The sequence below is a fragment of the Kitasatospora sp. NBC_01246 genome (assembly GCF_036226505.1).
Classification (GTDB): Bacteria; Actinomycetota; Actinomycetes; order Streptomycetales; family Streptomycetaceae; genus Kitasatospora.
Genome location: NZ_CP108484.1, coordinates 4961623 through 5076965 on the forward strand (window position 1 = coordinate 4961623; position 115343 = coordinate 5076965).

Genomic DNA, 115343 nt, shown 5'->3' on the forward strand with positions numbered 1-115343 from the left:
GCGGTCGGCCACCACAACGTCGACCTCGCCGCCTGCGCCGAGCGGGGCGTCGCGGTCAGCAACACCCCCGGGGTGCTCACCGCCGCCACCGCCGACATGGCCTGGGCGCTGCTGCTGGCCGCCACCCGCCGGCTCGGCGAGGGCGAGCGGCTGCTGCGGTCCGGCCGGCCGTGGGCCTGGGCGCCGAACTTCCTGCTCGGCCTGGAGCTGGCCGGTACCCCGCTGGGTGTCCTCGGCATGGGCCGGATCGGGCAGGCGGTGGCCCGCCGGGCCCGCGCGTTCGACATGCCGGTCGGCTACCACAACCGCCGCGAACTGCCCCCGGAGCAGGCCGAGGGCGCCGAGTGGCTGCCGCTGGAGGAGCTGCTGGCGCGGTCCACCGTGCTGGTGGTCACCTGCCCGCTCGGCCCCGCCACCCGGCACCTGCTGGACGCCCGGCGGCTGGCGCTGCTGCCGCCCGGCGCGGTGGTGGTCTCGATGACCGCCGGGGTGGTGGACGAGGAGGCGCTGGCCGCCGCGCTGGAGTCGGGCGCGCTGTTCGCCGCGGCGGTGGACAACTTCGAGCGCGAGCCGGCGGTGCCCGCCGCGCTGCTCGCCCAGGAGCGGGCGGTGCTGGCCCCGCACCTGGGCAGCGCGACCGTGCGGACCAGGCAGGCGATGGGCGGCCTGGCGGTGGACAACGTGCTGGCGGTGCTGGCGGGCGGCGAACCGGTCACCCCGGTCGGGGTCTGAACGGCTCCGGTCTCCCGCAGGCTCCCGGGGTGCCGGGAGGCCGCGTCAGGGCCTGAGCGGGCCGCCCGGCGGCAGGCCGGCCGAGGGCAGCCCGGTGGAGGTCTGGCCGGTGGAGGTCTGGCCCGCCGCCCAGGCCAGGGCGGCGGTCATCACCCGGAAGGCGCCGAAGTGCGCGGCGCCGGGCTCCAGGAAGAGCGAGGCGCCGGGGATGTGGTCGCCCAGCCAGCGCGAGTGGTCGACCGGGGAGAACTGGTCGTCGGCGCCGTGCCAGAGCCAGGTGGGCACGGTGATGTCCTCCACCCTGAAGCCCCAGTCGGCGGTGAACGCCAGCACGTCGTCGATCCAGCCGTCCGCGCCGTGCCGGAAGGCCTCGCGGTAGTTGCTCTGCAGCATCCGGCGCAGCCCGGTGTCGGCGACCACCTCGCGGTCGGTGGGCGGCAGTTCCGGCCGCAGACCCCGCAGCAGCCGACCCGGGTCGGCCCGGATCTGCTCGGAGCGGAACCGCATGGTGTCGGCCATCCGGTTGTGCCCGCGCTCGGCCTCCCGGTACGCCCGCACGTTGGAGGGGGTCATCCCGCCGTACCAGTCCAGGCCGGTCGCGTTCCTGGGGGCGAGGCCGACCAGGACGGCCACCCGGCTGACCCGCTCGGCCAGCAGCGCCGCGCAGGCCAGCGCGTGCGGTCCGCCGCCGGAGCGGCCGAGCACCGCGAACCGGCTGAGCCCGAGGGAGTCCGCGATGGTCCGCACGTCGGCGGCGGCCGCGCTCACCCGGCGGCCGCGCAGCCGGGTGGAGTCCCCGTACCCGGGCCGGTCGTAGGAGATCAGCCGGACCCCCAGCCGGTAGAGCACGGTGCTGCGGGGGTGCGGGCCGACCCGGCTGCCGGGCATGCCGTGCATCAGGAACACCGGCCGGCCGCGCGGGTCGCCCACGGTCTCGACGGCGAGGGCACGGCCGTCGGCCGCCTTGACCATCCGTAATGACACGCGCGGCCTCCTCAGGCTCCGGTCCGGGCTCCGCTCGGGGCCCCTGTCAGTGGTCCCGGTCGGTCGTCCCGCGCACCTCGCGGCGGGCCTGCCAGGTGGTGTGCTCCCGGGACACCGCGTCCTCGGCGTCGCGGGCCAGCCGGGCCCAGATCTCCTCCGCGTCGGCCGAGGCGACGTCCAGCCCGGCCAGCTGGCGGCGGATCAGCTCCAGTTCGTCGGCGGCCAGGCGGTAGGCGGCGGCCAGCGGCCGGTACTGGCGCAGCTGGGCCCAGGCGGTGACCGAGGCGGCCACCGCGGAGACCGTGCCGAGCGCGTCGTAGCGGAACCAGCCCATCGCCCGCAGGACGGCCAGCACCAGGCCGAGCAGCGGCAGCACCACGCCCAGCACGCCGGTCCAGAAGCCGGCCCGGGCGCAGTAGCGGGCCTTGGCGCGGTACCAGCCGTGCTGCACCTGGATCCGCTGCCGCAGGTACACCTCGCGGCGCACCGCCAGCGGCTGGCCGCGCAGGCCGCGCATCGCCTCGGTGACCCCGGTGCCGTCGCCGCCGTCCGGGCCGGCGCCCCCGGCGGCCGGGCCGAGAGCGCCGCTGCCCCGGAAGGCGTTCAGCACCCGGCCGAGCTGGAACCGGTACAGGCCCTCGGCGTCCGGCAGGCTGCGCGGCGGCGGCTGGTACGCGTCGGCCCGGACGGCGAACTTCCAGGCGAGCGTCTTCACCGACTCGGCGGCGGCCCGGCCCTCGTACCAGAGGCCCTGCGGGTTCTGCCGGCTGATCACCAGGGCGAGGACGATCGCGCCGAGGTAGGCGACGGCGGCCGGCCAGGCCCAGGGCTCGCCGTCGGCCGAGCCCGCCGCGGCGGCGGCCACCAGCAGCGCCAGCTCCCAGGCGGAGAGCAGGACCGACCGCCGCTGGCCCCGCAGCGAGGCGGTGTCGGCGACCCGGAACAGCTCGGGCAGCAGGTCCTCCTCGCGCGCCCACCCCATCGGATCCGCACCCGACGCCATCCTCGGCCCCCACCCGTCGCTCCGGTCGCACCGTCCTCCTGCCCAGCCCGCCCGCCCGGCACGCCCGGCCGGGGCCGGGCCCGGCCGCATTGGCCGGGATGCCGCCGGAGGTTGTCCCATATCGTGAGGGTCCGGGGCGGCCGGGCCGGGCGGCTCAGTAGGTGTAGAAGATCCGCTCCGCGTTGTCGGCCATCTGCTTGGCGTTCCACTCGGTGCCGCCGGGCACGTTGCCGGAGCGGAACAGCGGCGGGGCGGCGCCGTCGCCGGCGGCCGCCGCGTCGGCCAGCCGGCCGACCGCCGAGGCGACCACGGCCTGCATCAGCGCGCTGGTGACGATGGTGGAGACCGGGCCGAAGGTGGTCTCGGCCGCCGGGTGGGTCAGCTCGCCGTCCCCGACCGCGATCTTGTTGTCCAGCACGACGTCGCAGTGGTCCTTCAGATAGGTGCCCGACGGGTGCGCCGACGGGACCTCCGCCGGGTACGCCAGCGAGGTCACCCCCACCACCTTCAGGCCGCGGGACCGGGCGTACTGGGCCAGCTCGACCGGCATCACCTGGCGGCCGGAGAGCGAGATGACGAACAGCAGGTCCCCGGCGGTGGCGGGGGTGAGGTCCAGGGTGGTGGTGGCCAGCCCGGAGACCCGCTCCAGCGCGCTGGCCAGCGGGGCCGGCATCACCGTCACCCCGGCCATCCCGGGGACGTCCAGCAGGTTGACCGGGACGAGTCCGCCGGCCCGGTAGACCACGTCCTGGGCGGCCAGCGAGGAGTGGCCGGAGCCGAAGGTGAAGATCCGGCGCCCCTCGCGGACCGCCCCGGCGAGCAGCGCGGCGGCCGCCTCGATGGTCCCGGCCTCCTCGGCGCGGACCCGCCGCAGGTGCTCGATCGCGGCGTCGAAGTACCGGCCGACCAGGTCGCTCATCTGTTGCCTTCGCTCTCTGCCGGTGGGGGCCGCCGGCCGGGTGGGACGGCCCGCCGACCGGGCCGCCGATGGAGAAAGCTACGGCGAGCACGCTGCTGCCTCACCGGTGCCGCTGTCAACAGGAACGAAAACCCGCCCCCGGAGCCCCTGCGCGGGCCCGGTTGCCTGCCCGGTACGTCAGAATTGGCGATGAGGACACCGAGGAACGGAGCCAGCGGCGATGTCTGGGCTGATCGACACCACTGAGATGTACCTTCGCACCATCCTGGAACTGGAGGAGGAGGGCATCACCCCGATGCGCGCCCGGATCGCCGAGCGCCTGGAGCAGAGCGGCCCCACGGTCAGCCAGACGGTCGGGCGAATGGAGCGGGACGGGCTGCTGCAGGTCGCGGGCGACCGCCACCTCGAACTCACCGAGGAGGGGCGCAGGCTCGCGGTGCGGGTGATGCGCAAGCACCGCATCGCCGAGTGCCTGCTGGTCGACGTGATCGGGCTGGAGTGGGAACAGGTGCACGAGGAGGCCTGTCGCTGGGAGCACGTGATGAGCGAGACGGTCGAGCGCAAGGTGCTCGCCATGCTCGGCCACCCCACCCAGTCCCCGTACGGGAACCCGATCCCCGGGCTGGACGAGCTGGGGGACGCCAAGGCCGAGGGCGAGGGCTTCGACGCCGCGCTCGTGCCGCTGGACTCGGTGCGGCCGGGTGACGGCGGCGCCGACGTGGTGGTCCGCCGGATCGGCGAACCGATCCAGACCGACGGCGAGCTGATGCGCACGCTGCGCCGGGCCGGGATCCGGCCGGGCTCCACGGTGCGGGTCTCCGCCGGGGTCGGCGGGGTGCTGGTGGGCACCGGCGACAACGCGGCCGAGCTGGGCAAGGAGATCGCGGCGCACGTCTTCGTCGCGCAGCCCTGACCACGGCGCGGTGCGCGGCCGTGACGGCCTCGCCGGCCGTGCGACGCGAAGCGATGAGCAGGGCCCGGTGCTCCCGAAGCACCGGGCCCTGCTCGCCCTCCCCGTCCCTCCCGCTCCCGCGGCACCGGCCTCCCCGAACCCGGCCGGTGCCACGGCCCCTCCCGCTCCCCTCCCGGTTCCCCTCCGCTCCCTCCCGACCGCCTCACCCGGCTTCCCCGTCCGAGCGACCCTTCCGGCGTCCCCTCACGGTGGAATTCCTCCCCTCGGCAGATCATGGCAATCCTTGAGCGTTGTCACTCGTACGAGGGGCTTTCGCCGTTGACCAGCGGGTACATCGAAGCCTTATCCGCACATGCGTCTGACGGGCCCCGCCTCCGGTGGGGGGCAAGGCCCGTCAGTCGCGCGCGGGGTGTCGCGCATCGCACGCCCTCACCCGATAGGCGTAGGGCGGCTGTCCACGGGGTGGTGAATCATTCGGCCGATCACCGGCCCGATCACCCGCCCGGGCGCGGGTCCGGGCGGCCGGACGGTCGGCCGGGCCTCAGCGCACCGCCGCCGGCTGGGCCGGCCGGGGGCGGACCGAGGGCGCCTCGCGGCCGCACGCGTACGCCAGCGGGCTGATCAGCTCCGCGGCGTCGGGCAGCCAGCGGTTCAGCGCGGACGGCGAGCGGGCCCACTGCGCGAAGCCGCTCGGACCGACCCGGGACGGCGGGGCCACCGTCCAGTCGCCCTCGCCGCGGGCCACCAGGTCCAGCCGGCCCGGCGGCCAGCCGAGCCGGCGCAGCATCTCCGGCAGCTTGGCCGCCACCCCGGGCAGTACCAGGAAGTGCAGCCGCCGCCCGTCCCGGCCGGGCGCGGCCGGGACGGCCACCACCGGGCCGAGCTGGAGGTCCATCCGCTCCATCCGGGCCAGCGCGAGACAGCCGGCCACCTCCGGCACGTCCAGGACGTCGAAGGACCGGCCGGTGGGCAGCAGGATCGAGGCGTCGGGGCGCTCGGTCCACCAGCGCCGCACCGCACCCGGACCGGCGCTCGCCTTGCGGGCCCAGTCCGCGTCGATCGGGTGCGCACCGGGCAGCGGGCAGCGGTCGTCGCCGCAGGAGCAGCGGGCCGGCCCGTCGCCGTCGATCAGCCAGGCGCCCGGGGCGACCTCCCAGTGGCGGTTCTCGGCATAGCTGACGGCTTCGATGAGCAGCGGAGGGAGGCCGGCGTTGCCGCCCTGGTCGGGGGAGTCTGGGATGTCTTCCACGCGCTGCTCAACTACCGTGCGTGAGGCTGGTTACGGCCCGGCGCGAGCGGGTCTGCCCGGCGGCACCGATTGTCACCCGAACCGGTGAGGCAACCGAGTTGGGGCGGGCGACGGTGGGCGCAGTGGGGGCGCACGGGAGCATTTACCAGGGCGCGTGGGGGGTGGGGATCGTCACCGTGGGTATCCCGGTGGCGTTGCTGATCGCTAACCTGGTGTCAGATTCCTTGGACGGTCGGACAGTCGGCAACAGATCAGCAGAATCGTCGCCCGCCGGCCGGGACCGGAGGGTGTGGGGAGGCGAAGCCAATGGCCGCGAGACCACTTGTCGCACGACAGCCCAACGAGCGTCTGCAGCAGCTGATCCAGGAGGCCAGCTGCTCGAACGCCGGCCTGGCGCGGAGGGTCAACCTCTGCGGGGCCGAACACGGCCTGGACCTGCGGTACGACAAGACCTCCGTCGCGCGCTGGCTCCGTGGCCAGCAGCCGCGCGGGCAGGCGCCGGCGGTGATCGCCGAAGCGCTCGGGCGCAAGCTCGGCCGGGGCGTGTCGGTCGAGGAGATCGGCATGGCCGACGGCAAGAACCTCAGCTCCGGGATCGGGCTGCAGTTCGCGCCGACGCTCAACGCCGCGCTGGAGCAGGTCTGCGAGCTCTGGCGCAGCGACGTCGGCCGGCGGGACTTCCTGACCGGGGCGACGGTGGCGGCCTCCGCCCTGGTCGAACCCAGCCGGGACTGGCTGATCACCCCGCCCGACCCGGTGGTGGCGCGTACCGGCGGCCCGCGGGTCGGTCCGACAGACGTCGCCGCCATCAAGGCGACCACGGCGATGCTGGTCGACCTGGACCACCGGTTCGGCAGCGGGCACGTCCGCCCGGTGGTCGTCCACTACCTCAACAGCGTGGTCTCCGGCCTGCTCGGCGGCGCCTACCGGGAGGAGACCGGGCGGCAACTCTTCGCGGCGGTCGCCCGGTTGACGGAGCTGGCCGGCTACATGGCGGTGGACACCGGGCAGCCGGGGCTGGCCCAGCGCTACTACATCCAGGCGCTGCGCCTCGCCCAGGCGGCCGACGACCGCGGCTACGGCGGGTACGTGCTGGCTGCCTCGATGAGCCACCTGGCGGCGACGCTCGGCAACCCGCGGGAGATCGCCCAACTCGCCCGCGCCGCGCAGGAGGGCGCCCGTTCGGTGGCCACTCCGACGGCGATGGCGATGTTCTACGCGGCCGAGGCCCGCGGCCACGCCCTGCTCGGCGACGCCCGCTCCTGCGAGGCGGTGGCCGCCAAGGCGCTGGAGGCGATGGAGCGGCGCCGTCCGGAGGACGACCCGGACTGGATCGTCCACTTCGACGACGCCTACCTGGCGGACGAGCTGGCCCACTGCCACCGGGACTTGGAGCAGGCCGGCCAGGCCGAGCACTACGCCCGCCGGGCGCTCGACCTGCACCCGCCGACCAGGGTGCGGCGCCGCGCGGTGGACCTGGTGCTGCTGGCCACGGCCCAGTTGCAGCAGCGGGACCTGGAGCGCGCCTGCGAGACGGGCGCGCAGGCGGTCCGGCTGCTGAGCGGGCTGCGGTCCAACCGGGGCGTCGAGTACCTGGACGAGTTCCGGCGGCGGCTGGAGCCGTACCGGGAGCAGCGGGTGGTCCGCGAGTTCCAGGCCCGGGCCGAGGCGGAGGCCGCCTGACCGGGGCGAGGAGCGGCGCGTGAGGGGCCGGTGAGGGATGGACCGCCCACGTGGTCACCCGGTTCGGTGAACCGGTAGCGTGGGCGCGACGTCCAAGGAACTGTGATGCCCCCAAGAACCGACGAGATGTGGTCCGCCGTCAGCGCGCGGTCGTGCACAGGTGAGGAATCGCGTTGAGCCAGCGCCGCTCGTACCCCAACTCGGGTGACTTCAACCTGGACGATCTCTTCCGTCCCGAGCCGAGTCAGCCCCCGGGGCCGGACGCCCAGGGCCAGCTGCCGCCCCCGATGCCCGGCCAGCAGCCGCCGGCCGGGCTCCAGGGGCAGCAGCAGCCGCCCGGACAGCCCTCCGGGCAGCCGGAGTACCTCGGCGGCGGTGGGCACGGGCTGCCGGCCCAGGGCGCCTCGTGGGGCGGCCAGCCGCTGCCCGCCCAGGGCGCCCCGTGGAACGGCGCCCCGCAGGCCGCCCAGGCGCCGGAGACGCAGTACCTGCCGCCCTACCCCTCGGGGGACCCGCAGGCGGCCGGCTACCCGGCGCGGCCCGGGCACCAGCAGCCCGCTCCGGGCTATCCGCAGCAGCCTGACCACGGCTACCAGACCTACCAGCAGGCCCCGCCGGAGTACCCGGCCCCGCAGCAGGGGTACCCCGGGCAGGACTTCCCGACCCAGGCCGGCAACCGCGGTGGCGGGCGGTCGTCCGGCAAGCTGATCATCGGCGGGGTGGTGGCCGGCTGCGTGGCCGCCGGCCTCCTGGTCGTCGTGCTGATGAACGGGGACGACGACACGGCGGACCCGGGGAAGAAGGCCGCCCCGGCGGCCACCGGCAGCAGCACGGCCGGCAGCCCGCCGCCCGCGAGCGGTTCGGCGGCTGCCGTCAGCCCCGAGGTCAAGGCCCAGGCCCAGCCCCTCTCCGACCTGCTGGGCACCGCCAACGACAGCCGCCAGGCGGTGATCGGCGCGGTCGCCGCGGTGCAGAAGTGCGACAAGCTCCCCGAGTCCCAGCAGGCCCTGACCGAGGCCGCGGGGAAGCGCCGGGAGCTGCAGACCAAGCTCGCCGCGCTCAAGACGGACAAGCTGCCCGGCGGCCCGCAGCTGGTCGAGCAGCTCAACGCGGCCTGGCAGGCCTCGGCGACCGCGGACGACGAGTACGCGGCCTGGGCCGCCGACGCGCAGAGCGCCTGCGACCCCAAGAAGATCGACAACCAGCACTACAAGAACGCGGTCCAGGCCAGCGGGACCGCCACCCTCGCGAAGAAGCAGGCCTCCGGCCTGTGGAACACCATCGCCGGCCAGACCGGCCTGCCGACCCGCGGCGACGGCGACCTCTGACGGCGACGGGGCCCGCCCCGGCGGGGCCGGACCGGACATGCGGCGGGGCCGGCCCGGGTGACCGGTCCGGCCCCGCGGCGGGCCCCGTCGAGGCCGGTCAGGCCGGCGGCCGGCTCCCGGTGAGCACCCAGCGGACGTCCACGAAACCCGGCTGCTGCAGGGCCAGCCGGCCGCCCTTGACCACCTGGTAGGTCACCCAGGTGTTGACCAGCCGGGGCGACTCGGTGCTGGCCAGCATGTTGGTGGTGCCCCAGTTCAGCGGCGGGGTGAGCCCGACGTCGATCTGCTCGCCGCCGTCCAGCAGGGCGGTCACGGTCTTGGCGGTGAGCGGGCGGCCGGCGGCGGAGAGCCGGTCGGCGACCTGCCGGAAGACCTCGTAGGCGACCCAGGTGGTCTGCACCCCGGGGTCGGAGACGTCCACGCTGCGGCCGCCGGCGGAGTCGCCGGACACCACCGAGCGCAGCGCGTCCCAGACCTTGGCCGACTCCGGCGGGTACCAGCTGGTGACGAACGCGCCGGCCAGCGGGCCGCTGTCGCCGCCGGTGGAGTCGACCACCGACTGCTGGACGCTGCCGATCACCGAGGCGACCCGGGTGTTCTTGGGGCCCAGCCGGCGGTAGGAGTCCAGCAGGTTGCCGGTCGGCTCGGCGGCCAGCGCGGAGGTGATGCAGTTCCCCGGTTCGTCCTTGCCGATCGCCTTGCGGACGACCGGCGCGTAGTCGCTGGACTGCTCGGGCGCCTTGACGTCCAGCAGCTTGATCCCGGCCGGCTTCAGCGCGTTGGCCAGGTAGCCGAGCAGGTTGTCGCCGGCCGGGGTGTCCGGCCGGACCAGCGCGACGGCCTTGCAGCCGGCCTCCACCAGCTGCCGGCCGCTGCCGCCGATCAGCGCCGGCAGACCGCCGCCCACCGGGTAGGACAGCGGGCTGCTGAACTCGGGCTGGGAGAGCCCGTATCCGCCGATCAGCGGGATGCCGGCGCGCTCCAGGACGGGCATGAAGCTGTCCCCGTACTGGCTGTAGGAGCCGAGTACGGCGACCGCCTTGGCGTCCACGGCCTGCTGCGCGCAGGCCGCGGCCCCGTCGGCGGTGTTGTGCTCGTTGCAGGTCAGGACCCGCAGCGGGCGGCCGTTCAGACCGCCCTTGGCGTTGAGGTCGCGGCCGATGGCCTCGGCGAGGGCCGTCATGCCGGGCCGGTCCGCGGTGCCGGTGCCGGACGGGGCCCAGGTCATCACGGTCAGTTCGCCCTTGCCGGTGGCGGCGTCGGCCGGTCCGCCGCACGCGGAGGCCGAGAAGAGGGTGGGGAGCAGTGCCACGGTGATGGCGGCTGCGGCGATCGGGCGGCGGTTGCGCCGTGCCACGATCGGGTTCTGAGCCTGGGACGAGCCCTTGAGGCCGGTCATCGGTCTTCCCTCCCGGGGCGCTTCTGCTGCGTACCGGCCCAGCCAAGCCCGGGCGTCGCAAGCAGAGAGGGCCGAAAAGCGAACGAACGGCAAACGCCGACGGAACTCCGGATGGGGACGCGTGTAGATGGGGAGTGGAGCACGAACCGTCGGGGAACGTACGATCGCTGTCCATGTCCGCCAGCTCAGATTCTTCGTATCGGTCTTCCCGAAACCCTTCTCGTACGGGCCACCGCTCCAGCACGATGGGCGGCATGCCGCTCAACGACCTGCCCTGGTGGCGCTGGCGAGCCCGACTGCGCTCGGCGCTGCACATGCTGTCCGACCCCGGGTTCCAGCAGGAGACCTGGCTCTCCGGCCGGGAGGGCTTCGGGGACGTGACCGACGCCGTCTACCGGCTGGTCGAGGACACCTGGCTGGACCGCTGGTCCGCCGAGAAGTACGTCGGCACGATCTTCCGGGACTCGGCCGAGGCGGCGGTGGTGGACGTCGCGGTGCTGCGGGTGGTCCGGATCCTGCACCAGGTCGGCGCGGACGCCCCGGCCTCCGCCTACCTGGGGCACCACGGCTGGCCGGAGGCGGTCCGGGCGGCCCGGGAGGCCCACGTCAAGCTGGCGGTCAACGACGGCGAGGACCCGGACGCCCCGCCGCGCTCGCTGGACGTGCTGCGCATCCTGACCTCGTCCTGAGCCCTTCCTGAGCCCGTTCCGGGCGCTTCGGCGCGGACCCGCGCCGGCGGCCCGGGTCCCGGCCTGCCCGCCGGTGGGCCGGAGCGTCCCGCAGTGCGGGCAGCGGAACGGTCGCTGTCCAGGATGTGACACGCTGGACCATTCACCACCGGCACGACCTCAGGACGGGATATCCCCACCGTGGAACAGCAGACGGCCAGCGCCCAGTACGTCCTCACGCTGTCCTGCCCCGACAAGCAGGGCATCGTTCACGCGGTCTCCAGCTACCTCTTCATGACCGGCTGCAACATCATCGACAGCCAGCAGTTCGGGGACGGGGACAGCGGACTGTTCTTCATGCGGGTGCACTTCACCGCGGCCGAGCCGGTGAGCGTGGACAAGCTGCGGGCCAGCTTCGCCGCGATCGGCGCGTCGTTCGGGATGGAGTGGCAGATCCACCCGACCGAGGAGCGGATGCGGATCGTCCTGATGGTCAGCAAGTTCGGGCACTGCCTGAACGACCTGCTGTTCCGCACCCGGATCGGCGCGCTGCCGGTGGAGATCGCCGCGGTGGTCTCCAACCACACCGACTTCCGCGACCTCACCGAGGGCTACGGGATCCCCTTCCACCACATCCCGGTCACCCGGGACAACAAGGCCGCGGCCGAGCAGGAACTGCTGGACCTGGTGGCCGAGGAGAACGTCGAGCTGGTCGTGCTGGCCCGCTACATGCAGGTGCTCTCGGACGAGCTCTGCACCGCGCTGTCCGGCAAGGTGATCAACATCCACCACTCCTTCCTGCCGAGCTTCAAGGGCGCCAAGCCCTACCACCAGGCCCACACCCGGGGTGTGAAGCTGATCGGCGCCACTGCGCACTACGTCACCGCCGACCTCGACGAGGGCCCGATCATCGAGCAGGAGGTGGCCCGGGTGACCCACGACATCACCCCGGACCAGCTGGTCGCGCTCGGCCGGGACGTCGAGTGCCAGGCGCTGGCGCGCGCGGTGAAGTGGCACAGCGAGCACCGGGTGCTGCTCAACGGCACCCGCACGGTGGTCTTCACCTAGAGTCCGCCCGGGGTCTGCCCGCGCTGCCCGCCCGCGTCCCGTCCGTCCGCGTCCCGTCCGTCCGCGTCCCGTCCGCCCGCGTCCCGCCCGGCTAAGGGCGGGACAGCAGCGGCGCCGCCCGGAGCACCTCGCGGATCGCCGCCCGGTCGCCGTGCTCGCCGACCGGCACCCGGTCCGGGTCGCGGTGCGCGGCGGCCAGCTGGCAGAACTCCAGCCCGTCCAGGACCATCGCGGCCACCGGCTCACCGCCGGGCGGTCCGCACTCCGGGCCGTCCAGCGGTATCAGCCACTCGCCGGCGGCCGGTCCGTCGATGACCAGCCGGATCTGCCGGCCGGTCCGGGCGGTGCCGTCGGGCGGTCCGCCCGCGGGGGTCCCGGCGTGCTCGGGCCGGGAGGCCCGCAGGCCCGCCAGCGCGGCCGGGAGCATCCGTACGGCCAGGTCGACCATCTGCCGCAGGTGCTGCGGCGCCGGCGGGGCGTACGGGTAGGCGACCGCGCGGGCCACGTCCTCGCCGTGCACGTAGCACTCGAAGGCCCGGTCGACGAAGGCGTCGCGCAGCGGGACGGTCACGAAGCCGAAGTCCACCGGGGTGTTGCCCTGCGGGGCCAGGGCCGCGGTGCGGACCAGCTCGTGGCAGTGCCGGCGCCACCGGGCCCGGACCCGCTGCGGGGGCTGCCCGGCCTGCTCGGCGGTCAGCCGGGCGGTGCGCTCGGTGATCCCGGCCCACGGCGGGCCGCTCTGCCGGGGTACCCGGGGGAGCGGGGGAGCCGCGTCCTGCGGCGGCACCCGGCGGTCGGCCGTCGCCCCGCCGCCCGGGACGGGGTCGGGCAGCCCGAGGGCGAGCGCCACGTAGCCGTCCACCGCGGCGAGATGGCAGAGCACCTCGGCCGGGCGCAGGTACTCGGTACCGCCGTGCCAGGGGAGTTCGGCGACCTCCTGCCACTCCTCCGGGCCGAGGTCGCGCAGCAGTGCGTCGAGCTTGGCGGTCTCCGCGGTGTAGGGAACGCCCCAGGCGGGGACGGGCAGTTCGGCCGGCCGCCGGGTCAGGCACCAGTCGAGGACCTGCTGGCGCAGCGAGGCGGGCTGGTCGAGCGGCTCGTCGGCGGAGAGCCAGCCGGCCGCGTCCCGGAGCCGGGCGGCCTCCTCGGCGCAGCCCGGGCAGCCGCGCAGGTGCTGCTCCAACTCGGCGGCCTCGCGCCGCGGGCAGGCACCCAGGGCCCAGGCGCCGAGCAGCGAGCGCAGGGCCTCGTGCTGCTCCTCGGTGATGGTCACGTGCCCCCGCCCTCGTTCCCGTGGCGCGGTCCGTCGTGCCGGCGCCCGTCGTGCCGCTGTCCGTCGTCGTGCCGGCCTTCGTGGGGCTGTCCTTCGTGGTGCCGATCGTCGTGCCGCTGCCCCGGGTGACCCGGTCCCCCGTGCGGCGCGGTGCCCTGCCGCGGCCCGCCGTCGCACCCGTCGTGCCGCCGGCAGTCGGGCGGGCCCGGCTGCCGCTGATGGGCGCGCTCCTCGGCGAGTTCGGTGGCCAGCAGCTCCAGGCCGAGCCGCATCCGCTGCTTGGCGGTCTGCTCGGTGATGCCGAGCCGGCGGGCCGTCTCCTGGTAGGTGCGGCCGTCGTAGTACGACACCTCGATGGTCTCACGCAGGCTCTGCGGGAGGGAGTCGACCACGTACTGGACGCGGGCGGCGGTGGCCACGGCCCGGATCTCCTCCTCGACGGGCCCGCCCGGCGTGCCGGTGCCGTCCGCGCCCTCGACGCCCAGCGGGGCCTCGGCGGCCCGCCGGACCCGCAGGCGGTCGACGGCGCGGCTGTGCGTCAGGGCGCCGAGCCAGGAGCGGAGCGAGCCCCGGGTGGGGTCGAAGGCCTCGGGGTGCTCCCAGACGTGGGCGAATATCTCGCGGGTCAGCTGGGTGGCGGCGGCCTGGTCGGCCAGTATCCGCCCGGCCAGTCCGTGCACCATCGGCGCGAGCTGGTCGTACAGTTCGCCCAGCGCCGTCTCCTCGCCGCGGGCGAGGCGCCGTTGGAGCTGTTCGTCCCAGCGCGGGGCGCTGCCGGGGGTGGCCATCGGTAACCACCCTCCTACCGTGGGGTTCGCTGCCGTGCCCAACGGTATCCTGCGGCCTTCCGGGAGCGGGCGGATTCGGTACCGGAGGGGCCACCCGGTTTCGGATCGTCACATCGTGGGATCTGCCGCGGGTCCCGCTGTTCGAAGGCCGTTGGACATATGTCGCACGGGTGGTTCGCGAGTGGCGGGCGGCGCGCCCGGGGTGTCCGGCGGTAGGTTCGCCACTGCGTGTCCGGCCGGTCGGCCCGGGCCGGACGATCGCCGGTACGAGGCTCGCCAGAGTGAACGGGACAGTATGCACTGCCCTGTCCCCCGATCGTTGGAATATGCCCGAAGCGCTTGCTGCGGTCCGCCCGTCGAACCATCCTGAGGCGTATTCGTGTCGCAGCCGGAGCGCGACGGACGAGATGGCGCGGGCGCGACGTACCGGATGTGAACGTACGGCGGCCCGGCCTGCGGCGGCCCGGCGGGAGCCGGGACCAGCCGGCTGGACGATCCGGCCCGATCGAGACGATGGCCGAACTGCGAGTGCGGGTGGTGGAGCGGTGCAGGTTCTTCAGGTACAGCTTGCGGTGCGGGCGGACCCCGCGGAGGTCGGCCGGGCCCGCCGCTGGGTGCGCTCGCGGCTGCTCAACCACGGGGTGGACCCGGACGCTCCGATCGCCGAGACGGTCGTCCTGGTGGTCTCCGAACTGGTGACCAACGCCGTGGTGCACACCGGCTGTCCGGCCGTCCTGCGGCTCTGCTTCCCCGTCGACGACTCCCCGGCCGGGAGCGGTACTTCGGCGGCCGGCGGCTGCCCGCCGGCCGGCGGGCCGGTGGACGGGACGGGCTGCGGCGGCGCGCCGCGCGAGACGGCCGCGATCGGCCCGCTCCGGGTCGAGGTCGCCGACGCCAGCCAGGCCGCGCCGGCTCCCCGGCACGCGGGGCCGGACGCCGACGCCACCAACGGGCGGGGCCTGGAGCTGGTCGAACTGCTCTGCGACCGCTGGGGCTGGTATCCGGACGGTTCGGGCAAGCGCGTCTGGTGCGAGATCGGCGCCGGCGCGCCGCCGGTGGACCCGCTGACCGCCGTGGACTGGGCCGCACTGGCCCAGTGAGGCCCGACGATCAACGGGCCGAAACCTGACGCAACCATTCCGAATTTCGGACAACCCATTGACGTGACGTATCCGACTGATCACTCTGGGAGCAGCTCTCCGTTGCGAGGGGACGCCGAGGGAACACCCGAACGCCGCTGCGGTGCTGCTGTCCAGGGGGATCATGTCAGCAGGGGGGCCGTGGTACGCCGATCGCGCGGTGGCTCCTTGGCGAGTGCGGTGGGCTTTGCGCGGGTTCAGGGCCCGTGCTTCACGATCGGATGGCGGCGGGCCGTGCCGTGCTCGGGGTGCGTGCGGCCCGCCGCCGTCCGATCCGTGCGTTCCTCAGGGCCGGTTCCGGTCATTCGCCGCCCACTTGTCCGCCGCTGAGCGGCCCGCGGGGGTGGCGCCCCGTCAGTGCGACCGCTCCACCGACCGGAAGGTGCGCCGGTACGCGCTCGGCGCGACGTCCAGCCGCCCGCGCAGCCGCAGCCGCAGCGAGGCCGCCGTCCCGAAGCCGGACTCCCGGGCCACCTGGTCGATCGTCATGTCGGTGCTCTCCAGCAACTGGCGGGCGCGCTCGGCGCGCTGGACCGTCAGCCACTGGCCCGGGCTGCTGCCCGTCTCCTCGCGGAACCGCCGCGTGAAGCTCCGCACGCTCATGCCCGCCCGGTCGGCGAGCAGGCGCAGCGGGAGCGGCTGGTCCAGGTGCTCCAGCGCCCAGGCGCGGACCGCCGCGGCGCCGGGGCCGGCGTCGACGGCCGGGCGCGGGAGTTCGACGTACTGCTTCTGGCCGCCCTCGCGCCAGGGCGGCACCAGGCAGGTGCGGGCCACCGCGTTGGCCACCGCGCTGCCGTGGTCGCGGCGCACGATGTGCAGGCAGAGGTCGATGCCGGCCGCCACCCCGCCCGAGGTGAGGACGTCCCCGTCGTCGGTGAACAGGACGTCCGGATCGAGCCGGACCTTCGGGTACAGGGCGGCGAAGAGCTCGGTGTAGCGCCAGTGGGTGGTGGCCGGGCGGCCGTCCAGCAGTCCGGCGGCCGCCAGGACGAAGGAGCCGGTGCAGATCGACACCAGCCGGGTGCCGGGCCGGATCCTGGCCAGCGCGGCGACCAGGGCGGGATCGAGCCGGGCGTCGACCTCCCGGGGCCCCTGGTCCGCAGAGGCCGGGATCACCACGGTGTCCGCCCACTCCAGGAGTTCGGGCCCGTGGTCGACGGCGATCCGGAAGTCGGTACTGGTGGGGACCGGCCGGCCGTCCACGGTGCAGGTGGCCACCTGGTAGTGCGGCACGCCGTCGGCGTCCTTGGCCGACTCGAAGATCCTTGCGGGGATGCCCAGTTCGAAGGCGATCACCCTGTCGAGTGCCAGTACCGCGATCCTGTGCGCCATCGCGCCCGCCCTTCCGTTCCCCGCCGGCGCCCGCCGCCTGCCGCCGGGCACCCCGACGCCCGTCGCCCGGGCCGGCGACCAGCGTACGCCGAACCGCTGGCCCGATCTTTGCGAAAGCTGGCAGCCAGGCCACTCGTGGTCGTTCGGGCCGTTCGGGAGACTCGGCCGGGTGAACGAACGCCACACCCCCACCCCGGGCCCGACCGCCGCGCCGGCCCGCCCCGAGGCACCGGCCCCCGCACCGGACCTCGCCCCCTCCGGGCTCCCGCGGCCGGGCCGCACCGGCCGCCCCCGGCCGCACTACGCCTGGGTGGTCGCCGCGGTCTCGCTGCTGGTGCTGCTCGGATCGGCCGGCTTCCGCTCCACGCCCAGCCTGATGATGGACGCGCTGCACAACGAGTTCGGCTGGTCGATGGGGACGATATCCAGCGCCACCTCGGTCAACCTCGCGCTCTACGGCCTCACCGCTCCCTTCGCCGCCGCGCTGATGGACCGCTTCGGCGTCCGGCTGGTGGTGGTCTGCGCGCTGCTGACCATCTCGGTCGGCGCCGGGCTCACCATGCTGATGCGCGAGCCCTGGCAACTGGTCCTCTGCTGGGGCGTGCTGGTGGGCCTCGGCAGCGGCTCGATGGCCGGCGCGTTCGCCACCACCGTCACCGGCCGCTGGTTCCGGGCCCGCCAGGGCCTGGTCACCGGTGTGCTCACGGCCGCCGGCGCGGCCGGCAACCTGGTCTTCCTGCCGGTCGGCGCCTGGCTGGTGGAAGAGCACGGCTGGCGTTCGGCGGTCGTCGTCGTCTCGCTGGCGGCCAGCGCGGTCGCCGTCCCGGTGCTGCTGCTGATGCGCGAGCGCCCCGCCGACCTCGGCCTGCTCCCGTACGGCGCGACCGAGGAGCCGCCCCCGCCGGTGGCGGACAACCGGGCGCTGGCCCGCTCGCTGCGGGTGCTCCGGGACGCCTCCCGCAGCCGGGCGTTCTGGCTGCTGGCCGGCTCCTTCGCGATCTGCGGCGCGACGACGGCGGGGCTGGTCGGCACCCACTTCATCCCCGCCGCGCACGACCACGGCCTGCCGGTCACCACGGCGGCGAGCCTGCTGGCCCTGATCGGGATCTTCGACGTGATCGGCACCATCGCCAGCGGCTGGTTCACCGACCGCTTCGACTCCCGGCTGCTGCTGGTCGTCTACTACGCGCTGCGCGGGTTCTCGCTGTTCCTGCTGCCGCAGCTGTTCGCGGGTTCGCTGGAGCCGCCGATCCTGGCCTTCGTGATCTTCTACGGCCTGGACTGGGTGGCCACCGTCCCGCCGACCGTCGCGCTCTGCCGACGGCACTTCGGCGACGACGCGCCGATCGTCTTCGGCTGGGTGCTGGCCTGCCACCAGCTCGGCGCGGCCGCGGTGGCCGGGCTGGCCGGCCTCGCCCGGGACGCGCTCGGCACCTACGACCTCGCCTGGTACGCGGCCGGCGGGCTCTGCGCGGTCGCCGTGCTGCTCTGCCTGGCCCTGCGGGCGGACCGGCCGGGGGCGGGGGCGCCCGCGCCGAGCCTGTCGTGAGCGGACACTAGGCTCACCGTCATGACGCTCGCCTTCACCCTCGACCCCGAGCCCGGTCCGGACCTGCGCGCCGACATCGTCCGGCTCTGGACCGACGTCACCAACGCCGGCGGCGCGGTCGGCTTCGTGGCGCCGGTGACGGAGGACGAGGTCTGGAAGACCGCCGACCCGCACTTCGCCGGCCTCGCGCCCGCCGGGCCGGACCGGCTGCTGATCGCCCACGAGCGGGAGAGCGGCCGGCTGGCCGCCCTGCTCTTCCTCGACTCCATGCGGTTCGGCCTGATGGACCACTGGCGGCTGCTCAAGCGCGTCATGGTGCACCCCGACTTCCAGGGCCGCGGCTACGGCGCCGAGCTGATGGCCGAGGCCGAGCGGGTGGCCCGGGCCTGGGGGCTGGAGGGACTGCGGCTGACCCTGCGCGGCGGTCTCGGGCTGGAGGCCTTCTACGCCCGCTGCGGCTACACCGAGGTCGGCCGGGTCCCCGCCGCGATCCGGGTGGCCCCCGGGGACGACCGCGACGACGTCACGATGTGGTTGGACCTGCGTTGACGGACGGCCGCGCGGGGGCCGGGTGACCCGTGCCCCGCGCGGCGCGTCCGGCATGCTTCACTGGGATACCGGTCCGGTCCCCGCGCAGAGAAGGATGTGTCCCCCGTGAGCAGCAAGGTGAGCGACAAGTCCCACGCCACGCTCCGTTACACCTCCATGCGGGTCAGCATCTTCCTCGGCTGCCTGCTGGTCGCCCTGCTGCTGGGCCACTTCCAGGTCATCCCGGTCAAGGGGCAGACCGGCGCGATCTTCCTGTTCCTGGTGGCCGCCGTGGTCTCGGCGCCGCTCAGCTACGTGCTGCTGAGCCGGCAGCGCGACGCGATGTCGGCCCAGATCTCCGGCAGGGTCGACGGCCTCCGCAGCCGGACGGCCGCGCGGATCGCCGACCAGAACGCCGAGGAGGACGCGGCCGACGACGCCGCGCGCGCGACCGCCCTGCAGGGCTGATCCGCGTCACCGCCGTGCCCGCCCCCGACCCCGAGCCGCCGGCTGACCGCGAGCCGCCGGCCGGGCCGCTCTCCGAGCCGCTGCGCGAGCCGCTGCCCGGGCCCGCCGCGCCGCAGGGCGGGAGCGTCAGCGGCACCTGGCCGGCTCCGGTCCGCAAGCCCACCGGGCGGGACGTGGCACGGCTCGCCGGGGTCTCGCAGGCCACCGTCTCGCTGGTGTTCTCCGGCCCCGAGGCGGGCCGCCGGGTCTCCGACGCCACCCGGGAGCGCGTCCGGGAGGCGGCCCGCAGCCTCGGCTACCGCCCGCAGGCGGCCGGCCGGCAACTGCGGCTCGGCCGCAGCGGCATGATCCTGCTGGCCGTGCCGAACATCCTCGGCCCGTTCTTCGGCCGGGTGCTGGAGGGCGTCCACGAGGAGGCCGGCCGGCACGGCCTGGCCGTCGTGGTCAGCTCCGGCTGGGGGAGCGCCACCCTCGCCGACGCGGCCACCACCAGCCGGTTCGACGGCCTGCTGATCTGCTCCCCGGACGACAGCCAGCTCGGTGCGCTGCCCGCCGACACCCCCGCGGTCTTCCTGGACGCCGACCCCGGCACCGACCGGGCCCGGCCGACCGTCGAGCTGGACGTGGCCGGCGGCATGCGCGCCGCCGTCGAACACCTGGCCGGGCTGGGCCACCGGCGGATCGGCCGGCTGCGCTCCACCCACGCCGCGTACACCTTCCGGGTCCGCCAGGCCGCCTTCGAGCAGGCCGCCGCGGAACTCGGCCTGGACGTGGTCGAGCTGGGCGTCAGCCTCAACGAGGGCCAGCCCGCCGCCCGCGGCGCCGCCCGCCGGATGCTGGCGGGCCCCGACCGCCCGCACGCGGTGATCTGCGACGACGACGTGGTGGCCTCCGGGGTCTACCAGGCGGCCGCCGAACTCGGTCTGCGGGTGCCCGCGGACCTCTCGGTGGTCGGCATCGACAACATCCCGGTGGCCGAGCTGCTCACCCCGCCGCTCACCACAGTCGACCTGCCCGGCGAGGAGCTGGGCCGGGCCGGGGTCGCGGCCCTCGCGGACCTGCTCCGCGGCGAGCCGGTCGCGCCGGTGCCGCCGCTGGCGACCTCGCTGGTGCTGCGCTCCTCGACCGCGGCCGGGACCGCCGCGACCGGTACCCGCGCGGCCGGGAGCCCCGCCTCCGGCGCCTCGCCCACCGGCACCTCGCCCACCGGGACCGGCCGTTCGGATTAGTTCGGACAGGTGAACTGCCGTCAGGACGTCTCGCGCCGCAGCGGCGGGCGAATGAACCGACGATGAGATTCCGGCGTGCGGACGCTCCGATCAACGGTCTGATCACCGACACCCCTGCCGGTCGGGATGGAGTTCGTCGGCCGGACCCCGTCGACGGTCAGTGACCGCGCCCGTCGGCCAGACCACCCGGTCCGACGGGCGCGGTCACGTATGAGGGGTGGGTTCAGCCCACCGGTACCGGCTGCGCCACCGGGGCCGCCGGCAGCGGCTGGAACCAGCGGCGGGCGCCGAACAGCAGCAGCCCGCCCAGGCCGATCCCGCCGGCCGCGCAGAGCGCCACCGGGCGCAGCGAGTCCTCGGCGAGGTTGCCGGAGACGGCGTAGCCGAGCGAGTTGCCGGTCGCGAACAGCGTCACCAGCCAGGCGAACGCCTCGGTCACCGTGCCCACCGGGGCCAGCTCGGCGACCAGGACGAACGCGGCGGCCAGCAGCGGGGCCAGCCCGATCCCGGACAGGAAGGCCAGCGCGGCCATCGCGTACGGCCCGGGCAGCAGCACCAGCGGGAGGTAGGAGACGGCCATCCCGAGCGCCATCACCCAGGTGCGGGTCGCCGTTCCGCTGCGCCAGCGCACCGCCCCGTACCCGAGCGCGCCGAGCAGTCCGCCCAGCGCGGCCAGCGCCAGCAGCGTCCCCGCGCCGCCCGGCAGGCCGCCCTCGTGCGCCTCCGCGTAAGCGATGAACAGCACGTTCTGGGCACCGACCGCCCAGCCGGCGCCGGCCAGGCCGATCAGCAGCAGAACCAGGCCGGGCGAGCGGAGCGGCCCGAGCAGACCGGCCGAGTGCGCGCGCGGCGGTGCCTGCCAGGCCCGGGCCGGTCCGGCGGTGGCCACCACCAGGGCCCCGGCCAGCCCCAGCCCGGCCGCCACCCAGAGCGCCGCGACCGGGCTGAAGGCCCCGGCGATCCCGGCCACCGCGAGCGGGCCGGCCACGTAGAGGATCTGTTGCGAGGCGGAGTCGAAGGCGTACACGGTGTCGAGCTGCTCCTCGGCGACGACATCCGGCCAGAGCGAGCGCAGGCAGGGTTCGAGCGGTGGCATGGCCAGTCCGGCGATCGCGGCGCCGACCGGTGCGGCCAGTGCCGAGCCCGGCGCGAGTGCCAGGAGCGCGTACCCGCCGCCCGCGACCACGGCGGAGGCGAGCAGCACCCGCGGCTGGCCGGTGCGGTCCACGATCCGGCCGAGGACCGGCCCGCCCACGGCGGCCGAGATCGCGTAGGCGGCGGTGGCCAGCCCGATCCGGCTGTAAGGGGTGCCGGCCTCGCGCAGGGCCAGCGCGATCACCAGGGCGGTCATACCGGCGGGGAGGCGGCCGAGCAGGGTGCCGAGGAGCAGACGGCTGACGTGCGGGGCGCGGAGCAGGGCGACATAGCCCATGGACAGTTCTCCGGGTCGGGGCAGGGGAGGGCGGGGACTCTCTCCAAGTTATACGTATAACTGCTAAGTGGTCAATCGGACCCATGGTGCGATCTGATGGTGCGTCAGCCTCGTTCGTGTCCGGATTTACCCTTGCGCGGGTCACATCTCAAACAAGTACTTTGAACATCTCAAACCTTTACTGCTAACGTATCGGCCATGACCACCTCAGGAGCAGCGCGGATGTACGGCTCGGGCCCGGTGCCCACGGCCGCCCGCGCGTGCTGCCTGACGGGTGCTGTGGACAGCGCGCGCCGTTGTCGTGCCATGAGCTGTATCCAGGCGGCACGCCCCTGACGGGGCCGCGTCCTCCCGTCCGGCCCACCCGCCGTGCCGCCTTCCCCGCCTCACCCCACCGTCAGCAACGCCCTCCCCGGAGCCGCACCGTCATGTCCACAGCGCCCGAGGCGACCTCGTCGCCGTCCGTGCTCGCCAGAATCCGCAAGACCCCGTTCTGGGTCCAGATCGTCGCCGGCCTCGTGCTCGGCGTCGGCCTCGGCTACCTGGCCCGCGCGGCCGACATCTCCTGGCTGGCCACCACCCTGGAGACGATCGGCAAGATCTTCGTCCAGCTGCTGAAGCTGGCCGTCCCGCCGCTGGTCTTCACCGCGATCGTGGTGTCGGTCGCCAACCTGCGCAACGTCACCAACGCGGCCCGGCTGGCCGCCCGGACGCTGCTCTGGTTCCTGATCACCTCGCTGATCGCCGTCGCGATCGGCCTCGGCCTGGGCCTGCTGACCAACCCGGGCCACGGCACCGACCTGAAGACCGAGGGCCTGAAGGCGCCGAAGTCCACCGGTAGCTGGATCGACTTCCTGACCGGCATCTTCCCGACCAACATCGTCACCGCCTTCACCGAGGTCGAGGTCCTGCAGATCGTCTTCCTGGCGGTCGTGACCGGCGCGGCGATCATCAAGCTGGGCAAGAAGGCCGAGCCCGTCCTCAAGCTCAGCGAGTCCGTCCTGGAGCTCGTGCAGACGGCCCTCTGGTGGGTCATCCGGCTCTCGCCGCTCGGTACCCTCGGCCTGATCGGCAAGTCCGTCGCCAAGTACGGCTGGGACCTGCTGAAGCCCTTCGCCACGCTGACCATCGACGTCTACGTCGGCTGCGCCCTGGTGCTGTTCGTGGTCTACTCCCTGCTGCTGAAGTTCGTCGGCGGCCTCAACCCGCTGAACTTCTTCAAGGGCGCCTGGCCGGCCATCCAGCTGGCCTTCGTCTCCCGCTCCTCGGTCGGCACCCTGCCGGTCACCCGCCGCGTCACCGAGCGCCTCGGCGTCCCAAGCGAGTACGCCTCGTTCGCCGTGCCGTTCGGCGCGACCACCAAGATGGACGGCTGCGCCGCGATCTACCCCTCGCTGGCCGCGATCTTCGTCGCCCAGGTCTACGGCATCGACCTCGGCATCAAGGACTACCTGCTGATCGCCTTCGTCTCGGTCATCGGCTCGGCCGCCACCGCGGGCCTCACCGGCGCGATCGTGATGCTGACCCTGACCCTCTCCACCCTGGGCCTGCCCCTGGAGGGCGTCGGCCTCCTCCTCGCCATCGACCCGATCCTCGATATGGTCCGCACGGCCACGAACGTCGCCGGTCAAGCGGTCGTGCCGGTCCTGGTGGCGGCCCGGGAGAAGACGCTGGACCTGGTCGCCTACAACAACCCGCACGGCGACCTGTACGACGACGCCCCCGCGGCGGCCGTCCCGGCGCAGGCCTCCGCGAAGGCCCCCGCCGCGGCCTGACAGCCGCGCCCGCAGCACAACGGGCCCTCTCCCCACGCCGGGGGAGAGGGCCCGTTGCCGTCGGTTCAGCGGGCGGACGGCCCGGCGGCCCGCCCGGGCGACGGCCGCCGGTTCACCAGCGGCCGGTGAGCGGAGTGTCGGTGGCCTCGCCGAAGCGGAGGCTGTAGAGCGGAGCGCCGGAGTCCTGGAACGCGCCGTAGAAGCTCGCCGCGCCCGGCCGGTAGATGCCGACCTTGTCGGTCCCGCTGCCGTTCCAGTCGCCCTTGACCGGGATGTCGCCGGTGTCGCCGAACAGGACCGTGTGGTCGACGCCGATCGACGTGTTGGAGTCGCTCAGGTAGAACCCGTGCGTGCTCGGCCGGAAGATGCCGATGGTGTCCTTGCCGTCGCCGTTCCAGTCGCCCACCATCGGGACGTCGCCGGTGTCGCCGAACGGGACCGAGAAGGTGACGTTGGCGTTGTCGTTGGTCAGGTAGAACGCCCGGTCGCCCGGCCGGTAGATGCCGATGGTGTCCTTGCCGTCGCCGTTCCAGTCGCCCACCATCGGGATGTCGCCGGTGTCGCCGAACGGGACGGCGAGGGTGACGTTGGCGTTGTCGTTGGTCAGGTAGAACGCCCGGTCGCCCGGCCGGTAGATGCCGATGGTGTCCCGGCCCGGCCCGCTCCAGTGCCCGGTGAGCGGGATGTCGTTCGTCGAGCCGAACGGCGCGGCGTGGGTGAGGTTGCCGACGCTGTCGGCCAGCGCGAAGGTCTGGCTCGCGGGGCGGTAGATGCCGGTCTGGGTGGGCTTGCCGGTCGGCCTGGTGGTGACCTGGACGTCGAGGTAGTCCCGGTCGATGCCGATCGTGACGCCGCCCCAGGTCTCGGTGGCGTTGCCGTCGTACTGGTGGGCCCGCTGGTGCCCGGCCCAGGCGGTGCTCGGGAGCGCCGGGTCGGCGGTGTCCGCGACACCGTTCCAGCGCGCGGTGAACAGCGCGTCGGGCATGGCGTAGCCCTTGCCGCTCGCGGCCGTGGCGACCAGGTCCGCCATGCCGGTGGCGGCACTGCTGTAGAGGCCCGAGTTGTAGCCCAGCGCGTGGAGTTCGGTCGTCCAGGCGGAGAGGAACGGCTGGACCACCCCGGAGTAGGCTGCGACGTTGTAGGACTCCATGTCGTAGTACAGGACGCTCCCGGGGCTGAGCCCGAGGGCGGCGGCCTGCGCCACGGCGTCGTCGGCCGCGGCGGTGCCCTGCGCGGCCGGCGAGGTGATCCGCGAGGCCTGGGCACCGACGTACACCGGCAGGAAGCGCCAGCCGGCGGTGTACTGCTGCTGCATCCAGGCGGCCGTCAGGTTGGGCTGGGCGCAGGCCCGGGCCGCTCCGCCGATGTAGATGCCGACGGCCTGGTAGGGCGAGTCGGCGCGCCAGGCGCTCATCGCGGCGGAGTCGGGTGCGGTGCAGGCGTCGAAGCCCTTGCCGGTGTACCTGGTCGCGTCGGCCGGCAGTGCGGGCGCGGCGGCCGTGGTCGCGGCGGCGGACCCGGTGGCGGGCGTTCCCGCGGCCGGCGCCGCCGCGGCCGGGCCCGGCTTCCGCGCCGGGCCGGCCGGGAACCCGGCCGAGGCGAGGATCGTCCGGACCAGCGCCTGGTCGTCGCCGTACACGCCGGTGGCCGTGACGCCCGGGGCGGTGGCGCGGACCTCGCGGTCGATCTCCGACACGGTCGTGGCGGACGGGGCGCCCTCGGCGCCGGGCTCCAGGAGCAGCGCCTCGGTCCGGCCCACCAGGTGGGCGGGGCAGTCCTGCCGGGCCCCCGGCGTGCCGAGGTAGACGGCGTGCTGGTCGAAGCGCACGCAGGCCGTCGGATCGGCCGTCAGGTCGATCACGGGCCAGTCGGCCGGCACCGTGAACGTGTGTCCGAGGTAGGAGACGTTCTTGCCGGGGGCCGGCGAGGTGCCGGGCGCGGCCTGCGCCGGTCCCAGAGCCGCGACGGACAGGACCGCCGTCGCGCCGAGGGCGGTGAGTATTCGGCGGCGGGCGCCGGAATGGGTGGTGATGACGTTCTCCCTGGGGAAACGGCCCCGGCGGTGCCGGGGCTCACGGCTGTGCCGCGCGCCCGGGCACCGGTGACCGGGCCGGGAGGCGGCAGCACAGCATAGGGATCACGTCTGACAGTCCGACAACAGCTTTACGTTCCAGGTGGTGTCGCCACGAGCGGTGCCGGTCGGGCGCCGGAGCCCGCCGTCCCGGGGCGGGCCGTCGGTCACGCCGTCGGTCACGCCGTCGACCGGCGGCGGAGCAGGGGCGGGCGGGGCCGGGAGAGGGTCGGAGGGGCCGCGGCCGCCGGGAGTGGGCACCTGTGCGGGGTTCCGCGAGACCGGCGCCGGGCCGGGAAAGGCAGGGGGCCCGGCAGCTGGCCGGGCCCCCTTGGGTACTGCTCTTGTGCTCATGATGACGGCCGCGGGGGCCGTCTGCGGACCCGAGGGGTCCCGAGCGATCAGGTCATCAGAGGATGATCAGATAGCGGTAACGTTCTCCGCCTGCGGGCCCTTCGGACCCTGGGTGACGTCGAAGCTGACCGCCTGGTTCTCCTCCAGCGAGCGGAAACCGTTCGCGTTGATGGCGGAGTAGTGGACGAAGACGTCGGGGCCGCCGCCCTCCTGGGCGATGAAGCCGAAGCCCTTCTCAGCGTTGAACCACTTGACGGTTCCCTGAGCCATGCCGTTCTCCTTGCGAGGGACGTATTGGGGGCCACACCGTGTGGCACCCGGTCCGCTGCGCTGATCGCCCTGCCTCCGGACGGGTCCGGAGTTTTTCGATATTGCTGAAAAACTACAAAAAGCCTGCGGTTACATGCTCCGCAGGCTTCAAGTACTGCAAGGGGAATCAAACTGCAACTGAGGGCAACGCTAGCATGCGGTCGCGGTGACGACCAGGGGTGACTTACGGGCCGGACAGGGCGTGTCGCAAGGCCGGTGCGGGGCTTCCGGAAGGGCGGGCATACCCTGCCTGGAGGCCCACGAACAGCAAGGGAGCGGCGCAGTGGCGGTACCGGATGCGGAAACGCACGAGCCCCGGCAGAACCCCCCGGTCAGGCCGCGGGTCGGACACATTCAGTTCCTGAACTGCGTACCCCTCTACTGGGGGCTGGCCAGGACGGGCAATCTGCTCGATCTCGACCTCACCAAGGACACTCCGGAGAAGCTCAGCGACCAGCTGGTCGGCGGCTCCCTCGACATCGGCCCGATCACCTGCGTCGAGTACCTGCGGCACGCGGACGAGCTGCTGGTCCTGCCCGACATCGCGGTCGGCAGCGACGGACCGGTGATGTCCTGCGTGATCGTCAGCAAGGTCCCGCTGGCCGACCTGGACGGCCGCCGGGTCGCCCTCGGCTCCACCAGCCGGACGTCGGTGCGGCTGGCCCGGCTGCTGCTGGAGGAGCGCGAGGGGGTGCGGCCGGAGTACTTCAGCTGCCCGCCCGACCTGGACGCGATGCTCGCCGAGGCCGACGCCGCCGTGCTGATCGGCGACCCGGCGCTGCGGGCCTACCTGGGACAGGCTGCCGACCAGGGCCTGACCGTGCACGACCTCGGCGCGATGTGGAAGGAGTGGACCGGTCTCCCCTTCGTCTTCGCCGTCTGGGCCGCCCGCCGCGACTTCGCCGACCGCAGCCCCGAGCTGACGGCGGCCGTGCACCGGGCCTTCCTGGAGTCCCGCGACCTCTCGCTGGTCGAGGCCGGCGCGGTGGCCGAGCACGCGGCCCGCTGGGAGGAGTTCGACGCCGGGGTGCTGGAGCGCTACTTCAGCGAGGCGCTGGACTTCTCGCTCGGCGAGCGGCAGCTGGCCGGCATGGCCGAGTTCGCCCGCCGGGTCGCCCCGGACAGCGGCTTCGCCCCGGACGTCACGGTCCGGCTGCTGGAGCCGGCACCGGCGGTGGTCTGACCCCGCCGGGGAGGTCCGACCGCGGGGGAAGGGGTGCACCGGTCCTTCCGCGCCACCCCTCCCGCCCCGCGCGGCCCGGTAGCGTCTGCACGCGAGATCCGTGCGGTCGGCGGTGCCTGGAGGGCGCCGGCGACGCCGGGCGGTCGAGGGGAGCGTGCGGGATGCAGGCACTGGGGGCGGACGACCCGCGACAGGTCGGCGGGTACCGGCTGCTGCGGCGCCTCGGCGCGGGCGGGATGGGCCGGGTCTACCTCGGCCGGACGGCCGGCGGCCGCACGGTGGCCGTCAAGCTGGTCCGCGGCGAGCTCGCGGAGGACGCCGAGTTCCGGGCGCGGTTCCGGCAGGAGGTCGCCGCCGCCCGCCGGGTCGGCGGTGCCTGGACGGCGCCCGTGCTGGACGCCGACACCGAGGGCGAGCACCCCTGGGTGGCCACCGGCTACGTGGCCGGTCCCGCGCTCGGCACCGCCGTCCGGGACTTCGGCCCGCTGCCCGAACAGGCCGTACGGACCCTCGGAGTCGGGCTCGCCGAGGCGCTGGGCCATGTCCACGGCCTCGGACTGGTGCACCGGGACGTCAAGCCCTCCAACGTCCTGCTGACGCTGGACGGGCCGCGTCTGATCGACTTCGGCATCGCCCGCGCGCTGGACGCGACCAGCGGCTTCACGCAGTCCGGCTACGTGGTCGGCTCGCCCGGCTTCATGTCGCCCGAACAGGCGAACGGGCAGCCGGCCGGGCCGCCGAGCGACGTCTTCTCGCTGGGCGCGGTGCTGGCCTTCGCGGCCACCGGGGTGCAGCCCTTCGGCGAGGGGGTGAGCGTGGCGGTGCTGCTCTACCGGGTGCTGCACGAGGAGCCGGACCTCTCCGGGCTGGCCGGGCCGCTGCGCCCGATCGTGCTGGACTGCCTGGCCAAGGACCCGGCCGCCCGCCCGGCCCCGTGGCAGCTCCGGGAGCGGCTGGACGCCGACGGCGCGGCCACCGTACGGCTCGGGCGGGGCGGCTGGCTGCCGCCCGCGCTGGCGGCGGGGGTCGGCCGCAGCGCGGTCGAACTGCTCGACCTGGAGGGGGAGGTGGAGGCCGGGGGAGCCGCCGCCCCGCGGGGCCCGGCCGCGGCGCCGGACCTGCCGGGCGGCCGGACCCCGACCGACCGGGTGCCGCTCGGCGGCGGCCCGGTCGGCCACCCGCAGGCCGGTCACCCGCAGGCCGGTCACCGGTCGTACGACGATCCGCCCCGCGACGCCGTGCCGCAGGACCGGGTGCCGACCGGGCCGGAGCGGCCGGGGCACCGGGTGCGGAACGCGGCGCTGGTCGCGGTGGCCGTCCTCCTGGTGCTCTCGGCCGGCGGCTACGGCGCCTACCGGGGCTTCCGGGGCGAGGCGGCGGTGGAGCACCCGCCCACCGACGGGCCGACGGTCACGTCCTCGTTCAGCTGGTCGGCCAGTTCGACCTCCACCACCTCCTCGTCCACGACCTCCTCCTCCACCACGCTGCCGCCCGGCCCGGTGCCGCCGGGCACCGGCGGCCCGAGCGTCGTGCCGGCCGGCTTCCTCGGCACCTGGCGCGGGGAGATGACCACCGACAAGGGGCTGCCCGCCGGTACCACCACGCTGGTGATCGGCCCGGCCGCGGTCGGGCAGGAGAACACCACCAGCCGCAACGCCGTCACCGGGCTGATCTCGGTCAGCTGCGAGGGCGCCTGGACGCTGGACTCGGCGTCCGAGGGGAAGCTGGTGTTCACCTCCCGGCTGGTCCGCTCCTCGCTGCCGGGGGCGTGCAGCGGCGGCTCCAACGCGGAGACGCTCACCCTGCAGAAGGACGGCACGATCCGGTTCTCCTCCGCCGATCCGGCGGCCGGGAACCCGACCGGGACGATGCGGAAAGCGGCCTGACGCCGACGCGCGAAAGCGCTGGCGTAGGCTGGTTCGGCCGTACCCGGAAGCACTGAAACGCACAGCAGTACCGAGAGAGAGAAGGCCGCCAGGTGTCCGAGCTCGCAGCGACCACCCTCGATGCGCCCAGCACCGACCTGCAGGCCGTGCTCGACCGGGCGGCCGGCGGTGGCCGGATCAGCCCGGAGGAGGCCCTGGAGCTGTACCGCTCGGCGCCCCTGCACGCGCTCGGCTCGGCGGCCGACGCGGTGCGCCGCCGCCGCTACGCCGGTACCGAGCACATCGCGACGTACATCATCGAGCGGAACATCAACTACACCAACGTCTGCGTGACGGCGTGCAAGTTCTGCGCCTTCTACGTGCCGCCGAAGAGCGACAAGGGCTGGTCCCGCGACCTCGACGAGATCCTGCGCCGCTGCGCGGAGACGGTCGAGCTGGGCGGCACCCAGATCATGTTCCAGGGCGGCCACCACCCGGACTACGGCGTGGAGTACTACGAGCGCGCCTTCGCGGCGATCAAGGCGGACTTCCCGCAGCTGGTGATCCACTCGCTGGGAGCGTCCGAGGTCGACCACATGGCCCGGCTCTCCGGGGTGTCGGTCGAGGAGGCCATTACCCGGATCCACAAGGCGGGCCTGGACTCCTTCGCGGGCGCCGGCGCCGAGCTGCTGCCGGCCCGGCCGCGCAAGGCGATCGCACCGCTCAAGGAGTCCGGCGAGCGCTGGCTGGAGATCATGGAGGCCGCGCACGGCCTGGGCGTGGAGTCCACCTCCACCATGCTGATGGGCACCGGCGAGACCAACGCCGAGCGGATCGAGCACCTGCGGATGATCCGCGACGTGCAGGACCGCACCGGCGGGTTCCGCGCCTTCATCCCGTACACGTACCAGCCGCAGAACAACCACCTCAAGGGCTCCACCCAGGCGACCGTCTTCGAGTACCTGCGGATGATCGCGATCGCCCGGCTGTTCCTCGACAACGTCGCGCACATCCAGGGCTCCTGGCTGACCACCGGCAAGGAGGCCGGCCAGCTGTCCCTGCACTACGGCGCGGACGACCTCGGCTCGGTCATGCTGGAGGAGAACGTGGTCTCGGCGGCCGGCGCCAAGCACCGGTCCAACCTCACCGAGCTGATCCACCTGATCCGGGCCGCCGACCGCGTCCCGGCCCAGCGCTCGACCACTTACGAGCACCTGCGGGTGCTGGACGACCCGGCCAACGACCCGGTCGACCCGCGGGTCGCCTCGCACATCGCCTCCACGGCGATCGCGGGCGGCACCGCGCACCCCGAGCTGAAGATCCTCGACAACGGCTGACGCCGGCGTCCGGGGCGCCCGCCGCAGGGGCGCCCCCGCCGGCCCCGCAACGGTGACCTCGCCATGCTGACGCTGCACCGGGCCGCCCTCGTGCTGCCCGACCCCGCCGACCCCACCGCCCCGTCCGTCGCCGACGGGGCGGTGCTGGTGCACGGCGAACTGATCGCCGCCCTGGGCCGCCACGCCGAGCTGGCCGCCGCCCACCCCCGGGCCCGGCTGCGCGACTGGGGCGACGCCCTGCTCACCCCCGGGCTGCGCAACCCGTACGGGCACTGGCTGCTGGAGAGCGCGTACCACCCGGACCCGCGCGAGGAGCTCGGGGACGCGCCGGTGCCCGGTGGACTGCTGGGGGAGGCCGACGAGGCGCGCTGCGGCGCGAGCGCCCGGCGCGGGCTGCAGCGGATGCTCGGCTCCGGGGTGACGGCGGTGGCCGGCCCGTTCGAGCGGGCTGCGGTGCGGACGGCGGTGGCCCGGTCCGGGCTGGCCGCGCTGCCCGGTCCGGCCGGTCCCCCCGGTGCGGAGGGGCCGCTGGACCCGCTCGCCGTGCTGCCGCTCGCGGTGGCGGTGCACGGGCGGCTGGCCGTGGGCGGGCGGGCCGACTTCGCGGTGTTCGCGCCGGCCGGCGCCGCAGGTGCCGGTGCGTCCGGTGCCGGTGCCTCCGACGGCGCTCGCGGGCCGGCCCCGCGGCCGGCCGGCTGCCTGGCGACGGTCCTGGCCGGGCGGTTGGTGTACCGCCGACGCTGAGCCCCGGCTACTCGCGGGTAGCCGGACCCCCGTGCGACGTACGGTCGTTCCTTCGTGTGCCGCCGAACTGCGGTGTCGGCCATATTGTCTGATTCACCCTTCGCCGTGACCTGAGGGCCCGCCAGCGGATACGATCCCGGCAGCTCAGTCCGTACCCTCACCACGCACCACCCGTCCCCGCGGGTGGCGGGGCCCCGTCCCAGGCCCCGAAGGCTAGCCAGGACAGGAACCATGCGATCCGCGACCGTCCCCCCGCCGCGCTTCCCGCGGTTGGGCCGTGGCTGGTACCTCACCGCCGTGCTCAGTGCCGTGCTGGCCGTCGGCATGTGCCTGCTCGGCTGGCGCCAGACCGAGCAGGCCGACCGGATCGGCGCGCACCCGGTGAGAGTGGACGGCGTCGTCACCCAGATGCCCTCGGGCGGCGGCTCCTACAGCACCGTCAGCTACCGGGCCGCCGGCCAGCAGCACACCGCTGCCGCGCTGCCGCTGGCGGACGGCGCCAAGGTCGGTGACGCGGTCTGCCTGGAGCACGCCGCCGACGACCCGGGCGCGGTCCGGATCTGCGGCGCCACCTACCCGCAGCCGGTCGGCGTCGGACTGGCCCGGTTCAGCGTGCCGGTGGCCGTCGTGCTCTTCCTGGTCTGCGTGCTGAGGATCCGCCGGCACCGCCGGGCGGTCGCCATCCGCAGCGGCACCGGGCGGTTCGCGACCACCGTGGCGCTGGCGACCGGCGCGCTGGCCGAGGGGATGCCCGCGATAACGCAGGGCAAGCGCTCGCGCCGCAGGCGGCGTTCGGGCGGCCGGCGCGGCCTGCACTGAGGCCGCGCGCCCTCCGGGGCACGCCCCGGGCCGGGGCGGTGACGGGCCGCGCGGAGCGCCCGCGACGGGCGGGCTGCGTGCCCCCTTGCCGAACCCGCCGGTGGCAGGGTGAACAATGGGGGCGTGACCCGAGCCTCTCTGGACAAGCAGCCGCACGAAGTCGCCGCCATGTTCGACGACGTCGCGGCCAAGTACGACCGCACCAACGACGTGCTTTCCCTCGGCCAGGCCCGTGCCTGGCGCCGGGCGGTGGCCGAGGCGGTGGCCGCCGGTCCGGGCGACGTCGTGCTCGACCTCGGGGCCGGTACCGGCACCTCCTCGCTGCCCTTCGCCGAGGCGGGCGCCACGGTCGTCCCGTGCGACTTCTCGGTCGGCATGCTCGCGGAGGGCAAGCGCCGCCACCCCGAACTGCCGCTCACCGCGGGGGACGCGACCAGGCTGCCGTTCGCCGACGGCACCTTCGACTCGGTGACGATCTCCTTCGCGCTGCGCAACGTGCAGGACACCGACGCGGCGCTGAGCGAGATGTTCCGGGTCACCAAGCCCGGCGGCAAGCTGGTGATCTGCGAGTTCTCGACGCCGACCTGGACGCCGCTGCGGACGGTCTACACCGAGTACCTGATGCGCGCGCTGCCGCCGGTGGCCACCGCGGTCAGCAGCAACCCGGACGCCTACGTCTACCTCGCCGAGTCCATCCGGGAGTGGCCGGACCAGCCGGAGCTGGCCGCGAAGCTCCAGGAGGCCGGCTGGTCCAAGGTCGCCTGGCGCAACCTGACCGGCGGGATCGTCGCCCTGCACCGGGCGTACAAGGTCTCCTAGGGCCCGGTCCGACGGTCCGCGCGCTGGTGCGGCGCGAACGGTCGACCGGCTACGGCCTGGGCCGCTCGATGGTGGTGGCCGGGCTCCGCACGGCTCGATCGGCACCTCCTTCGCCAGTGCCGTCATCGGTGCGGTGCTCGCGCGCACGGCGGTCCCCTTCGGGCCGGCGCAGGTGCCCTCGCTCGGCGGCTTCCGGGTGACGTTCGCGATCGGTGCCGGGGCGGCGGGGCTCGGGGTGCTGGTCATCGCCTTCACCCCGCGCCGGCGGCGGGAGGCGGCGCCGGTGGTGCTCACGGTGGTGCCGGACGGCGCCGGCGCGGACCGCGGGGACACCACCGGGGACACCACCGGCGCCAGCCGCGCGCGGCTGACGCCGCGGACGCCGTCCTCGGACCCCGGCCCGGGGGCGGCAACTAGACTGCCGGGGTCAACGCCTCCGTCCCCAGCCGTAGCTCCAGGAGAGTGCCCACCGTGTCCGAGACCGCAGCCGACCTGACGAAGCCGGACAGCCCCGTGGAGAGCACCGCGGACGTCATCGTGGTCGGCGCGGGCCCGGCCGGCGCCACCACCGCGTACTACCTCGCCCAGGCCGGGCTGGACGTGCTGCTGCTGGAGAAGACGTCGTTCCCCCGCGAGAAGGTCTGCGGCGACGGTCTGACGCCCCGTGCCACCAAGCAGCTGGTCGACATGGGGATCGACGTGTCGACCGGGAACGGCTGGCTGCACAACAAGGGCCTGCGGATCATCGGCGGCGGGGTCCGGCTGGAGCTGGACTGGCCGGAGCTGTCCGCGTTCCCCGACTACGGGCTGGTCCGCAAGCGCGCCGACTTCGACGAGCTGCTCGCCCGTCAGGCGGAGAAGGCCGGCGCCCGGCTGTACGAGCGGTGCAACGTCAGCGGCCCGGTGCTGGACGACCGGACCGGCCGGATCGTCGGCGTCACCGCCCGGCTCGGCGACGAGAAGCGTGCGGTGACCTTCCGCGCCCCGCTGGTCGTCGCGGCCGACGGCAACTCCACCCGGCTCTCGCTGGCCATGGGCCTGCACCGCCGGGAGGACCGTCCGATGGGCGTCGCCTACCGGACGTACTTCAACTCCCCGCGCCACGACGACGACTACCTGGAGTCCTGGCTGGAGCTGTGGGACACCCGCGCCGGGGAGCGCAAGCTGCTGCCCGGCTACGGCTGGATCTTCGGCATGGGCGACGGCACCTCCAACGTCGGCCTCGGCATCCTCAACTCCTCGCCCGCCTTCGGCGAGCTGGACTGGCGCGACGTGCTCAAGGCCTGGTGCGCGAGCATGCCGGCGGAGTGGGGCTACACCCCCGAGAACATGACCGACCCGATCCGCGGCGCCGCCCTGCCGATGGCCTTCAACCGGCAGCCGCACTACACCCGCGGCCTGCTGCTGGTCGGTGACGCGGGCGGCATGGTCAACCCGTTCAACGGCGAGGGCATCGCCTACGCGATGGAATCCGGCCAGATCGCGGCCGGCGTCATCGTCCAGGCCAACGCCCGGGTGACGGAGGGCGGCCGCGAGCGCGCCCTCCAGGCGTACCCGCGCATCCTCAAGGACGTCTACGGCGGCTACTACACCCTCGGCCGCGCCTTCGTGAAGCTCATCGGCAACCCCAAGGTGATGCAGCTCGCCACCCAGCGCGGCCTGACCCACCCGATGCTGATGAAGTTCGTGCTCAAGATGCTGGCCAACCTGACCGACCCGCAGGGCGGCGACGCCATGGACCGCATCATCAACGGCCTCGCCCGGGTCGCCCCGAACGCCTGATCCGCCGCCGCCCGGAGCTCCGGGCGGCCCCGGGGGCGCTCCCGTACGGTTCCGGTGACGCCGGCCGCCGTACGGGAGCGGGGTTCAGCGGGCGCTGATCCGCACGTTCCGGAACTTCACCGGGAGGGTCGGGAAGCCGTCGCCGGGGCCGTTCTGGTCGTCCTCGCCGCCCGCCGCGATCTTCTGCAGGACGTCCAGGCCGGCGGTCACCCGGCCGAACGGGGTGTAGGCGGGGGAGAGCTTGGTGTCCTTCCAGACGATGAAGAACTGGCTGCCGTTGGTGTTCGGCCCGGCGTTGGCCATGGCCACGGTGCCGGCGGGGTAGGTGGCACCGGTGAGGTTCTCGTCGGGGAACGAGTAGCCCGGGCCGCCGCTGCCGGTGCCGGTCGGGTCGCCGCACTGCAGGACGAAGATCCGCTGGGTGGTGAGCCGGTGGCAGTGGCTCTTGTCGAAGTAGTCGTGCTCGGCGAGGAAGCGGAACGAGAACGTCGTGCAGGGCGCCTCGGCGGTCAGGGCCCGGAAGGTGATCGCGCCCTGGCCGGTCTTCAGGGTCGCCTGGTAGGGCTTGGCGGCCTTCTTGGCGTCGAAGACCGGGATGCCCTTGAAGTTGTCGGCGGGCACGGCCGGGGTGTACGCGCAGCCGGGGGCCGCGGGCGGGGCCGGCGCGGGGTCCGCCGCGGCGGTGCCGGTGGTCGCGGCCAGCAGGAGGACGGTGGCGGCGGCGGGCAGCGCCCAGTGCTTGCGCCTCATGTGACGGGCCTTCCGGGGGGTGGTGGACGGCTGGATTGTCATGGCGACATCATCCACGGTCGGGCGGGGATCCGGTAGACGTCGGGGGCCGGTGGTGGGCGGTGGGTGGCAGGGGCGGGTGGCGCCCCCGTCGCCTTGGGCGTCCGGATGGGAGGAGTGCGCCGAAAGCCGTTGATCGCGGGCGGGGCGGTGCGCGAGGATGGCGGACCTTGGCGCGGGTCCGTCCGAGCGGGCCCGCGGTGCTCCGAGATCCGTCCGACGTCGTACGGGAGTCTCCTCGTCCGCCCCGTTCGCCTTCGGAGAGGTCCCGCCCATGCGCCCGTCACCCGCCCTGCTCCGTGATGTACCCGTGCTGCTGGTGGCGGTGGTGTGGGGGTCGAGCTTCCTCGCGGTGCAGCAGGTGGCCGGGCCGGGGACGGTGGTGGCGATGCTGGTGCTGCGCTTCGGGCTGGTGCTGCCGCTGCTGGGGGTCCTCGCCCGGCGGGCGCTGCGGGGGATGGGCCGGGCCGAGTGGCTGGGCGGAGCGGTGCTGGGCCTGGTGCTCGGCGGGGTCTTCCTGCTGGAGACCTACGGCGCGGTGCACACCTCCGCGACCAACGCCGGGCTGATCATCAGCCTCACGATGGTGTTCACCCCGCTCGCGGAGAGCGCGCTCACCCGGACACCGCTGCCGCGGGCCTTCCTCGCGGCGGCCGGGCTGGCCGTGCTGGGCGTCGCCCTGCTCACCGGCGGCGGCGGGCTGAAGGCGCCCACCTCCGGTGACCTGCTGGTGCTCGGCGCCGCCGTGGTGCGGACGGCGCACGTCCTGGCGATGTCCCGGGTCCGGGCCATCCGGAACACCGACAACCTGGGTCTCACCTGGGTCCAACTCGCCACCGCCACGTTGGTGTTCGCCCTCGCCGCGCCGTTCGCCGGGCCGCTGCCGTGGACCGTCGCCGCCTCGTACGGGCCGACCGAGTGGGCCTGGCTGCTGCATCTGGCGCTGCTCTGCACGCTGTTCGCCTTCCTGGTGCAGATGTGGGCGGTCCGGGCCACCTCGCCGTCCCGGGTCAGCCTGCTGCTCGGCACCGAGCCGCTCTGGGCCGCCGTCTTCGGGATCGCCCTGGCCGGCAACCACTTGGGACCGGTGGCGCTGGCCGGCGGCGCGCTCGTCCTGGTCGCCACCGAGTGGGGGCGCCGCACCGCCGTCGGCGCCGCGCGGCCCGAACCCCGGCCGGTGGAGCCGGCCCCGGCGTCGGTCTGACCGACCGCTCGCGACCGCCCGGCGTCACAGCCCTGTGCGACGAGCCTGGGCGGCAGTTCGTCGAGCCTTGGTCCCGGGTCGTGGAAACGGACGCTCGCGCGCTTGTGAACGAAGGGTCAAGCGGGCGTTCGGAGCCCCGCCACCCCTGCGGGTGAGACGCTATAACACGTCAACATGACGCCCGGAAATTTGCTCTGGGCGCTGCGTAGTTGATATAGGAGCGAAGCTCTGACCTGCCAGTTCGCAGATGAATGCGACGTGTTGTGACCATTTGACTGCTTTGCGTCGACAACTCTGGTCATGTTCACTTTCGGCAGCATTCCAGGGGTGGCGTAGATCACAAAGATCGCCCTGAACTGCGTGTCGCAGATCACAAGCCGACGGGCATAGGATGCGCTCGTTCCAGGCTTTGTGAACTGCCTCACATGGGGTGGATCTCGGGAACTGGAACGCGGGCCACCACAGCGTGACCCGGCGGTTCCGATCTGCAGTCAAGGACGACTGGACGGAGGGAGCGGGGGCTATGAATGCCTACGCGCCGATCCTCGTACTCGGTGCCATCGCGGCGGCGTTCGCGGTCGGCTCCGTCGTGATGGCCTCACTGACCGGGCCCAAGCGGTACAACCGGGCCAAGTTGGAGGCGTACGAGTGCGGCATCGAGCCGACCCCGCAGCCCGTGGGCGGCGGTCGGTTCCCGATCAAGTACTACCTGACGGCGATGCTCTTCATCGTCTTCGACATCGAGATCGTCTTCCTTTATCCGTGGGCGGTGAGCTTCGACGCCCTGGGGATCTTCGGGCTGGTCGAGATGCTCCTGTTCATCGCCACCGTCTTCGTCGCCTACGCCTACGTCTGGCGCCGCGGCGGTCTGGAGTGGGACTGAGGGCGGGGCGGCCGCTGACTTTGTGAACGGGCGGACAAGCCCGGGCGCGTGCAGAGGCCCGAACCAGCGCACGGACCACCGGACTTGAGGGCACTGAGGGCATTGAGAGGGATCTGATGGGAATCGAGGAGAAGCTGCCGAGCGGCTTTCTGCTCACGAGTGTGGAGACGGCCGCGGGCTGGGTGCGCAAGGCGTCGCTCTTCCCGGCCACCTTCGGACTCGCCTGCTGCGCGATCGAGATGATGACCACCGGGGCCGGCCGCTACGACCTGGCCCGGTTCGGGATGGAGGTCTTCCGGGGCTCCCCCCGGCAGGCCGACCTGATGATCGTGGCAGGCCGGGTGAGCCAGAAGATGGCGCCGGTGCTGCGCCAGGTGTACGACCAGATGCCCAACCCGAAGTGGGTCATCTCGATGGGGGTCTGCGCCTCCTCGGGCGGGATGTTCAACAACTACGCGATCGTGCAGGGCGTCGACCACATCGTCCCGGTGGACATCTACCTCCCCGGATGTCCGCCCCGCCCGGAGATGCTGCTGGACGCCATCCTGAAGCTCCACGACAAGATCCAGCACGAGCCGCTGGGCGCGAACCGGCGCCGGGCCGAGGAGCTGGGCGAGGCACTGGCCCTCACGGCCACCCCGGTGAGCGAGATGCGGGGGCAGCTGCGATGAGCGACCAGGTACCCGGAACCCGCAGCGACCCGGAGCAGCCGCGCCGGGAGATCCCCGTCGAGGTGGTCGGCCGGCGCCAGGGCATGTTCGGCGCCCAGGGCAGCGGCGACACCTCCGGCTTCGGCGGGCTCAACACCACGGTCGTCCTGCCGTCCGCGAGCGAACGCCCCTACGGCGGCTGGTTCGACGAGGTCGCGGACGAGCTGGAGGGCGCGCTGGAGGAGCAGGGCCTCGACCCGGCGGACGTGATCGAGAAGACCGTCGTCGACCGCGCCGAGCTCACCTTCCACATCGCCCGCGAACACCTGCTGCGGACGGTGCGCATCCTGCGCGACGACCCCGCGCTCCGCTTCGAGCTCTGCCTCGGCGTGAGCGGCGTGCACCACCCCGGCGACCGGGGGCGGGAACTGCACGCGGTCTACCACCTGCGGTCGATCACCCACGGCCGGCTGATCAGGGTGGAGGTCAGCGCGCCGGACGCCGATCCGCGGATCCCGTCGGTGGTCACCGTCTACCCGACCAACGACTGGCACGAGCGCGAGGCCTACGACTTCTTCGGCCTGGTCTTCGAGGGCCACCCCGCGCTCACCCGGATCATGATGCCGGACGACTGGCTGGGCCACCCGCAGCGCAAGGACTACCCGCTCGGCGGCATCCCCGTCGAGTACAAGGGCGCCCAGATCCCGGCACCCGACCAGCGGAGGTCGTACAGCTGATGAGTACTCGGCACTACGAAGAGGCGGCGGCCGGCGAGGCCGCCCACGCCGGCGCCCGCGAGACCACCGAGGGCCGGGTCTTCACCGTCACCGGGGGCGACTGGGGCGAGGTGGTCGAAGCCGTCGGCCGGGCCGACGACGAGCGCATCATCGTCAACATGGGCCCCCAACACCCCTCCACCCACGGGGTGCTGCGGCTGATCCTGGAGATCGACGGCGAGACAGTGAAGGAGGCCCGCTGCGGCATCGGCTACCTCCACACCGGCATCGAGAAGAACATGGAGTTCCGCAGCTGGGTCCAGGGCACCACCTTCGTGACCCGGATGGACTACCTGACGCCGCTGTTCAACGAGACCGCGTACTGCCTCGCGGTCGAGAAGCTGCTCGGCATCACCGACGACGTCCCGGACCGGGCCAGCGTCATCCGCGTCCTGATGATGGAGCTCAACCGGATCTCCTCGCACCTGGTCTGCCTGGCCACCGGCGGCATGGAGATCGGCTCCACCACGCTGATGATCTACGGCTTCCGGGACCGCGAACTCATCCTGGACGTCTTCGAGCTGGTCACCGGCCTGCGGATGAACCACGCGTACGTCCGTCCCGGCGGCCTCGCCCAGGACCTCCCGCCCGGCGCCGTCGACCAGATCCACGAGGCGGTGAAGACCCTCCGCTCGCGGATGCACGAGTACGACAAGCTCGCCACCGGCAACCCGGTGTTCAAGGCCCGGCTGGTCGACGTCGGCTTCCTCGACCTGGCCGGCTGCCTGGCCCTCGGCGCCACCGGCCCGATCCTGCGCGCCACCGGCCTGCCGAACGACCTGCGCAAGAGCGACCCGTACTGCGGCTACGAGGACTACGACTTCGAGGTCGCGACCGCCGACAGCGCCGACTCCTACGGCCGGTTCCTGATCCGGCTGGAGGAGATGCGCCAGTCGCTGCGGATCGTCGAGCAGTGCCTGGAGCGGCTGCGCCCCGGCCCGGTCATGGTGGCCGACAAGAAGATCGCCTGGCCGGCCCAGCTGGCCGTCGGCCCGGACGGCATGGGCAACTCGCTCGACCACATCCGCAAGATCATGGGCACCTCGATGGAAGCCCTGATCCACCACTTCAAGCTGGTCACCGAGGGCTTCCGGGTCCCGGCCGGCCAGGCGTACACGGCGGTCGAGTCGCCCAAGGGCGAGCTGGGCGTGCACGTGGTCAGCGACGGCGGCACGCGCCCGTACCGGGTGCACTTCCGGGACCCGTCGTTCACCAATCTGCAGTCGATGGCGGCGATGTGCGAGGGCGGCCAGGTCGCCGACGTGATCGTCGCGGTGGCCGGGATCGACCCGGTGATGGGAGGCGTGGACCGGTGACAGACGTCCAGTTGGGGATGCCGGCACTGCCGGCCAGGCCGTACCCCGAGGAGGTGCGTGCCCGCCTCGCCGCCGACGCGGAGGAGCTGATCGGCCGCTACCCGGTGGCCCGGTCCGCACTGCTGCCGCTGCTGCACCTGGTGCAGGCCGAGGAGGGCTTCGTCAGCACGACCGGCATCCGGTTCTGCGCCGAGCAGTTGGACCTCACCACCGCCGAGGTCACCGCCGTCGCGACCTTCTACACCATGTACCGGCGCCGGCCGGCCGGGAAGTACCACGTCGGGGTCTGCACCAACACCCTGTGCGCGGTGCTCGGCGGCGACCAGATCTTCGACGAGCTCCAGCAGCACCTCGGGGTCGGCAACAACGAGACCACCGAGGACGGCGAGATCTCGATCGAGCACATCGAGTGCAACGCCGCCTGCGACTACGCCCCCGTGGTGATGGTGAACTGGGAGTTCTTCGACGACCAGACCCCGGAGAGCGCCCGGCGGCTGGTCGACGACCTGCGGGCCGGCCGGGAGGTCCACCCCACCCGCGGCGCCCGGCTCTGCAGCTTCAAGGAGTCCGCCCGCATCCTGGCCGGCTTCCCCGACGAGCGCCCCGGCGCCGTCGACGAGTCCGGTGCCGGCGGCGCGCCCTCGCTGGCCGGCCTGCGCCTCGCCAAGGGCGAGGCCCTGCCCGGGACCGGTGGCACCCGGGTCGTCTCGCCCCGTCACGAAGGGACCGAAGCGTGATGACCTCCGCCGAGCCGGCCGAGAAGTTGCTCACCCCCGTGCTCTCCGCGTCCTGGGACGACAGCCGCCCCTGGACGCTCGCCACCTACCGCCGCCACGCGGGGTACGAGGGGCTGAAGGCCGCCCTCGCGATGCCCCCGGACGACGTGATCGCGCTGGTCAAGGACTCCGGGCTGCGCGGTCGCGGCGGCGCCGGCTTCCCCACCGGCATGAAGTGGCAGTTCATCCCGCAGAACGACGGCAAGCCGCACTACCTGGTGGTCAACGCGGACGAGTCCGAGCCGGGCACCTGCAAGGACATCCCGCTGCTGTTCGCCAACCCGCACGCGCTGATCGAGGGCATGATCATCGCCTCCTACGCGATCCGCTGCGACCACGCGTTCATCTACCTGCGCGGCGAGGTCGTCCCGGTGCTGCGCCGGCTCCAGGCCGCGGTCGCCGAGGCGTACGGGGCCGGGCTGCTCGGCAAGAACATCCTGGGCTCCGGCACCGACCTCGACATCACCGTGCACGCCGGCGCCGGCGCCTACATCTGCGGCGAGGAGACGGCCCTGCTGGACTCGCTGGAGGGGCGCCGCGGCCAGCCCCGGCTGCGCCCGCCGTTCCCGGCGATCGCCGGCCTCTACGCCTGCCCGACGGTGGTCAACAACGTCGAGTCGATCGCCTCGGTGCCGCCGATCCTGGCCCGCGGCAAGGAGTGGTTCAAGAGCCTGGGCACCGAGAAGTCCCCCGGCTTCACGCTCTACTCGCTCTCCGGCCACGTCACCAACCCCGGCCAGTACGAGGCCCCGCTCGGCGTCACGCTGCGCCAGCTGCTGGAGATCAGCGGCGGCGTCCGGACCGGGCACCGGCTGAAGTTCTGGACCCCGGGCGGCTCCTCCACCCCGATGTTCACCGACGAGCACCTCGACGTCCCGCTCGACTACGAGGGCGTCGGCGCGGCCGGCTCGATGCTCGGCACCAAGGCCCTCCAGGTCTTCGACGAGACCACCTGCGTGGTCCGGGCCGTCACCCGCTGGACGGAGTTCTACGCCCACGAGTCCTGCGGAAAGTGCACGCCCTGCCGCGAGGGGACGTACTGGCTCGTCCAGCTGCTCAAGCGGATCGAGGCCGGCGAGGGCGTCGACGGCGACCTGGAGAAGCTGCTCGACATCGCCGACAACATCAACGGCAAGTCCTTCTGCGCGCTGGGGGACGGCGCGGCCAGCCCGATCGTCTCCTCGCTCCAGCACTTCCGGGCCGAGTACGAGCAGCACCTGGCCGAGCGCCGCTGCCCGTTCGACCCGGCCGCCTCCACCGTCTGGGCCGACGGCCCCCGCCCCGGCCACCAGTCCGCCACCGAAAGGGAGGTGCACGCGTGACGATCACAGAACCAGCCACCTCCAAGGCCGCGGTCGACCTGGTCACGCTCACCATCGACGGCATCGAAGTGCAGGTCCCCAAGGGGACGTTGGTGATCCGGGCGGCCGAGCAGATCGGCACCCAGATCCCGCGCTTCTGCGACCACCCGCTGCTCGACCCGGCCGGCGCCTGCCGGCAGTGCATCGTCGAGATCGAGGGGCAGCGCAAGCCCGTCGCCTCCTGCACCATCCCGGTCGCCGAGGGCATGGTGGTCCGCACGCAGGTCAGCTCGCCGGTCGCCGAGAAGGCCCAGCGCGGCGTGATGGAACTGCTGCTGATCAACCACCCGCTGGACTGCCCGGTCTGCGACAAGGGCGGCGAGTGCCCGCTGCAGAACCAGGCGATGTCCACCGGGGACACCGACTCCCGCTTCGAGGGGATGAAGCGGACGTACCAGAAGCCGGTGCCGATCAGCACCCAGGTGCTGCTGGACCGCGAACGCTGCGTGCTCTGCGCCCGCTGCACCCGCTTCTCGCAGCAGATCGCCGGGGACCCCTTCATCGACCTGGTCGAACGCGGCGCCCTCCAGCAGGTCGGCACCGGCGCGGGGGACGACTTCGAGTCGTACTTCTCCGGCAACACCATCCAGATCTGCCCGGTCGGCGCGCTCACCTCGGCGGCTTATCGTTTCCGCTCGCGCCCGTTCGACCTGGTCTCCTCGCCGAGCGTCTGCGAGCACTGCTCCTCCGGCTGCGCACAGCGCACCGACCACCGGCGCGGCAAGGTGCTGCGGCGCCTCGCCGGCGAGGACCCGGCGGTCAACGAGGAGTGGAACTGCGACAAGGGCCGGTTCGCCTTCCGCTACGCGCAGCAGCGCGACCGGCTCGCCACCCCGCTGGTCCGCGACCCGGCGACGGGTGAACTCGTCGCCGCCTCCTGGCCGGAGGCGCTGGCCCGGGCCGCCGAGGGGCTGCGCGGCGCCCGCGCCGGAGTGCTCACCGGCGGCCGGGTCACCGTCGAGGACGCCTACGCCTACGCCAAGTTCGCCCGGGTGGTGCTCGGCACCAACGACGTGGACTTCCGGGCCCGCCCGCACAGCGGTGAGGAGGCGGACTTCCTGGCCGCCGCCGTCGCCGGCCGGGGCACCGACCTCGGCCCGGGCGGCGTCGACTACGAGCAACTGGAGGCCGCCCCGGCGGTGCTGCTCGCGGGCTTCGAGCCCGAGGAGGAGTCGCCGATCGTCTTCCTGCGGCTGCGCAAGGCCACCCGGGCCACCGGCCTCAAGGTGTTCTCGATCGCCGCCTACGGCTCCCGGGGCCTGGGCAAGCTGCGCGGCGCCCTGCTGCCGGCCGCCCCCGGCACCGAGGCCGAGTGGCTCGGCGCCCTCGCCGCCGACGAGCCGCTGAACGACGACGCGGGCCGCGCCGCCGAACTGCTCCGCACCCCCGGCGCCGTCATCCTGGCCGGCGAGCGGCTGGCCGCCGCCCCCGGCGCGCTGACCGCCGCGCTGCGCCTCGCGCACGCCACCGGCGCCCGGCTCGCCTGGATCCCGCGCCGGGCCGGCGAACGCGGCGCCGTCGAGGCCGGCGCGCTGCCCGGGCTGCTGCCCGGCGGCCGCCCGGTCGCCGCCCCGGCCGCCCGGGCCGAGGCCGCCGCCGCCTGGGGCGTGGCCGAACTCCCCGCCCGGCTCGGCCGGGACACCGACCAGATCCTCGCGGCCGCAGCCCACGGCGACCTGGACGCGCTGCTGGTCGGCGGCGTCGACCCGGACGACCTGCCGGACCCGGTGCTCGCCGAGGAGGCGCTGGCCACCGCGCGGTTCGTGGTCTCGCTGGAGCTGCGCCCGTCCGCCGTCACCGCCGTGGCCGACGTCGTCCTGCCGGTCGCCGCGGTGGCCGAGAAGGCCGGGACCTTCCTGGACTGGGAGGGCCGGGTGCGGATGTTCGAGGCCGCGCTCAAGCCCGACCAGCAGATGGGCCGGCACCTGTACCCGGACCTGCGGGTGCTGAACATGCTGGCGGACGCGCTGGGCCACCGGCTTGGCCTGCCCGACGTCCGGGCCGCCCGGCTGGAGCTGGACCGCTTCGAGCCGTGGACCGGCGACCACCCGGCCGCCCCCGCCGCGCACCCCGGACTGCTGCCCCGGCCGGCCACCGGCCAGGCGGTGCTCGCCGGCTGGCGCCAGCTGCTGGACAACGGCTCGCTCCAGCAGGGCGACCCGCACCTGGCCGGCACCCGGCACCCGGCGGTCGCCCGGATCTCACCGGCCACCGCCGAGGAGGTCGGCGCCACCGGGGTGCCCGCCGCGGCGCTGCGCCCGGCCCTGCGGCTGACCGGCCCGGCCGGGTCGCTCACCCTGCCGCTGGAGATCACCAAGGACATCCCGGACCGGACGGTCTGGATCCCGCTCAACTCCACCCCGGGCGGCGCCCACCGCGCCCTGGGCACCGCCGTGGGCCACCTGGTCACGATCGCGGCCGACACGATCGCCGTCGCCACCGCGGACGCCACCCCGGACGCCGGTGCCGACGCCGGTGCGGAGCCCCCGGCGACCACCGGCGCGGCGACGGCCGGCACCCCGACCACCGCCCCGACCGCCCCGACCGCCGAGGGGGAGCACCGATGAACCTCGCCGCGTACGAGACCCTGGGCTTCTTCGGCCGCGACCCCTGGTGGCTGGTCCTGCTCAAGGCCGTCTTCTGCTTCGCGTTCCTGGTCGGCACGGTGCTGATCGCGATCGTCTGGGAGCGCAAGGTGGTGGCCTGGATGCAGCTGCGCATCGGCCCCAACCGGCACGGCCCCTGGGGCATGCTGCAGTCGCTCGCCGACGGCGTGAAGCTGGCGCTCAAGGAAGACCTGGTGGTCAAGGGCGCCGACAAGGTGGTCTACATCCTGGCCCCGATCGTCTGCGCCATCCCCGCGTTCATGGCCTTCGCGGTGATCCCCTTCGGCCCGGCCGGCGACGAGGTGTCGGTCTTCGGCACCCGCACCCCGCTGCAGCTGACGGACTTCCCGGTGGCGCTGCTGTACATCCTGGCCACCGCCTCGGTGGGGATCTACGGCATCGTGCTGGCCGGCTGGTCCTCCGGCTCGACCTACCCGCTGCTCGGCGGGCTGCGCTCCTCGGCGCAGATGATCAGCTACGAGATCGCGATGGGCCTGTCCTTCGCGGCGGTGTTCATCTACTCGGGGTCGATGTCCACCTCGGAGATCGTCTCCTCGCAGCAGCCGACCTGGTTCGCGGTGCTGCTGCCTGTCTCCTTCATCGTCTACATCATCGCCATGGTCGGCGAGACCAACCGGGCGCCGTTCGACCTCCCGGAGGCCGAGGGCGAGCTGGTCGGCGGCTTCAACACCGAGTACTCCTCGCTGAAGTTCGCGATGTTCATGCTGGCCGAGTACGTCAACATGGTCACCGTCTCGGCCGTCGCCTCCACGCTCTTCCTGGGCGGCTGGCGGGCGCCCTGGCCGGTCTCCACCTTCTGGGAGGGGGCCAACCACGGCTGGTGGCCGATGCTCTGGATCACGCTGAAGATCCAGCTGCTGCTCTTCTTCTTCATCTGGCTGCGCGGCACGCTGCCCCGGCTTCGCTACGACCAGTTCATGAAGCTCGGCTGGAAGGTCCTGATCCCGGTCTCGCTGGTCTGGCTGGTCATGGTGGCCAGCGTCCGGGCGCTGCGCAACGAGGGCTACGACTTCGGCGAGGTGGTGCTGTACGTCGGTGCGCCGGCCGGCGCCGTCCTGCTGCTGGCCCTGCTCCGGGACACCCTGAAGAAGGGGCCCGAACCGGCCGGCCCGGAGGCCGAGGGCGCGCCGCCCGGCGGCGAGTTCGACCCGATGGCCGGCGGCTACCCGGTGCCCCCGCTGCCCGGCCAGCAGCTCCCGCCGGTCCCGCGCCGGCCCAGCCGCGCCCCGAAGCAACTCCAGGACGCCCTCAACGGGTCCGACCATTCCGAAGGGAGCTGACCGCGATGTCGTCCGACCAGAACGACAGGACCGACAAGCCGTCCGTCCTCGGGCCGGCCGCCGGCTTCGGCGTGACCTTCAAGGCCATGTTCAAGAAGCGGCTCACCGAGCAGTACCCGGAGCAGAAGAAGCCCACCGCTCCGCGTTTCCACGGCCGCCACCAGCTGAACCGGCACCCGGACGGCCTGGAGAAGTGCGTCGGCTGCGAGCTCTGCGCCTGGGCCTGCCCGGCCGACGCGATCTACGTGGAGGGCGCCGACAACCGCGAGGACGAGCGCTACTCGCCGGGTGAGCGGTACGGGGCGGTCTACCAGATCAACTACGCCCGCTGCATCCTCTGCGGCCTCTGCATCGAGGCCTGCCCGACCCGCGCGCTCACCATGACCAATGAGTACGAACTCGCGGACTCCTCGCGCCAGGACCTCATCTTCACCAAGGACCAGCTGCTGGTCGGCCTCTCCGAAGGCATGGTCGACAGCCCGCACTCGATCTTCCCGGGCGCCGACGAAGGCGCCTACTACCGGGGCGAGATCACTGCGGCGGCGCCCGGGACGGTCCAGCAGGAGAGCACCGACCGGGACAAGGAGGCCCAGCAGTGACCGCCCTGAACCTCGCCGGGCACGGCGCGGCCCTCGCCGCCACCGGGACGGCCTCCACCGGTGAGGCCGTCCAGTTCTGGGTGCTCGCGGTGATCGCCGTCGGCGGCGCGCTCGGCATGCTGCTGATGAAGAAGGCCGTGCACAGCGCGCTCTGCCTGGCCGCCACCATGCTCGCCCTGGCGGTCTGTTACATGGCCCAGGGCGCGGTCTTCCTGGGCGTGGTACAGATCGTCGTCTACACCGGCGCGATCATGATGCTCTTCCTGTTCGTGGTGATGCTGGTCGGTGTCACCAGCGCGGACTCGCTGAAGGAGCAGCTGAAGGGCCAGCGGTTCGCCGCCGTCCTGTGCGGGCTCGGGTTCGGCGTGCTGCTGGTGGCCGGCATCGCCAACGCCAGGCTGGACACCTTCACCGGCCTCACCGAGGCCAACGCCGAGGGCAACGTCCAGGGCCTGGCCCGGCTGATCTTCACCAAGTACGTCTGGGCCTTCGAGGTCACCGGCGCGCTGCTGATCACCGCCGCGATCGGCGCCATGGTGCTGACCCACCGCGAGCACGTGACGGCCCCGAAGACCCAGCGCGAGCTGGCCGCCCAGCGGGTCAAGGACAACATCCAGCTGCCGCCGCTGCCCGCGCCGGGCGTCTACGCCCGGCACAACGCGGTCGACGTCCCGGGCCTGTTGCCGGACGGCACCGTCGCCGAGGACTCGGTGATGGGGACCCTGCGCGACCGCGGCCAGATCCGCGACGTCAGCCAGGAGATGCTGCGGCGGATGGCCGAGCTGGAGAACACCACCGCCGACTGGCTGGGCCGCCCGTCGTCCGAGCGCCCGCCGGTCGCCGGCCCGCGCAAGGAGCTGGAGCCGGTCCCGCACGACCGGCCGGCGTCGGCCGGCCACGACGAGGAGGGCGCGGAGTGAATCCGGTCAACTACCTCTATCTCTCCGCCCTGTTGTTCACCATCGGCGCCTCCGGCGTGCTCATCCGGCGGAACGCGATCGTGCTGTTCATGTGCGTGGAGCTGATGCTCAACGCCTCGAACCTGGCCCTGGTCACGTTCTCCCGGCTGCACGGCAACCTGGACGGCCAGATCATCGCGTTCTTCACCATGGTGGTCGCGGCGGCCGAAGTAGTGGTCGGTCTCGCCATCATCGTGTCCATCTTCCGGACCAGGCACTCGGCTTCGGTCGATGACAGCAACCTGATGAAGCTGTAGGCGGAGGGCCTTCGGTGAACTCTCTCATTCCGCTGCTGGTGGCAGCGCCGCTGGCCGGCGCCGCCCTGCTGCTCCTCGGTGGCCGCCGCTTCGACCGGTTCGGTCACTGGCTGGCCACCGCTCTGGCCGCGCTCTCGTTCGGCTTCGGGCTCGCGCTGTTCTCGGAGCTGCTGGGCCGCGAGGCCGAGGACCGCTCGATCACCGAGCACCTGTTCAGCTGGATCCCGGTCAACGGGTTCCAGGCCGACGTCGCGTTCCAACTCGACCAGCTCTCGATCACCTTCGTCCTGCTGATCACCGGTGTGGGCACGCTGATCCACCTCTACTCGGTGGGGTACATGGCGCACGACGAGCGCCGGCGCCGCTTCTTCGCGTACCTGAACCTCTTCCTGGCGGCCATGCTGCTGCTGGTGCTCGCCGACAACTACCTGCTGCTGTACGTCGGCTGGGAGGGCGTCGGGCTCGCCTCGTACCTGCTGATCGGCTTCTGGCAGCACAAGCCGAGCGCCGCGACGGCCGCCAAGAAGGCGTTCATCGTCAACCGGGTCGGCGACATGGGCCTCTCCATCGCGATCATGCTGATGTTCGTGGAGTTCGGCTCCTTCGCCTTCGGCCCGATCCTCGGCACCGAGGGCGCGGCCGGTGCGGCCGGCCAGGCCAGTGAGGGCAAGCTGACCGCCATCGGGCTGATGCTGCTGCTGGCGGCCTGCGGCAAGTCCGCCCAGGTCCCGCTGCAGTCCTGGCTCGGAGACGCCATGGAGGGCCCGACCCCGGTCTCGGCCCTGATCCACGCGGCCACCATGGTGACCGCCGGCGTCTACCTGATCACCCGCTCCGGTGCCATCTTCAACCTGGCGCCGGACGCCCAGACCGCCGTGGTGGTGGTCGGCGCGGTCACCCTGCTGTTCGGGGCGATCGTCGGTTGCGCCAAGGACGACATCAAGAAGGCGCTGGCCGGCTCGACGATGTCGCAGATCGGCTACATGATCCTGGCGGCGGGCCTCGGCCCGATCGGCTACGCCTTCGCGATCATGCACCTGGTGACCCACGGCTTCTTCAAGGCCGGGCTCTTCCTCGGCGCCGGGTCGGTCATGCACGGCATGAACGACGAGGTGAACATGCGGCACTACGGCGGCCTGCGCAAGTACATGCCGATCACCTTCGCCACCTTCGGCCTCGGCTACCTGGCCATCATCGGGTTCCCCGGCCTGTCCGGCTTCTTCTCCAAGGACAAGATCATCGAAGCGGCCTTCGCCAAGGGCGGCACGGAGGGCTGGATCCTCGGCCTCTGCACCTTGGTCGGCGCCGCGATCACCGCGTTCTACATGACCCGGGTGATGATCCTGACCTTCTTCGGCGAGAAGCGCTGGCAGCCGGACGCGGACGGCAACGACCCGCACCCGCACGAGTCGCCCAGGACCATGACCATCCCGATGATCGTGCTCGCGTTCGGCTCGGTCTTCGCCGGCGGACTGTTCGCCCTGAACAGTTCCTTCGTCACCTGGCTGGAGCCGGTCACCGGGCACTCCGAGGGGGACTCCCCGCTCAGCCCGCTGGTGGTCACCCTGCTCACCATGGTCTGCATGCTGGCCGGTGTCGCGCTGTCGTACCTGATGTACGGCCGCTCCACCGTCCCCGTGGTGCCGCCGGTCGGCTCCCCGCTCACCCGGGCGGCCCGCCGGGACCTCCTCCAGGACGACTTCAACCACGCCGTCCTGGTGCGCCCCGGGTCCGCGCTCGCCGCGGCGCTGGTCTACTTCGACAGCCGCGGTCTGGACGGCTTCGTCAACGGCCTGGCCGCCACCATCGGCGGGATCTCCGGCCGGCTGCGGCGGATCCAGAACGGCTACGTCCGCACCTACGCACTCTCCATGTTCGGCGGCACGCTGGTGCTGGTCGCCACGACTCTCCTGATGAGGTCCGTCTGATGGACAGGGATTACACAGACCTTCGGGGAGGCGCGGCATGAGTGCCCTGCTGACCGCCACCTGCGCCGTCCCGGCGGCCGGCGCGGTGCTCACCGCCGCGCTGCCCGCCGGGACGACCGGGCCCCGGCGGCGGATCACCAAGCTCGTCGCCCTCGGCGTCTCGGCCGTCACGCTGGCCCTGGCGGCCACCGCGGCGGCCCGGTTCGACCCCGACGGGGCCCGCTACCAGCTGACCGAGTCCTACAGCTGGATCCGCTCCTTCGGCATCACCTTCTCGCTCGGCGTGGACGGCATCGGCGCCGTGCTGGCCCTGCTCACGGCCGTCCTGGTGCCGATCGTGATGCTCGCCTCCTGGCACGACGCCGACCCGCCCGCCGAACCGGCCCCCGCGCCGGACGGCAGCTTCGAGAACCGGCGCCGCACCCAGGGCTACTTCGCCCTGATCCTGGCCGTCGAGGCGATGGTGATCGTCTCCTTCTACGCCACCGACGTCTTCCTCTTCTACGTGTTCTTCGAAGCCATGCTGATCCCGATGTACTTCCTCATCGGCGGCTTCGGCGACAAGGCGGGCGGCCCCGAGTCGGCCCGCCAACGGTCCTACGCCGCGGTGAAGTTCCTGCTGTACAACCTGCTCGGCGGCCTGGTCATGCTGGCCGCCGTGATCGGGCTGTACGTGATCGCGCAGGACCAGGGGTTCGGCACCTTCGACCTCCGGACGCTGACCTCGGCGATCGCCGACGGCAAGCTGGTCCTCAGCGGCACCGCCGAGAAGGCGCTGTTCCTCGGCTTCTTCTTCGCCTTCGCCGTGAAGGCCCCGCTCTGGCCGCTGCACACCTGGCTGCCCAACGCGATGGGCGAGTCCACCGCCGGCACGGCCGTGCTGATCACCGCGGTGGTCGACAAGGTCGGCACCTTCGCGATGCTCCGCTTCTGCCTCGGGCTCTTCCCGGACGCCTCGAAGACCTTCGCCCCGGCGATCCTGGTCCTCTCGGTGATCGGGATCATCTACGGCGCGCTGCTGGCCATCGGCCAGAAGGACATCAAGCGGCTGGTCGCGTACGCCTCGATCTCGCACTTCGGCTTCATCATCATGGGCATCTTCGCGCTGACCAGCCAGGGCCAGAGCGGCGCCACCCTCTACATGGTCAACCACGGCATCTCCACCGCCGCGTGGATGCTGGTGGCCGGCTTCCTGATCTCCCGCCGCGGCTCGCGCCTGATCGCCGACTACGGCGGCGTGCAGAAGGTCGCCCCGGTGCTCGCCGGGACGTTCCTGATCGGTGGCCTGGCCACGCTGTCGCTGCCCGGGCTGGCACCCTTCGTCAGCGAGTTCCTGGTCCTGGTCGGCACGTTCACCCGGTACCCGGCGATCGGCATCGTCGCCACCTTCGGCATCGTGCTCGCCGCGCTCTACGCGCTGCTGCTCTACCAGCGCACCATGACCGGACCGGTCAAGGAGGGCGTGCGCGGCATGCACGACCTCAAGGCGCGCGAACTCGCGGTCGTCGCCCCGCTGGTGGCCCTGACCATCCTGCTCGGCGTCTACCCGAAGCCGCTCACCGACATCGTCAACCCGTCGGTGGACGCGACGCTCTCGCAGGTCCACGAGACCGACCCGGCGCCGGCCCACCCGGTCGCCGCCACCTCAGGAGGTGAGCACAAGTGAGCACCACCGGTTGGCTCGCCGCCGCGGGCGGCAACACGTCGAGCATCCCGGCCCCGCACGTCGAGTACGGCCAGCTCTCCCCGATGCTGGTGGTGTTCGGCGCCGCCGTGCTCGGCATCCTGCTGGAGGCCTTCCTGCCCCGCCGGTACCGGCACTGGGCCCAGGTCTCGGTGGCCCTGCTCGGCCTGGCCGGGGCGTTCACCGCCGTGGTGGTGCTCGCCGCCCAGGGCTACGGCTCCACCAAGGTCGACCTGCTCGCCATGGGCTCGGTCGCCCTGGACGGCCCCGCGCTGTTCCTGCAGGGCGTGATCCTGCTGGCCTCCGTGGTCGCCGTGCTCACCTACGCGGAGCGGAAGCTGGAGCCCAAGGCCGGCGGCGAGCCGGCCGACGCGTTCGCCGCGCAGGCCTCCGCCACGCCCGGCGGCGAGCAGGAGCGCGCCGCCGTCCGGGCCGGCTTCGCCACCAGCGAGGTCTTCCCGCTCACCATGTTCGCGGTCGGCGGCATGCTGCTGTTCCCCGCCGCCAACGACCTGCTGACCATGTTCGTGGCGCTGGAGGTCTTCTCCCTCCCGCTCTACCTGCTCTGCGCGCTGGCCCGCCGCCGCCGGCTGCTCTCCCAGGAGGCGGCGGTCAAGTACTTCCTGCTCGGCGCCTTCGCCTCGGCGTTCTTCCTGTTCGGCACCGCCCTGCTGTACGGGTACGCGGGCAGCGTCCGGCTCGGCGAGATCTCGGACGTCATCTCCGGCAAGGCCCTGGCCACCCCGGCGCTGCTCTCCACCACGCAGAACGACGCCCTGCTCCTGATCGGCCTGGCGATGCTCGCGGTCGGCCTGCTCTTCAAGGTCGGCGCGGTGCCCTTCCACTCCTGGACCCCGGACGTCTACCAGGGCGCCCCGACCCCGGTCACCGGGTTCATGGCGGCGGCGACCAAGGTGGCCGCCTTCGGGGCCATGCTCCGGCTCTTCTACGTCGCCTTCCCCGGCCTGCGGCTGGACTGGCGGCCGGTGATGTGGGGCGTGGCCATCCTGACCATGGTGGTCGGCGCGATCCTGGCCGTCACCCAGCAGGACGTGAAGCGGCTCCTCGCCTACTCCTCCGTCGCGCACGCCGGGTTCATCCTCACCGGCGTGATCGCCACCAACAAGCAGGGCCTCGGCTCGGTGCTGTTCTACCTGCTGGCGTACTCCTTCGTGACCCTCGGCGCCTTCGCCGTGGTCACCCTGGTGCGCGACTCCAAGGGCGAGGCCACCCACCTGTCCAGCTGGGCGGGGCTCGGCCGGCGGTCCCCACTGGTCGCGGCGGTCTTCGCGCTCTTCCTGCTGGCCTTCGCGGGCATCCCGCTCACCTCGGGCTTCACCGGGAAGTTCGCGGTCTTCCAGGCCGCGGCGGCCGGCGGGGCGACCCCGCTGGTGATCGTGGGTGTGCTCAGCTCGGCGGTGGCCGCGTTCTTCTACATCCGGGTCATCGTGCTGATGTTCTTCTCGGACCCGCAGCCCGGCGGCCCCACCGTGGCCATCCCGAGCGCCTTCACGGCGACCGCGATCGGCATCGGCGTGGTGGTCACCATCGGCCTCGGGGTGCTGCCGCAGTACTTCCTGGACCTGGCGTCGAAGGCCTCGCTCTTCGTCCGCTGAGCCCGCCGTCCGGGCGCCGCCCGGACCCGCTCCACCGGCCGGAACCGCTCCGGCCGCGCCCCACCGTCCGGGCCGCGCACTCGTCCGCGCGGCCCGGACGTGTCGTCTCCGGACCGGCTCCCACCAGCGGGTCCGGCCCGATCATGACAGGATCCGCACGCCCGTGCAGTGATCCACTCGCGACCGGATACCCTGCCTGTATGGCCAGCGGCGGCACTCAGGGACCAGGCCGCTAGATCGACCAGGGACAGAGGAGTGGTCTTCGTGACCGTCGTGGGACCCTTTGGGCTCAACGTGCAGGACCGCGATCTGACCCGCGATGTCCAGTCCGGGATGGACGCGGTGGAGGTCGCGCTCACCGAGGCCGTGAAGAGCGACGTCCCGTTCATCACTGTCACCGCCAGCCATCTGATGGAGGCCGGCGGCAAGCGCTTCCGCCCGCTGCTGGTGATGCTCGCCGCGCAGTTCGGCGACGCCAACGCCCCGGGCGTGGTCCCGGCCGCCGTGGTGGTCGAGCTGACCCACCTCGCGACGCTCTACCACGACGACGTCATGGACGAGGCCCCCGTGCGCCGCGGCGCCCCCAGCGCCAACTCGCGCTGGGACAACTCGGTCGCCATCCTCACCGGCGACTTCCTGTTCTCCCGTGCCTCCCAGGTGCTCGCCGACCTCGGCCCGGAGGCCGTCCGGCTGCAGGCCGACGCGTTCGAACGGCTGGTCACCGGTCAGATCCTGGAGACCGCCGGCCCCCGCCCGGAGGACGACCCGCTCGACCACTACCTCGCCGTGCTGGCCGGCAAGACCGGCTCGCTGATCGCCGTCTCCTGCCGGATCGGCGCGCTGATGGCCGGCGCCGAGCCGTGGGTGACCGACATCCTCAGCGCGTACGGCGAGCGGATCGGCATCGCCTTCCAGCTGGCCGACGACGTGCTCGACATCGCCAGCGACGGCCACGAGTCCGGCAAGACCCCCGGCACCGACCTGCGCGAGGGCGTGCCGACGCTCCCCACGCTGCTGCTCCGGCAGATGCCGGTCGACGAGTCCGACCCGGCCGACCTGCGGCTGCGCGAGCTGGTCGAGAGCGACCTCGCCGACGACGACCTGCACGCCGAGGCGCTGCGCCTGCTGCGCCGCCACCCGGCACTGGAGCGCGCGCGCCGGGAGACCCTGCGGCACGCGGAGGAGGCCCGCGCGCTGCTCGACCCGCTGCCCGACAGCGCGGCCAAGGCGGCCCTCCAGGGCCTGTGCGACGCGGTGGCCATCCGCACCATGTGACCGGCGGCCCGCCGCATGTGCCCGGTCGTGCACCGGAGGTGACCGGCCGTCCGGGCCCTGCTCCGACCGGCCGGGCGCACCCGCCCGGCGGTCGGCGACCGCGGCCGGCGGGATTCTCCGCCCGGCGGACCGGGGCGTCCGCGGATAGGGAAGACTGACCTCGTCAGCACCGTCCGCAGCGCCGCCAACCGGAAGGCCACCATGCTTCGCGTCGTCATCGCCGAGGACTCCGTCCTGCTTCGGGAGGGCCTGACCAGGCTGCTGACCGACCGCGGTCTGGAGGTCGTGGCGGGGGTCGGCGACGGCGAGGCGCTGCTGAAGGCCGTCCACGACCTGGCCGGCGCCGGCGCCCTGCCCGATGTGGTGGTCGCCGACGTCCGGATGCCCCCGACCCACACCGACGAGGGGGTGCGCGCCTGCGTCACGCTGCGCGGCCTCTACCCCGAGGTGGGTGTCCTGGTGCTGTCGCAGTACGTCGAGGAGCGCTACGCCTCCGAGCTGCTGGCCGGCTCCACCCGGGGCGTCGGGTACCTGCTGAAGGACCGGGTGGCCGAGGTCCGCGAGTTCGTCGACGCCGTGGTGCGGGTGGCCGGGGGCGGCACCGCGCTGGACCCCGAGGTCGTCCAGCAGCTGCTCAGCCGCAGCCGCAAGGGCGACGTCCTGGCCGGGCTGACCCCGCGCGAGCGCGAGGTGCTCGGGTTGATGGCGGAGGGCCGGACCAACGCGGCGGTGGCCAAGCAGCTGGTGGTCTCGGACGGCGCGGTGGAGAAGCACGTCAGCAACATCTTCCTCAAGCTGGGCCTGGCCCAGAGCTCCGAGGACCACCGGCGGGTGCTCGCTGTGCTCACCTACCTGAACTCGTAGCGGGGTCGCCCGTGGGCCGACGGCGGAGGTGACGGCGGGGCGCGGGCGGTCTCCGGCCCGCCGGACGGCCTCCGGCCCGCGTTCGCGTCCCTGTCCGCGACACGCGGGGGCGGGGCGCACGGAACCCGTCCGGGCGCCCGAGCAGGGGCGTTCCCGCCGGTGTCCGGCCGGTCACCTACCGTGTTTCCGTGACATCCGGCGGTGATTTCCCGCCGCATCGGGTAGTTCCGTCCAAGGCAATCCTTACCCGCATAGGATGCGAGAGGTGCACCAGGCGGACGGGGCACACGGCTCACGCCCGCGGCTGGTGCCCACGAGGAGGTCCGCGGCAGTGACCAGTCAGGTCGATCAGTCAGAAGCGGTGGACGGTCCGGACGGCGACGAGGGCCGTTCCGGGCCCGGTGAGGGCCGCTCCGGCCCCGCCGTGCCGGCCGGTCCGCAGCCCAGGCGAGCCAAGCCGATCCGCAGATTGGACCGGGTGATCATCCGCTTCGCCGGGGACTCCGGCGACGGCATGCAGCTCACCGGTGACCGCTTCACCTCGGAGACGGCGTCCTTCGGCAACGACCTCTCCACCCTGCCCAACTTCCCGGCCGAGATCCGGGCCCCCGCCGGCACGCTCCCGGGGGTCTCGTCCTTCCAGCTCCACTTCGCCGACCACGACATCCTGACCCCGGGGGACGCGCCCAACGTCCTGGTGGCGATGAACCCGGCCGCCCTGAAGGCCAACGTGCCGGACCTGCCGCGCGGCGCGGAGATCATCGTCAACACCGACGAGTTCACCAAGCGCGCCCTGGCCAAGGTCGGCTACCCGGCCGACCCGCTGGGGGACGGCTCGCTGGAGGCCTACCACCTGCACAAGGTGCCGCTGACCACGCTGACCCTGGAGGCGCTCAAGGACAGCGGGCTGACCCGCAAGGACGCCGAGCGCGCCAAGAACATGTTCGCGCTGGGCCTGCTCTCCTGGATGTACCACCGGCCCACCCACGGCACCGAGTCCTTCCTGCGTACCAAGTTCGCCAAGAAGCCGCTCATCGCCGAGGCCAACATCAGCGCCTTCCGGGCGGGCTGGAACTTCGGGGAGACCACGGAGTCCTTCGCCGTCTCGTACGAGGTGCCGCCGGCCAAGCTGCCACCGGGCCGCTACCGCAACATCTCCGGCAACCTGGCCCTGTCGTACGGACTGATCGCCGCCTCCGAGCGCTCCGGGCTGCCGCTCTACCTCGGCTCGTACCCGATCACCCCGGCCTCGGACATCCTGCACGAGCTGAGCAGACACAAGAACTTCGACGTGCGGACCTTCCAGGCGGAGGACGAGATCGCCGGCATCGGCGCGGCGCTCGGTGCCTCGTTCGGCGGCGCGCTGGGCGTGACCACCACCTCCGGCCCGGGCGTCGCCCTGAAGAGCGAGACCATCGGCCTGGCCGTCTCGCTCGAACTGCCCCTGCTGGTGGTCGACATCCAGCGCGGCGGTCCGTCCACCGGCCTGCCGACCAAGACCGAGCAGGCGGACCTGCTGCAGGCGATGTTCGGCCGCAACGGCGAGGCGCCGGTGCCGATCGTCGCCCCGGCGACCCCGGCCGAGTGCTTCGACGCGGCCCTGGAGGCGGCCCGGATCGCCGTCACCTACCGCACCCCGGTGTTCCTGCTGTCGGACGGCTACCTGGCCAACGGGTCCGAACCCTGGCGGATCCCCGAGGTCGGCGAACTGCCCGAGATCACCCCGGACTTCGCGACCGGCCCGAACCGCGAGGACGGCGCGTTCTGGCCCTACCAACGTGACCCGCAGACGCTGGCCCGCCCCTGGGCGGTGCCCGGCACGCCGGGCCTGGAGCACCGGATCGGCGGGATCGAGAAGCAGGACGGCACGGGGAACATCTCCTACGACCCCGCCAACCACGACTTCATGGTCCGCACCCGCCAGGCGAAGGTGGACGGCATCGCGGTGCCGGCGCTGGAGGTCGACGACCCCGGCGGCGAGGCACGGGTCCTGGTCCTCGGCTGGGGGTCGACGTACGGGCCGATCACCGCGGCCGTCCGCCGGGTCCGGGCCGACGGGGGGCAGGTCGCCCAGGCGCACCTGCGCAACCTCAATCCGTTTCCGGCCAATCTCGGTGCGGTGCTGAAGAGTTACGACAAGGTCATCGTTCCCGAGATGAACCTCGGGCAGCTGGCGCTGCTGCTGCGGGCCAAGTACCTGGTGGACGCGCAGTCCTACAACCAGGTGCGTGGACTGCCGTTCAAGGCGGCCCAGTTGGCGGACGTGCTGTGGGCGGCGATCGGCAGCCTGGACGAGGCGGGTGCTGCCTCGGGTGCTGCTTCGGGTGCCGCTTCGGCTGCTGCTTCGGGTGCTGCTTCGGCGAACGAGGAGGACAACCGATGAGCGAGAAGTTCCCCTCCTTGAAGCTGGTGCCGAAGGCCGAAGGGCCCCAGACCGCCAAGGAGTTCAAGACCGACCAGGAGGTCCGTTGGTGTCCCGGCTGCGGGGACTACGCGATCCTGGCAGCGGTGCAGGCCTTCATGCCGGAGCTGGGGATCAAGCGGGAGAACACCGTCTTCGTCTCCGGCATCGGGTGCTCCTCCCGTTTCCCGTACTACATGAATACCTATGGGGTGCACTCGATCCACGGGCGCGCACCGGCCATCGCCACCGGGCTGGCCTCCTCCCGGCAGGACCTGAGCGTCTGGGTGGTGACGGGTGACGGCGACGCCCTCTCGATCGGCGGCAACCATCTGATCCACGCGCTACGGCGGAACGTCAATCTGAAGATCCTGTTGTTCAACAACCGGATCTACGGCCTCACCAAGGGCCAGTACTCGCCGACCAGCGAGGTCGGCAAGATCACCAAGTCCACGCCGATGGGCTCACTGGACGCGCCCTTCAACCCGCTCTCGCTGGCCATCGGCGCGGAGGCCACCTTCGTCGCCCGGACCATCGACTCCGACCGCCAGCACCTCCAGTCCGTGCTGCGGGCGGCGGCGGAGCACGAGGGCACCGCGCTGGTGGAGATCTACCAGAACTGCAACATCTTCAACGACGGCGCCTTCGAGATCCTGAAGGAGTCCGGCACCCGGGACGAGGCCCTGATCCGCCTGGAGCACGGCCAGCCGATCCGCTTCGGCGCCGACGGGGCGCAGGGCGTCTTCCGGGACGCCGACGGCGAGCTGTACGTCGACACTGTCACGGCCGACAACGAGGCCTCGGTGGTGGTCCACGACGCCCACGCCGCAGGCTCCGCGGCGGCGTTCGCGCTCTCCCGGATCGCCGACGCCGACACCCTGCACCACACCCCGATCGGTGTCCTGCGCAGCGTCCGCCGGCCGGTCTACGACGAGCTGATGGCCGCCCAGCTGACCACCGCCGTGGCGCAGCGCGGCACCGGCGACCTGGCCGGTCTGCTGGCCGGCAGCGACACCTGGACGGTCGACTGACCGCCGCCGGGCGGACGGCGGCGCCCCGGCGGGAGCGATCCCTCCCGCCGGGGGCCACCGTCGGGTCGATATGACAGGTGTCATCCCGAAGAGCTGCCCCTGGGCACTGCGGGCCGACGCCCGCCCGGTCCTACCGTTCTTGCCATGACGAACACGAAGCTCGTTGACACCAGGACCGACGTCCACGTGAGCATCATCGGTGGCACCCGGCTGGCGGGCCGGGAGGTCCACCGCCGCACCGTGACCGCCTCGCTGATCGGCGGTGCGGACATCGACCTGACGGATGTGGAGATCCCCGACGGCGCCGAGCTCCGGATCACCAAGCTGAGCCTGATCGGCGGGGTGAGGCTGAGGGTCCGCCCGAACGTGCGCGTCGTGGTCAGCGGTCTGCGCCTCGGCGGCGTCCGCGACGACGGCCGTACTGAACTCGGCGGTCCGACCGTGCACGTGGGGGCCTGGGGCCTGCTCGGCGGTGTGAGCGTCCGCCGCCCGTGAGCACCCGGGTTCGTGAGCGTCCGGTCGGTCGGGGGGAGGTCGGTCGGGGGGAGGTCGGCCGGTCCGTGGTCCGGTGCGGCTGGGTATCGTCCGGGTATGGCCGAACTGATCGCACCGACCACCCGTCTGCACGCCAACTGGCTTGAGGCGCACAAGGAATGGGGCCCGGGGAGCCATGAGGACGGCTTCGGGCTCACGCCGGGCGACGAGGTCGACTCCCCGGCCGGCTTCGCCGCCTGGATCTCCCGGCTGGCCGCCGAGGAGGCGCCGTCGCACCCGGCCGAGGCCGGGGCGCTGGCCTTCCGCTACCGCTGGATCGTGGAGGACGGCCGGGTCCTGGGCGGCATCGTCCTGCGGTACGGAGTGCACGGCTTCGTCCCGTACTTCGGCCACATCGGCTACGGCATCCGGCCCTCCGCCCGCCGCCGCGGACTGGCGGCGTGGGCGTTGGGCCGGATGCTCGACGAAGCCCGCACGGTCGGCCTGGACCGCGTCCTGGTCGCCTGCGCGGTGGACAACATCGCCTCGGTCCGGACGATCGAGGGCCGGGGAGGTGTTCTCGAAAGCGTCCAGGACACCAAGTTCGGTGCCGTTCGCCGCTACTGGATCGGGCTCCAGGGTGACCCGGCGCCCGTCGCCCGGCCGTCGGCCGGGGTGTCGTCGCGGACGTCCGGTTCCTGTCGCCGGGCTCCTACTGCTGGACCCACTCGACCAGTTGGATGACCACCCCGTTCGGGTCGGTGACCTGGAACAGCCGCTCGCCCCACGGCTCGTCGCGCAGCGGCATGGTGATCTCCACGCCGGCGGCCCGCAGGCGGGCCTCCTCGGCCGCCACGTCCGCCACGGTGAACGCCAGGATCAGCCCGGCGGCGTGCTGGTCCCGGAAGCCCTCGGGCAGCACGTCGAGGCCGCGGCGCAGGTAGACGACGTTCATCCCGGAGTCCGGGCGCCCGAGCGAGGCGAACCCGTCGGCCGCCATCTGCTCGGCGAACCCGAAGTGCTGCTGGAGGAAGGCGGCGGAGGCGGTGACGTCCTCGACGGTGAGTGAGACGGCGGCGCCCGTGATCTGCATGGAGGAGTGCCCTTTCGTCGGCGGTTATCCCGTACGCAGTACACTATACATAGTACGGAGAATTGCGCCAGGGGTCTGCGAGGGGGAGTGGGCGGGGAGCGCGCGGGATCGGGGCTTGTGTTGGAGTGAACTCCAACTCATACCGTCGTCATGTCGGCCGGGGAGGACTCCTCCCGGGGCCGGAAGCCCGATCGCCCGTCCCTGATTGCGGCCGTCCCGACGGCAGAAACGGATCACCCATGACGAACGCCACCGCCTCCACCATCGCCGCCGCCTCCACCATTGCCGCCGCCACCGCGGCTGTCCGGCAGGAGCGCTTCGACCACGGCATGGGCGTCCTGGCCCGGATCGACGGCGAGAGCGGCCAGAAGGTCATCGAGGCGCTGGCGGACGTCTCGCCGGAACTCGGCCACCAGGTCGTCGCCTGGGCCTTCGGCGACATCTACGACCGCCCGGGCCTGGCGCCGCGCGACCGGCAGCTGGTGACCCTCGGCATGCTCACCGCGCTCGGCGGCTGCGAGCCCCAGCTGGAGGTGCACATCAACGCGGCCCTCAACGTCGGGCTCGGTCGGGAGGAGATCGTCGAGGCGCTGCTGCACTCGGCCGTCTACTGCGGGATGCCCCGCGCCCTCAACGCGACGTTCGTCGCCAAGAAGGTCTTCGGGGAGCGCGGCCTGCTGCCCGTCGCAGTGCCGGCCGAGGGCTGACCCCGAGTGGGGTCGGGGGCCGGGGGCCGGGGGTCGGGGGGCGGGGGTGCGGTGGGGCTTCAGGAGTCGGAGGCGCCCGGGTCGGAGCGGCGGGACGACTTGGCGAAGGCCTTGAAGGCGGCGAGGAGCCCGTCACGGGCGACCCCCGCGAACAGTACGGCGACCCGCAGCGGGTAGTTCCGGGCGTACCGGGCCCGAACGGAGCGGACGGCACGCGGGGCCGCGGGGCCCTGGCGGGGCGTCGGGCGGTGGGGCTCGTTCATGAGGGGACGGTACCTTGGGGGGTCGGCGTGCGGCCGCGGCTGGCGGGGTTGGTGAAGTCGGTGGGGTCGGAGCGCGAGGTGCGGGCGCCGGGCCGGTGGGACCGGCCCGGCGCCCGCACCTCGCACCACTACTTCCAGAAGATGGCACCCTTGCCCAGGCTGTAGGGCGCGCCCCAGTATTCGGCGCCCGAGACCTTGGTGGCCGCCGGGGCGAGGGCGACGGCGCAGCCCTGGGCGGTCTGGCCGTTGGTGAAGCCCTTCGGCAGCGAGGGGTTCGCGCACTTGGCGAAGCCGCCGATGATCATCAGTTCCTGGGCCTCGCTGCCGTCCGGCAGGAGGCCCTTGACGTGGTCCACGCTGGTGTAGGCCAGGTCGGTGGTGCCGGTGTTGGTGATCGAGTACCGCACGTAGTACGGGACGAGCCCCTTGGCCTTGTCGCCGAGCTTGAGCGCGGCCAGGTCCGCCGGGTCGCCGGCCTCGATCGCGGTGACCGACAGGGCGATGACGCCCTTGGTGCTGCCGGAGGTGAACTGCACCTGGGCGGGCTGGCCGATCTTGAAGGTCTGCCCGGGGGTGGCGTCGGTACCGCCGCCGGTCGCGGGAGCGGCTGCGGGTGCGCTGGTGGCGGCACCCGACGGGCTGGCCGCGGCCGGCGTGCTCGCGGAGGCGGCCGGGGTCGTCGGCGCGGCGGCCGGGGGCGGAGTGCTGCTCGCCGTGTCGGCCGCCGGGTCGTCGTTGCAGGCGGTGAGGGTCAGGGCGCCGACCGCTGCGAGACCGACGAGCGTCCACATGCGCTTGCGGGTGTGGATGCCGTTCATAGGAGGTTCCCCCGTGTTCCGGGCCGTCAGGCGGCGGCCCTGCTGAGATCTTGATAGCGGGGCCGGGGGTCGGGGGCCATGGCTTCGGCGCGGTTCGGCCCGGATGTGACGTGACCGCTTCGGAGTTGTCGACGAGCCGGTACAGTAGCGCCCCTTGCGCCCGGCCGCCCGGCTGCCGAACCGCAAGGCGCTGAACCGGCCCTGACGGAGGGACGCGGCGGGTGTCGGGCCCGTTGCGGAGGCGTCTCGGAGGCATCTCGACCGGACGCCCCGCCCGCGCGCCTGGCTACGGTGGTGGCCATGAGTACGGGGGGCGGATCGGCCTGGGCCGGGGTACGGCGGGTCTTGCTGACGTTGTCGGGCGTGGTCGTGGCCGGGGCGGTGATCCTCGTCGCGGTCGTCCTCTGGCAACTGCACGACCTCACCACCGTGCCTCCCGCACCGGACGCGAGCGCGCTCGCCCGGGCCGCCGACACGCGTGCGGCCCGCGACCGGGCGGTGGCGTTCGCCGACGAGCAGACCGGGCTGGTCCGGGCGGCCGCGCCCTGGGCGGAGGCGCTGGACAGCTCGGTCGCCGACCTGTGCGAGGCCCGGGCCGCCTCCGGCAGCTTCGGCAGCAAGCCGGTGTGGTCGGGGGTGATGTGCCGGCGGACGACGGTGCTGTACGCCGCGTTCGACGGTGAGATCGAGCCCCGGCTGGCCGAGCTGGACCGGGCGCTGGCCGGCGTCGGCTGGAAGCCGCGCAGCGGCGGCAGGGACTTGGTGCGGGAGCTGCACTACCAGCACAGCCCGGGCGGCGACGCCTCGGCCGAACAGACGGCCGAGGCGCTGGCCCGGCCGAACTCGGTCGCCGTCGACCACACGCGCGGCGCCGGGCAGAATTCCGTCACCCTGACCGTCGCGGTCGCGGACGGCAAGGGTCTGCCCAGGATCAGGGGCAGTTGGGACGACTCGTCAACCCTGCGCGGGCCGGACGCGAAGCCCTACGCGGACGGTGAGTCCGAGCGGGTCGTGTACCAGGACTGGCGGCGCGTGGACGCCGAGGCACTTCAGGCGAAGACCTACGCGGACCACCGGTACCTGCTGGCGATCGGCGTGACCCAGCTCTACGCCGCCGGCTGCCCGGGCGCCACGTGCAACGGGAGCGCACCGAGCTGGTGACGGCCGGCCCGGAAGGCCTCGGGTCGGAGTGGGAAGTCGGCCGGTCCGACGTCCTGCTCCGCGCGTTAGCGTCCCTGCGTCACCTCAGGAGGCGGAGCCGGGTGTTGCGGTTCCGGCCGATGCGGCCGGTCACCGGGACGGGCCGAACCCGGGCAACGGGTCCTGGTCGACCTCGTGGCGGGCGACTCGTTCGGTCGGGTCCCGGCACTCCGGGCCCAGGCGCAGGATGCGGGATTCCGGGTCGTGCAGCGGGCGGTGGCAGCGGCGGCAGGTGACTCGGGAGCGGACGACCTCTGCCGAGTCGGTGCCGGGGAGTGGCTCGGGGGCGCGGTCGGTCATGGGTCGACCCTAGAGCTTGCCCGACGGTGCCCGCCGGGGCCCGCCCGGCCCCGCAGTCCGGACGCGCCGCTGTCTCCTCCCGGTGCGCTCCGGCGGTGCGCCCGGCGGGCCCTGTCCGGGCGGGCGCGTGAAAGGATTCCCCCATGGCGAGTGAACGCAGCAGTGCGGGGGATCCGGCGCGGACGCTGGCACTGCTCTGGGGCGTGTCGACCGAGGAGAAGCCGGGCCGTCGTGGTCCCCGGCAGGCGAAGTCGCCCGCGGAGATCGCGGCCGTGGCGATCGCGCTGGCCGACGCCGACGGCGTGGACGCGGTGACGATGCGGCGAGTGGCGCAGGAGCTGGGCGTCTCCCCGATGGCGCTCTACACGTACGTCCCCGGCAAGGCCGAGCTGCTCGACCTGATGCTGGACACCGTCTACGCGACCATGCCGCGCAGCGCCCCCTCCGACGAGGGCTGGCGGGCCAGGGTCGCCGCGGTCGCGGACGACAACCGCGCGCTCTACCGCGCCCACCCCTGGGTGGCGAGCATCTCGACCAGCCGTCCGCCGCTGGGGCCGGGGCTGATGGCCAAGTACGAGTACGAGTTGTGCGCTCTGGAGGGCACCGGGCTGCCGGACGTGGAGCTGGACGCCGCGCTCACCCACCTGCTGGGTTTCGTCCAGACCTGTGCCCGGATGGGGGCCGACGACCGCGCCGCGCAGCAGGACAGTGCGATGACCGACGAGCAGTGGTGGGCGGCCAACGCTGACCTGCTGGCCCGGGTCTTCGACGCCGAGCGGTACCCGGTCGCCGCCCGTGTCGGTGCGGCCGCCGGCGAGGTGCACGGCGGCGCGTACAGCGCGGACCACGCGTACGCCTTCGGCCTGGCCCGAGTGCTGGACGGGTTCGCGGCGCTGATCGCGGAGCGGTAGCCACCCGGCGGGGCGGCGAATCTGTAGACCGGTCGGTTGATTCTGGACGCCTTAGGTAGACCGGTCTGCATATTCGCCACTGTACGGGCCCGGAATCGCTAGACCGGTCTACAGAAACACCCCTTGAGGCCCATCTCTGTAGACCGACCGACATATGTAGACCGACCGACATAAAACGCGCCGGCCCCACCCCCGAGCCCGCCCCCCGAGCCCGCCCCCCGAGCCCGCCCCGCCTCAGCGCGGGCGGGCGTCGTACCCGGCGCGGGCCTCCTGGACGACGGGGACGCGCTGCTCGGACCAGCGGGCGAGGGCCGCCACCAACTGGGCGGCCTCCCGGCCGAGCGGGGTGAGGCTGTAGTCCACCCGTGGCGGGATCACCGGATGGGCCTCGCGGAGGACGAAGCCGTCGCGCTCCAGGGTCTGCAGGGTCTGCGCGAGCATCTTCTCGCTCACCCCGGACACCCGCCGGCGCAGCTCGCTGAACCGGTAGCCGCGTTCGTCCAGCGCCGCCAGCACCAGGACGCCCCACCGGCTGGTGACGTGCTCCAGTACGCCGCGGGAGGGGCACATGCGGTCGTACACGTCCGGCGGCGGCAGCTCGCCGAGCGGCACGGCCGGCCGGGCCGTCGAGGGGGTGGCGGCGTCGGAAGCGGTGGGGGCAGCAGGGGCAGCGCCCTGGGCCATTATCTGCATGTCATTACCTGCATATCAGTACCCTACTTTGAAGTGCGTACTTTCGAGAAGTAAGTGTCCCTCCTAGGGTGAGTGTCGAGGCCGGGATGACTCGGCCGTCCGACCGCGAGTTCAACGGGCAACGGCCCGAACCGAACCGACCTGACCCGACCCAGGGAGCAGCAACATGTACGTCGTCACCGGTGCCACCGGACAGCTCGGCCGGCTGGTCGTCGAGGGCCTGCTGGCCGAGGTCCCCGCCGGGGAGGTGGCGGTGGTCGTCCGCTCCGCCGAGAAGGCCGCCGACCTCGCCGCCCGCGGCGTGACCGTCCGGGTGGCCGACTACGACCGTCCGGAGAGCCTGGCGGGCTCCTTCGCGGCCGGCGACCGGGTGTTGCTCATCTCGGGCAGCGAGGTCGGCCGCCGCATCCCGCAGCACACCGCCGTGATCGAGGCGGCGCGCGCCGCCGGCGTCGCGCTGCTCGCGTACACCAGTGCGCCCGGCGTGGCCACCTTCCGGCTGGCGGACGAGCACAAGGCCACCGAGGCGGCGATCCGGGAGTCCGGGCTGCCCTTCTCGTTCCTCCGCAACGGCTGGTACACCGAGAACTACCTGGGCGACGCCGCCGGCACGGTGGCGCGCGGCGTGGTGATCGGCAGCGCCGGGCAGGGCCGGGTGGCCACCGCCCCGCGTGCGGACTACGCCGCCGCGGCGGTCGCTGTGCTGCTCGGCGAGGGGGACGAGGGTGGTCACGCGGACACCGTGTACGAGCTCAGCGGTGACGTCGCGTGGAGCCTGTCGGAGCTGGCCGCCGAGCTGGCGCGAGTCTCGGGCCGACCCGTCGAGCACCGCGAGGTGACCCCGGCCGAGCACCGCGCGGTCCTGGTCGGCGCGGGCCTGCCGGAGGGTTTCGCCGACGTCCTGGTGGACGTGGACGCCGGTATCGCACGCGGCGAACTGGCCGGCACCCCGGGTGACCTGGCCCGGCTGATCGGCCGTCCGACCGTCCCGCTGGCGGAGAGCGTGCGCACGGCGCTGGGCGCCTGACGCACCGGAGCGCCGCCCGGGCCGACCGCGAAACCGCAGGTCGGTCGGGCGGCGTCTCATGTCATGAGCAAAATGCGAATACGGAGATGACAGTCGGCCCCCGCGCCCGCTACCGTCGGCACGACATTGGTGCGCGCGGAGGGCAGGCCGTCGATGGCGGAGACAACCCAGCAGGAGGCCGGCCGGGGCCTTTGGTACGGCCTGGCGGCGTACGGGATGTGGGGGCTCTTCCCGTTGTTCTGGCCGCTGCTGGAGCCGGCCGCCGCCGACGACATCCTCGCCAACCGGATGGTCTGGTCACTGGTCGCCGTCGTCGTACTGCTGCTCGCCCAGCGGCACTGGGGCTGGATACGCCCGCTGCTGCGCCAGCCCCGCCGACTCGCCATGCTGGGCGGGGCCGCCGCCGTGATCTCGGTCAACTGGGGCGTCTACATCTGGGGGGTCAACGCCGGTCACGTCGTCGAGACCAGCCTCGGCTACTTCATCAACCCGCTGGTCACCATCGCCTTCGGCGTGGTGGTGCTCAAGGAGCGGCTGCGGCCCGCGCAGTGGGCTGCCGTCGGCATCGGCGCCCTCGCGGTGGCGGTGCTGACCGTCGGCTACGGACGGCTGCCCTGGATCGCGCTGACCCTGGCCTTCTCCTTCGGGACGTACGGGCTGCTCAAGAAGACGGTCGGGCTGAGCGGGCTGGAGAGCCTGGCCGCCGAGAGCGCCTTCATGTTCCCGTTCGCCCTCGGGTACCTGGTCTACCTGGCACTCGTCGGCCGCGGCACCTTCGGGCACACCGTGGCGGGGTCGTTCGGCTGGGGGCACTCCGGGCTGCTGATGCTCAGCGGGGTGATCACCGCGATCCCGCTGCTCTGCTTCGGCGCGGCGGCGGTCCGGGTGCCGCTCACCGTGCTCGGGCTGCTGCAGTACCTGGCGCCGTTGTTCCAGTTCCTGATCGGTGTCACGGTGTTCCACGAGTCCATGCCGCCCGCCCGCTGGGCCGGCTTCTCGCTGGTCTGGGCCGCGCTGGCGCTGCTGACCTGGGACGCGCTGCGCCGGGTGCGGAGCGATCGGGCGGAGCGGGCCGCCGTCCTGGCCCGGTCGGCCGCCGCCGTCCCGGCCGACGCCCTGGGCCCGGCCGACGCCCCGGCCACCCCGGCCACTACGTCCAGCCCGGCTACCGCACCCACCCCGCCCCTCGACGCGACCCCGGCGCCCACCCGCTGACGGAGGCGCGCACAGGGCCGGCCGGCGGGGCGGCCCCGCCCCCCGCCGGCCCGCTACGCGGTGATGTCCCGGCTGGTGAAGCGCGACCACGCGGCCGAGCCGAAGACGGCCACGTACGCGGCCTGCAGCCCGAGGTTCTTGAGCACGCCGTCCCAGTACATCGGTTCGCGCAGCAGGTCCCCGAAGCTCAGCCAGTGGTGGGTGAAGAGGAACGGCTGGATCGCGTGCAGCTGGGGGAAGCTGTCGAGGATCTGGACGGTGATCACCAGGCTGACGGTGGCGGCCATCGCCGCGATGCCGCTGCCGGTGAGCGTCGAGATGAAGAGCCCGATCGCGACCAGTCCGGACAGCGAGGCGGCCACGACCAGCGCCACCAGCACCGCCCGCAGCAGCGCCGGGCCGAGCCCGATGGTCTCCCCGGAGATCAGCGTGACCTCGCCGAGCGGGAACAGCGCGGCGCCGGTGGCGAGCGCCGCCAGCGCGACCGTCGCCGTCGCCGCCAGGCAGAACGCCAGACCGGCCGTGAACTTGGCGGCCAGCAGCCTGGTCCGCCCGGCCGGCGCGACCAGCAGGTAGCGCAGGGTGCCGCCGGCCGCCTCGCCGGCCACCGAGTCGCCGGCGACCACCCCGACCGTCATCGGCAGGAAGATCGGCAGGGCCACCGCGAGCGAGGTGAAGACCAGGAAGAGGCCGTTCTGCGTCACCTGCGCGATGAAGGCCGGGCCCCCGCCGCCCTGCGACCCGTCGGTCTCGATCCTGACCACCACACCGATCAGGACCGGCAGCACCCCGAGGATCCCCAGCAGCACGATCGTCCGCATCCGGCGGAAGGTCAGCAGTAACTCGCTGCGGAACAGCGCCAGGAACCCGGCCGTCGTCTGCGCCCGGCGCCCGGTCACCCCGGGTCCGCCCGGCAGGCCCGGCGCACCCACCGCACCCGCTGTCCCCGCTGTCCCCACCGACTCCACCGACTCCACCGCCTCCACCGTCTCCGGTACGGCCGGAGCCTCAGCCCGCGACATCGAAGCCCTCCCCGGTCAGCGCCACGAAGGCGTCCTCCAAGGTGCCCCGCTCCACTCCGAAGCCCCGCACCCGCACCCCGGCCGCGACCAGCGCCGCGCAGAGCTCCGGCAGGCCGTCCTCGGCGAGCGCGTCCGGCGCCCCCTCGACCCGGTCCTCGCCCGGCAGCACGTCGCGGACCCGGTGCGCCGCCAGCACCCCGGCGGCCAGCGCCACGTCGGGGGTGCGGACCACCAGCCGCCCCTGGGCCCGGGCGGCCAGCTCGGCCACGGTGCCCTGCACCAGCAGCCGGCCGCGCGACATCACCGCGGCGTGCGTGCAGACCTGCTCGATCTCGTCCAGCAGGTGGGAGGAGAGGAAGACCGTGGTTCCCTCGGCCGCCACCTCCCGGATCAGCGCCCGGATCTCCCGCATGCCCTGCGGGTCGAGGCCGTTGGTCGGCTCGTCCAGCACCAGCAGCTCGCGCGGCTGGAGCAGGGCCGAGGCCAGGCCGAGCCGCTGCTTCATGCCGAGCGAGTACGCCCGCGCCTTCTTCCCGGCCGCGGCGGTCAGCCCCACCCGGTCCAGCGCTTCGGTGACCCGCTGCCGGCGGGTGCGCGGGTCGGCGGTCGGATCGGCCGCGTCGAACCGGGCCAGGTTGTCCCGGCCGGAGAGGAAGCCGTACAGCGCCGGGCCCTCGATCAGCGCGCCGACCCGCGGCAGCACCGCGGTGACGGACTGCGGCATCGACGCGCCGAGCACGGTGGCCACCCCCGAGGTGGGCGCGATCAGGCCCATCAGCATGCGGATGGTGGTGGTCTTGCCGGAGCCGTTGGGCCCGAGGAAGCCGAAGACCGAACCGCGGGGGACGGTCAGGTCCAGCCCGTCCACGGCGAGCTGCCCGCCCCGGAAGCGCTTGGTCAGCCCCCGGGTGCTGATCACGGCGTCGGACGGGGACCAGGACGGAGCGGCGGATCCGGAGGGAGCGGCGGATCCGGAGGGAGCGGCGGACCCGGAGGGAGCGGCGGACCCGGACCGGCCGTCGCCGGTGGCGGGAGCAGTGGACGGGGCGACGGCGGGTACGGCCACGGGGGCCGGGCGCACCTCGGCGCCCCGGCCCCCGGCCGGCTCCGTAACGTCCCCCGTTACAGGAGCCCGGGTCATTACTTCACCCCGGCCGCACTCTGCAGCACCGGCAGCGTCACCGCACCGGCGAACACCCGGCCGTCATCCGTGACCAGCACGTTCAGCACCTTGGTGCTGATCAGGCTGCCGCCCTGGACGGGCTTGCCGAGCGACTTGACCAGGCCCTGCACGCTCTGGCCCGGCGCCCGGCCCTCGCCCCCGTGCCGGCCCTGCTTGCCGGACTCCGCCGGTGCCGGGGCGGCGTCGCCGCTGGGCAGCCGGGTGCTCAGCACCGTCGTCCAGCCCTCGCCGACGACGTTCAGGCCGTCGGCGCCCGGCTGCTCCGGCGCGCCGCCGGGGGCCTGCCGGCCCTCGCCGCCGACCTCCGCCCGCTGCTCCGTCACCTTGGCGCCCTTGGGGGCGGAGAACTCGAAGGACTTGGCGGCCGGCCTGGCGAAGGAGACGTCCTTGAAGTGGACGTCCAGCACGGCGGAGCCGTCCGTCCCCTTGACCACCACCGCGAGCGGCACGCCGTTGTCGGCGGCCACCGCGATCCGCACCTCGCCGATGGTGGAGCCGGACTGGGTGGGCTTCACGCTGAGCTGGTACGCCTTCTGCCCGGCGACGTTCGCCGTGCCGTCGACGGTGACGGCGGTGGTGCCCGCGCCCGCCGCGAGGAACTCCTTGGCCGCCTCGGCCGGCGTGGTCGGCACCCCGGTGAGCGGCGCCCCGCCCCGGTGGCCCTCGGGCCGGGCGCCCTGCGGGGCCGTCAGGTGCACGGCCTCGTTGGTGGAGCTGTCCCAGGCCCAGACCTGGTCGCCGTTGTGCACCAGCTCGTACTCGGAGAGGTTCTCGATCAGGCCGACGCGCTGGCGGTCCGGACCGTCCACCGCGACCCGCAGGGTGTGGTCCCCGCCGAGCAGGCCGGCCAGCTTGGCCTCCGGCGCGGCCGAGGAGCCCTGGCCGGCGCCGCCGGAGCCGAGTCCGCCGCCCGCGGCCGAGAACAGCTGGCTGGGCACCCCGAGGTCCGCGGAGACCGAGACCGTCCCCGAGAGCGTCTGGGCCTGCGAGCCGAGCGCCTTCGCCACCACCTGCTCCGCCGTCAACGCGGGCAGGTTCGGCGGGGCGTCGTCCGCCAGCGCGGGCACCAGCCCGATGCCCGCGGCGATCGTGCCCGCCACCGCCAGCGGCACCGCCACCCGCACCGCGGTGCGCCGGCCCGAGCGGTAGGGCACGCCGCCGCCCGGGTGTCGTTCAGTCGTCGTGTCGTCCGTCATAGCGTCCAACCCCTCCGTAACCGTGACCGACTGCCTGTCCGCTCCATTACACGGGCCCCGGGGCGCCCGAGTCATCACTCTGCAGGGCCAGATCGGGGTCGGTCTCCCGGCGCAGACGACCCTGACAGGCCCTCAGGGTCACCTCCTCCGGAGGTACCGGAACTGGCGTAGGGTCGCGCCATGGACGCAACCTTCACCCCGACTGCGAACGCGATGCGGCGCGCCCTGCGCCGTGCCCGGGACGGTGTCGCGCTGGACGCGGCAGAGGCTGCGGTGCTGCTCCGGGCCAGAGGCGCGGACCTGACGGACCTCTGCGCGAGTGCGGCCCGGGTGCGCGACGCGGGCCTCGCGACGGCGGGCCGGCCCGGCGTCATCACCTACTCCAAGAGCGTGTTCATCCCGCTCACCCGGCTCTGCCGCGACAAGTGCCACTACTGCACCTTCGCCACCGTCCCCGGCAAGCTGCGCCGGGCCGCGCAGGGCACGGCGCGGGAGCTCCCCGGGCGCAGCCACGGGATGTTCATGTCGCCCGACGAGGTGCTGGAGGTGGCCCGGCGCGGGGCCGAACTGGGGTGCAAGGAAGCGCTGATCACCCTCGGGGACAAGCCCGAGGACCGCTGGCCCGAGGCCCGCGAGTGGCTGGACGCGCACGGCTACGACGACACCATCGCCTACGTCAGGGCGATGTCCATCCGCGTCCTGGAGGAGACCGGCCTGCTGCCGCACCTCAATCCCGGAGTGCTGAGCTGGACGGACTTCCAGCGGCTCAAGCCGGTCTCGGCCTCCATGGGCATGATGCTGGAGACCACCGCGACCCGGCTCTGGAGCGAGCCCGGCGGCCCGCACTACGGCTCGCCGGACAAGGAGCCGGCCGTCCGGCTCCGGGTCCTGGAGGACGCCGGACGCAGCTCGGTGCCGTTCACCAGCGGGCTGCTGATCGGCATCGGCGAGACGTACGAGGAGCGCGCGGAGTCGCTCTTCGCGCTGCGCCGGGTTTCCCGGGCCTATCACGGCATCCAGGAGCTGATCCTGCAGAACTTCCGCGCCAAGCCGGACACGGCGATGCGCGGCATGCCCGACGCCGAGCTGGACGAGCTGGTCGCCACCGTCGCGGTGGCCCGGCACATCATGGGCCCGGCGGCCTGCCTCCAGGCGCCGCCGAACCTGGTGGACGGCGAGTACGAGCGGCTCATCGGCGCGGGGATCGACGACTGGGGCGGCGTCTCGCCGCTGACGCCCGACCACGTGAACCCCGAGCGCCCCTGGCCGCAGATCGACCGGCTGGCGGAGCGTTCGGCGGCGGCCGGCTTCGAGCTGCGCGAGCGGCTCGCCGTCTATCCCGAGTACGTCCGGCACGGCGAGCCGTGGCTGGATCCGCGGGTGCTGCCGCACGTCCGGGCGCTGTCCGACCCGGAGACCGGGCTGGCCCGCCCGGACGCCGTGGTCCAGGGCCTCCCCTGGCAGGAGCCGGAGGACCTGCCCGCCGCGTACGGGCGGACAGACCTGCACGCCACCATCGACACCGAGGGCCGCACCGGCGACCGCCGGGCCGACTTCGAGGACGTGTACGGGGACTGGCAGGTGCTGCGCGAGCAGGTGCTCGCCAAGGGCGCCCCGGAGCGCCTCGCCGGCGATCTGCGCGGGGCGCTGGCGACGGCCGCCGACGACCCCGCCCGGCTGACGGACGACCAGGCGCTGGCGCTGTTCCACGCGGACGGCCCGGCCCTGGACGCGCTCTGCCGGATCGCCGACGACGTGCGCCGCGCCGCGGTCGGCGAGGACGTCACCTACTGCGTCACCCGGAACATCAACTTCACCAACGTCTGCTACACCGGCTGCCGGTTCTGCGCCTTCGCCCAGCGCCGCACCGACGCGGACGCCTACACCCTCTCCCTGGAGCAGGTGGCCGACCGGGCCGCGCAGGCCTGGGAGGTCGGCGCCACCGAGGTCTGCATGCAGGGCGGCATCCACCCCGACCTGCCCGGGACGGCCTACTTCGACATCGCGCGCGCGGTGAAGGAGCGGGTGCCCGGCATCCACGTGCACGCCTTCTCGCCGATGGAGGTGGTCAACGGCGCGACCCGGACCGGCCTCTCGATCCGCGACTGGCTCCAGGAGGCGAAGGCGGCGGGGCTGGACAGCATCCCGGGCACGGCAGCCGAGATCCTGGACGACGACGTCCGCTGGGTGCTGACCAAGGGCAAGCTGCCCGCCGCGACCTGGGTGGAGGTCGTCACCACCGCGCACGAGCTGGGCATCCGCTCCTCGTCCACGATGATGTACGGCCACGTGGACAACCCGGGCCACTGGCTGGGCCACCTGCGGCTGCTGGCGGAGATCCAGCAGCGCACCGGCGGGTTCACCGAGTTCGTGACGCTGCCGTTCATCCACACCAACGCCCCGGTCTACCTGGCCGGCATCGCCCGGCCCGGGCCGACCGCGCGGGACAACCGGGCGGTGGTCGCGATGGCGCGGCTGCTCCTGCACCCGCACATCCCCAACATCCAGACCAGCTGGGTGAAGCTGGGGGCCGAGGGCGCGGCCGAGATGCTCCGCTCGGGCGCCAACGACCTGGGCGGCACCCTGATGGAGGAGACCATCTCGCGGATGGCCGGGTCGGCGTACGGCAGTTACAAGTCGGTCCGGGACCTGCGGGCGATCGCCGAGGCGGCGGGGCGCCCGCACCGGCAGCGCACCACCACCTACGGCGAGGTGCCCGCCGAGCGGCTGGCCGCGGCCCTGGCCTCGGACGGCCACCTGCCGGAGCTGCTGCCGGTCCTGGACTGACCTCCCCATCCGGTACCGGTGACGGCCCGCCGGGCTCCCCTGCCCGGCGGGCCGCCGGCGGCACAGCCTGCCGGCCCGGAGACGGGCACGGCCCGGCACGGCAGGGAGCCCGGGGTGGCCGGCCGCGGCCTGCGCGTGGCGGGATCGGCACCATCGTGTCGAAGTGCGGTGTTCGAGGGAATCGCTCGACTTGTTCGGTCATTCGAATACAGTGCGAGGGCGCGCGGCCGGCCGAGCGTCGCGCTCCCCGGTTCCCGGACGAAAGGCGCTCCGTCGTGATGCCACTGTGGTCACGAGCCCAGCAGCAGGACTTCCGCAGCCGGGTGCGGGGCTGTCTGCTCGGCGGGGCGATCGGTGACGCGCTCGGCGCGGGCGTCGAGTTCGAGTCGCTGGAGAAGATCCGAGCCGCGCACGGCCCGCTCGGCGTGACCGGCTACATACCCGCCTACGGGCGGCTCGGGGCGGTCACCGACGACACCCAGATGGTGCTCTTCACCGTGGACGGGCTGATCCGCGCCCACATCCGGCGCGACACCGGCAGCTGGCACCCGCCCACCGACCTCCACCTCGCCTATCTGCGCTGGGCCGCCACCCAGCGGGACTGGGGCCCGGACGAGCGCCGCACCGACCTCGGCTGGCTCGGCCGCGAGGAGTGGCTGTACGCCCAGCGCGCCCCCGGCCAGGCCTGCCTGTCCGGCCTCTCCGGCCCGGACGCGGACCGCCTCGGCACCGTGGAGGTGCCCAAGAACCCGCACTCCAAGGGCTGCGGCACGGTGATGCGGGCGGCGCCGTTCGGGCTGCTCACCACCTGGGAGCCGGGCCTGGTGTTCCAGCTGGCCGTGGAGTGCTCGGTGCTGACGCACGGCCACCCCACCGGCTACCTCTCGGCCGGCGCCCTGGCGGTGATCGTCCAGACGGTGGCCCGCGGCGGCACCCTGGAGGAGGGCGTCCACCTGGCGCTCGCCCTGCTCTCCGAGCGGCCGGCGCACGAGGAGACCACGGCGGCGCTGCGGGCGGCGCTGGACGCGGTACGGGCCGGCGAGCCGTCGGCGGAACGGGTCGAGGCGCTGGGCGAGGGCTGGGTCGCCGAGGAGGCGCTGGCGATCGGGGTGTACTGCGCGCTGGTCGCCCACGACGTGCGCTCGGGCCTGCTGCTGGCGGTGAACCACTCGGGGGACAGCGACTCCACCGGCGCCATCTGCGGCAACCTGCTCGGGGTGCTGCACGGGGACAGCGCCCTGCCGCCCGGCCTGGTGGCCGCGCTGGAGGGGCGCGGCGCCCTGCTCGAACTGGCCGACGACTTCGTCCTGGAGCTGATGCACGGGCCGGAGCTGCACGGCCTGGACACCCCGGAGGGCGCCGCCTGGGCGGACCGCTACCCGGTGCTGCGCTGACGTTCCACCCGGCCCGGTGGGCCCGGTGGGCCCGGCGGGCCCGATCGGCCCGGTCCGCCGGCGCGCGGCCGCGTAGGTGCCGGTAGCGGCGCCCGCGGCCCCGGGGGAGGGCGGCGGAGACCGCTACCGGCGACTGCGCCGAGAACGGCGCGGTGGCTCAGAAGCCGCCGAACACCCCTGCTCCGGCATCGACGGCGAACGCCTTCCAGGCCTCGGCCGAGAAGTTCAGCTGAGGACCCTGGGGATCCTTGGAGTCCCGCACCGCGACGGCGCCCGCAGCCGGCGTGGCGATCTCCACACAGGCGCCGTTGCCGCCGCTGTGGGTGCTCTTCCGCCAGGTCGTCCCGTTCTCGAAGGTGGTGCTCATGCGTGGTATCCCTCTTCAATCGTGGCTATCAGTGACCGGCTCTCGACCACTCCGAGCGCCGCTGCCCGCAGGTGGTCGTAGAGACTGGTATAGCGGCGCACGTCGGCTTCCTTCTCCAGGTAGAGATCGCTCGTCACCCCTTCGAAGTAGACAACCGTGGAATCGGCTGACTCGGGGAACTCCAGCAGGGAGAATGTCCCGGTCATGCCGGGGTGGGCGCCGTGCGAGAACGGGATCACCTGGATCGTGATGTTCGGGCGCTGGCTCAGCTCCAGCATGTGCTTCAGCTGATCGGCCATCACCGCCCGGTTGCCCACTTCGCGGCGCAGCACCGCCTCGTCTATGACGGTCCAGAGGCTGCCCAGCGGGTTCTCGCCGTGGACGCGGTCCTGGCGCTTCATCCGGACCTGCACCCGCCGCTGGACGGAGAGCGCGTCGGTGTCCGGCTGGGTGCCCTCCACGACGGCCTGGGCGTACTGCTCGGTCTGCAGCAGCCCCGGGACGAACGAGGACTCGTAGGCGCGGATCGACGAGGCCTCGGCCTCCAGGCCGATGTACACGCTGTACGGGGTCGGCATGTCGTTGAAGTCGTGCCACCAGCCGCGCTGGCGGGACTCCCGCGCCATCTCCATCAGACTGGCCCGCATGGCCTCGTCGGTCACGTTGTAGACGTCGCAGAGGTCGCGCACGTCGCGCTGGCTGATGCTGCGGCGCCCGTTCTCCAGTCGGCTGATCTTCGACTGGGAGACCATCAGCCGGCCGGCCACCTCCTCCGCCGTCATGGCCAGGCCCTCCCGCAGCTTGCGGAGTTCGGAGCCCAGGCGCCTGCGGCGCACGGTGGGGTTGATGTTCGCGGACACGTCGACCTCCGGCCGGACCTCTGGTGATCGTTGGAACGGCAGTCCTCGGAACACAGTGGAAATTGGGACCAACCCCCCTGACTTGGAGCAGCATGACACCTTGGATCAGGTCGGCGCCGGGGAATCGCAGGAGCGCAGTAGAACACATCATCGGAAAAGCGCTTTGGCGAGACGGCGGGCCTCCCCGCGTGGTAAGGCGACGGTGCGGCTCGATCCGGTAGTGCTGCGGTGGCGGTGCGATGGGTCGTACGGGCGCGGCAGGCGCCCGTACACGTGCCGGTGGCACGTGCTCGGGCGGGCGGGGCGGGGCACCGCACGGGTGCCCGGCCCCGCCCGCGGGGTACGGCGGAGGGGCGGCCGCCCGGCGACTTCCGTCGCGGGCGACCGCCCCTGCTTCCTGCCGGCTGTTCACCGCCGGGTGGCGGCGTGAGCTGTGCGGCGTGCGCCGCGCGTGGTGGGTCCGGGTCAGCGGACGCCGACGCGGGGCGGTGCGACCCGGCCACCGGTCCCGCCGCGGCTCGCCGCCGCACGCGGTCCCGGTCGGTCCGCGCCGACCGGAGCGCCGCCACCACCTTGGGATGAACGGTTCTGCTGCGACGGCAGACCGTTCTGCACGTCCATCACCGCGTGCGCGACCATCCCGCCCAGTGGGTCGTAACGGATCAGGTCGCGCAGCCGTGACCGTGAGGACCGGCCCTCGTTGCCCGGGTACAGGTGCTTGCCCAGGCCCACCGAGTGGGCCAGCGCGGCCAGCGCGGCCGTCCGCGGGTCCGGCGGCACGCCGGTGCGGATCGCGGTGTCCAGCCGCTGCTTGATCGCGGCGTTGGTGCAGTCGTCGGACGCCTGGTAGCGCGTCGTCGGCAGCACGCCGCACATCTGGCCCGGCACGGCCGTGACCATGCCGCACCGCTCCAGGTGCGCCAGATAGGTCTGCCTGAGCCCCAGTCTGGGCCCACCGATCCAGTGGGCCGCACGAACCGGGCTGCCGCGTCGGCGCAGCAGTTCCAGTGCGTGGTCCAGGGTCGGGTCGCCTGTCGGCCGTGGCAGTACCACGGCGATCCGATCGCCCTCCGGGACGATCCGTCCGGCCAGGGACAGCTCGACGAGCTGGGCCCCGGCGAGTCCGAGGTCGAGGGTCTGCGGCTGCGCAGTGGTACCCGTGGTCGGGTCCAAAGCGAGCAGCAAGAGTTCCTCGGGAACAGTTCTGCGGCTCTTGCCCATCCAAGCCTCCCCGCGTGGATGAATGACAGCGTGACGCCTCTCACACGGGCTTGTCGAGTACGCCTCCGAATCGTGACCTTGCGGCCGCGGCGGGGAACCGGTGGAGGCGGGCCCGGCGTCTGACCGGTGGAGAGACCGCGGTGCGGCCGTGCGGCGGCAATACGCGCCGGTCGGGCGGGGTGTGGGCGGCCGGAACGGTCGCCGGTGGCGGAGACTGTACAGGTACACGGGGCGGGGCGTCGGCTTCCCGAAATCGGGTCTGCCGGTGCCCCGCCGGGCGTTGAGGAGGCTGGGTTACGTGGGCGAGTCCCCCGACAGGGTGCTGCGGGACGGCGAGCGGAGGCGGGAGCGGGACGAGGCGCGGAGCGGTTCCGGCGCCGGTGCCGACGCGACGGCGGCAGCCGTGGAACCGGCCGGGCGCGAGGACGCCGACGGGGCGGACGCCGGGGCGGGTGCGCGGGCGGACGCCGGGGCCGGTGCCGAGGCCGCTTCGGACGAGCCCGGGAGCCCCGCGGCGGCTTCGGAGGCCGGCGCCGACGATGCCTCGGACGCGGGGTCGGAGGCCGCCTCCGCCGCCACCGGGGAGCCCGCCGCCGATGGGGCGGGCACGCCCAGGGCGGGGTCGACCGTCCAGCTCCGTGTCCGGGATACGGACTCCAGGACCACCATGCTCCGCCTTCCCGTGGACAACGCGACCACCGCGCTCCGCCTCCCCGCAGACAGCGCGACGACCTCGTTGCGACTGCCCGCGGACAGCGCGACGACCTCGTTGCGACTGCCCGCGGACAACGCGACCACCGCGTTGCGGCTGCCCGAGGAGCTCCGTTCCCCGGCCGACGGCGGTGCCGGCCGGGGCGCTCCGCCGGTCGAGCCGCCGGCCGGCGCCCCCGCCGGGAAGCCGGGGCGCCCGACCGGGCCGGACCCGCGTCTCGCCATGCGGACGGACTCGGCGGCCCCCGGAAAGCCTCCGGCGGAGCCCACGAAGCCCCCGGCCGAGCCCGCCGAGCCCGCCGTACCCGCCGAGCCCGCCGTACCCGCCGAGCCCGGCGACGAGCCGAAGGGCGCCGGCGAGGAGTCGAAGGGCGCCGCCGGGCCGGAGACCCCCGCGCGGCCCGCGCGGCCCGCCGACCGGGCCGGGCAGGCCGAGAAGCTGGAGAAGCCCCGGGCCCCGCGGGCACCCGGTGCGGGCACCGTGCCCGAGCCGGTCCCCGAGCCGCACCCGGCCCCCAGGCCCGTCCCGGAGCCGGAGCCGGCACCCGAGCCGGAGCCCGTTCCGGCCCCGAAGCCGGCGCCCACCCCGGTCCCCGAGCCGCTCCCCACCCCCGACCCCCGGCCGCTGCCGCCCCCGCCGCCGCTGCCGAAGCCCGCGCCGCTGCCCGCCACCGAGCCCGCGCCCGCGCCGGCCCCGGAGACGACGGCCGAGGCGATGCAGGTGCTGGCGACGCTCAACGCGCGCCCCGTCTCGCCGTTTCGCCGCGCACTCAAGCGGATCACCATCTGGACGGTCTTCCTGGCCGTCGTGCTCGGCGCGGTGGCGGTCGCGCAGCTGCTCCGCCCGCTGCCGGACGCCAAGGTGAAGCAGACCGCCGCGGGCAGCTACAGCTTCGGCGGCGATCCGCTCGACCTGGCCTGGCCGGCCAAGGGCCAGTCGGCCGCCCAGGTCGTCGGCGTCGGCAGTCTCGGCAGCTCCGGCCCGGAGACGCCGGCCTCGATCGCCAGTGTCACCAAGGTCATGAACGCCTACCTGATCCTCCAGTCGCACCCGCTCAAGAAGGGGGAGAGCGGCCCGAAGATCACCGTCGACAAGCAGGCCGCCCAGGAGTCCGGCAACGTCGACGAGTCCAGGGTCACCCTCACCGAGGGCCAGCAGCTCACCCAGTACCAGGCGCTGGAGCTGCTGATGCTGCCGTCGGCCAACAACGTGGCCCGGCTGCTGGCCCGCTGGGACGCCGGCTCTGAGGAGGCGTTCGTCAAGAAGATGAACGACACCGCCGCCAGGTTCGGCATGGCCGCCACCACCTACACCGACCCGGCGGGCTTCAGCCCGGACACCAAGAGCACCGCCAAGGACCAGCTGAAGCTGGCCGAGCAGGTGATGCAGGACGCGATCTTCCGGCAGATCGTCTCGACGCCGGAGACCAACTTCAACAATCAGAAGATCTCCAACACCAACACCCTGATCTCCCCGAAGAACGGCATCATCGGCGTCAAGACCGGCTCCAGCACCCCGGCCGGCGGCTGCCTGATGTGGGCCGCCTACAAGGAGGTCGGCGGGGTCCAGCGGCTCATCCTCGGGGTCACCCTGGGCCAGCCGGCGACCACCGCCGAGCCGAGCATCCTCAAGATCGTCCAGAACGTCAGCGCCCTGCAGATCCAGGCGGCCCAGAACGGGCTGACCGGCCAGACCCTCGCCAAGCAGGGCGACGTCGTCGGCCGGGTCGACGACGGGCTCGGCGGCACGGTCCCGGTCGTCGCCACCAAGGACCTCACTGCCGCCGGCTTCCCCGGCATCAGCGGCACCCTCACCCTGGACCCGGCCAAGCTCGGCCACACGGCCAAGGCCGGTGCCCAGGTCGGCGTGCTGAGCGTGGGGGCGGGCGACGGCAAGGTGGAGGTCCCGGTCGTGCTCCAGACGGACCTGGCCCCGCCGTCCATCCTGTCCCGGCTGACCCGCCTGCTCTGACCTCGGCCGTCCGGCCCGCCCGCGGGCCTCGCACACCCCTCGGCGGGGGAACCGGCCACCGGTTCCCCCGCCGAGGCGCGTCAGCCGCCCCGCGGTCCGTCCGCGCCGTCGGGGTCCGGTCCGCCCGCGTCCCCCGCCGTCTCGCCCGCCTCCTCCGCGGTGAGCGGGGCGCCGCCCCAGACGCCGGGCTCGGTCCGGGTGCCCAACCAGTGCGCGACCGCCTCCTCCTCCGACACCACCCGGCCCAGCGCGATCGCCAGCGTCAGTCCGGCGAACATCACGATCAGCCAGGAGAGGCCGGTGAAGACCACCCCGTACGGCCCGAACTGCGTCACGCTGTGCGCCATCGCGCGCGGCAGGTAGATCCGGGAGGCGATCCCCAGGCCCACCACCACCGCTCCGCAGAGCAGCGCCCCCGGCAGCAGCGGCAGCCAGCGCACCCGGCCGACCAGCAGCAGGTGCTGGGTCCACCACCAGATCGCCGTCCCGCCGACGAAGGTCAGCGGAATCCCCAGCCAGGCACCCAGGCCGAAGCCGTCCCGCAGCGGCGTCTGGAACATCAGGCAGACCAGCCACACCAGCAGCCAGACCAGCCAGCGCCAGGCCACCACCCGCGACCCCGCCCTCGGCAGCTCCCAGCAGCGCTCGCAGACGCGTTGCATCGCCCGGCTCAGCGCCGTCGCCGACGCCAGGGTCACCAGGGCGCCGAACACGCCGATCGTGGTCTCCTGGTCATGGCTGCTCTGCAGCATCTGCTGCACCGACTGCTGCGCCGCACCCTCCAGGCCCAGCTCCTTGCGGAGCGAGCGCATCACGTTCTCGCGGACCGCGGCCGGGGTGAACACGGCCACCACGAAGAGCGCGGGCAGGGCGCTCAGGAAGGCCTGGGCGGCCAGCCGGGTCGCGCAGTCGAGGAGGTTCACCCGCAGCAGGTGGCCGAGCGCCCGGCCCACCAGCGGCACCTGCTCGGGCAGCTCGCGAGCGCGCCGGGCCAGCTTCGCCGACCGCTTCTTCAGCCGGGTCACCCGCCCGGCCGGGTGCTCGCTCACAGGTGTCCTCCCGGGCAGTCCCGACCGTCGAGGGGCGGGCGGCCGGAGGCCGGAGGCGCCCCGGTCACCGTGCTCCATGGTTACCCGGTCGCCGGACGGCCGCATCCGGGCGGACCGCCGTCACGCGGGCGCCGGACCGGGCGGACCCGGCAGCCGGGCTCAGCCGGTGGTGGAGTCCAGCAGTGCGAGCGTCACCCCGCCGAGCGGCGTCACCCGGTCGGGCGGGCCGTACCTGGCCCGGAGGGCCCGCGCCTGCTCCGCGGGCATCGCGGTCAGCGGCTCGGCGGTGTCCCCGAGGACGAGCAGCCAGGTCCGCTGCCCCTGCCCCAGGCACGCGTCCACCTGGGGGCAGGTGGTCGGGAAGAGGTCCTCGGCCTGGAGGGCGCTGCGTTCGACGAAGACCGGGAACGGCCGGACGTCGCTCGGCAGGTAGTAGGAGACACCCGGCCCGACCATCGCCCAGCCCTGGTCGCCGAGCGGAGCCGCCAGCCCGTCGCCGGGCCGGTACCCGGCCCCGATCAGCTCGGCGGCCGCCCGGTACGGCTCACGGGAGAAGGAGTGCGAGCCCGCGGAGCGCACCGAGGACTGCTTGGGCAGCGCCACCAGGGCGGGGACCGCGATCAGCCCGACGGCCAGCAGCGCGCCCGCGGCCCGGACCTGCCCCGGCGTCCGGCTGCGTCGCGCGGCCGCCGCCACCGTCGTGTAGACCGCCTGCACCCCGCCGCCGGCCAGCGCCGCCCAGGCCGGCACCGTGAAGAGCAGGTAGCGGTCGACGAAGTACGAGGTGCTGCCGCGCGACACCAGCCAGACGCCGAGCACCGGCAGCACCGCGAGCAGCAGCAGCTGGAGCGCGGGCAGGCGGCGCCCGGGCAGGACCAGGGCCAGCAGGGCCAGCAGGGCGAAGACGTGGAACACCCCGGGCGAGCCGAACAGCGGCTCACCGAAGTGCCGCAGCTGGTAGAAGGTCGGCTTGCCGATCCAGCCCAGCTGGCGCCCGGACTGCCGGCTGCCCAGCAGCACCACCGGCAGCACCGGCAGGGCCGCGACCAGCACGGCGAGTGGGTACTGCCAGAGCACCCGCCGCTCGGTGGCCGGGCGGGTCCGCCACAGGTGCAGCGCCACCACGGCCAGCTGGCCGGCCAGCGTCGCGAAGGAGATCAGGTGCCCGGCGCCGGCCGCCGCCATCGCCGCGCAGTACGGCGCCCACCGCCGCAGCGACGGGCGCTCCAGCGCGCGCAGCAGGAACCAGGTGGCAGCGGCGACCGCACAGGTCACCAGGGCGTACGAGCGGGCCTCCTGCGCGTACCGCGAGATCAGCGGCACCACGGAGAACAGCAGCCCGCCGCCGATCGCCGCCACCCGGCCGCCGAACAACCGCTGGGCGGTCAGCGCCACGAACGCGGCGGCGCCGGCCATCGCCAGCACGGAGGGCAGCCGCAGCGCGATCGCGGAGTCGCCGAACACCGACGTCCAGCCGTGCATCAGGAGGTAGTACGCGCCGTTGCTGGCGTCGATGTGCTGGAGCAGTCCGAGCAGATCACCGAGCGAGCGGGTCGCCACCGTCCAGGTCGCCACCTCGTCCCGCCACAGCTCGGGCGTCCCGAGCCGGTAGGCGCCGACGCAGAGCATCGCCAGTGCCGGCCAGAGCCACACCTGGCCCAGTACGCGGAGGGCCGGGTGCCGTCTGCCGGCTGATGTCATGGTGAAGCGCCTCGTCCTTGCGGTGATGCGTTGCTGCAGGCGTGCCAGGGCCGGCGGGGGCACCGACGCCCCGCACCGGAACACCGGTTCGCTCCAGGCTACTGGAGCAGGATGTGACGCCCCGTCGCCGGGCACCATCGGCACCCTCCCCATGATTCCATCTTCCCGCACACGATTCGCACGCGGACTCCCCTCACCGCACACCCCGCCACCTCCGCCCGGCCGACGGCCCGACCCGGCGTGGCCGCCCCCCGATCCGCTAGGCTGTCAGCGGTCGTCGCGCCACACGCGCGCCCGATCGCGAACGACCCCGCCTCAGTAGCTCAGGGGATAGAGCACGGCTCTCCTAAAGCCGGTGTCGCAGGTTCGAATCCTGCCTGGGGCACAGCGCGCTACGCAGTGAAGGCCCAGGTCCGGGGATTCCCCCGGGCCTGGGCCTTCGTCGTTCCCGACCGCCGTCCCGCCCGTGTCCCGCTTGCGCCGCATCCGTGCCTCTTTCAAGGCGGGGGGGCCGCGTGCCCGGCGGGCCCAGGGTGGGCACGAGGACCGGCGTCCCGGGGTGGCGGAGTCGGCCGGGCGCGTTCGGGGCCGCCGGCGTGTGACGGGCCGTCGGCGGCGGGCTCAGCCGAGGCCGAGGGTGTGCCGGTCGCGCGGGGTGGTGCGGGGCTGGGAGGCGAGGTCGGCGAGGAGGCTCTCGGCCTCCCGGGTGGTGCGCAGGACCTCCGGGTCGAGGTCGGCGACGACCAGCTCGCGGCGGTCCGGGCCGGCCTCGGCGAGGAGGCGGCCGTCGGGGGACCAGACGGCGCTGGCGCCGCAGGTGTTCCAGCCGCCGGTGGTGCCGATGTGGTTGGCCAGCACCATGTAGAGGGTGTTGTCGAGCGCGCGGGCCGGGAACCAGGTCCGGGACTCGTGGTGGCCGTGGCCCACGCTGAACAGCGCGCCGACCAGGTAGGCGTGGCAGCCGTCGAGGGCGGCCGCGCGGGCGTGCTCAGGGAAGCCGGAGTCGTAGCAGATGCCCAAGCCGAGCCGCCAGCCGTCGAGTTGGAGGGTGCAGCCCGTCGTCCCGGGGCGGTAGGTGTCCCGTTCGGCCTTGAAGAGGTACTGCTTGTCGTACCGGGTGGTGAGCGCACCGTCGGGGCCGAAGACCAGGGCGGAGATGCGCAGTTCGCCGTCGGCGTCCCGGACGGCCGCGCCGACCACGGCGGCCGTGCCGGTCTCCCGGCAGGCGTCGACGATCGGCGCGAGCCGGGGATCGCCGGGCTGGACGCTGTACTTGAGGGGGTCGGTCCGGATCAGCTCGGGCTCGTAGCCGGACAGGAACTTCTCGGCGAAGAGCACCAGGCGGACGCCGTCCGAGGCGGCCTCGCGGATCAGGTCGGCGACGGTCGCGACGTTGGCGGGGAGGTCGCCCGCCACCGCCTGGGCCTGCGCGGCGGCGATCCGCAGCGGCCGGTCGGGGAAGTCGGGGGCGGGAGCGGGTCGGTCGGGCGTCGAGGGAAGCGGCATGAAGGCCAGGCTAGGCGGGCCCGGCGGACCGGCCCGAGGCCGGGGGACCCGCGCTAGGGCTTGACCGCGCCGTCCGGTCGGTCGCCGGCCCGCTCGCCGGCCTCCTCGAAGGCCGGATCAAAAGCCGGGTCGAAGGCCGGGTCGTAGGGCGCGGGGGCGGTCTGGGAAACGAGGACGCGCTGGACCCTCGGCCTGGTCCGCCAGTTGACCCGCCGGACGTCCCGGGCCAGCGCGCCGGGCCGGCAGAGCTCGACGGCCACGGTGACCGCGCCCAGGACGATCCCGGCGGCCAGCCAGCCGCCCAGCACGTCGCTCGGCCAGTGGACGGCGAGGGCGACCCTCGTCCAGCCGATCGTCAGCACGGTCAGCGCGGCGATCGAACAGGCGGTGATCCGCCCGCCGCGTGAGGACCGGTGCCAGACCAGCCCGACCAGGACGGCGCAGGTGATCACGGAGGCCATCGCATGCCCGGACGGGAGGGCCGGGCCGCCGGCGTGGGCGACCGGGTCGGGGAAGTGCGGCCGCAGGCGGTCGAGGCAGAGCTTCAGGATCCACAGGAAGCCCCAGCCGACCAGCGCCTGGGCCGCCGCCCAGCAGGCCAGCACCCGGGCCCCGATCAGCCAGAGCCAGAGCGTGGCGGCGCCGAGCAGCGTACGCATGGTGATCGTGCCGCCGATGTCGGTGAGCATCTGCACCGAGGCGACCCACACTCTTCGGCCCTGGGCGTAGCGGTGCATGTCGTCCACCCAGCCCTGGTCCAGGCGGGCGAGGGGGGACCAGCCGGTCTGCACCAGGGTGGCCAGGACCGCGAACAGCGCGGTACAGCCCGCCGCGAGCGCCACGTGCCGGAGCAGGTGGCGATTACGCGGGGTGAGGAGAGGCGAGCTGTTGGTCAGGTGCATGGCTGACACCTTCCCAGTGCGTTGTGCTGATCGGACGCCTGCGCGATAGCGATTTGGCATCTTTTGTGCGGAGGATCTGCGTGCGCCGGGGTGCGGGCGCGGGGCGGCTCCGGGGTGCGGAACCGGCGGCGCCGGCGGCGCCGGCGGGGCCGGGCGGGAACGCGCGCGGCTGCCCGCGGGTTCTCCGGAGTGAAGGGTCCGCAAAGGAGCGCGCCGACGGCCCCGGCATGGGCGGCCGCGCAGCGGCAAGGCGCCGGGGGGCCGCACCCGCGGTCCCGCCGACCGCTTTCGGTGAACCGCGCCGTGTGGACCGCCTGCCCGGCACCTGTGGTGCCGGTCCGGTCACGCTCCGTCCAGGGGCGCGGTGAAAACCGGCAGCATACTGCATCGGCGGAAGAATCTGAGCGACTTGGGAATGTTGTCCGGAATCTGTTCGTTGGATCGTTACGTGTGAGCCCCGCGGGGCCCGCATTCTTGCCCTCTTGGGGGCAGGCAGGCAGACCTCGGCAATTCCAGCAAAGGGAGCAAGCATGGCCACCCGTGCCGTCGTTCGCGACAGGGCCGACCGGACTCGCGCGGCCCGCCCGACCAACCTTGAGGCCGACCGTGACCTGGTCGGTATGTATCTCGACGAGATCGCCAGGACGCCCCTGCTCGATGCCGCCGAGGAGGTCGAGCTCTCGCTGCGGATCGAGGCCGGTGTGTACGCCCAGCACCTGCTGGAGGAGGCGGAGCTCCCCAAGGGTGTGAAGCGTGAGGAGCTGGAGGCGATAGCCGAGGACGCCGAGCGCGCCAAGGACGTCTTCATCCGCTCCAACCTCCGGCTGGTCGTCGCCGTCGCGCGGCGTTACCCGCGCAGCGGCCTTCCCTTGCTCGACCTCATCCAGGAGGGCAACGCCGGCCTGGTGCGGGCGGTGGAGAAGTTCGACTACGCCAAGGGTTTCAAGTTCTCCACCTACGCCACCTGGTGGATCCGGCAGGCCATCACCCGGTCCATCGCCGACCAGTCGCGCACCATCCGGCTGCCCGTCCACCTGGTCGAGGAGCTGGGCCGGATCCGGCGTGTCCAGCGGGAGAAGTCCAAGGAGCTGGGCCGCGAGCCGGAGCCGGCCGAGATCGCGGCCGAGCTGGACACCACCGAGGCGCGGATCAAGGATGTCCTGGACTGGGCGCGTGACCCGGTGAGCCTCAACATGTCCGTCGACGACGAGGGCGAGACCCAGTTCGGCGACCTGGTCGAGGACACCGGGGCGACGTCCCCGGAGGACGCCGTGATGGTCATGCTCCGCCGCGAGGAGCTGGACGGTCTGATCGGGCGTCTGGACGACCGGACGGCCTCGATCATCCGGTCGCGCTACGGGATGGAGGACGGCCGTGAGCGGACGCTCACCGAGGTGGGCAAGCAGCACGGGCTGACGCGGGAGCGGATCCGCCAGATCGAGAAGCACGCGCTGGCCGAGCTGAAGCGGATCGCCGACCACGCGGGCTTCGAAGCCGCCTGACGGCCTCGCCGCCGCCACCTCGCCGGCGTACCGGGGCCCCGGGTGCGGACTCGCTCCGCACCGGGGCCCTTACGCGTCCCCGGCGGCGGTCGGCACGGGCGCGGGGAGCTTCTAGGCTGGAGGAGTGGACGATGTGCGAGACGGAGGCGGGCCGGTGACCGAGCGGGAGCCCAGGCAGGACGGCGGGGGCAGGACGGACGCCGCGGAGGCCGTGAAGGCGTCCGACGACCCCAAGGCCGCGAGGAAGGGCCGGCTGGTCTTCCGGGACCCGCTGGACCAGCAGTCCAGTGACGACACCGACGCCGGCTGGGGCGGGCGCCCGGGAACGGCGGACAGTGGTGGACGGGGGCTGGACTGGTACCTGAGCCAGCGCCCGCCGCACCACGGCGACTGACGGGGAGTGCTCAGCGCTGCCGCGTGACCAGCGCGTCGCGGATCTCGGTCAGCAGCAGGACCTGCTCGGCCTCCGCCTGGACCTCGGTGATGCCTCTGCGCCGGGCGGCGAGCCTGGTCATCGGCAGGATCAGGCAGAAGTAGACGACGGCCGCGGTAATGACGAACTGCAGGAGGGCGCTCAGCACCGAGCCCCACAGGATGAGGACCCCGGACGTGACCTCGCCGGTCGCGCTCAGCTCGCAGGGGCCCTTGAGGCAGGAACTGTAGGCACCCAGGTCCTTGGCCCCGAAGGCGCCGACGATCGGGTTGATCACGCCCTTGACGAAGGCGTTGATGATGTTGGTGAACGCCGCGCCGATGACGACGGCGACGGCGAGTTCGACGACATTTCCGCGCAGCAGGAATTCCTTGAAGCCTTTCATGCCGCGTGAACGACGAAGTCGTGTTCCGGTCACGGGTGAGCTTCGAGGTGTTCCGATTGACAACCCGATCGGCCGACCGACGCGGCGCCCGGAGGGGAGAGACCCGCCCGCGCGGGCCCGACGGCCAGCGCGGCCGACAGGGCGATCAGCAGCAGGGCGGGCACCCCGAGCCGGTGCCGGGCGGCCCGGCGGAGCCGGTGGAGGCGGCCACCGCCACGCCGGATCGGCGCGAAGGGCGGCACCTCCCGCCGGGGCGGAACGGCCGGGGCGGGGAGCGGCGGGAATCGCGGGGGGAGGCTCGTGGTCGACATGGGCACCACCGGTGGTCGCGGGGCGCCGGTCCGGGGTGCGGGCCGGCTCTTCCGACGCACACTCTGGGCGGCCCACGGGGCGGGTGGAAGTCCTGTCCCCAGGTCTGTGGACAACTCGGCCCTGTGGACAACTCCGTACGCCCGAACGGGGTAGTGGGCCCATCGGCGGTTGACCGCGAGCGGCCTGCCTCCGCCCGGGCACGCGAAAGGCCCGCGGGCCGCGCGATGGCGCGGGCCCCCGGGCCTTGCGAAGTTCTGGTCTCAGCCGGCCGGCTTCGCCGCCGGAGCCGAGCTCGCGGCAGCGGTCGAGCCGCCCGAGGACGACGAGGACGAGGTCGAAGCAGCCGACGACGAGCCGGACGAGGACGAATCCGACGAGGTCGAGTTCGACGACGAGCCGGTGCCCACCGAGCTGCTGGACGAGGATCGGCTGTCGGTCCGGTAGAAGCCGGAGCCCTTGAAGACCACACCCACGGCCGAGAAGACCTTGCGGAGCCGTCCCTGGCAGTCGGGGCACGTGGTCAGCGCCTCGTCGGTGAACTTCTGCACCGCCTCCAGGCCGTTGCCGCACTCGGTGCACTGGTACTGGTACGTGGGCACTTGTCTTCCTCCTGGCACTCTCGCCTGATGAGTGCTAACGATGGTCAATGATGCGGCATTCCGCTGGATCAGTCCAGCGACTCGAATGTGAGATGAGCCGGGGGCGCGCCGAAGCACCCGTTCCCCCGCCCGCCGGAAGCCGGCCGCCGAGGGCCGCCGCCCCGGCCCGGACCCGCCGCCCGACCGGCCGGACGCGTCCGACCCGACCCGGCGCCCGACCCGGCGCCCCGAGCCCCGCCGCTCAGCCCTTCGCCGCCCCGACCAGCTGCGGAGCCGAGCCCCGCTCGTTCGCGCCCGCGACCACCGTGCTCGCCGCGCCCGGCGCGATCAGCAGGTGCCGCAGCGCGACCAGCGCGACCAGGCCGAGCCCGGCACCGGCCATCGGCACCAGGAACCCGGCCGACGGCCCGTGTCCGTCGATCAGCCGTCCGGCGACCGTGGACCCGGCCGCCAGGCCCAGCCCGATGGCACCGGTCAGCCAGGTGAAGGCCTCGGTCTTGGCGCCGTCCGCGACCAGCGTCTCGACCAGGGTGTACCCGGTGATCAGCGTCGGTGCGATGGCCAGGCCGCAGACCAGCCCGGCAACGGACAGCGCGACCAGGTTGGGCATCGCCCAGAGCGTCGAGCAGCCCACGACCAGCAGCGCGTAGCTGGCCAGCATCCGGTGCCGGGCGGCCCGGCGCCAGGCGACCATGCCGTACAGCACGCCGGCCAGCATCGAGCCGCCGGCGAAGATCCCGTACACGGTGCCGTTGGCGCCGGGCTGGCCGACCGACTCGGTGAACGCGGTGACCGACACCTGCATGGCGCCGAAGACGGTGCCGACGCCCAGGAACGCGCCGGCCAGCAGCCGGACGCCGGGGGAGGAGAGCGCGGAGACCCGGCGGACGCCGGGCTGGTGCGGGTGCCGGGCCGGCGCGGTGCGCCGCTGGGCGGCGAAGGCCAGTCCGCCGACCACGGTCAGCGCGGCCTCGGCGATCAGCCCGGCGGCGGGCGTGACCGAGGTGGCGATGGCGCCGGCGAGCACCGGGCCGATCACGAAGGTGAACTCGTCCGTCACGGACTCGAAGGCGAAGGCGGTGTTGAGCTTGGCGGCCGACAGCGCGGACGCCGAGCGTCCGCCGGCCGCACCCTCGGCGGAGAGCTTGGCGACCCAGCGGGACCGGACCATCGCGCCGACCTGCGGCACGCTGGCGCCGGCCGGGGCGGCGGCGAGGAAGAGGGTCCAGACCGGGGCGTGGCCCAGGGCCAGCGCGATCAGCGCGCCGACCGAGACCGCGTGCACGATCACGGTCGGGACGAGCACGGCGGCTTGGCCGTAGCGGTCGGCCAGCCGGCCGGTCTGCGGGCCGATGAAGGCCTGGGCGACGGCGGAGACCGCCGCGACGCTGCCGGCCGTGCCGTAGGAGCCGTGGGTGTCCAGCACCAGCAGGACGATGCCCAGGCTGAGCATCGCGTACGGGAGCCGCGCGGCGAAGGCGGGGGCCAGGAACGTCCAGGCCCCGGGGGTGCGCAGCAGTGCGCCGTACCCGACGCGGGCGGGTGCGCCCTGGTCGGCGGTGGCCCCGGTGCCCGGCCGGGTGTCCGGGAGCGTGTCGGTGGCCAGGGCGGCGCGGGTGTCCGCGGTGTTCTCGACCGTTCGGCGGGCCGTCACGGTCGTCCTTCCTGCTGCCTGGTAGCGCGGAAGGGGCATGGGGTGGCCCCGACGGCGCCGAGAGTCGTCCTCTCGCGCGTCGACCGGGGTAGTTACCGGGCCCGCCCGGCGTGGTTGCCGGGATCCGGGCCGCGGCCGCCGAGCGGTCGCGCCAACTCTGCTTCAGGCAGATGCTGGGGTGTTTCGATCGTTCTGCATATACGCGCGTAGATGACGCGCTACCCCCACCATACAGAGGACATCCAGATCTGTCCCGTCCATCGGAGGTGAACGCTGGACGAACCCCCCGTGGTCATCGCGGTCACCGCCGCCCGTACAGCCACCCCGCGAGCTTGCCGCCCTTGTCCACGGCCCGCAGCCGCCGCTCGGCGGCCTCGCTGACCTCGTCGGTGGTCACGACCAGCAGTTCGTCGCCGCCGCGCAGCACGGTGGCCTTGTCCGGGACGAAGCTGCTGCCCTCCCGGACGACCAGGGTCACCGCCGCGCCGGCCGGCAGCCGCAGCTCGCCGATCTCCACGCCGGACATCCTGGAACTCGGCGACAGCGCCACCGACAGCAGGTGTCCGTGCAGCTTCTCCAGGGGCGCGGACTCGATGCCGAGGTCCTGGCCCATCGAGCCCTCGGAGATCTTCAGCCACTTGGCGACCCAGGGCAGGGTCGGGCCCTGGAGCAGGGTGAAGACCACGACCAGGATGAAGACGATGTTGAAGACGTCGTGGGCCATCGGCGTGCCGGCCACCATCGGGATGGTCGCCAGCACGATGGGCACCGCCCCGCGCAGCCCGGCCCAGCTGAGCAGCGCCTGCTCGCGGCCGGGCAGCTTGAAGGGCGTCAGCGTGATCACCACGGACAGCGGCCTGGCCAGGAAGACCAGCACGGTGCCGATCACCAGCGCGGGCACCACGGCCGAGCCCATGGTCTCGGGGGTGCAGAGCAGGCCGAGCAGCACGAACATGCCGATCTGCCCGATCCAGGCCAGTCCGTCGGCGAAGCCGCGGACGGCGGGCCCGTGCGGCAGTTTGGCGTTCCCCAGGATGACCGCGCTGATGTAGACGGCGAGGAAGCCGGAGCCGTGCAGCAGCGCGCCGCCGGCGTAGGCGAGCACGGTGAGCGCCAGGACGGCGATCGGGTAGAGGCCGGAGGACGGCAGGGCGACGTGCTTGATCCCGAACGCGCCCAGCTTGCCGACCGTGAGGCCGACCGCGGCCCCGATGGCCAGCTCGGCGACGATCGTGCCGATCAGGACGTACCAGGAGTCGAGTTCACCGGTGGTGGCGAAGGCGACGACGAGGATCACCACGGGGGCGTCGTTGAAGCCCGACTCGGCCTCCAGGAGCCCGGTCAGCCGGTGCGGCAGCGGGACCATCCGCAGCACGGAGAAGACGGCGGCCGCGTCGGTCGAGGAGACGATCGCGCCGAGCAGCATGGACGTCCGCCAGTCCAGGCCGACCAGCCAGTGCGCGCCGGCCGCGGTCACGAAGACGCTGATCCCGACGCCGACCGTGGCGAGCACGGTGGCGGCCGGCATCACGGGTCTGACCTCGCGCCAGCTCGTCTTGAGACCGCCCTCGGCCAGGATGACGACCAGTGCGGCGTAGCCGATCACCTGGGTCAGCGCGGCGTTGTTGAAGGCGAAGCCCAGGCCGTTCTGGCCGAGGGCGACGCCGATGCCGAGGTAGATCAGCAGGCTGGGCAGCCCCGACCGGGTCGAGATGCGCACGGCGACCACCGCGACCAGCAGGATCACGGAGAATTCGAGGAGCAGCCGGTTCAGGTGGTCGACATTCACGCAGGGGCACCTCGGGCAGGCTGGGGGCGGGCGGGGTGTCTGGTGGCGGTGAGGCCGGGGGGAGCCGACCGGCCGGGGGCGATTGCTCCGCTAGCGGATCGTTACTCAGTCTAACATTTTGCCATATCTTTAGCTTCACCGTTCACACGGGTCCCTTCCCACCCTCCGCTGACCTCGTCCGATCCCACCGTGAACGTCCCCCGTGCACGCCCGCCAGTGGACTCGGCCTAATGTGGTCCCCTGTCATGGCCGTGTGCCCTGGACATGCCCGCCCGTCCCCCAGTCGAGGACCGCAAGGACCCAGATGCCCCGCTCGAAGAAGTTCCGGCGCGCCCGTCTGATCGTGATCGTGCTGGTCGTGCTGCTGGTGGCCGGCGCCGGCTACGGCGGCTACCGGGGGGTGGCCGCGGTACGCGCGTCCTTCCCGGAGGTCGACGGCAGCGTCAAGGTGGCGGGCCTGAGCGCGCCGGTCGACGTGAAGCGGGATGCCAACGGCATCCCCCAGCTCTACGCCGACACCCCGGAGGACCTCTTCCGCGCCCAGGGCTACGTGCAGGCGCAGGACCGGTTCTGGGAGATGGACGTCCGACGGCACATCACCGCGGGCCGGCTCTCCGAGATGTTCGGCGACAGCCAGGTCGAGACCGACTCCTTCATCCGCACCATGGGCTGGCGCGACGTGGCGCAGAAGGAGATCGACTCCCAGCTGTCGCCCGAGACCAGGAAGAACCTCCAGGCGTACGCGGACGGCGTCAACGCCTGGCTCGGCGAGCACCCCGGCGGCGCGAGCGCCTCGCTGGAGTACAGCCTGCTCGGCGTGGTGAACGGCGACTACAAGCCGGAGCAGTGGGCCCCGGTCGACTCGGTCTCCTGGCTGAAGGCGATGGCCTGGAACCTCTCGGGGAACCTCCAGGAGGAGATCGACCGCTCGCTGCTCGCCCAGGACTTCAGCCCGGAGAAGATCGCCGAGCTGTATCCGGAGTACCCGTACGCGCGCAACGGCACCATCGTGAAGACCGGCACCGTCTCGGGCGACGCGTACCGCCCGGCGGACGGGGCCGCCCAGTCCGGCCCCACCACGGGCACCGCGCAGGGCGCGGCCGCGACCAAGGCGATGTTCAAGGACGTCACCGACCGGATCGACGCGATGCCGCAGCTGCTCGGCCGGCAGGGCCAGGGCATCGGGTCCAACTCCTGGGTGGTCGCCGGCTCGCACACCACCACCGGCAAGCCGCTGCTGGCCAACGACCCGCACCTCGGCCCCGGCCTGCCGTCGGTCTGGTACCAGATGGGCCTGCACTGCCGCACCGCCTCGCCCGCCTGCCAGTACGACGTCTCCGGCTTCACCTTCGCCGGTATGCCGGGCGTGGTGATCGGCCACAACAAGGACATCGCCTGGGGCTTCACCAACCTCGGCGCGGACGTCACCGACCTCTTCCTGGAGAAGGTCACCGGCCCGGAGACCTACCTGGTGGACGGCAAGGAGGTGAAGTTCACGCTGCGCAAGGAGACCATCAAGGTGGCCGGCGGCGAGGACCGCACCATCACCGTCCGCACCACCCAGACCGGCGCCCCGCTGATCTCCGACCAGAGCACCGAGCAGCAGAACGTCGGCAAGTACGCGCCGAACGGCGCCTCCGCCCCGGACCGCTCGACCAGCGGCTACGGCGTGGCCCTGCAGTGGACGGCGCTGGAGCCGGGCAAGACCATGGACGCCGTCTTCGCGCTGGACCGCGCCAAGGGCTGGGACGACTTCCGGGCCGCCGCGAAGGACTTCGCCGTCCCCGCGCAGAACCTGATCTACGCCGACGCCGAGAACATCGGCTACCAGGCCCCGGGCAACATCCCGGTCCGCGGCAAGGGCGACGGCGGCTACCCGGCGCCGGGCTGGGACTCCTCGTACCAGTGGAAGGGCGCCGTCCCCTTCACCGCCCTGCCCTACAGCCGCAACCCGGCCGCCGGCTACATCGTCACCGCCAACCAGGCCGTGGTCGACCCCTCGTACAAGTACCTGCTGACCAAGGACTGGGAGTACGGCACCCGGGCCAAGGAGATCACCGACCAGATCGAGGCCAAGCTCAGGAACAACGGCAAGATCTCGCCGGACGACATGCAGGAGATGCAGCTCGACAACACCAGCATCCTGGCCAAGACGCTGGTCCCGATGCTGCTGAAGGTGCAGATCGACGACCCGTACGTGCGCGAGGCGCAGGACCTGCTGAAGGACTGGAACTTCCACCAGGACGCCGACTCGGCCGCCGCCGCCTACTACAACGGCGTCTGGCGCCAGCTGCTCAGCCTCTCCTTCGGCCAGAAGTTCCCGGCCGACCTGCGCGCCGAGGACAACTGCCTGCTGGTCCGCCGGCAGACCGACCCGACCAAGCCCGACAGCCGCACCCAGATCGTCACCGAGTGCGGCACCCGTGACCCGGGCAAGGCCCAGCCGGACGGCGGCGACCGCTGGACCGAGGTGGTGCGCCAGCAGCTGGCGAAGCCCGACAGCAGCTGGTGGACGTACATCGACTCGGACCACCACGAGCAGAAGGGCCTCGACAACCTGCTCGCCGAGGCGATGAAGAATGCCCGTCAGGACCTCACGGCGCTGCTCAGCAAGGACGTCTCCACCTGGAGCTGGGGCCGTCTGCACACCCTGACGCTGCGCGAACAGACCCTGGGCAGCGACGACTCCTCGATCGCCTCCGGCTTCGTCCGGCGACTGCTCAACCGCGGCCCGTACCGCCTCTCCGGCGGCTCCGGCGCGGTCGACGCGGCGGGCTGGAACGCGGCGGCGGGCTACCAGGTGGACTGGATCCCGTCGATGCGGATGGTCGTCGACCTGAGCGACTTCGACGCCTCGCGCTGGGTGAACGTGGGCGGCGCCTCCGGGCACGCCTTCCACGACAACTACAACGACCAGACCGACCTCTGGCTCAAGGGCAAGCTGCTGACCTGGGCCTATTCACCCGACGCGGTCGAGAAGTCGGCCAAGCACAAGCTGGTGCTGACCACCGGCTGAGCCGGCCCGCACGGCACGGCGGCCCCGCCCCTCGGACCCCGAGGCGCGGGGCCGCCGTCGTCACCGCCGTCGTCACCGAGGGCGTCACCCCAGCCGGTGCGGCCCGGACGGGGTGAGGGCGAGGTCCACCGGCAGGTCGTGCGGCTCGGCCGGCACGCTCGCCAGCAGCTCGTGCTCGTAGAGCAGCACCGCCAGCAGCGGTCGCGCCCCGGCCCGCCCGAGCCGGGCCAGCACCCGGTCGTACGAGCCGCCGCCGCGGCCCAGCCGCAGCCCCCGCCGGTCCACCGCCAGGCCGGGCAGCAGCACCAGCGACGCCGTGGTCACGGCCTCCGGCCCGAGCCGGCCGCCGACCGGCTCCAGCAGCCCGCGCCCGGCCGGCGCCAGCGCCTGCGGCCCCTCGTACTCGGCCCAGTCCAGGTCGTTGTCGGCCAGCAGCACCGGCAGCAGCACCCGGACCCCGCGCGCCAGCAGCGCGTCCAGCAGCGGCCGGGTGCCCGGCTCGCTGCCGACCGACACGTACGCGGCCACCGTGGCGCCCGGCTCGGCCAGCGCGCCGGCGTGCCCGGCCAGGGCGAGCGCCGCCCGCTCCCGCTCCACCGCCACCAGCGCCCGCCGTTCGGCCAGCAGCCGTGTCCTCAGCGCGCTCTTCTCGTTGTGCATGGGATCCTCCACAGCTCTGTGCCCGTGACGTCCAGAGCCTGACACGCGGAAGGCGCCCCGATGTCGACCCCGCTGCTGCTCCAGGCCCTGGCCGCGCTGAGCGCCCCGGCGCTGGCCGGCGCCGCCGTGTTCGGCCTGCGGCTGCGCCGGGCCGAGGGCGCCGCCGCCGACCGCGAGGCCCGGCTGCGCGAGCGGGTCGCCGAGCTGGAGGCCCGCTGCGCCGAGCTGGAGCGCACCGCCTCCTGCGACCCGCTCACCGGGGTCTGGAACTACCGCCACCTGCAGCTCACCCTGGACCGGGAGATCGAGCGCGCCCGCCGGGCCGAGCAGGCCGACCAGCAGGACGGCCCGCACCCGCTGGCCGTCCTGCTGCTGGACATCGCGGGCTTCGACCGGGTGATCGCCGAACACGGCCGGGCCCGGGCCGACGCGATACTGCGCGACCTCGCCCAGCGGCTCGGCATGGAGATCCGCCGCTCCGACACCCTCGGCCGGTACAGCGGCGAGGTCTTCCTGATCGTGCTGCCGGACACCGGCGCCGCGGGCGCGGCACACGTCGCCGAACGGCTGGTCTGGTCGGTCCGCCGCCACCTGCTGCTGGACTGGTCCTCCGGCCCGCGCGAGGGCCGCCGCCAACAGGGCAACGGGCTCACCGCCGCGGTCGGCGTGGCCGTGCTGCCCGAGGACGGTACGCATGCCGCCGTCCTGCTCCGGGCCGCCGACCGGGCCCTGGCCGAGGCCCGCGACGCCGGCGGGGACTGCTGGCGCGAAGCCGCCTCCTCCCGGCCACTCAGCGGCTCCGCTGCCGAGCGTGACCGTTCGGAAAACCCGGGTAGTCTGTCGCCCTGTGCCGGAGAGGATCCCCTCACCTCACCCGGCGCTTCCCCTTTGCCTGCCACCTTGGCCGGGCCCAGCGACGTGCTGTCATAGCCGGTCAACCGCGCTCGGCCGGGCGTAAACATGCCTTAGTAAGGTAAACGCATGACGACGATCAGCTCCCGAATTCCGGTAACCAAGGCCGTGGTCCCCGCGGCCGGACTGGGTACGCGCTTCCTCCCGGCCACCAAGGCCACTCCGAAGGAGATGCTGCCTGTCGTCGACAAGCCGGCGATCCAGTACGTCGTCGAGGAGGCGGCCTCCGCCGGGCTGTCCGACATACTGATGGTCACCGGCCGTAACAAGCGGGCGCTGGAGGACCACTTCGACCGCGCCTACGAGCTGGAGGAGCTGCTCGCCCGCAAGGGCGACCAGGACCGGCTGCGCCGGGTGCGCGAGTCCGTCGACCTGGCCAACATGCACTACGTCCGCCAGGGCGACCCGAAGGGTCTCGGCCACGCCGTCTCGGTCGCCGAGCAGCACGTCGCCGGCCAGCCCTTCGCCGTTCTGCTCGGCGACGACCTGATCGACCCGCGCGACCCGCTGCTCGCCCGCATGATCGAGGTCCAGCAGGAGCTCGGCGGCTCGGTCGTCGCCCTCATGGAGGTCGACCCCTCGCAGATCCACCTGTACGGCTGCGCGGCCGTCAAGGCCAACGGCTTCGGCGAGGACGTCTTCCAGGTGACCGACCTGGTCGAGAAGCCCGAGACCGCCGACGCGCCGTCGAACTACGCCGTCATCGGCCGCTACGTGCTCGACCCCTCGGTCTTCGACGTGCTGCGCGAGACCCCGCCCGGCCGCGGCGGCGAGATCCAGCTCACCGACGCCCTGCGCGAGCTGACCACCCGCGACGCCGAGAGCGGCGGCCAGGTGCACGGCGTCCTCTTCAAGGGCCGCCGCTACGACACCGGTGACCGCGCGGACTACCTGCGCGCTATCGTCCGTCTGGCCTCCGAGCGCGAGGACCTGGGCCCGGAGTTCCGCTCCTGGCTCCGTGAGTTCGTCGCCTCCGAGCTGCAGGACTGACACGCCGACAGAGAGCGAGAGCGCCGATGACCGGGTCCACGGAGAACCGTCCCACCCCCGCCGCAGCCTGCTGCGACGGATCCGCGGACCCGGCACCGGCCGCCCGGCCGGCCCGTCTCTGGACCGTCGACGAGCACCTCGCCGACGTGCTGGCCGCGGTCGGCCCGCTGCCCGCGATCGAGCTCCAGCTGCTCGACGCCCAGGGCTGCCGGCTCGACGAGGACGTGCTCGCCGGCGGTGACCTGCCGCCCTTCGACAACAGCTCGATGGACGGCTACGCCCTGCGCACCGCCGACACTGCCGGAGCCACCGCCGAGTACCCCTCGGTGCTCTCGGTGGTCGGCGACATCGCCGCCGGCGCCGCCGAACTGCCCAGGGTCGGCCCCGGCCAGGCCGCCCGGATCATGACCGGCGCCCCCGTCCCGCCCGGTGCCCAGGCGGTCGCCCCGGTCGAGTGGACCGACGGCGGCAGCGGCACCGGCCGGGCCGCCGACGCGATGGGCGCCCCGGTCGAGGACGAGGAGGTCCGGGTGCTGCGCCCGGTCTCCGAGGGCGCCCACATCCGCCGCCGCGGCAGCGACGTCACCGCCGGCGACCGGGTCCTGGAAGCCGGTACCCGGCTCGGCCCCACCCAGATCGGCCTGCTCGCCGCGATCGGCCGGGGCACCGTCCGGGTCCGCCCCCGCCCGCGCGTGGTGGTGCTCTCCACCGGCAGCGAGCTGGTCCAGCCCGGCGAGCCCGTCGGCCCCGGGCAGATCGCCGACTCCAACAGCTTCACCCTCACCGCCGCCGCCCTGGACGCCGGCGCCATCGCCTACCGCGTCGGCGGGGTGCCGGACGACGCGGACCGGCTGCGCGCCGTCCTGGAGGACCAGCTCGGCCGGGCCGACCTGATCGTCACCAGCGGCGGCGTCAGCGTCGGCGCGTACGACGTGGTCAAGGAGGTCTTCGAGTCCTACGGCGGGGTCGACTTCCGCCGGCTGCGGATGCAGCCCGGCAAGCCGCAGGGCTTCGGCCGGATCGGCGACGGTGCCGGCGTCCCGCTGCTGGCCCTGCCCGGCAACCCGGTCAGCGCCTACATCTCCTTCGAGCTCTTCGTCCGCCCGGTGATCCGCACCATGCTCGGCGCCGCCGACGTCCACCGCCCGGTGGTCCGGGCGGTCTGCCCGGTCGCGCTGCGCTCGCCCGCCGGGCGGCGGCAGTTCCTCCGCGGCCGGTACGCGGCGGCCGACGGCGTGGTGGAGCCGGTCGGCGGCGCGGGCTCGCACCTGGTCGGCGCGCTGGCCAGGGCGGACTGCCTGATCACGGTGCCCGAGGAGGTCACCGAGCTCGCCGCCGGCAGCGAGGTGGACGTCGTCCTGCTCGGCGGCTGAGCGGTCCCGGCGACCGGGCCGTCCCGTCCGCCGACACGGCCCGTCCCACGCCCCGGCCGGAGCGAGGAGTACGGTAGCGCGGTATTCGATCTGCGCGCCCCCTGGAGCCACCCGTGACCGCCTCACCCCCCGGCGACCGCCTCACCCATGTCGACGACCAGGGCGCGGCCCGGATGGTCGACGTCTCCGAGAAGGCCACCACCGCGCGCACCGCGGTCGCGGCCGGCCGGGTCAGGGTCGCCCCCCGCGTGGTCGAGCTGCTGCGCGGCGAGGGCGTGCCCAAGGGCGACGCCCTCGCGGTCGCCCGGATCGCCGGGATCATGGGCGCCAAGAAGACACCGGAGCTGATCCCGCTCTGCCACCCGATCGCGGTCTCCGGGGTGAAGGTCGAGCTCTCCGTCACCGACGACGCGGTCGAGATCACGGCCACCGTGAAGACCGCCGACCGGACCGGCGTCGAGATGGAGGCGCTCACCGCCGTCGCGGTGGCCGGGCTCACCGTGATCGACATGGTCAAGGCCGTCGACAAGGGCGCCGCCATCGAGTCCGTCCGGGTGCTCAGCAAGACCGGCGGCAAGAGCGGCGACTGGTTCGCCGCGGGGAGCCCGGAATGACCGCGCCGGACGCGGGGGCGCCGGTCACGGGGGCGCCGGCGATGAGGGCGCTGGCCGTCACCGTCTCCAACCGCGCCTCGGCCGGCGTCTACGCGGACCGCGGCGGCCCGCTGCTGGTGGCCGGCCTGGCCGCGATGGGCTTCACCGCCGACGGCCCCCGGGTGGTGCCGGACGGCGAGCCGGTCGAGGCGGCCCTGCGGGAGGCCGTCGCGGCCGGGTACGACGTGGTGCTCACCACCGGCGGCACCGGCATCTCCCCGATGGACCTCACCCCCGAGATGACCGCGCGGGTGATCGACCGGCAGATCCCCGGCATCCCCGAGGCCATCAGGGCGTACGGCCGCGAGAAGGTCCCGACCTCCGCGCTCTCCCGCGGGCTCGCGGGCCTCGCCGGCCGTACCCTGATCGTCAACCTGCCGGGCTCGACCGGTGGCGTCAGGGACGGCCTGGCCGTCCTGGAGCCGCTGCTCGCGCACGCCGTCGACCAGCTCGGCGGCGGGGACCACCCCCGGCCCGACGCACCTGCTTCCGGGAGAGCGCACTGAACGCCGGCTGGCCGGTAGAACTCCACGAGGGGGACGTCGCGCTGCGCCCGATCCGGGGCCGGGACCAGCGGGAGTGGCAGGAGGTCAGCCGCCGCAACCGGGACTGGCTGCGGCGCTGGGAGGCCACCGTGCCGCCCGGCCCGGCCGGCCGGGGCACCGGCCCGCGCCCGACCTACCGGCAGATGGTCCGGTTCCTGCGCGGTGAGGCCTCGGCCGGGCGGATGCTGCCCTTCGTGGTGCTCCACCAGGGCCGGCTGGTCGGCCAGCTGACCGTCGGCGGGATCACCTGGGGTTCGATGTGCTCGGCCAACGTCGGCTACTGGATCGACGAGGCGGTGGCCGGCCGGGGCATCATGCCGGCGGCCGTGGCGCTTTCGGTGGACCACTGTTTCACCACCCTGGGCCTGCACCGGATCGAGGTCTGCATCCGGCCGGAGAACGGACCGAGCCGCCGGGTGGTGGAAAAGCTCGGGTTCCGCTCGGAGGGAATGCGGCCGCGCTATCTGCACATCGACGGCGACTGGCGCGACCACCTGGTGTACGCGCTGACCGCCGAGGAGGTTCCCGAGGGGATGCTGGAACGCTGGCGGACGCTCAGTTCGGCGCGGCGCCCGCGTAATTGAATATATGTTCGAACCAAATATCGATATGGCATCGGCGTGGCGACGGACGGGCACAAATACCGGCAAAATAGTCGGAGAATCAGCTTGATCACACGACACGCCGTGCCAAATTGCTGCCGTGCCTTCCCCGGCGCCCGTACGGTGTGAAACGTGAGCAGTAGCGGCCTTATCTACGCCGTCATCGTAGGGGCCTGGGCCGCCTATCTGGTGCCGATGTGGCTCCGCAGGCAGGACGAGCTCAACGAGGCGCGCCCGACGGAACGCTTCAGCACCGCCATCCGCCTGCTGGCCGGGCGTTCGGCGCTGGAGCGGCGGGCGGCCCGGGCCCTGGGCGACGAACCGCGTGACGACGAGCAGAGCGACGACGGCCCTCCCGTACGGGACGAGGCCGCCCCGGGCGACCCCGGCGCCGGTCCCGACGGCGATCCCGGTGCCGACCGCGCGGGCGGTCCGGGTGCCGACCGCGACGGCGGGACCGCGCCGGAGCCGGAGCGGCTGCCGGAGGCGGAGCCGGAGCGGCCCGTGCTCCGCGCCCCCGAGCGCCCAACCGGTGCGCGCGGCGGGATCGAGCCCCGGGCTCGGCTGCTGGCCCGGCGCCGCCGGATGGTCACCGTCCTCTTCCTGGCCTTCGCCCTCGGCGCGGTCGTCGCGGCGGTGTCCGGCCTCGCCTTCCTCTGGGTCCCGGCCGTGCCGGCGACCCTGCTGACCCTCTACATCGGCCACCTGCGCAAGCTGGAGCGGCTGCGGTACGAGGTGAAGATCGACCGGGTCCGGGCCGCCCAGGCCGCCGAGCGGCTGCGCAAGCGCGAACAGCAGCGTGCCGAGGCCGGTCCGGCCGAGGAGGCGCCGGAGCGGGCCCCCGAGGCCGCGGAGCCGGCCGGGCGCGGCCGCTCGCACCTGCGGCTCGCCACCGACCGCGACCGGGCCCCGGAGCCGGCGGGTCCGGCGTCCGCCTCGGCACTGGCGGAGGCGACCGAGCACGAGGAGTGGGTCGACGGCATGCGCGAGCGCGGCGCGGCCGGTCCGGACTCCTGGGAGCCCGTGCCCGTCCCGCTGCCGACCTACGTCACGGCTCCGGTGGCGCCCCGGGTCAGCCGGGGCCTCGACCTGTCGGCCCCCGGCACCTGGACGGCCGGCCGGCCGGCCGAGGCCCGGACCGGAGAGGTCCGTACCGGGGAGGTCCGGGCGACCGAGGCACGCAACACCCCGCTCTTCGACCAGTACGCCGAGCCCGCCGCCACCGAACCCCGCCGGCGCGCCGCCAACGAGTGACCGCCCGGGGGTGCTCCGGCACCCCCGGCCGTCCGGTCCTCCGGGGGTGGTCACGAGCCCCCTCCGAAAGGTGCTAAAGTTTCTTCTCGTTGGGGCTGTGGCGCAGTCCGGTAGCGCACCTCGTTCGCATCGAGGGGGTCAGGGGTTCGAATCCCCTCAGCTCCACCCAACAGGAAGTCCCGCCCGATCGAGAGATCGGGCGGGACTTCTGCGTTGTGCCGGAAGGCGCGGCGGACGGGCGGTCAGCGGGTCGTCACGGGCCGGGAGTTGGGCCTGTGACGATGATCACCTGACCACCACGACGGTGCACGGGGCGTGGTGCACGCAGTACTGGGTGACGGTGCCGAGGGCGGCGCCGGGCGGCGCGGCGCGGCCACGGCTGCCGAGGACGAGCACGGCGGCGCCCTCGGCGGCGCCGGTCAGTGCCGGACCGGGCGCGCCGGCCTTGAGGTGGCGCCGGACGGCGGAGGGCCCGGCCGCGGGTCCGGCGGAGGACAGCGCGGCGGCCAGGGTCTCGTCGAGGATCCGCGCGGCGTGCCGCTCGGGGCCGAAGCCGTCCAGGGCGGGCGGGACGAGGCCGTGCTCGCCCAGCAGGCAGGGGAACTCCCAGACGGTCACCGCCTCCAGCGGGCCGCCGGTGACGGCGGCGAGCCGGGCGGCCCAGCGGACGGCGGCGAGGGAGAGCGGGGAGCCGTCCACACCGACCACGATCCTGCCGTCCGGCTGCCGGGTCATCTTTCGAGCGTAGAGCGGTGCCGCCGGACCGGCGAGACGGCCGAGGGCCGACCGGAGAGACTCCGGCCGGCCCTCGGGAGGTGTCGGGTGCCGTCAGGGCTGGCCCGAGCCCGCGTACGGGCCCGGCTGCGGGGCACCGGCCTGCGGCGGCACGGAGCCGTAGCGGGCCGGCCGGCGGCCGTGCGGGTGGCGGGTGAGGGTGTAGCCGGCGACCCCGGCGAGGGCCGCCAGCACGCCGCCGGCCAGGGTCCAGAACCACCGGCTGTTCCAGCCGGAGAACCAGCCGGTGTACCAGTGCTCCTCGGCCTCCTCGGGGGCGGCCGCCTTGGCGGTCGCGGCGCCGCCGCCGACCGGCGGGACCAGCGGGGCCTTCAGCTCCCCGCCCTCCGGCTGGGCGTTGTCGGCGTCGCCCTTGGCGCTGACGTGCAGCTGGACGGAGGCGGCGAGGCCGAGGTCCGGCTGCGGGGCGTCGGCGAGCGAGAGCCGTACGTAGTAGGTGCCGGGCAGCGGGTCCCCGGACCATGGCTCGGCCCAGGAGCGGACCTCGCGCAGCGTGCAGCTGAGCGCGAGCGAGGCGGCGGCCGGGTCGGCGGTGGCGTTCTGGGTGCCGGCGGTGCAGGACTGGCGGCGGCGCAGCCCGTCGAACACCTCGACGCTCCAGGTCTGCGGGCCGTGCCGGTCGGCGGAGGGGGCCAGGCCGACGGTCAGGCCGACCGTCGCGGTCTGGCCCTCGGAGGCGCCGAACGCCCAGTACAGGTAGTCGCCGGTGGAGGCGGCGACGTTGGCGTCCTGGCCGGGGGCCAGGTTGATGGCGGTCAGGAAGGACGTTCCGGCCTTGGTGGCCGGGGCGGGCGTCCCGCTCGCGCTGGCGGAGGGGGACGGTGAGGCGGCGGAGGCCGCGGGGGCCGCCAGCACCAGGGCGGGGAGCAGGGCGAGCGCGGCGAGCGCGGCGCGGGTCGTCGAGGTACGCATGGTCAGTTCTCCCGCCAGACAGCGATCCGCCAGCGTGCGATCCAGCCGAACAGCAGGCCGGTCAGCAGGCCGGCCAGGGTGAGCACCAGCAGCAGGATCCAGCCGCGGCCGAGACCCATCGCCGGGCCGTCCGGGGCGGGCGAGGCGGCGGACAGGTCGACCGTCAGCTCCAGCGGCAGGCCGGGGTCGGCCTGGACGCCGGGCAGGGCGGCCAGCGAGTTGCTGACGACCAGGCAGACGGTGGTCTCCGGCTTGCCGCTCGGCGAGGCGGACGGCGTCGCGGAGGCGTAGCCCTTGGAGTCGTCGGTGGACCAGCGCAGACCGGTGGAGATCACGTCGGTCCGGCCGCTGCCGGCGTCGGTGCCGCGGACCAGTTCCTGGCCGGTGGCGCTGGTGGCCTGGAGCAGGACGCCGTAGTCACGGGCGACACCGCGGTCCAGGGCGACGCTGACCGAGGCGCGCAGCTCCTGCCCGGCCTTGACCGGGACGCGGTAGACCCGGTGCTCGGAGAACTTCTCCCGGTCGCTGTAGACACCGGGGGTGAGGACGGGCGCGCTCTCGCACTTGTCGGTGCCCGCCGTCTTGACCGGCGCCACCGTGTAGGTGTCGTTGGAGCGGTCCACCAGCTGCTTCACCTTGTCGGTGAGCTGCTCCTGGGTGCGGACGTCGGTGTAGGTGCCGCCGGTCGCGTTGGCGATGCAGAGCAACTGCTGGCGGGTCTTGTCGTCGTGCGCCAGGCCGAGGGTGTCGATCACCAGGTGGATGCCCTGGGCGGCGAGTTCACGGGCCACGTCGCACGGGTCCGGCGGGGCGCAGGAGTCCTCGCCGTCGGTGATCAGCACCACCCGGCGGGTGGTCTCGCCCTTGCCGAGGTCCTGCGCGGCACCGCGCAGGGCCAGGCCGATCGGGGTCCAGCCGGTCGGGCGCAGGGTGGCGACCGCGGTCTTGGCCTCGACCTTGTTGGTCTTGCCGACCGGGAAGAGCTGCTTGGTGTCCAGGCAGCCCTGGGCCTTGTCGGCCTCGCCGGGGACGTTGGCGCCCAGCGTGCGGATGCCGAAGTCGGTCTCCGGGGGCAGGGCGTCGATCACCTCGTTCAGGGATTGCTGGGCCACCGCGATGCGGCTCTTGCCCTGGATGTCGGTGGCTCGCATCGAGCCGCTGACGTCCAGGACGAGGTCGACCCGGGGGGCTTCCTTGCCGGCGTTGCCGGCTGATGGTTCGTCGGCATGGGCGGGCAGGCCGCTGAGCAGCGCGCCGCCTGTTATCGCCAGGGCGGCCAGCAGGCTGCCGAGCCTGGCCTTCGGGCGTCGTCCGGTAGTCACCCGCCCGATCCTAGGGATCATCAGTTCGCCATGGCCAACGCGGTCCGGTGCACGGGCCGCCGGACTCCGGCGCGAACTCCCGGGCGCCGGTGGGACATCGGCCGCCGGTTGCCGAGGCGTGCGCCGCCCGGGTCGGGGCGGGCGCCGGTCGGACGGCCGGCGGCGGGAGCGGTGGCGGGGCCGGGCGGCGGTGCGGGTGACGGCGGGCCGGTTCGACGGGGCGGGACACACCGGCCGCAAGAGCCCATATCTGCGGATAGCGCTCGTTAGGGTGACGAACCGGGGCACCGGCGCCCGCGCCCGGCCGGTACGTCCGACGGATTGGAAGGACCAGCGCATGAGCAATCTCTTCGCGATCGCCTACCCGGATCTGGCCACCGCCCAGGCGGTGCGCAACGAGGCGGTCGGACTGCAGACCCAGAAGCTGATCGACCTGGAGGACGCGGTCGTCGTGGAACGCCGCGAGGACGGCAGGATCAAGCTGCACCAGCAGGTCAGCACCACGGGTGCGGGCGCCGCCTCGGGAGCGCTCTGGGGCGGCGTCATCGGTCTGCTGTTCTTCATGCCGCTGCTCGGCGCGGCGGTGGGCGGCGCCGCCGGCGCGGCGGTCGGCGCCTCCACCGACATCGGGGTGGACGACGACTTCATGCGCGAGGTCGCCGAGCACCTCCAGCCGGGCACCGCCGCGGTGTTCCTGCTGGTCCGCCGGGCCACGGCCGACAAGGTCGTGCCGGCGCTGGCCCGCTACGGCGGCCGGATCATCCAGACCTCGCTCTCCGCCGGGGCCGAGGCCGAACTCAGGGCCACCGTCGAGGCGTCCCGGGTGCAGCCCGCCCCGGCCTCCGCCCCGGCCTCCGCCTGAGCCGCACCCGCCGGGCCGGCCGCCCCGGCCGTCGTTCCGTCAGCAGCACACCCGCGCAGCAGGACACCCAGGACGGTCCGTGGCGACACCCTCCGCCGTGACGAGAACCGCCGGCCGGCCCCGCCGGACGGTGCGGACCCGGCGCAACACCGAGCTCGCGCTGGTCCTGGCCGCCGTGCTGATCGCCGTCCTCGGCTACGCCGAGGTCGGGGTCAACATCGACGGCACGGTCCCCGCCGACGCGGCCGAGTACGGCGCCGCGCTCGGCGTGCTCGCGCTGCTGGCGCACGCCGTGGTGCGCTGGCGGGCGCGGTACGCCGATCCGCTGCCGCTGCCGATCGGCGTGCTGCTCAACGGGATCGGACTGGTCGTCATCTACCGGCTGGACCGGGCCACTCCCGGCGGCGGCGCGGCCCCCACCCAGCTGCTCTGGTCCACGCTCGGGGTGGCGCTGTTCATCGCGGTGGTGGTGCTGCTGCGCGACCACAAGCGGCTGCGGCGCTACGCGTACATCGGCGCCCTGGTGGCGCTGGTGCTGCTGGTGCTGCCGATCTTCTTCCCGCCGGTGTACGGCTCGCGGATCTGGATCACCGTCGGACCGCTCTCGTTCCAGCCGGGCGAGTTCGCCAAGATCCTGCTGGCGGTCTTCTTCGCCGCCTACCTGGCGGTCCACCGGGACGCGCTGGCGCTGACCGGCCGCCGGGTGCTCGGGTTCCAGCTGCCGCGCGGGCGGGTGCTCGGGCCGGTCCTGCTGATCTGGGCGGCCTTCGTGGGCGTCCTCGTCCTGGAGACCGACCTCGGCACCTCGCTGCTCTTCTTCGGCCTCTTCGTGGTCATGCTCTACGTGGCGACCGCGCGCAGCGGGTGGATCGCCATCGGGCTGTTCCTGGCCGCGGTGGCCGCGGTCGGGGTCGGCTGGCTCTCGCCGCACGTGCACAGCCGGGTCAACGACTGGCTGGACCCGCTCGGCTCGATCGCCGAGGGGCGGGGCGCCAACCAGATCGCCCAGTCGCTGTTCGCCTTCGCCTGGGGCGGGGAGCTGGGCAGCGGCCTCGGCAACGGGCACTCCGTGCTGATCGGGTTCGCGGCCAAGTCCGACTTCATCCTCGCGACCATCGGCGAGGAGCTGGGGCTGACCGGGCTGATCGCACTGTTCCTGCTGTACGCGCTGCTGGTCGCCCGGGGCTTTCGCACCGGCATCGCGCTGCGGGACCCGTTCGGCCGGCTGCTCGCGATCGGGCTGGCGTCGATCGTCGGCCTCCAGGTGTTCGTGGTGGCCGGCGGGGTGCTCGACCTCATCCCGCTGACCGGGATGACGCTCCCGTTCGTCGCCCAGGGAGGCTCCTCGGTGGTCACCAACTGGATCATCGTCGCGCTGCTGGTGCGGATGAGCGACATCGCCCGCCGCCCGTCCGCCGGGGAGGTCTGATGGCGCTCGGCCGCTCCCGGGGCGGCGGGCCGCAGGGCCGGCCGGGGATCTCCGTCACCGGCCGCCGCGCGGGCACCTTCTGCCTGCTGCTGACCGTGGCGCTGTGCGTCCAGGCCACCCGGGTCCAGGTGTTCCGGGCCGACGAGCTGGACCACAACCCGGCCAACCAGCGGCTCACCATCGAGCGGTACTCCCAGCCGCGCGGCAACCTGCTGGTCGGCGCCGACAGCGTCACCGGCTCCGAACCCACCGGCGGCCGGTACGACTACAAGCGCACCTACACCGACGGCCCGCTGTACGCCGCCGTCACCGGGTACTCCTCGCAGGCCTACGGGAACACCCAGCTGGAGGGGACGGAGGACGACCTGCTCTCCGGGACGGACAGCCGGCTGGCGAGCTGGGCGGTCTGGGACGCCGTCGCCCGCAAGCAGAACCCCGGCGGGGACGTCTACACGACCATCGACCGGGCCGCCCAGCAGGCCGCGATGCGCGGACTCGGCGGGCAGCAGGGCGCGGTCGCCGCGATCGAGCCCGCCACCGGCCGGATCCTGGCGCTGGCCAGCACCCCCTCGTACGACCCGGGCAGCTTCGCGGGCTCCTCCGCGGTCGACCAGGAGGCCTGGAACCGGCTGCAGGCCGACGCCGACCAGCCGATGCTCAACCGGGCGCTGCGCCAGACCTACCCGCCCGGCTCGACCTTCAAGGTGGTCACCGCCGCGGCCGCGCTGCAGCACGGCGTCGTCACGGACCCGGACGCGCCGACCGGCGCGCCCTACCCGTACGTCCTGCCGGGGACCACGACGCCGCTGGTCAACGACACCCCGGTGTGCGACGAGCCGGGGCAGTCGCTGGACACCGCGATGGTCCACAGCTGCAACAGCGTGCTGGGCTACCTCGGGGTGCAGGTCGGGCTGGAGCGGATGGTGGAGACGGCCGCGGACTTCGGCTTCAACGACCCGAGGCTGGACGTCCCGGTCCGGCCGGCCCGCTCCAACTTCGACACCCGGATGAACGAGTCCCAGCTGGCGCTCTCCTCGATCGGCCAGTTCGACACCGCGGCCACCCCGCTGGTGATGGCGATGGTCGCGGCCGGGGTCGCCAACAACGGCGCCGTGATGCGTCCACAGCTTGTGGACAAGCTGACCAAGCAGGACGGCACCACCGTGCAGCTGATGCGCCCGGCCGCGTACCGGCAGGCGATGAGCCCGGCGGTGGCCGGGCAGGTGCAGCGACTGATGACCGACGTGGTGGAGAACGGCACCGGGCGCAACGCGCGGATCGGCGGGGCGGTGGTCGGGGGGAAGACCGGCACCGCCCAGCACGGGGTGGACAACTCCGGGACGCCCTACGCCTGGTTCATCGCCTGGGCCAAGCCGGCCGGCTCCGGCGCGGTGGCGCCGGTGGCGGTCGCGGTCGTGATCGCGGACAGCGACGCGACCGATGTCACCGGCGGCGCGCTGGCGGCACCGATCGCCCGGTCGGTGATGCAGGCCGTCCTCGGGCGGTGAGGGGCGGAACGGCCCGTGCGCCGGGAGCACGTCGCTGACCTGCGGCTTAGCGGCTCGGTCCAAGATCCGCCGTTTGCGAAGTGTCCGGTTTGTGCATGCCAGTGCGACGATTCGTACAATGCGCACCGCGCGACTGTTCGTTTGCGACACTGGTGCATTCGCGGGGTACTGTCCCATCTTTGTTCGGTTGGTCCCCGATGGCACCCCACGGCGCGTCGAGTGACCGGCCGCTAGGACACCCTCCCTCGCCCAGCAAGGATCCTCGTTTTGGCCAGCAACGCCCTCGGCGCGCGCCTGTTGCGGCGCAAGCCCGTCTCGACCCTGATCGCCGAGAGCGAGGGCCGCGACGGCCTTCCCGCCGGTGCGCCCGAGGAGGGCGGACGCTCCGGTATCCACCTGCGCCGCACGATCGGCCTCTGGCAGCTGTCCTCGATCGGCATCGGCGCCACCATCGGCACCGGCATCTTCTTCGTGCTCAGCACCGCCGTGCCGTCGGCCGGTCCGGCCGTGATCCTCTCCTTCGTGATCGCCGCGGTCACCGCCGGCCTCACCGCGCTCTGCTACGCCGAGATGGCCTCCGCGATCCCGGTCTCGGGCTCCTCGTACTCGTACGCCTACGCCACCCTCGGCGAGGGCGTCGCGTTCGCTGTCGGCATCTGCCTGCTGATGGAGTACGGCGTCTCGGCCTCCGCGATCGCGGTGAGCTGGGCCGAGTACCTCAACAAGTTCTTCGACCTGGCCTTCGGGTTCAAGATCCCCGAGGCGATCTCCGGGGCGCCCGACAGCACCCACTGGTTCAACCTGCCGGCCCTGCTGCTGGTCGCGATGGTCTGCATCCTGCTGATCCGAGGCGTCAGCGAGTCGGTGAAGGTCAACGCGGCCATGGTGGGCATCAAGATCCTCATCCTGCTGCTCTTCATCGGGGTCGGTCTGACCGGCTTCCACTCCGGCAACCTGACCCCGTTCATGCCGCTGGGCATCGGCGGCGTCCAGGTGGCGGCCTCCAGCATCTTCTTCTCGTTCATCGGCCTGGACGCCGTGTCCACCGCCGGTGAGGAGGTCAAGAACCCGCGCCGCACCCTGCCGATGGCGATCATCATCTCGCTGGTCGTGGTCACCCTGCTGTACATCCTGGTGGCGCTGGCCGGCATCGGCGCGCAGCCCTGGGAGAAGTTCGACGGCCAGGAGGCGGGCCTCGCCCAGATCCTCCAGGACATCACCGGCCAGAGCTGGCCTGCCATCGTCTTCGCGATCGGCGCGATCATCTCGATCTTCAGCATCACCCTCGTGGTGATCTACGGCCAGACCCGCATCCTGTACTCGATGGGCCGCGACGGCATGCTGCCCAAGCGCTTCGCCGAGCTCTCGCCGCGCACCGGCACCCCGGTCTGGAACACCATCGTGGTGGGCCTCGGCGTCGGCGCGCTGGCCGCCTTCATCCCGCTGAACGTCCTGGCCGACATCACCAGCCTGGGCACCCTGATCGCCTTCTCGGTGGTCTCGGTCGGCGTGATCATCCTGCGCCGCACCCAGCCCGACCTGCCGCGCGGCTTCAAGGTGCCCGGCTACCCGGTCGTCCCGCTGGTCAGCGTCGGCTTCTGCATCTACCTGATCACCGGCCTGCACGCCGACACGTTCCGGGCCGGAGCGATCGCCCTGACGCTCGCCGTGGTCGTCTACTTCGGCTACAGCATGAAGCACTCCAAGCTGGAGAAGGCGGCGCGGCCGACCGACGCCACGGCCGACAACCCGGCCGGCTGAGATTCGCGTACCGAGCACCCGCGGACGGGGCCGTCGAAGGGCGAATGCCACTCGACGGCCCCGTCCGTGCCACCGCAGACTCCCGGCCCGGAGATGGCGACACGGCGTGGCCCCCGCCCATAACCTTCCACCATGGTGAGCACCCGCACGCCCGGCTACTCCCGCCCGCGCGGCCGCTTCACCGGCCGTGGGGCCGCGCCGGCCCCGCCCGCAGAGGCCGGGCCGCCGACCCGACGAGACCGTCCGCGCGGTACGGCGGCGCCCCGGCCGTTCCCCCGTCAGCGTGGTGACCGGTCCACCGGCACCCCGCCCGATCGGCTGAACCCGACCCGGCTCGCCGCGCTGCGGCGCGTCCAGCTGTTCGGCTGCCTGGTGGCGGCCGGCTGGGCGGCGGCCTTCCCGCTCGTGTCGGACCTGCCCAACCAGCGGCTCTGGGGGACCGTCGCGGCCCCCGCGTACGCCCTCGCCGGGCTGTTCTGCCTGGTCCTGCCGCGCCGGTGGGCGGCCCGTGCGGCCGCCGGGGTCGCCCTCCTGGGCGCCGTCCTGGTGCCGCTGGCGCTGCTGGCGCTGCAGGGGCGCCACCAGTCCGAGGTGATGGTGGTCGAGCGCTCGGCGCACCTGCTGCTCACCACCGGCAGCCCGTACCTGCCGCACCCGGTGGTGGTCACCGACTACAACCCCTACCTGCCGGCGATGACGCTGTTCGGGATGCCGCGTGCCCTGGTGGGCAGCGGCAATCCGGTGGCGCAGGTGGTGGGGGACGCCCGGATCTGGTTCGCGCTGACCTTCCTGGCCTGCCTGCTGGCCAGCTGGCGGCTGCTGCGGCCGTCCCGGGACCGGGCCCCGCTGCTGCCGCTCGCGGTGCTCACCGCCTCGCCGCTGATCGCGCTGGCCCTGGCGGTCGGCGGGGTGGACCTGCCGCTGATCGGGGTCTGCTGCCTGGCCATGGCCCTCGCCGAACGGGACCGCACCATCGGCGCCGGGCTGGTCCTCGCCCTGGCCTGCACCCTGAAGTGGACGGCCTGGCCGGCGCTGCCGGTGGCCGTCCTGCTGCTATGGCGGCTCTACGGGCGGCGCCCGGCGGCCCGGGCCGGACTGACCGCGCTCGGCACCGGCCTGCTGGTGATCCTGCCCTCGGTACTGGTCCGGGCCGACGAGCTGCGCGAACAGGTGGTGCGGTTCCCCCTGGGGCTGACCGCGATCCAGACGCCGGCCGGCAGCCCGCTGCCCGGCAAGGTGCTGGCCGGGTTCGGCCCGACCGGGCACACCGTGTCGCTGGCGCTGATGACGGTGGGCGGGCTGGGGGTGGCGATCTGGCTGCTGGCCCGGCCGCCGGTCTCCGCGATCGCCGCCGCCGACCTGCTGGCGGCGGGGCTGGCGATCGCGTTCATGCTGGCGCCGGCCGGGCGCTTCGGCTACCTGGCGCTGCCGGCCGTCCTGGTGATCTGGCCCCGGCTGGCCGCCCGGCGGTGGAGCGGGAGCCCGCCGGTGCCGACCGGCTGCCTGCTGACCCGGCCGGAGCCGGCGCTGCCCCGGGGCTGACCGCGGGGCGGCGCCGACCGGGCGTCAGCGGTTGCCGGCCGCCTTGATGACGGCGGCGACGGCCGGGCCGGCCGCGTCGGCGCCGTGGCCACCGGCCTGGACCTCGGCGGCGACGGCGATGTTGCCCCGGTAGGCGGTGAACCAGCTGTTGGTGGTGTCCATCCCGGCGACCTCGGCCGAGCCGGTCTTGGCACCGGCGTTGTCCGAGATGCCGGCCATCGCGGCCTTGGCCGTGCCGTCCTTGGCGGTGGCGGCCATCATCGCCTTCAGCTTGGCGTCGGCGTCCGCGGAGAGGTTGCGGGCGGCCTTCTGCTGCGGCAGGTCGGCGACCAGGATCGGCTGCTTGAACTCACCGCTCTGCACCGTGGCGGTGATCGAGGCGATGGCCAGCGGGTTCATCTGGACCTTGCCCTGGCCGATCGACTGCATGGCCTGCTCGTCCTTGTTGGCGCCCGGGTCCGGCACCCGGCCGTCGACGTTGGGCAGGCCGGTCTTCCACTCCAGGCCGATGCCGAAGACGTCCTTCGCGGTGGCACCGAGGGTGGCCGGCTTGAGGCTGGCCAGGCCCTGGTCGATGAAGGCGGTGTTGCAGGAGATCATGAAGTCCTGCTGGAGCGTGTTGTTCGGGTAGGCGTCCGGGAACGAGTTCGGGATCGCCTTCGGGTTGCTGCTCTTCACCGGACAGGCGACCGGGGTGTCCGGGTTGACGCCGGCCTCCAGCAGGGCCGCCGAGGTGACGATCTTCATCGTCGAGCCCGGGGCCAGCAGGCCGACGAAGGCCCGGTTCTGGCCGGTGGCCGGCGCGTTGGCGAAGGCCAGCACCTGGCCGGTGCTCGGCTCGATGGCCACGATCGAGCCCTGCTTGCCGCCCAGGTCCGCCATCGCCTTCTCGGCGGCGGCCTGCACGGCGTTGTCGATGGTGACCTTGAACGGCTTGGCCGGCTTCGGCTCGACGATGGTGAACAGCTTGTCGGTGACGCCCTTGCCGGCCGCGTCGGTGATCACCACGCCGCTTCCGGCGTCGCTCTGGTCCTTGGTCGGGTCGGCCTGGAGGAGCTTGCGGGCGTTGTCCTGGAGGGTCGAGATCAGCGCCGGGGTGATCGAGGCGCCCTGCAGCGCCTTGCCGTTGCGGTCGACCACGTTGCCCGCGGGGGCGAAGACCGGCTGGGTGGCGATCACCTCGCCCGCGGTCAGGTGCGGGTGGATCACCGACGGGGCCCAGTGCACGGCCGGGGTGTTGTCGCTCATCTTCACGACGCCCAGGAAGCCGTTGTAGTCCCAGACCCGGTTGGTGCCCTCGAACTCGGCGCGGGCCTTGAAGCCCATCAGCACCCCGGAGGGGGCGGCGGAGGCGGAGGCCGACGGCGACTCGGTGCCCGCCGCGGTCGGCGCCGCGGAGCCGGTGGCGGCCGCGGGCTTGGCGCCCGGCGAGGGCGTGCCGGTCGCGGAGGCGAAGGCGGCCGGGGTGGCCGGGCCGGACGGCGCGAGGGTCAGCGCGCTGGGCTTGACCTGGTCCTTGAACGCGGTCAGCGCGGCGGTCGCGGCCGCCGGGTCGTCGGTCAGCCCGGCCGCCTTGGCGATGTCACCGGCGGCCCAGGCCTCCAGGAAGTCCTTGGCCCCGGCCGCGGCCTGCTCGGCGCTGGGAGGCTCGGCGACCACCGTGCGGGCCTTCTTGGCCTCGGCGGTGTCGGAGCCGCCCGACCCGACGAGGCTGTAGGCCCCGTACCCGCCGCCCGCGAGCACGGCGACGGAAACGCCGGTGATGATGCCGATCTTGGCGCCTCTGCGCATGGTGCTGTTCCCCCAAGGGTCTGGCGACTGGCCGCAGCCGGAGGTGGCCGGATACGCGTTCGGTGACCAGCCTAGGCAGCCGAACTCGGTGCGCCGACGAAACGCCCGGGTCTTGTGACGGATCTGGTACGTGTCGCGCACCACGTCGGTACGGTTCCCACCCCGGGACCGTCAGATCCAGGTGTTGAACCACATCCGCTTGCGCCAGTCGTCCATCGGGATCGTCTGCCCGGTGTACAGCGGGTAGAAGAAGAGGAAGTTCCAGACGATCAGCAGCACCAGCAGCCCGGCCGCCGCGGAACCGATGATCCGCCGGTCGCGGGACGCCCCGGCCGGCCCGATCAGAGCGCCGACCAGCATGGTCACGGCGAGCACCAGGAACGGCACGAAGGCCACCGCGTAGAACAGGAAGATGGTCCGCTGCTGGTAGGCGAACCAGGGCAGGTAGCCGGCGGCCAGGCCGCAGAGCACCGCGCCGGCCCGCCAGTCGCGCCGGGCGGCCCAGCGCCACAGGCAGTACACCAGCGCCACCACGCCGGCCCACCAGAGCAGCGGGGTCCCGATGCCCAGCACCTCGCGGGCGCAGTCGCTCGCGGTGCAGCCGGCCTGGCCCTGCTTCGGGGACTCGTAGAAGAAGGAGACCGGTCGGCCGAGCACCAGCCAGCTCCACGGGTTGGACTGGTAGGTGTGCGGATCGCTCAGGTGGGTGTGGAAGTCGTACACCGTGGAGTGGTAGTGCCAGAGCGCCCGCAGGCCCTCCGGGATCCACGGGAACGCGGTGTCCCGGCCGACCGCCCAGTCCCGGCCGTAGCCGCCCCGGCCGGGCACGGTGCTGCTGGCGAACCAGCCCCACCAGGAGGTCACGTAGACCACCGCGGAGACCACCACGATCGAGACGAAGGCCGGCACCACGTCCCGGACCAGCGTCCACAGGTACGGGCGGCCGGCGCCCGCCAGCCGGCGCGAACCGGCGTCCCAGAGCACGGTCAGCACACCGAAGGCGGCGGCCACGTACAGGCCGCTCCACTTGGTCGCGCACGTCAGACCGACGCAGACGCCGGCCGCGATCCGGTACGGGCGCCAGCCGAGGTTCAGCCGCTGGGCCAGGGCGGAGTCCGCCGCACCGCCCAGGCGCGCGACGATCCTCGCCCG

Annotated in this window: 98 protein-coding genes, 2 tRNA genes and 2 pseudogenes (2 of these 102 only partly in view); 65 read left to right on the plus strand and 37 right to left on the minus strand. The window is 73.5% G+C overall.

From position 1 onward, the window contains the following. A protein-coding gene (locus OG618_RS21765; RefSeq protein WP_329489209.1) for a 2-hydroxyacid dehydrogenase crosses the window boundary here: on the plus strand, positions 1–732 show its 3' portion. It extends 237 nt beyond the left edge of the window; only the last 732 of its 969 coding nucleotides appear in the window; the start codon falls outside the window, past its left edge; the stop codon is at positions 730–732. Positions 733–777: 45 nt separating this feature from the next. Here the strand turns inward: OG618_RS21765 and OG618_RS21770 are convergent, their stop codons facing one another. From OG618_RS21770 to OG618_RS21780, 3 genes are all read right to left on the minus strand, one after another. After that, positions 778–1704: an alpha/beta fold hydrolase gene (locus OG618_RS21770; protein WP_329492209.1), complete on the minus strand. Its 927-nt coding sequence runs from the start codon at positions 1702–1704 to the stop codon at positions 778–780. A 58-nt stretch (positions 1705–1762) separates the two neighbouring features. Next, the gene (locus OG618_RS21775) at positions 1763–2698 is read right to left on the minus strand and encodes a DUF4231 domain-containing protein (RefSeq protein WP_329489210.1); all 936 of its coding nucleotides are present in this window, start codon (positions 2696–2698) and stop codon (positions 1763–1765) included. Between the two features lie 175 nt (positions 2699–2873). Next, entirely contained in the window at positions 2874–3638 is a 765-nt protein-coding gene (locus OG618_RS21780; RefSeq protein WP_329489211.1) for an SIS domain-containing protein, read from the minus strand. 220 nt (positions 3639–3858) lie between these two features. Between OG618_RS21780 and OG618_RS21785 the strand changes: the two genes are divergently transcribed. After that, the gene (locus OG618_RS21785) at positions 3859–4551 is read left to right on the plus strand and encodes a metal-dependent transcriptional regulator (protein ID WP_329489212.1); all 693 of its coding nucleotides are present in this window, start codon (positions 3859–3861) and stop codon (positions 4549–4551) included. 541 nt (positions 4552–5092) lie between these two features. On the opposite strand, the gene OG618_RS21790 is transcribed toward OG618_RS21785, so the two are convergent. Further along, positions 5093–5791 carry a bifunctional DNA primase/polymerase gene (locus OG618_RS21790; protein WP_329492210.1) on the minus strand — a complete coding sequence of 233 codons (699 nt, stop codon included), beginning with the start codon at positions 5789–5791 and terminating at the stop codon, positions 5093–5095. A gap of 315 nt (positions 5792–6106) precedes the next feature. Between OG618_RS21790 and OG618_RS21795 the strand changes: the two genes are divergently transcribed. Next, positions 6107–7483, plus strand: coding sequence for a transcriptional regulator (locus OG618_RS21795; RefSeq protein WP_329489213.1), 1377 nt, complete (start codon positions 6107–6109; stop codon positions 7481–7483). Positions 7484–7656: 173 nt separating this feature from the next. Beyond that, complete coding sequence (locus tag OG618_RS21800) at positions 7657–8811, plus strand: hypothetical protein (RefSeq protein WP_329489214.1); 1155 nt, start codon at positions 7657–7659, stop codon at positions 8809–8811. Positions 8812–8908: 97 nt separating this feature from the next. Here the strand turns inward: OG618_RS21800 and OG618_RS21805 are convergent, their stop codons facing one another. After that, the gene (locus OG618_RS21805; protein ID WP_329489215.1) at positions 8909–10210 is read right to left on the minus strand and encodes an ABC transporter substrate-binding protein; all 1302 of its coding nucleotides are present in this window, start codon (positions 10208–10210) and stop codon (positions 8909–8911) included. Positions 10211–10455: 245 nt separating this feature from the next. Between OG618_RS21805 and OG618_RS21810 the strand changes: the two genes are divergently transcribed. Both OG618_RS21810 and purU read left to right on the plus strand, forming a co-directional pair. Next, positions 10456–10899 (plus strand): SCO4402 family protein, encoded by a 444-nt coding sequence (locus tag OG618_RS21810; RefSeq protein ID WP_442906840.1) that lies wholly within the window; start codon positions 10456–10458, stop codon positions 10897–10899. Between the two features lie 180 nt (positions 10900–11079). Continuing rightward, the gene (purU, locus tag OG618_RS21815; protein WP_442906841.1) at positions 11080–11946 is read left to right on the plus strand and encodes a formyltetrahydrofolate deformylase; all 867 of its coding nucleotides are present in this window, start codon (positions 11080–11082) and stop codon (positions 11944–11946) included. 91 nt (positions 11947–12037) lie between these two features. Here purU and OG618_RS21820 read toward each other — a convergent pair whose 3' ends face one another. Further along, positions 12038–13219 carry a zf-HC2 domain-containing protein gene (locus OG618_RS21820; protein WP_329489217.1) on the minus strand — a complete coding sequence of 394 codons (1182 nt, stop codon included), beginning with the start codon at positions 13217–13219 and terminating at the stop codon, positions 12038–12040. After that, entirely contained in the window at positions 13216–14007 is a 792-nt protein-coding gene (locus OG618_RS21825; RefSeq protein ID WP_329489218.1) for a sigma-70 family RNA polymerase sigma factor, read from the minus strand. The genes OG618_RS21820 and OG618_RS21825 overlap by 4 nt, the downstream gene beginning before the upstream one ends. Positions 14008–14552: 545 nt before the next feature. On the opposite strand from OG618_RS21825, the gene OG618_RS21830 reads away from it, so the two are divergent. Next, positions 14553–15107, plus strand: a complete 555-nt coding sequence (locus OG618_RS21830) for an ATP-binding protein (protein ID WP_329489219.1) — start codon at positions 14553–14555, stop codon at positions 15105–15107. Between the two features lie 393 nt (positions 15108–15500). On the opposite strand, the gene OG618_RS21835 is transcribed toward OG618_RS21830, so the two are convergent. Next, positions 15501–16478 (minus strand): GlxA family transcriptional regulator, encoded by a 978-nt coding sequence (locus OG618_RS21835; protein ID WP_329489220.1) that lies wholly within the window; start codon positions 16476–16478, stop codon positions 15501–15503. A 169-nt stretch (positions 16479–16647) separates the two neighbouring features. Here OG618_RS21835 and OG618_RS21840 point away from each other — a divergent pair, with 169 nt between their 5' ends. From OG618_RS21840 to OG618_RS21855, 4 genes are all read left to right on the plus strand, one after another. After that, on the plus strand, positions 16648–18027 hold the full coding sequence (locus OG618_RS21840) for an MFS transporter (protein WP_329489221.1): 1380 nt from the start codon (positions 16648–16650) through the stop codon (positions 18025–18027). A gap of 21 nt (positions 18028–18048) precedes the next feature. Beyond that, a complete protein-coding gene (locus tag OG618_RS21845; protein ID WP_329489222.1) occupies positions 18049–18576 on the plus strand; it encodes a GNAT family N-acetyltransferase in 528 nt (175 codons plus the stop codon). Positions 18577–18681: 105 nt separating this feature from the next. After that, positions 18682–19023, plus strand: coding sequence for a DUF4229 domain-containing protein (locus OG618_RS21850; RefSeq protein ID WP_329489223.1), 342 nt, complete (start codon positions 18682–18684; stop codon positions 19021–19023). Between the two features lie 14 nt (positions 19024–19037). Then, positions 19038–20252, plus strand: coding sequence for a LacI family DNA-binding transcriptional regulator (locus OG618_RS21855; RefSeq protein ID WP_329489224.1), 1215 nt, complete (start codon positions 19038–19040; stop codon positions 20250–20252). Between the two features lie 223 nt (positions 20253–20475). Here the strand turns inward: OG618_RS21855 and OG618_RS21860 are convergent, their stop codons facing one another. Beyond that, on the minus strand, positions 20476–21684 hold the full coding sequence (locus OG618_RS21860; RefSeq protein WP_442906842.1) for an MFS transporter: 1209 nt from the start codon (positions 21682–21684) through the stop codon (positions 20476–20478). Between the two features lie 428 nt (positions 21685–22112). Here OG618_RS21860 and OG618_RS21865 point away from each other — a divergent pair, with 428 nt between their 5' ends. Further along, positions 22113–23459, plus strand: coding sequence for a dicarboxylate/amino acid:cation symporter (locus OG618_RS21865; RefSeq protein ID WP_329489225.1), 1347 nt, complete (start codon positions 22113–22115; stop codon positions 23457–23459). A gap of 112 nt (positions 23460–23571) precedes the next feature. Here OG618_RS21865 and OG618_RS21870 read toward each other — a convergent pair whose 3' ends face one another. Together OG618_RS21870 and OG618_RS21875 are read right to left on the minus strand one after the other, a co-directional pair. Next, on the minus strand, positions 23572–25338 hold the full coding sequence (locus OG618_RS21870; protein ID WP_329489226.1) for a DUF1906 domain-containing protein: 1767 nt from the start codon (positions 25336–25338) through the stop codon (positions 23572–23574). A 612-nt stretch (positions 25339–25950) separates the two neighbouring features. After that, positions 25951–26154: a cold-shock protein gene (locus OG618_RS21875; RefSeq protein ID WP_057227626.1), complete on the minus strand. Its 204-nt coding sequence runs from the start codon at positions 26152–26154 to the stop codon at positions 25951–25953. Between the two features lie 322 nt (positions 26155–26476). Here OG618_RS21875 and OG618_RS21880 point away from each other — a divergent pair, with 322 nt between their 5' ends. The 7 genes from OG618_RS21880 to OG618_RS21910 all read left to right on the plus strand — a co-directional run bounded on the left by OG618_RS21880 (position 26477) and on the right by OG618_RS21910 (position 34742). Then, positions 26477–27376, plus strand: coding sequence for a menaquinone biosynthetic enzyme MqnA/MqnD family protein (locus OG618_RS21880; protein ID WP_329489227.1), 900 nt, complete (start codon positions 26477–26479; stop codon positions 27374–27376). A 161-nt stretch (positions 27377–27537) separates the two neighbouring features. Next, positions 27538–29262, plus strand: coding sequence for a serine/threonine-protein kinase (locus tag OG618_RS21885; RefSeq protein ID WP_329489228.1), 1725 nt, complete (start codon positions 27538–27540; stop codon positions 29260–29262). A 92-nt stretch (positions 29263–29354) separates the two neighbouring features. Further along, entirely contained in the window at positions 29355–30578 is a 1224-nt protein-coding gene (mqnC, locus tag OG618_RS21890; protein ID WP_329489229.1) for a cyclic dehypoxanthinyl futalosine synthase, read from the plus strand. A gap of 63 nt (positions 30579–30641) precedes the next feature. Beyond that, a complete protein-coding gene (locus tag OG618_RS21895) occupies positions 30642–31322 on the plus strand; it encodes an amidohydrolase family protein (RefSeq protein WP_329489230.1) in 681 nt (226 codons plus the stop codon). A gap of 231 nt (positions 31323–31553) precedes the next feature. Next, positions 31554–32141 (plus strand): hypothetical protein, encoded by a 588-nt coding sequence (locus OG618_RS21900; RefSeq protein ID WP_329489231.1) that lies wholly within the window; start codon positions 31554–31556, stop codon positions 32139–32141. Between the two features lie 123 nt (positions 32142–32264). Next, on the plus strand, positions 32265–32960 hold the full coding sequence (locus tag OG618_RS21905) for a demethylmenaquinone methyltransferase (RefSeq protein WP_329489232.1): 696 nt from the start codon (positions 32265–32267) through the stop codon (positions 32958–32960). A gap of 492 nt (positions 32961–33452) precedes the next feature. Beyond that, a complete protein-coding gene (locus OG618_RS21910; RefSeq protein ID WP_329492213.1) occupies positions 33453–34742 on the plus strand; it encodes a geranylgeranyl reductase family protein in 1290 nt (429 codons plus the stop codon). An 84-nt stretch (positions 34743–34826) separates the two neighbouring features. On the opposite strand, the gene OG618_RS21915 is transcribed toward OG618_RS21910, so the two are convergent. Continuing rightward, entirely contained in the window at positions 34827–35534 is a 708-nt protein-coding gene (locus OG618_RS21915; RefSeq protein WP_329489233.1) for a peptidylprolyl isomerase, read from the minus strand. A gap of 271 nt (positions 35535–35805) precedes the next feature. On the opposite strand from OG618_RS21915, the gene OG618_RS21920 reads away from it, so the two are divergent. From OG618_RS21920 to OG618_RS22020, 21 genes and pseudogenes are all read left to right on the plus strand, one after another. Continuing rightward, complete coding sequence (locus OG618_RS21920) at positions 35806–36735, plus strand: DMT family transporter (RefSeq protein WP_329489234.1); 930 nt, start codon at positions 35806–35808, stop codon at positions 36733–36735. 523 nt (positions 36736–37258) lie between these two features. Beyond that, a complete protein-coding gene (locus tag OG618_RS21925) occupies positions 37259–37618 on the plus strand; it encodes an NADH-quinone oxidoreductase subunit A (protein ID WP_014137597.1) in 360 nt (119 codons plus the stop codon). A gap of 116 nt (positions 37619–37734) precedes the next feature. Beyond that, complete coding sequence (locus OG618_RS21930) at positions 37735–38289, plus strand: NuoB/complex I 20 kDa subunit family protein (protein ID WP_329489235.1); 555 nt, start codon at positions 37735–37737, stop codon at positions 38287–38289. Next, complete coding sequence (locus OG618_RS21935) at positions 38286–39005, plus strand: NADH-quinone oxidoreductase subunit C (RefSeq protein WP_329489236.1); 720 nt, start codon at positions 38286–38288, stop codon at positions 39003–39005. Before OG618_RS21930 ends, OG618_RS21935 begins: the two co-directional genes overlap by 4 nt. Further along, complete coding sequence (locus OG618_RS21940) at positions 39005–40360, plus strand: NADH-quinone oxidoreductase subunit D (RefSeq protein WP_329489237.1); 1356 nt, start codon at positions 39005–39007, stop codon at positions 40358–40360. The genes OG618_RS21935 and OG618_RS21940 overlap by 1 nt, the downstream gene beginning before the upstream one ends. After that, positions 40357–41097: an NADH-quinone oxidoreductase subunit NuoE gene (gene nuoE / locus OG618_RS21945; RefSeq protein WP_329489238.1), complete on the plus strand. Its 741-nt coding sequence runs from the start codon at positions 40357–40359 to the stop codon at positions 41095–41097. The genes OG618_RS21940 and nuoE overlap by 4 nt, the downstream gene beginning before the upstream one ends. After that, positions 41097–42458 carry an NADH-quinone oxidoreductase subunit NuoF gene (gene nuoF, locus OG618_RS21950; protein WP_329489239.1) on the plus strand — a complete coding sequence of 454 codons (1362 nt, stop codon included), beginning with the start codon at positions 41097–41099 and terminating at the stop codon, positions 42456–42458. Before nuoE ends, nuoF begins: the two co-directional genes overlap by 1 nt. Then, a pseudogene (locus OG618_RS21955) lies at positions 42455–44911 on the plus strand (NADH-quinone oxidoreductase subunit G); the annotation flags it as partial. The gene nuoF and the pseudogene OG618_RS21955, both read left to right, overlap by 4 nt. A gap of 149 nt (positions 44912–45060) precedes the next feature. Further along, positions 45061–46404, plus strand: a complete 1344-nt coding sequence (nuoH, locus tag OG618_RS21960) for an NADH-quinone oxidoreductase subunit NuoH (protein WP_329489241.1) — start codon at positions 45061–45063, stop codon at positions 46402–46404. A gap of 5 nt (positions 46405–46409) precedes the next feature. Further along, the gene (gene nuoI, locus OG618_RS21965; RefSeq protein WP_329489242.1) at positions 46410–47003 is read left to right on the plus strand and encodes an NADH-quinone oxidoreductase subunit NuoI; all 594 of its coding nucleotides are present in this window, start codon (positions 46410–46412) and stop codon (positions 47001–47003) included. Continuing rightward, positions 47000–47923, plus strand: coding sequence for an NADH-quinone oxidoreductase subunit J (locus tag OG618_RS21970; RefSeq protein WP_442906843.1), 924 nt, complete (start codon positions 47000–47002; stop codon positions 47921–47923). Before nuoI ends, OG618_RS21970 begins: the two co-directional genes overlap by 4 nt. Then, positions 47920–48219 carry an NADH-quinone oxidoreductase subunit NuoK gene (gene nuoK / locus OG618_RS21975; RefSeq protein ID WP_209412994.1) on the plus strand — a complete coding sequence of 100 codons (300 nt, stop codon included), beginning with the start codon at positions 47920–47922 and terminating at the stop codon, positions 48217–48219. Before OG618_RS21970 ends, nuoK begins: the two co-directional genes overlap by 4 nt. A 14-nt stretch (positions 48220–48233) precedes the next feature. Continuing rightward, complete coding sequence (gene nuoL, locus OG618_RS21980) at positions 48234–50147, plus strand: NADH-quinone oxidoreductase subunit L (protein ID WP_329489244.1); 1914 nt, start codon at positions 48234–48236, stop codon at positions 50145–50147. A 37-nt stretch (positions 50148–50184) separates the two neighbouring features. After that, positions 50185–51813, plus strand: a complete 1629-nt coding sequence (locus OG618_RS21985) for an NADH-quinone oxidoreductase subunit M (protein WP_329489245.1) — start codon at positions 50185–50187, stop codon at positions 51811–51813. Further along, positions 51810–53447, plus strand: coding sequence for an NADH-quinone oxidoreductase subunit NuoN (nuoN, locus tag OG618_RS21990; RefSeq protein WP_329489246.1), 1638 nt, complete (start codon positions 51810–51812; stop codon positions 53445–53447). The genes OG618_RS21985 and nuoN overlap by 4 nt, the downstream gene beginning before the upstream one ends. A gap of 264 nt (positions 53448–53711) precedes the next feature. Next, complete coding sequence (locus OG618_RS21995) at positions 53712–54722, plus strand: polyprenyl synthetase family protein (protein ID WP_329489247.1); 1011 nt, start codon at positions 53712–53714, stop codon at positions 54720–54722. 201 nt (positions 54723–54923) lie between these two features. Beyond that, positions 54924–55586, plus strand: coding sequence for a response regulator transcription factor (locus OG618_RS22000; protein ID WP_329489248.1), 663 nt, complete (start codon positions 54924–54926; stop codon positions 55584–55586). 256 nt (positions 55587–55842) lie between these two features. Continuing rightward, positions 55843–57867: pseudogene (locus tag OG618_RS22005) on the plus strand (2-oxoacid:acceptor oxidoreductase subunit alpha); the annotation flags it as partial. Positions 57868–57965: 98 nt separating this feature from the next. After that, positions 57966–59018 (plus strand): 2-oxoacid:ferredoxin oxidoreductase subunit beta, encoded by a 1053-nt coding sequence (locus OG618_RS22010; protein WP_329489249.1) that lies wholly within the window; start codon positions 57966–57968, stop codon positions 59016–59018. 144 nt (positions 59019–59162) lie between these two features. Further along, positions 59163–59513 carry a hypothetical protein gene (locus OG618_RS22015; protein WP_329489250.1) on the plus strand — a complete coding sequence of 117 codons (351 nt, stop codon included), beginning with the start codon at positions 59163–59165 and terminating at the stop codon, positions 59511–59513. A gap of 96 nt (positions 59514–59609) precedes the next feature. Then, complete coding sequence (locus OG618_RS22020; protein WP_329489251.1) at positions 59610–60236, plus strand: GNAT family N-acetyltransferase; 627 nt, start codon at positions 59610–59612, stop codon at positions 60234–60236. Here the strand turns inward: OG618_RS22020 and OG618_RS22025 are convergent. Further along, positions 60205–60585: a VOC family protein gene (locus OG618_RS22025; protein WP_329489252.1), complete on the minus strand. Its 381-nt coding sequence runs from the start codon at positions 60583–60585 to the stop codon at positions 60205–60207. The two genes, OG618_RS22020 and OG618_RS22025, sit on opposite strands and share 32 nt — an antisense overlap. 329 nt (positions 60586–60914) lie before the next feature. Between OG618_RS22025 and OG618_RS22030 the strand changes: the two genes are divergently transcribed. Further along, positions 60915–61292, plus strand: coding sequence for a carboxymuconolactone decarboxylase family protein (locus OG618_RS22030; RefSeq protein ID WP_329492215.1), 378 nt, complete (start codon positions 60915–60917; stop codon positions 61290–61292). A 59-nt stretch (positions 61293–61351) separates the two neighbouring features. Here OG618_RS22030 and OG618_RS22035 read toward each other — a convergent pair whose 3' ends face one another. Together OG618_RS22035 and OG618_RS22040 are read right to left on the minus strand one after the other, a co-directional pair. Further along, on the minus strand, positions 61352–61555 hold the full coding sequence (locus OG618_RS22035; RefSeq protein WP_329489253.1) for a hypothetical protein: 204 nt from the start codon (positions 61553–61555) through the stop codon (positions 61352–61354). Positions 61556–61683: 128 nt separating this feature from the next. After that, positions 61684–62373, minus strand: a complete 690-nt coding sequence (locus OG618_RS22040; RefSeq protein WP_329489254.1) for a hypothetical protein — start codon at positions 62371–62373, stop codon at positions 61684–61686. 300 nt (positions 62374–62673) lie between these two features. On the opposite strand from OG618_RS22040, the gene OG618_RS22045 reads away from it, so the two are divergent. Further along, positions 62674–63534 (plus strand): hypothetical protein, encoded by an 861-nt coding sequence (locus tag OG618_RS22045; protein ID WP_329489255.1) that lies wholly within the window; start codon positions 62674–62676, stop codon positions 63532–63534. A 129-nt stretch (positions 63535–63663) separates the two neighbouring features. Here the strand turns inward: OG618_RS22045 and OG618_RS22050 are convergent, their stop codons facing one another. Continuing rightward, complete coding sequence (locus OG618_RS22050; RefSeq protein WP_329489256.1) at positions 63664–63873, minus strand: DUF6011 domain-containing protein; 210 nt, start codon at positions 63871–63873, stop codon at positions 63664–63666. A 143-nt stretch (positions 63874–64016) separates the two neighbouring features. Between OG618_RS22050 and OG618_RS22055 the strand changes: the two genes are divergently transcribed. Next, complete coding sequence (locus OG618_RS22055; RefSeq protein ID WP_329489257.1) at positions 64017–64784, plus strand: TetR/AcrR family transcriptional regulator; 768 nt, start codon at positions 64017–64019, stop codon at positions 64782–64784. Positions 64785–65018: 234 nt separating this feature from the next. On the opposite strand, the gene OG618_RS22060 is transcribed toward OG618_RS22055, so the two are convergent. After that, positions 65019–65354, minus strand: coding sequence for a winged helix-turn-helix transcriptional regulator (locus tag OG618_RS22060; protein ID WP_329492216.1), 336 nt, complete (start codon positions 65352–65354; stop codon positions 65019–65021). A gap of 289 nt (positions 65355–65643) precedes the next feature. Here OG618_RS22060 and OG618_RS22065 point away from each other — a divergent pair, with 289 nt between their 5' ends. Together OG618_RS22065 and rarD are read left to right on the plus strand one after the other, a co-directional pair. Further along, entirely contained in the window at positions 65644–66504 is an 861-nt protein-coding gene (locus OG618_RS22065; RefSeq protein ID WP_329489258.1) for an SDR family oxidoreductase, read from the plus strand. A 153-nt stretch (positions 66505–66657) separates the two neighbouring features. Continuing rightward, the gene (rarD, locus tag OG618_RS22070; protein WP_329489259.1) at positions 66658–67719 is read left to right on the plus strand and encodes an EamA family transporter RarD; all 1062 of its coding nucleotides are present in this window, start codon (positions 66658–66660) and stop codon (positions 67717–67719) included. Between the two features lie 53 nt (positions 67720–67772). Here the strand turns inward: rarD and OG618_RS22075 are convergent, their stop codons facing one another. From OG618_RS22075 to OG618_RS22085, 3 genes are read right to left on the minus strand one after another with little or no spacing between them, the layout of a single operon-like run. Continuing rightward, on the minus strand, positions 67773–68741 hold the full coding sequence (locus OG618_RS22075) for an ABC transporter permease (RefSeq protein WP_329489260.1): 969 nt from the start codon (positions 68739–68741) through the stop codon (positions 67773–67775). Continuing rightward, on the minus strand, positions 68728–69882 hold the full coding sequence (locus tag OG618_RS22080) for an ABC transporter ATP-binding protein (protein ID WP_442906846.1): 1155 nt from the start codon (positions 69880–69882) through the stop codon (positions 68728–68730). The genes OG618_RS22075 and OG618_RS22080 overlap by 14 nt, the downstream gene beginning before the upstream one ends. After that, positions 69882–71120: a LolA family protein gene (locus tag OG618_RS22085; protein WP_329489262.1), complete on the minus strand. Its 1239-nt coding sequence runs from the start codon at positions 71118–71120 to the stop codon at positions 69882–69884. The genes OG618_RS22080 and OG618_RS22085 overlap by 1 nt, the downstream gene beginning before the upstream one ends. Positions 71121–71300: 180 nt before the next feature. On the opposite strand from OG618_RS22085, the gene OG618_RS22090 reads away from it, so the two are divergent. Together OG618_RS22090 and OG618_RS22095 are read left to right on the plus strand one after the other, a co-directional pair. Beyond that, a complete protein-coding gene (locus tag OG618_RS22090; protein WP_329489263.1) occupies positions 71301–73907 on the plus strand; it encodes a bifunctional FO biosynthesis protein CofGH in 2607 nt (868 codons plus the stop codon). Between the two features lie 278 nt (positions 73908–74185). Continuing rightward, entirely contained in the window at positions 74186–75301 is a 1116-nt protein-coding gene (locus OG618_RS22095) for an ADP-ribosylglycohydrolase family protein (RefSeq protein WP_329489264.1), read from the plus strand. A gap of 157 nt (positions 75302–75458) precedes the next feature. On the opposite strand, the gene OG618_RS22100 is transcribed toward OG618_RS22095, so the two are convergent. The 3 genes from OG618_RS22100 to OG618_RS22110 form a co-directional block, all read right to left on the minus strand. Beyond that, complete coding sequence (locus OG618_RS22100) at positions 75459–75668, minus strand: DUF397 domain-containing protein (RefSeq protein ID WP_329489265.1); 210 nt, start codon at positions 75666–75668, stop codon at positions 75459–75461. Continuing rightward, complete coding sequence (locus OG618_RS22105) at positions 75665–76528, minus strand: helix-turn-helix domain-containing protein (protein WP_329489266.1); 864 nt, start codon at positions 76526–76528, stop codon at positions 75665–75667. Before OG618_RS22105 ends, OG618_RS22100 begins: the two co-directional genes overlap by 4 nt. 465 nt (positions 76529–76993) lie before the next feature. After that, a complete protein-coding gene (locus tag OG618_RS22110; RefSeq protein WP_329489267.1) occupies positions 76994–77749 on the minus strand; it encodes a GOLPH3/VPS74 family protein in 756 nt (251 codons plus the stop codon). A gap of 298 nt (positions 77750–78047) precedes the next feature. Here OG618_RS22110 and OG618_RS22115 point away from each other — a divergent pair, with 298 nt between their 5' ends. Beyond that, entirely contained in the window at positions 78048–80432 is a 2385-nt protein-coding gene (locus OG618_RS22115) for a hypothetical protein (protein ID WP_329489268.1), read from the plus strand. An 80-nt stretch (positions 80433–80512) separates the two neighbouring features. On the opposite strand, the gene OG618_RS22120 is transcribed toward OG618_RS22115, so the two are convergent. Further along, the gene (locus OG618_RS22120; protein ID WP_329489269.1) at positions 80513–81481 is read right to left on the minus strand and encodes a YhjD/YihY/BrkB family envelope integrity protein; all 969 of its coding nucleotides are present in this window, start codon (positions 81479–81481) and stop codon (positions 80513–80515) included. Between the two features lie 159 nt (positions 81482–81640). Continuing rightward, positions 81641–83182, minus strand: a complete 1542-nt coding sequence (locus OG618_RS22125; protein WP_329489270.1) for a glycosyltransferase family 39 protein — start codon at positions 83180–83182, stop codon at positions 81641–81643. A gap of 312 nt (positions 83183–83494) precedes the next feature. On the opposite strand from OG618_RS22125, the gene OG618_RS22130 reads away from it, so the two are divergent. Continuing rightward, a tRNA-Arg gene (locus OG618_RS22130) sits at positions 83495–83567 on the plus strand. 236 nt (positions 83568–83803) lie between these two features. Here OG618_RS22130 and OG618_RS22135 read toward each other — a convergent pair. Together OG618_RS22135 and OG618_RS22140 are read right to left on the minus strand one after the other, a co-directional pair. Further along, the gene (locus OG618_RS22135; protein ID WP_329489271.1) at positions 83804–84688 is read right to left on the minus strand and encodes a carbon-nitrogen hydrolase family protein; all 885 of its coding nucleotides are present in this window, start codon (positions 84686–84688) and stop codon (positions 83804–83806) included. A gap of 53 nt (positions 84689–84741) precedes the next feature. Beyond that, on the minus strand, positions 84742–85590 hold the full coding sequence (locus OG618_RS22140) for a phosphatase PAP2 family protein (protein WP_329489272.1): 849 nt from the start codon (positions 85588–85590) through the stop codon (positions 84742–84744). Positions 85591–86120: 530 nt separating this feature from the next. Here OG618_RS22140 and OG618_RS22145 point away from each other — a divergent pair. Both OG618_RS22145 and OG618_RS22150 read left to right on the plus strand, forming a co-directional pair. Next, positions 86121–87092: a sigma-70 family RNA polymerase sigma factor gene (locus OG618_RS22145; protein ID WP_329489273.1), complete on the plus strand. Its 972-nt coding sequence runs from the start codon at positions 86121–86123 to the stop codon at positions 87090–87092. A 124-nt stretch (positions 87093–87216) separates the two neighbouring features. Continuing rightward, positions 87217–87486, plus strand: a complete 270-nt coding sequence (locus OG618_RS22150) for a hypothetical protein (RefSeq protein ID WP_442906848.1) — start codon at positions 87217–87219, stop codon at positions 87484–87486. Positions 87487–87496: 10 nt separating this feature from the next. Here OG618_RS22150 and mscL read toward each other — a convergent pair whose 3' ends face one another. The 4 genes from mscL to OG618_RS22170 form a co-directional block, all read right to left on the minus strand. Beyond that, a complete protein-coding gene (gene mscL / locus OG618_RS22155; protein WP_329489274.1) occupies positions 87497–87910 on the minus strand; it encodes a large conductance mechanosensitive channel protein MscL in 414 nt (137 codons plus the stop codon). A gap of 572 nt (positions 87911–88482) precedes the next feature. Then, complete coding sequence (locus tag OG618_RS22160) at positions 88483–88821, minus strand: FmdB family zinc ribbon protein (RefSeq protein WP_329489275.1); 339 nt, start codon at positions 88819–88821, stop codon at positions 88483–88485. 241 nt (positions 88822–89062) lie between these two features. Beyond that, positions 89063–90340 (minus strand): MFS transporter, encoded by a 1278-nt coding sequence (locus OG618_RS22165; RefSeq protein WP_329492220.1) that lies wholly within the window; start codon positions 90338–90340, stop codon positions 89063–89065. A 436-nt stretch (positions 90341–90776) separates the two neighbouring features. Then, positions 90777–92264 (minus strand): potassium/proton antiporter, encoded by a 1488-nt coding sequence (locus OG618_RS22170; protein WP_329489276.1) that lies wholly within the window; start codon positions 92262–92264, stop codon positions 90777–90779. Positions 92265–92568: 304 nt separating this feature from the next. On the opposite strand from OG618_RS22170, the gene OG618_RS22175 reads away from it, so the two are divergent. Beyond that, positions 92569–95280, plus strand: coding sequence for a penicillin acylase family protein (locus OG618_RS22175; protein WP_329489277.1), 2712 nt, complete (start codon positions 92569–92571; stop codon positions 95278–95280). Positions 95281–95364: 84 nt separating this feature from the next. Here the strand turns inward: OG618_RS22175 and OG618_RS22180 are convergent, their stop codons facing one another. After that, entirely contained in the window at positions 95365–95940 is a 576-nt protein-coding gene (locus OG618_RS22180) for a 5-formyltetrahydrofolate cyclo-ligase (protein ID WP_329489278.1), read from the minus strand. A gap of 60 nt (positions 95941–96000) precedes the next feature. On the opposite strand from OG618_RS22180, the gene OG618_RS22185 reads away from it, so the two are divergent. From OG618_RS22185 to OG618_RS22220, 8 genes are all read left to right on the plus strand, one after another. After that, positions 96001–96870: a GGDEF domain-containing protein gene (locus OG618_RS22185; protein ID WP_329489279.1), complete on the plus strand. Its 870-nt coding sequence runs from the start codon at positions 96001–96003 to the stop codon at positions 96868–96870. Between the two features lie 51 nt (positions 96871–96921). Further along, positions 96922–97842: a UTP--glucose-1-phosphate uridylyltransferase GalU gene (gene galU, locus OG618_RS22190; RefSeq protein WP_329489280.1), complete on the plus strand. Its 921-nt coding sequence runs from the start codon at positions 96922–96924 to the stop codon at positions 97840–97842. A 26-nt stretch (positions 97843–97868) separates the two neighbouring features. After that, positions 97869–99215: a molybdotransferase-like divisome protein Glp gene (gene glp, locus OG618_RS22195; RefSeq protein WP_329489281.1), complete on the plus strand. Its 1347-nt coding sequence runs from the start codon at positions 97869–97871 to the stop codon at positions 99213–99215. 173 nt (positions 99216–99388) lie between these two features. Beyond that, positions 99389–99829, plus strand: a complete 441-nt coding sequence (moaC, locus tag OG618_RS22200; RefSeq protein WP_380382281.1) for a cyclic pyranopterin monophosphate synthase MoaC — start codon at positions 99389–99391, stop codon at positions 99827–99829. A gap of 41 nt (positions 99830–99870) precedes the next feature. Continuing rightward, positions 99871–100374 (plus strand): MogA/MoaB family molybdenum cofactor biosynthesis protein, encoded by a 504-nt coding sequence (locus OG618_RS22205; RefSeq protein ID WP_329492221.1) that lies wholly within the window; start codon positions 99871–99873, stop codon positions 100372–100374. Next, complete coding sequence (locus OG618_RS22210; RefSeq protein WP_329492222.1) at positions 100371–100997, plus strand: GNAT family N-acetyltransferase; 627 nt, start codon at positions 100371–100373, stop codon at positions 100995–100997. The genes OG618_RS22205 and OG618_RS22210 overlap by 4 nt, the downstream gene beginning before the upstream one ends. 150 nt (positions 100998–101147) lie before the next feature. Continuing rightward, positions 101148–102269, plus strand: coding sequence for a divisome protein SepX/GlpR (sepX, locus tag OG618_RS22215; protein WP_329489283.1), 1122 nt, complete (start codon positions 101148–101150; stop codon positions 102267–102269). 91 nt (positions 102270–102360) lie between these two features. After that, a tRNA-Ala gene (locus tag OG618_RS22220) sits at positions 102361–102434 on the plus strand. Positions 102435–102554: 120 nt separating this feature from the next. Here the strand turns inward: OG618_RS22220 and OG618_RS22225 are convergent. The 3 genes from OG618_RS22225 to OG618_RS22235 form a co-directional block, all read right to left on the minus strand. After that, complete coding sequence (locus OG618_RS22225; protein WP_329489284.1) at positions 102555–103004, minus strand: universal stress protein; 450 nt, start codon at positions 103002–103004, stop codon at positions 102555–102557. A gap of 93 nt (positions 103005–103097) precedes the next feature. Then, complete coding sequence (locus OG618_RS22230; RefSeq protein ID WP_329489285.1) at positions 103098–103976, minus strand: peptidase; 879 nt, start codon at positions 103974–103976, stop codon at positions 103098–103100. Between the two features lie 2 nt (positions 103977–103978). Continuing rightward, the gene (locus OG618_RS22235; RefSeq protein WP_329489286.1) at positions 103979–105298 is read right to left on the minus strand and encodes a VWA domain-containing protein; all 1320 of its coding nucleotides are present in this window, start codon (positions 105296–105298) and stop codon (positions 103979–103981) included. Positions 105299–105635: 337 nt separating this feature from the next. On the opposite strand from OG618_RS22235, the gene OG618_RS22240 reads away from it, so the two are divergent. The 5 genes from OG618_RS22240 to OG618_RS22260 all read left to right on the plus strand — a co-directional run bounded on the left by OG618_RS22240 (position 105636) and on the right by OG618_RS22260 (position 112400). Then, positions 105636–106160, plus strand: a complete 525-nt coding sequence (locus OG618_RS22240; RefSeq protein WP_329489287.1) for a DUF1269 domain-containing protein — start codon at positions 105636–105638, stop codon at positions 106158–106160. Between the two features lie 97 nt (positions 106161–106257). Further along, the gene (locus OG618_RS22245; RefSeq protein ID WP_329489288.1) at positions 106258–107589 is read left to right on the plus strand and encodes an FtsW/RodA/SpoVE family cell cycle protein; all 1332 of its coding nucleotides are present in this window, start codon (positions 106258–106260) and stop codon (positions 107587–107589) included. Beyond that, on the plus strand, positions 107589–109097 hold the full coding sequence (locus OG618_RS22250; RefSeq protein ID WP_329489289.1) for a penicillin-binding transpeptidase domain-containing protein: 1509 nt from the start codon (positions 107589–107591) through the stop codon (positions 109095–109097). The genes OG618_RS22245 and OG618_RS22250 overlap by 1 nt, the downstream gene beginning before the upstream one ends. A 267-nt stretch (positions 109098–109364) precedes the next feature. Continuing rightward, the gene (locus OG618_RS22255) at positions 109365–110858 is read left to right on the plus strand and encodes an amino acid permease (RefSeq protein WP_329489290.1); all 1494 of its coding nucleotides are present in this window, start codon (positions 109365–109367) and stop codon (positions 110856–110858) included. Between the two features lie 132 nt (positions 110859–110990). After that, positions 110991–112400, plus strand: a complete 1410-nt coding sequence (locus tag OG618_RS22260; protein ID WP_329489291.1) for a glycosyltransferase 87 family protein — start codon at positions 110991–110993, stop codon at positions 112398–112400. 24 nt (positions 112401–112424) lie between these two features. On the opposite strand, the gene OG618_RS22265 is transcribed toward OG618_RS22260, so the two are convergent. Next, positions 112425–114191, minus strand: coding sequence for a penicillin-binding transpeptidase domain-containing protein (locus OG618_RS22265; protein WP_329489292.1), 1767 nt, complete (start codon positions 114189–114191; stop codon positions 112425–112427). A 171-nt stretch (positions 114192–114362) separates the two neighbouring features. Continuing rightward, positions 114363–115343, minus strand: the 3' portion of a protein-coding gene (locus OG618_RS22270; RefSeq protein WP_329489293.1) for a dolichyl-phosphate-mannose--protein mannosyltransferase. The gene runs 840 nt beyond the window's last position; only the last 981 of its 1821 coding nucleotides appear in the window; its start codon lies beyond the right edge, outside the window; the stop codon is at positions 114363–114365.

What these genes read in the sequence shown, in the direction of transcription:
- OG618_RS21875 (WP_057227626.1), bottom strand. Translation starts at nt 26,154, where the DNA reads ATGGCTCAGGGAACCGTCAAGTGGTTCAACGCTGAGAAGGGCTTCGGC.
- OG618_RS22095 (WP_329489264.1), top strand. Translation starts at nt 74,186, where the DNA reads ATGCCACTGTGGTCACGAGCCCAGCAGCAGGACTTCCGCAGCCGGGTG.
- OG618_RS22020 (WP_329489251.1), top strand. Translation starts at nt 59,610, where the DNA reads ATGGCCGAACTGATCGCACCGACCACCCGTCTGCACGCCAACTGGCTT.
- OG618_RS21930 (WP_329489235.1), top strand. Translation starts at nt 37,735, where the DNA reads ATGGGAATCGAGGAGAAGCTGCCGAGCGGCTTTCTGCTCACGAGTGTG.
- OG618_RS22080 (WP_442906846.1), bottom strand. Translation starts at nt 69,882, where the DNA reads ATGACCCGGGCTCCTGTAACGGGGGACGTTACGGAGCCGGCCGGGGGC.
- OG618_RS22250 (WP_329489289.1), top strand. Translation starts at nt 107,589, where the DNA reads ATGGCGCTCGGCCGCTCCCGGGGCGGCGGGCCGCAGGGCCGGCCGGGG.
- OG618_RS21935 (WP_329489236.1), top strand. Translation starts at nt 38,286, where the DNA reads ATGAGCGACCAGGTACCCGGAACCCGCAGCGACCCGGAGCAGCCGCGC.
- OG618_RS22125 (WP_329489270.1), bottom strand. Translation starts at nt 83,182, where the DNA reads ATGACATCAGCCGGCAGACGGCACCCGGCCCTCCGCGTACTGGGCCAG.
- nuoF (WP_329489239.1), top strand. Translation starts at nt 41,097, where the DNA reads ATGACCTCCGCCGAGCCGGCCGAGAAGTTGCTCACCCCCGTGCTCTCC.
- OG618_RS22205 (WP_329492221.1), top strand. Translation starts at nt 99,871, where the DNA reads ATGAGGGCGCTGGCCGTCACCGTCTCCAACCGCGCCTCGGCCGGCGTC.
- OG618_RS21805 (WP_329489215.1), bottom strand. Translation starts at nt 10,210, where the DNA reads ATGACCGGCCTCAAGGGCTCGTCCCAGGCTCAGAACCCGATCGTGGCA.
- OG618_RS22050 (WP_329489256.1), bottom strand. Translation starts at nt 63,873, where the DNA reads ATGACCGACCGCGCCCCCGAGCCACTCCCCGGCACCGACTCGGCAGAG.
- OG618_RS22015 (WP_329489250.1), top strand. Translation starts at nt 59,163, where the DNA reads ATGACGAACACGAAGCTCGTTGACACCAGGACCGACGTCCACGTGAGC.
- OG618_RS22000 (WP_329489248.1), top strand. Translation starts at nt 54,924, where the DNA reads ATGCTTCGCGTCGTCATCGCCGAGGACTCCGTCCTGCTTCGGGAGGGC.
- OG618_RS22030 (WP_329492215.1), top strand. Translation starts at nt 60,915, where the DNA reads ATGGGCGTCCTGGCCCGGATCGACGGCGAGAGCGGCCAGAAGGTCATC.
- OG618_RS22040 (WP_329489254.1), bottom strand. Translation starts at nt 62,373, where the DNA reads ATGAACGGCATCCACACCCGCAAGCGCATGTGGACGCTCGTCGGTCTC.
- OG618_RS22225 (WP_329489284.1), bottom strand. Translation starts at nt 103,004, where the DNA reads ATGACCCGGCAGCCGGACGGCAGGATCGTGGTCGGTGTGGACGGCTCC.
- OG618_RS22180 (WP_329489278.1), bottom strand. Translation starts at nt 95,940, where the DNA reads ATGCACAACGAGAAGAGCGCGCTGAGGACACGGCTGCTGGCCGAACGG.
- OG618_RS21920 (WP_329489234.1), top strand. Translation starts at nt 35,806, where the DNA reads ATGCGCCCGTCACCCGCCCTGCTCCGTGATGTACCCGTGCTGCTGGTG.
- OG618_RS21775 (WP_329489210.1), bottom strand. Translation starts at nt 2,698, where the DNA reads ATGGGGTGGGCGCGCGAGGAGGACCTGCTGCCCGAGCTGTTCCGGGTC.
- OG618_RS22175 (WP_329489277.1), top strand. Translation starts at nt 92,569, where the DNA reads ATGCCCCGCTCGAAGAAGTTCCGGCGCGCCCGTCTGATCGTGATCGTG.
- nuoH (WP_329489241.1), top strand. Translation starts at nt 45,061, where the DNA reads ATGAACCTCGCCGCGTACGAGACCCTGGGCTTCTTCGGCCGCGACCCC.
- OG618_RS22260 (WP_329489291.1), top strand. Translation starts at nt 110,991, where the DNA reads ATGGTGAGCACCCGCACGCCCGGCTACTCCCGCCCGCGCGGCCGCTTC.
- OG618_RS22145 (WP_329489273.1), top strand. Translation starts at nt 86,121, where the DNA reads ATGGCCACCCGTGCCGTCGTTCGCGACAGGGCCGACCGGACTCGCGCG.
- OG618_RS21825 (WP_329489218.1), bottom strand. Translation starts at nt 14,007, where the DNA reads ATGGCCACCCCCGGCAGCGCCCCGCGCTGGGACGAACAGCTCCAACGG.
- OG618_RS22265 (WP_329489292.1), bottom strand. Translation starts at nt 114,191, where the DNA reads ATGCGCAGAGGCGCCAAGATCGGCATCATCACCGGCGTTTCCGTCGCC.
- OG618_RS22240 (WP_329489287.1), top strand. Translation starts at nt 105,636, where the DNA reads ATGAGCAATCTCTTCGCGATCGCCTACCCGGATCTGGCCACCGCCCAG.
- moaC (WP_380382281.1), top strand. Translation starts at nt 99,389, where the DNA reads ATGGTCGACGTCTCCGAGAAGGCCACCACCGCGCGCACCGCGGTCGCG.
- OG618_RS21795 (WP_329489213.1), top strand. Translation starts at nt 6,107, where the DNA reads ATGGCCGCGAGACCACTTGTCGCACGACAGCCCAACGAGCGTCTGCAG.
- OG618_RS22185 (WP_329489279.1), top strand. Translation starts at nt 96,001, where the DNA reads ATGTCGACCCCGCTGCTGCTCCAGGCCCTGGCCGCGCTGAGCGCCCCG.
- OG618_RS22100 (WP_329489265.1), bottom strand. Translation starts at nt 75,668, where the DNA reads ATGAGCACCACCTTCGAGAACGGGACGACCTGGCGGAAGAGCACCCAC.
- OG618_RS21900 (WP_329489231.1), top strand. Translation starts at nt 31,554, where the DNA reads ATGCGATCCGCGACCGTCCCCCCGCCGCGCTTCCCGCGGTTGGGCCGT.
- OG618_RS21835 (WP_329489220.1), bottom strand. Translation starts at nt 16,478, where the DNA reads ATGGCGCACAGGATCGCGGTACTGGCACTCGACAGGGTGATCGCCTTC.
- OG618_RS21780 (WP_329489211.1), bottom strand. Translation starts at nt 3,638, where the DNA reads ATGAGCGACCTGGTCGGCCGGTACTTCGACGCCGCGATCGAGCACCTG.
- OG618_RS22075 (WP_329489260.1), bottom strand. Translation starts at nt 68,741, where the DNA reads ATGTCGCGGGCTGAGGCTCCGGCCGTACCGGAGACGGTGGAGGCGGTG.
- mscL (WP_329489274.1), bottom strand. Translation starts at nt 87,910, where the DNA reads ATGAAAGGCTTCAAGGAATTCCTGCTGCGCGGAAATGTCGTCGAACTC.
- OG618_RS21940 (WP_329489237.1), top strand. Translation starts at nt 39,005, where the DNA reads ATGAGTACTCGGCACTACGAAGAGGCGGCGGCCGGCGAGGCCGCCCAC.
- OG618_RS22140 (WP_329489272.1), bottom strand. Translation starts at nt 85,590, where the DNA reads ATGCACCTGACCAACAGCTCGCCTCTCCTCACCCCGCGTAATCGCCAC.
- OG618_RS22110 (WP_329489267.1), bottom strand. Translation starts at nt 77,749, where the DNA reads ATGGGCAAGAGCCGCAGAACTGTTCCCGAGGAACTCTTGCTGCTCGCT.
- OG618_RS22135 (WP_329489271.1), bottom strand. Translation starts at nt 84,688, where the DNA reads ATGCCGCTTCCCTCGACGCCCGACCGACCCGCTCCCGCCCCCGACTTC.
- OG618_RS21845 (WP_329489222.1), top strand. Translation starts at nt 18,049, where the DNA reads ATGACGCTCGCCTTCACCCTCGACCCCGAGCCCGGTCCGGACCTGCGC.
- OG618_RS21915 (WP_329489233.1), bottom strand. Translation starts at nt 35,534, where the DNA reads ATGACAATCCAGCCGTCCACCACCCCCCGGAAGGCCCGTCACATGAGG.
- OG618_RS22085 (WP_329489262.1), bottom strand. Translation starts at nt 71,120, where the DNA reads ATGACGGACGACACGACGACTGAACGACACCCGGGCGGCGGCGTGCCC.
- OG618_RS21985 (WP_329489245.1), top strand. Translation starts at nt 50,185, where the DNA reads ATGAGTGCCCTGCTGACCGCCACCTGCGCCGTCCCGGCGGCCGGCGCG.
- OG618_RS21925 (WP_014137597.1), top strand. Translation starts at nt 37,259, where the DNA reads ATGAATGCCTACGCGCCGATCCTCGTACTCGGTGCCATCGCGGCGGCG.
- OG618_RS22045 (WP_329489255.1), top strand. Translation starts at nt 62,674, where the DNA reads ATGAGTACGGGGGGCGGATCGGCCTGGGCCGGGGTACGGCGGGTCTTG.
- OG618_RS21810 (WP_442906840.1), top strand. Translation starts at nt 10,456, where the DNA reads ATGGGCGGCATGCCGCTCAACGACCTGCCCTGGTGGCGCTGGCGAGCC.
- OG618_RS21785 (WP_329489212.1), top strand. Translation starts at nt 3,859, where the DNA reads ATGTCTGGGCTGATCGACACCACTGAGATGTACCTTCGCACCATCCTG.
- OG618_RS21885 (WP_329489228.1), top strand. Translation starts at nt 27,538, where the DNA reads ATGCAGGCACTGGGGGCGGACGACCCGCGACAGGTCGGCGGGTACCGG.
- OG618_RS22035 (WP_329489253.1), bottom strand. Translation starts at nt 61,555, where the DNA reads ATGAACGAGCCCCACCGCCCGACGCCCCGCCAGGGCCCCGCGGCCCCG.
- nuoI (WP_329489242.1), top strand. Translation starts at nt 46,410, where the DNA reads ATGTCGTCCGACCAGAACGACAGGACCGACAAGCCGTCCGTCCTCGGG.
- OG618_RS21770 (WP_329492209.1), bottom strand. Translation starts at nt 1,704, where the DNA reads ATGGTCAAGGCGGCCGACGGCCGTGCCCTCGCCGTCGAGACCGTGGGC.
- OG618_RS22025 (WP_329489252.1), bottom strand. Translation starts at nt 60,585, where the DNA reads ATGCAGATCACGGGCGCCGCCGTCTCACTCACCGTCGAGGACGTCACC.
- rarD (WP_329489259.1), top strand. Translation starts at nt 66,658, where the DNA reads ATGGCGGAGACAACCCAGCAGGAGGCCGGCCGGGGCCTTTGGTACGGC.
- OG618_RS21865 (WP_329489225.1), top strand. Translation starts at nt 22,113, where the DNA reads ATGTCCACAGCGCCCGAGGCGACCTCGTCGCCGTCCGTGCTCGCCAGA.
- OG618_RS22010 (WP_329489249.1), top strand. Translation starts at nt 57,966, where the DNA reads ATGAGCGAGAAGTTCCCCTCCTTGAAGCTGGTGCCGAAGGCCGAAGGG.
- OG618_RS22055 (WP_329489257.1), top strand. Translation starts at nt 64,017, where the DNA reads ATGGCGAGTGAACGCAGCAGTGCGGGGGATCCGGCGCGGACGCTGGCA.
- OG618_RS22230 (WP_329489285.1), bottom strand. Translation starts at nt 103,976, where the DNA reads ATGCGTACCTCGACGACCCGCGCCGCGCTCGCCGCGCTCGCCCTGCTC.
- OG618_RS21860 (WP_442906842.1), bottom strand. Translation starts at nt 21,684, where the DNA reads ATGGGCTATGTCGCCCTGCTCCGCGCCCCGCACGTCAGCCGTCTGCTC.
- OG618_RS21895 (WP_329489230.1), top strand. Translation starts at nt 30,642, where the DNA reads ATGCTGACGCTGCACCGGGCCGCCCTCGTGCTGCCCGACCCCGCCGAC.
- OG618_RS22065 (WP_329489258.1), top strand. Translation starts at nt 65,644, where the DNA reads ATGTACGTCGTCACCGGTGCCACCGGACAGCTCGGCCGGCTGGTCGTC.
- glp (WP_329489281.1), top strand. Translation starts at nt 97,869, where the DNA reads ATGACCGGGTCCACGGAGAACCGTCCCACCCCCGCCGCAGCCTGCTGC.
- OG618_RS22060 (WP_329492216.1), bottom strand. Translation starts at nt 65,354, where the DNA reads ATGTGCCCCTCCCGCGGCGTACTGGAGCACGTCACCAGCCGGTGGGGC.
- galU (WP_329489280.1), top strand. Translation starts at nt 96,922, where the DNA reads ATGACGACGATCAGCTCCCGAATTCCGGTAACCAAGGCCGTGGTCCCC.
- OG618_RS22090 (WP_329489263.1), top strand. Translation starts at nt 71,301, where the DNA reads ATGGACGCAACCTTCACCCCGACTGCGAACGCGATGCGGCGCGCCCTG.